This is a genomic window from Haemophilus parainfluenzae (genome assembly GCF_900450995.1).
Taxonomy (GTDB): domain Bacteria; phylum Pseudomonadota; class Gammaproteobacteria; order Enterobacterales; family Pasteurellaceae; genus Haemophilus_D; species Haemophilus_D parainfluenzae_O.
The window spans coordinates 668529-783871 of sequence record NZ_UGHY01000002.1; the positions used below are offsets into that span (position 1 = coordinate 668529).

Genomic DNA, 115343 nt, shown 5'->3' on the forward strand with positions numbered 1-115343 from the left:
CCTTCCACAGCCGTAATTCCTGCAGGCAGTAACGATTTATTTTGTACTAACATGGCATTTTCAGCGCCTTCATCAATCATCAACATGCCCGCTGATGGTGCGGCAAATAACCACTGTTTGCGGCTTTCGAGACGATCTGAGTGATGCGCAATAAATTTAGTGCCAATTGGTTTATCGTAGGCCAAATCCACAATCACATCAGGTCGACTACCTGGCGCAATAATGGTTTCAATACCTGAACGCGTTGCCACATCTGCTGCAATAATTTTTGTACTCATCCCACCAGTACCAAGATTTGTACCGCTACCGCCTGCAATCGAACGAATATGATCGGTAATTTGCTCAACCACAGGAATTAATTTCGCATCTGGATTTTTACGAGGATCGCTTTCGTATAAGCCTTGTTGATCTGTTAATAAATAAAGTTGTTCCGCTTGCACTAAAATCGCAGCTAGTGCGGATAAGTTATCGTTATCCCCTACTTTAATTTCAGCTGTCGCCACTGCATCATTCTCGTTGATCACTGGAATAATGTGATTGTCCAACAGCGCATGTAATGTATCGCGCGCATTTAAAAAACGCTCACGATCTTCAATATCGGCACGAGTTAATAAAATTTGTCCAATATGAATATCATAAATCGCAAATAATTTTTCCCAGGCTTGAATAAGCTGACTCTGTCCTACTGCGGCTAGAAGCTGTTTTGACGCAATGGTTGGAGGAAGTTGAGGATGATTTAAATAATGTCGTCCAGCGGCAATCGCACCTGATGTTACAATCACTACACGAAAACCTGCTTGATGAAGTTGTGCGATCTGGCGAACAATATCGACCATGTGAGGTGCATTCAATTTTGGAGAACCATGTGTTAATGTGCTAGTACCAAATTTTACGACGATTGTTTTGCGATTTGCCGACATAGTTTGTCCTCAATAAAAAAATAGTAAATTAGCGTTAAATTAGCACTAAAATAAATAAAAATCACGAAAAATCCCATCTCAAATTCAGATTTTGTGAATACCTATGATATAGTGCAAAAAAAGAAAAATAGGATAGAAAATATGACATTAAGTTTGATCGTTGCGATAACAAAAAATAACGTCATCGGAAAAGATAATCAAATGCCTTGGCACTTACCTGCTGATTTAGTCTGGTTTCGTAAAAACACCACGGGAAAACCGGTGATTATGGGCCGTAAAACTTTCGAAAGCATTGGTCGCCCACTACCGAAACGGATTAATATTGTCCTTTCACGCACGCCTTACGAACATGAAGGTGTCATCTGGAAAGAGAATTTTGAAAGTGCGGTTGATTTTGTCAAAGAATTTAATGAAATTATGTTGATTGGCGGCGGCGAGTTATTTAAACAATATTTACCTAAAGCAGATAAACTATATCTCACACAAATTCAAGCAGACATTGACGGCGATACCTTCTTCCCTGAAATTAATTGGTCTGAATGGAACATCGAGTTTGAAGAATATCGCCAAGCGGATGCGGATAATCCCTATGATTGTCGTTTTTTAATTTTGCAACGTAAGAAAAATAAACTAAAAGCTTAATCTAGGCCATATAAAAATCGGGCTAAAACAATGATTGCTTTAGCCTGATTTTTTTAAATAACCTTACAAAGATTATTCTAAGCGTTTAGCCATTTCTAACCAATCTGCTTTAAATTCACGACGCATATTGTTGATTGCATCAATAATATCGTGGTGAACTAATTTTTCATTTTGAATACCCACACAGTAGCCACCTTTACCTTGTAGCAATATATCTACCGCATATACGCCCATACGTGAAGCTAAAATACGGTCGAAGGCACAAGGTGAACCACCACGTTGAATATGGCCTAATACGGTTGCACGGGTTTCATGGCCTACGCGCGCTTCAATCTCACGCGCAAGAGAATGTACATCTGTGATTAATTCAGTAATCGCAATAATAGCATGACGTTTTCCGCGAATAATACTGCGTTCAATTTGACGAATTAACTCTTCACGATTAAATTCCACTTCAGATGCCACGATATATTCACAACCACCAGCAATACCTGCAGAAATGGTTAAGTCACTACAGTGACGCCCCATGATTTCCACAATAGAAATACGTTGGTGAGAACTTGAGGTATCACGTAAACGGTCAATCGCATCCACTGCTGTTTGTAGTGCAGTTTCATAACCAATTGTGTAATCTGTACCAGCCACATCGTTATCAATTGTGCCTGGAATACCTACACAAGGGAAACCGTGTTCTTCAGTAAGCAATTTTGCCCCCATGTAAGAACCGTCCCCCCGATAACAACTAAAGCATCAATACCATGTGAACGTAAAATTTCTGCACATTTTTCACGTACTGCTGGCTCTTTAAATTCAGGGAAACGGGCGGAGCCTAAAAATGTACCACCACGATTAATCACATCTGAGACACTATAACGGTTTAACTGTTTGATTTTATTGTTATATAAACCTTGATAACCATCATAAATGCCGAATACTTCAAGCCCTTCTGCAAGAGCTGCGCGAACAACACCACGAATGGCAGCATTCATACCTGGTGCATCACCACCACTGGTTAATACAGCAATTTTTTTAATCATATTTACCTACTTTGAACTCTAAGAATAATTGGCATCAAGATTACACCATCCATTATTTCCGCTCTAGAAAAATTTTTAAAATTTACGTGGAATTTGATCTAGTATAAGTTTTAATGATGGAAATAACTTTCACACTTCCAAGAAAGATCCGCTTTTTGTAATGTTTTGCTTTCTTTTGCAACTAAATACTTTTGTAAATTTTTGACAATTTTGACTTTGTTTAAACGCTGAAATTTCTTACCTTGTTCCACTTTTTGGGAATATTGATATTGCACAAAGCCACAACGTGGAACATTTTTACCCTTAGCAATATCCACTTGCCAAGACGGATTTTGTTCTGTCGGAGCATAAATGACATAACCAGTTAACTCTGTGGCAGGCTTTTTCAGATTCGTTGAATTAGCAAGGATTTTGAAATCTTTTACACCTAAATTACGGTATACCTTCTCACGCAATGCCACACGTTGTTCAATAGAACGAGTTACATCACGATCAAGCAACACTTCAATTTGAGACTGCCAATTTTCCAAGGTATCCGGCTCTGCAAGATAAACATAACGCGCAATCGTATCTAAATCTTGGCTTGCAGTAAGTTTATAGGTTTTGCCGTTGTATTCAATTTTTTCAGGTGCTTGAAGCTGACTCACTTTTGCCGCACAACTTGATAATAAAAGTGCGGTCAATATAACCAGGATTTTATTCATTGATATCTCGCTTAAATACAAATTCTTTTTCAGTTGAGGATGTGGCATCAAACCAATAACCACCAAAGTCAAACTCTTTCAGTTGTTCAACACGTTCCAAACGATTTTGAATGATAAAACGACACATTAAACCACGGGCTTTTTTCGCATAAAAGCTGACCACTTTATATTTACCATTCTTATTATCTAAGAAAACAGGCTTCACAATCTGTGCCTCTAATTGGCTTTCTTTTACTGATTTATAGTATTCATCAGAAGCTAAATTGATCAAAATACGATCGCCTTGCTCATCAAGTGCTTGTTGTACGGATTGAGTGATGGCATTTCCCCAAAAAGCATAAAGATCTTTTCCTTTTGGATTCGCTAACTTTGTGCCCATTTCCAAACGGTAAGGTTGCATTAAATCAAGGGGTTTAAGTAAGCCATATAGGCCAGAAAGCATACGTAAATGACGCTGCGCGAATTGTACATCTTCATCAGATAAACTATCAGCATCTAAGCCGGTGTAAACATCACCTTTGAATGCCCAAATAGCTGCGCGTGAATTTTTTTCGTTGTGAGATTTTGTCCATTCTGCAAAACGAGCCGCATTTAAACCTGCAAGCTTATCGCTGATAGACATTAAGGAAGAAAGATCTTGGGAGATAATTGACGACAGATTTCAATCAGTTGCTCACTATAATCCGTCAAGTGCGGTTGAGAAACAGGCAGATTTCTGACCGCACTTTCGAAATCTAAGGTTTTTGCCGGGGAAATAATGGCTAACATAGGTTCTCCTTTCTAAAACTGAACTGTATCTTAGCACAGGATTACCTCATCGCTCTACCCCGTTTATGCTATCCGCTTATACAGTCCATTCTCATTGATGATTAAGTCTTGTAATTCCAAATCCAATAACTGCACTAAAAGCGAATCCACCGGCAAATTCAATACTGCAGATAAATCATCGAGGCTTATTGGTGTATAAGTGATATGTTGATAAAGTTCAGGGTGACTCGGCTCCACAGCTGGTGTTTTTGCTGTTAGTGGTTGAGCTATCGACTTATTGATTGGCGTATGTACTGGAGGCTGAAAAACAATGCTATGGTTGAGGCTATCTAAAATATCTTTAACATTTTCCACTAACATCGCACCTTGCTTAATCAATTTATGGCAGCCTTGACTGTATTCACTTTGAATATTCCCCGGCAGCGCAAAAATATCGCGATTTTGTTCTAAGGCATAACGCGCCGTAATCAATGAACCGCTTTTCTCTGTGGCTTCAATCACTAACGTTCCCAGTGAAAGTCCACTAATAATACGATTGCGACGAGGAAAATTTTCAGCTATCGGAGCTTGAGTAGGGATAAATTCGGAAACTAATGCCCCGTTATTTTCGATAATTTGATCCGCTAATCCGCGATGTTTAGCGGGATAAATATGCTCTAATCCACTGCCCAATACGGCGATAGTTTGCCCTTGAATATCCACCACAGCTTGATGACTAAATCCATCGATACCTAATGCAAGCCCACTCGTGACCGTCAAACCTGTGAGAGAAAGCTCTGCCGCAAAATATTTTGCCCAATATTCCCCATAAGCCGAACAATAACGGCTCCCAACCATGGCGATTTGCTGTGCAGAAAGTGCGGTCAAATTGCCTTTCACAAATAATAACGGCGGAAAACCACTAATTTGTTTGAGTAAAAAAGGATACTCATCTGAAAAACAGTGAATTAAATGATGCCCTTCTTTTTCGGCCCAACTCAAAGCGGGCTCAATGAATTTCATTTCAGGCTGAAACCAACGACGAATCTGCAAAGTATTCCAGCCCATTTGTTGAAATGCCACTTCATCATAATTTAATAAGTCTTCTATACCTACATGAGCCAGAATTTGTTGAATTCGCACACTGCCCAATTTAGGTACTTGTGACAACCGCAATAAAATCGACGCAAAATTGCTCATCTATTCTCTCCTTTAAAAAGAGAATTATGGTGAGATTTTTCTCAAAAATGAAAAACTTGTCTTAATTCTGCGATTCAGATCGCAAAAAGAGAAAAAATTTTAGAAAAAATCGGCACACCAGAAACAAGGAATAAAACAGAACAAAAATAGCTTCTCAAAAGCCATTTTTAGAGATTAATTTTAAATAATGGTTTATATTTAGAGAAATAAACTTTTAAGATTATGTTGAGATATTCATTTTAGATATAAATCACTGATAAATGATTTGACAGCAAAATTTTTATCCGTAATATGGACAGCGTTTTACAGAATTTTTACAGGATTATCTTTTTATGTACCAAGCTGTGTCTTTATCTCTCAACCTCCTACTCTCACATTCTTTGTGCGGCTAAGTTGTGGATAAAAAACACCTTTATGTAAAAAATCTATTATCAACCCGCACTTTTAAGATTGCGGGTTTTTTCGTTTTAAAATTACGGTAAAAATGACCGCACTTTGAGTGATAAAAGAAGGAAAATACTATGACAGATCGCGTTATTATTTTTGATACCACCTTGCGTGATGGCGAACAAGCGTTAAAAGCAAGCTTAACCGTAAAAGAAAAGTTACAAATTGCTTTGGCACTTGAACGTTTAGGTGTGGATGTGATGGAAGTGGGTTTCCCGGTTTCTTCTCAAGGCGATTTTGAATCTGTTCAAACTATCGCGCGTCATATCAAAAATAGTCGTGTTGCAGCACTTTCCCGTGCGGTAAATAAAGATATCGATGCGGCTTACGAAGCCTTAAAAGTGGCAGAAGCTTTCCGTATTCACACCTTTATTGCCAGTTCCGCATTACACGTTGAAGCCAAATTAAAACGGACATTTGATGATGTGGTAGGAATGGCTGTGGCAGCGGTAAAACGTGCACGTAACTACACGGATGATGTGGAATTTTCTTGTGAAGATGCGGGGCGTACCGGCATCGACAATATCTGTCGCATTGTTGAAGCTGCAATCAATGCGGGGGCAACCACCGTAAACATTCCAGATACCGTTGGTTTCTGCTTACCAAACGAATACGGTAATATTATTGCTCAAGTGCGTAACCGCGTGCCAAATATCGACAAAGCTGTGATTTCTGTGCATTGTCACAATGACTTAGGTATGGCAACCGCTAACTCCTTAACCGCAGTACAAAATGGTGCGCGCCAAATTGAATGTACGGTGAATGGTATCGGTGAACGTGCAGGCAATACCTCACTTGAAGAAGTCGTGATGGCAATGAAAGTTCGCCAAGAATTTATGGGCGTGGATACACGTATCAACACGCAAGAAATTCACCGCGTCAGCCAAATGGTGAGCCAACTTTGTAACATGCCTATTCAGCCAAACAAAGCAATTGTGGGTGCAAACGCCTTTGCTCACTCTTCCGGTATTCACCAAGATGGTATGTTGAAAAACAAAAATACCTACGAAATCATGTCACCAGAAACTATTGGCTTGAAGAAAGAGAAATTAAACTTAACCGCGCGTTCTGGTCGCGCAGCAGTAAAAGGCCACATGGCGGATATGGGTTACACCGAACAAGATTACGATTTGGATAAATTGTATGAATCTTTCTTGAAATTAGCAGATAAAAAAGGCCAAGTGTTCGATTATGACTTGGAAGCGTTAGCGTTTATCGACATGCAACAAGGTGATGAAGATCGCTTAGTATTAGATAAACTTTCGGCACACTCCACCAAAGAATATCCAGCAACTGCTTTTGTTCAAGTAGAATTGGATGGTAAAAAATTAAGTACCTCTTCTATCGGTGGTAATGGTCCGGTTGATGCTGTCTACAATGCGATCTTGAATTTAACCGGCTTAGATATCAAAATGTCCCACTATAACTTAACTGCAAAAGGCGAAGGTGCTGAAGCGTTAGGTCAGGTAGATATCGTGATTGAACACGAAGGCCGTAAATTCCATGGTGTTGGTTTAGCGACAGACATCGTTGAATCTTCCGCACTTGCTTTAGTTCATGCAATTAATGCCATTTATCGTGCTCATAAAGTTGCAGACATTAAAAATCACAAAAATCACTAACCCAATCCCCCTCTTTAGCAAAGAGGGGGAGAAAATTAACCGCACTTTAGTGTGAAAGAAATAGGAAAAATAATATGCAATCATACAACATCGCAGTTCTACCGGGAGATGGTATCGGTCCGGAAGTCATGGCTGAAGCCATTAAAGTATTAAACAAAGTCCAAGAAAAATTTGGTTTCAAACTTAACTTCAACGAGTTTTATGTAGGTGGTGCCGCAATTGATAACTGCGGTTGCCCATTACCGGCAGACACCTTAAAAGGTTGTGATGATGCGGATGCAATTTTGTTTGGCTCTGTAGGCGGCCCTAAATGGACAAATTTACCACCAGATCAACAACCTGAACGCGGTGCATTGTTGCCATTACGTAAACATTTCAAATTATTCTGCAATCTTCGTCCTGCTACCCTTTATAAAGGCTTAGAAAAATTCTGCCCATTACGTGCAGACATTGCAGCGAAAGGGTTTGATATGGTGGTTGTACGTGAATTAACGGGCGGAATTTATTTCGGTCAGCCTAAAGGCCGTGAAGGTGAAGGTGCACAAACCAAAGCATTCGATACTGAAGTTTATTACAAATATGAAATCGAACACATTGCACGTGCGGCTTTTGATGCGGCAATGAAACGTCGTAAACACGTCACTTCTGTGGATAAAGCGAACGTATTACAAGCTTCAATCTTATGGCGTGAAACCGTGACAGAAGTGGCGAAAGACTACCCTGAAGTCACCTTAGATCATATTTATATCGACAACGCGACCATGCAGTTAATCAAAGCGCCTGAGTCTTTCGATGTGCTCCTCTGCTCTAACATTTTCGGCGATATTATTTCTGATGAAGCGGCGATGATCACCGGCTCTATGGGGATGTTGCCATCTGCTAGTTTAAATGAAGAAGGTTTCGGATTATATGAGCCTGCTGGCGGTTCTGCACCAGATATCGCAGGCAAAGGCATTGCCAACCCAATCGCACAAATTCTTTCTGCCGCGATGATGTTACGTTACAGTTTCAACTTAAATGATGCCGCAGATGCGATTGAAAATGCCGTGCAAAAGGTCTTAGCAAATGGTCACCGTACCGGTGATTTAGCCGATGACTCTGCGCCTGTTTCAACGGCAGAAATGGGCACATTGATTGCTGATGCAATTTAAGACGCGCACCATCAATGTGGATATTGATCGCTAACGCAATCTAATAAAAACAATTAAAGTGCGGTTTAAAACACAGTCAAATTTAACCGCACTTACTACTCTAACGAATTGAGAAAAATTATGGCAAAAACACTCTACGAGAAACTATTCGATGCCCACGTGGTGTACGAAGCTGAAGGCGAAACGCCGATTTTGTATATTAACCGTCATTTAATCCATGAAGTGACCAGTCCACAAGCCTTTGACGGTTTGCGTGTTGCAGGTCGCCAAGTACGTCAAGTAAGTAAAACTTTCGGTACCATGGATCACAGTATTTCCACTCAAGTACGTGATGTGAACAAACTTGAAGGTCAAGCGAAAATTCAAGTATTAGAGCTCGCAAAAAACACAAAAGCGACCGGTATTCAATTGTTCGACATGACCACCAAAGAACAAGGTATCGTGCATGTCATGGGGCCTGAACAAGGCTTAACCTTACCGGGCATGACTATCGTTTGTGGTGACTCCCATACCGCCACTCATGGTGCGTTCGGTGCTTTGGCATTTGGTATTGGTACATCTGAAGTAGAACACGTATTAGCCACACAAACCTTAAAACAAGCCCGCGCAAAAAATATGAAAATTGAAGTGCGCGGCAAAGTCGCGCCAGGCATTACCGCAAAAGACATTATTCTTGCCATTATCGGTAAAACAACGATGGCGGGCGGTACAGGCCATGTAGTGGAATTCTGCGGCGAAGCGATTCGTGACCTTTCTATGGAAGGCCGTATGACCGTTTGTAATATGGCGATTGAAATGGGCGCGAAAGCGGGCTTAATCGCACCAGATGAAACTACTTTTGAATACTTAAAAGGTCGTCCACATGCCCCGAAAGGGAAAGATTGGGATGATGCAGTTGCTTATTGGAAAACCTTAAAATCCGATGATGATGCGAAATTTGACACTGTCATCACATTAGAAGCGAAAGATATTGCGCCACAGGTTACTTGGGGAACAAACCCAGGCCAAGTAATCGGTATCGATCAGCCAGTGCCAAACCCAGCAGAAATGACCGATCCGGTGACTCGTGCTTCAGCAGAAAAAGCATTAAATTATATCGGTCTAGAACCGAATACCGATTTAAAAGACATTCCCGTGGATCAAGTCTTTATCGGTTCTTGTACTAATGCTCGTATTGAAGATTTACGTGCCGCAGCGGCTGTCATGAAAGGTCGCAAAAAAGCCGATAACGTAAAACGTATTTTAGTGGTACCAGGTTCCGGTTTAGTGAAAGAACAGGCAGAAAAAGAAGGCTTGGATAAAATCTTTATCGAAGCGGGTGCTGAATGGCGTAATCCGGGCTGCTCAATGTGCTTAGGGATGAACGATGACCGTTTAGGCGAATGGGAACGTTGCGCTTCTACTTCAAACCGTAACTTTGAAGGTCGCCAAGGTCGTAACGGTCGTACCCACTTGGTGAGTCCTGCCATGGCTGCCGCAGCGGGAATGTTCGGTAAATTCGTTGATATTCGTTACGTAACATTAAACTAAGGAGCAGAAAATGGCAGGATTTAAACAACTTTCAGGCTTAGTAGTGCCATTGGATGCAGCAAACGTGGACACGGATGCGATTATTCCAAAACAATTTTTACAAGCGATTACGCGCGTAGGTTTCGGAAAACACTTATTCCATGAATGGCGTTATTTGGATGTGGAAGGTACCAAGCCTAATCCAGATTTTGTGTTAAATTATCCACAATATCAAGGCGCGACCATTTTATTAGCACGTAAAAACCTAGGTTGCGGTTCTTCTCGTGAACACGCGCCTTGGGCATTAGCCGATTACGGCTTCAAAGTGATGATTGCTCCAAGTTTTGCGGATATTTTCTACAATAACAGCTTAAATAACCACATGTTACCGATTCGTTTAAGCGAAGAAGAAGTAGAAGAAATCTTCCAATGGGTGTGGGCAAATGAAGGCAAGCCAATTCATGTGGACTTGGAAGCCATGACAGTGACCGTAGGCGACAAAGTTTATACCTTTGAACTGGATGAATTCCGCCGTCATTGTTTGTTAAACGGCTTGGATAACATCGGTTTGACGTTACAACACGAAGATGCCATCAGTGAATACGAAAAAAATATTCCGGCATTTTTACGTTAATCTTTTTTTTACTCGGACAGCAAATATTGCTAACCATTCGGCGGACACTTTGTCCGCCTTTCTTTTTGAAAACATTCCATTTTTTTACCGCACTTTTTCCCCTTTTATTTGACAGTATCCATGCTTATCCCTATTATTCCGACCAATATTGATTGATTTTAAAAAGAGCTGTCTATGTCACATAATCAAACCGAATTACTGAAAAAATCCCTCGCTGAACGCATCCTCATTTTAGATGGTGCGATGGGGACGATGATCCAAAAATATAAACTCACCGAGGCTGATTTTAGAGGCGAGCGTTTTAAAGAAAGTGCGGTTGATTTACGTGGCAATAATGACTTGCTCACCTTGACCCAACCGCTGTTAATTTCTGCGATTCATGAGAAATACTTACAAGCGGGCGCTGATATTATTGAAACCAATACTTTCAGTTCTACCACTATTGCACAAGCGGATTATGACTTACAGTCTATTGCCTACGAATTGAATTTTGCAGGAGCAAAATTAGCACGTTTAGCCGCAGATAAATACAGCACACCAGAAAAACCTCGCTTTGTCGCGGGCGTATTAGGGCCAACCAACCGTACAGCCTCTATTTCTCCTGATGTAAACGATCCGGGTTTCCGTAACGTCACTTTTATGGAATTGGTCGATGCCTATGCTGAAGCAACCAAAGGCTTAATTGAAGGTGGTGCTGATTTAATCATGATCGAAACCATTTTCGACACGTTAAACGCAAAAGCTGCCATTTTCGCCATTGAAACGGTATTTGAAGAATTAGGTGTGGAATTGCCGATTATGATTTCCGGCACCATTACCGATGCTTCCGGTCGTACCCTTTCAGGGCAAACCACTGAAGCATTCTACAACTCGCTTCGTCATGCTAAACCACTGACTTTTGGTTTGAACTGTGCGCTAGGCCCGAAAGAACTTCGCCAGTATGTTGAACAACTGTCTAAAATCAGCGAAACCTACGTGTCTGTTCACCCAAATGCAGGCTTGCCAAATGCTTTTGGTGGCTATGATTTGGGTGCAGAAGAGATGGCGGCACACCTTAAAGAATGGGCTGAAAGTGGCTTTGTGAACATTGTCGGCGGTTGTTGTGGTACGACGCCAGAGCATATCAAAGCCTTTGCCGATGCCATGCAAGGTATTGCGCCGCGTAAATTACCTGAAATCAAAACCGCCATGCGTTTATCAGGTTTAGAGCCGCTCAACATTGATGATGAAAGCCTGTTCGTGAACGTGGGCGAACGCAATAACGTAACGGGTTCGGCGAAATTCAAACGCTTAATTAAAGAAGACAAATTTGCCGAAGCCATTGAAATTGCTATCGATCAAGTAGAAAACGGCGCGCAAGTGATCGACGTGAACATGGACGAAGCCTTATTAGACGGAAAAAAATGCATGACCCGTTTCCTCAATATTATGGCGACCGAGCCGGATGCTGCCAAAGTGCCGGTGATGATCGACTCCTCCAAATGGGAAGTGATCGAAGCAGGCTTGCAATCGGTGCAAGGTAAACCAATTGTGAACTCCATCTCGTTAAAAGAGGGCGAAGAAATCTTTATTGAACACGCTAAACTAGTGCGTAAATACGGTGCAGCTGTGGTGGTGATGGCGTTTGACGAAGTGGGTCAAGCCGATACTGAAGATCGCAAAGTGGAAATTTGTAGCCGAGCTTATGACATTTTAGTGAACCAAGTCGGCTTCCCACCAGAAGACATTATTTTTGACCCGAACATTTTTGCCATCGGTACGGGGATTGAAGAACACAACAACTACGGTGTAGATTTCATCAACGCCACAGGTCGGATTAAACGTACGCTACCGCATGCGAAAATCTCAGGCGGGGTGTCGAATGTCTCTTTCTCATTCCGTGGTAATAACGTGATGCGTGAAGCGATTCACGCCGTCTTCCTCTATCATGCTATCAAACAAGGCATGGATATGGGGATTGTGAATGCAGGACAGCTTGCAATTTATGACGATCTCGATCCTGAATTGCGTGGCATTGTGGAAGATGCGGTATTAAACCGCAGCCCAGATGCTACCGAAAAACTACTCGATATTGCAGAAAAATATCGAAACCAAGGCAACGATGAAAGTGCGGCTGATTCTGTGGCTGAATGGCGTACTTGGCCAGTGGAAGAACGTTTAAAACACGCGCTTGTGAAAGGGATTACTACTTACATTGTGGAAGATACGGAAGAAGCTCGCCAAACATTGCCAAGTCCATTAGATGTGATTGAAGGCCCGTTGATGGCGGGCATGGACGTGGTCGGCGATTTATTCGGTGACGGTAAAATGTTCCTGCCACAAGTGGTGAAATCTGCACGCGTGATGAAACAATCCGTGGCGTATTTAGAGCCATTCATCAACGCCACCAAACAAAAAGGTTCAAGTAACGGTAAAGTGGTGATTGCGACCGTAAAAGGCGACGTACACGACATCGGTAAAAACATCGTAAGTGTGGTAATGCAATGTAATAACTTTGAAGTGATTGACTTAGGCGTCATGGTGCCCGCGGACAAAATCATTCAAACCGCTATTGATGAAAAAGCGGACATCATCGCGTTAAGTGGTTTGATTACCCCTTCTTTAGATGAGATGGAATACTTCTTGGGTGAAATGACTCGCTTAGGTTTAAATCTGCCTGTGATGATTGGCGGTGCAACCACTTCTAAAGAACATACTGCCATTAAACTTTATCCAAAATATAAAGAACACGGCGTATTTTATACCTCAAATGCCTCTCGTGCGGTAACGGTGTGTGCGACATTAATGAACCCAGAAAGCCGTGCGGCATTGTGGGAACAATTCAAGAAAGATTACGAGAAAATTCAACAATCTTTCTCTAACCGTAAACCACTTCGTAAGCAACTGAGCATTGAAGAAGCACGTGCAAACCGCTTTGATGGCTTTAGTGGCGAATGGGCTGATTATGTGCCACCAAAACCAAATCAAACGGGCATTGTGGAATTTAAAAACGTACCAATTGCCAAACTGCGAAAATTTATCGACTGGTCGCCATTCTTCCGCATTTGGGGCTTGATGGGCGGCTACCCTGATGCCTTTGATTATCCGGAGGGCGGCGAAGAAGCACGTAAAGTATGGAACGATGCACAAGTGGTTTTAGATGAATTAGAGCAAAACCATAAACTCAACCCAAGCGGTATTTTAGGCATTTTCCCTGCAGAACGTGTAGGCGATGATGTGGTGCTTTTCTCTGATGAAGAACGCACGCAAACCATTGGCACGGCTTACGGCTTACGCCAACAAACGGAACGCGGCAAAAACAGCAAAAGTCCGTTTAACTTTGCCCTAAGTGACTTTATTGCCGATCGCGAAAGCGGCAAAAAAGACTGGATGGGGATGTTCGCCGTCTGTGCGGGTATTGAAGAAATGGCATTAGTGGAAGGCTATAAAGCAGCGGGCGATGACTACAATGCTATCCTGCTACAAGCTGTGGGCGATCGCTTAGCTGAAGCGATGGCGGAATACCTGCACTTTGAGCTTCGCACCCGCATTTGGGGCTACACGCGAGAAGAATTCGACAACCAAGGTTTAATCAATGAAAACTATGTGGGCATCCGCCCTGCACCGGGCTATCCAAGCTGCCCAGAGCATACCGAAAAAGCCTTGATTTGGGATTTATTAGAAGTAGAACAACGCATTGGCATGAAACTCACCGAAAGCTACGCCATGTGGCCAGCGGCTTCTGTCTGCGGCTGGTACTTCACCCACCCTGCAAGTAACTATTTCACTTTAGGTCGCATTGATGAAGACCAAGCTCAAGATTATGCCAAACGTAAAGGTTGGGATGAGAGAGAGATGATGAAATGGTTGGGTGTGGCGATGAAGTGATAAAAATTATACAAGAGATTTTTAAGTCTCTCGTATAGTTATTATAATAGTTTTTTGTGGCATTCAGAGATATCAAATTTATATTTAATATTACCTTCATCGTCTTTTAGCATGATAACATAAGAAGCTCTATCCTCAGAAAATAATGGATATACTTTTACTTCTTTTATTTCTCTAGATTTATAAAATTTATTTTTACTCAACTCTTCAATGCTTAAATTTTCACAAATATATTTTCCTGAGCTAATATGATTAGCTACATAATGGTAATTATATAAAAAATATATTATAACTGAGTTTATAGAATCTTCATCATTATATTTATTATATACAATACGATAGCTATAAAGTGAGCTAAAAAGAATTAAAAGAAAGCTAACAACCCTCATTATCGAAGAATTAATTTGATTTTTTTCACGTAAAGCCTTAAAAACAACAAATGGAAAATAAATAGAAACAATTAAATATATTATAAATACCAGAAAAATCAAAATGATAGTGCTAAAGATAATAAGATTGTTAGGTAAAAAACTATTACTAACAAATAATGGATTTATAATTCCTGTTATTTTAATGTAGCTCTCATAAAGAGATGACATTAATAGATTGTAAAGTAATGAACATATAAATAATATAAGGGCAGATGTAAGAAAAAGATAAATTGATTGAAGGCGAGAAACAAACTTTCTATTTAATTGAGTCTCAGAGAAGATATAAATAAGCAACATAGAAAACATAAGTATCGCAGCATAAAAATATGAACCCTGATCAACTAAAACTGAGAAAGATGAGAGCATAATAAGCAATAAAATGTATATAAAAACCCATTTAAGCTTATAAATTTCAATACATATTTTTCGACTTGTAATAGACTTTCTCATAATCAACAAGATGTAATAGAATAAAAAATAAAACTTTAACAATAATTAACTAGAAAGACAAATATAATCCCATGCTATAAATATAAAATATTTTCATAAAAAAATTAAGCTTTTTAATTGCATTTTATGTAAAATTATCTCTTTATAGGGATTTTTTAGAGAATTTCAACCGTAACTTGCACAATCCCCAATTTCCGCTATCATATTCCCTTTCTCATTCACTCTACTCTCGGAACTTTATCGATGAATAAATTGAAAATAGCATTACTCACGGCTGCATTAGTAGGTTTGTTTGCTTGTACCACAACACAACAACCAAAGAAAACCGTTAAGACCCGATTCCTTAAAAATAACATTAGCCAAGCGGAATTAAACAATCCGAAAGATTACAAACGTTATTACTATTCTTGCCGTAATTCAGAAACAGGCTCGAATTCTTATTTAACGACTTACTTCCCGCTTTCAAGAGAAAGCCGCATGAAAGATAACTTTGGTATTTATTTCCAATTAGACGGTGGAAAAGCCGTGCCATTTGATCATGTGGAAAATCGTACCTTAAATGCACGTGGAAATCGCTTTGAAGTGATTTATCGCTCTTATGAGCCGATTGATGGCAGTTATGTTGATTTAATCGCTCGTGAAAATAATTCTGTGTACTACAAGAATAATCAAGGCATGAGAACAGCTTGGTTAAATTGTCGAGAAGGCTAATTCTCACTGAAAGTGCGGTCGTTTTTAGACGCATTTTTCCAAACAAAAAAGCACGAGGTTAAACTCGTGCTTTTTCTTTTTTATTTCGATTATGCTTTTGCTTGTGCACGTTTCACGAAAATGACTGAAAGCGTGAATGCCACCACAAATGAAATCACCATACCAATGCTGTACATTGCAAGACTATTCGGTTTGATCGATGGAATACCTAAGAAACCTGCTGCGCCTAATGCAATGGCTTTTACATTGAAGAAGGCGATAAAGGCACTTGCTAAGCCTGAACCAATCATCGCTGCAAAGAAAGCCTGACGATAGCGTAAGTTCACCCCGAACATTGCCGGTTCAGTAATCCCTAATAATGCAGAAATACCTGATGGTACCGCTAAACCGCGTACTTTTGGATCTTTTAATGCGACTGCCACACCTAAACAGGCCGCACCTTGTGCGATATTTGACATTGCGGCGATTGGGAAAATAAAGGTACCGCCTGTATTTGTCATTTCAGCTAATAATTGTGTTTCAACCGCAATGAAGGTTTGGTGCATACCCGTGATAACGATTGGTGCATAGAATGCCCCGAAGATCGCGCCGCCCACGAAACCTAAGGTGTCATATAACCAAGTTAAGCCTGATGCAATTAATGAACCTGCTTCACGACCGATTGGACCAATTACGGTGAATGCTAAGAAGCCCGCAATAAAGAGCGAGAATAATGGAGTAATGAGGTTATCTAAATAAGAAGGTACAAACTTACGGAAGGTTTTTTCTAAGGTTGCTAATACCCAAGCAGAAACTAATGTTGGGATAACCGTGCCTTGATAGCCGACTTTTTCAATTTCAAGACCGAATACATTCCAGTATTGGATTTTGCCTTGAGCAAGAGTTAATGCGTAGTTCCAACCGTCTGCTAATGCAGGGTGAACTAACAACATCCCAAGTGCAGCCCCTAAGAACGGGTTACCACCAAATTTACGGGTTGCAGAGAAACCAAGTAATACAGGTAAGAACACAAATGGTGCGTTCGCGATGGTATTAATGAAGTCCACCAAATCCGCAAGACCTGGGTGCATATCAATCACGCTTAATTCATCAACGAAGAAACCTTTCGCTGTAAGCATGGAGTGAATACCCATTAACAAACCGCCTGCGACGATTGCCGGAATAATTGGCACGAAAATATCCGCTAAGCCTTTCACCAAACGTTGCAATAAGTTCTGATTGCCTGATGCTGCTTCAGCCACTTCGGCTTTACTCACATCACCGATACCAAGTAATTTGGTAAGTTCCGCATGGACTTTATTCACCGTACCTGAACCAAAGATGATTTGGTATTGACCGGCGACAGTAAACTGCCCTTTCACGCCTTCAATATTATCAATGCCTTCTTTATCCACTTTGCTTTCATCATTTAACACAATACGTAAACGCGTTGCGCAATGTGCTGCAGTGGCGATGTTGTCTTTGCCGCCAAGTTTATCAATCACTTGTTGGGCGATTTGAGGGAAGTTCATAGTGCTCTCCTAATGGGTTTCTAAAGAAAAAGAAATTGACCGATTGTAACTAAAACAGGGGATAATAACTAGCGGTCTAAACAAATTTTAGACGAAAAAAAACCGACTTAATTAAGTCGGTTTATAGTTGGTGCTCTGAGCGAGACTTGAACTCGCACGGCCTGCGGCCACTACCCCCTCAAGATAGCGTGTCTACCAATTCCACCACCAGAGCGTCTATTCTGTTTTTATTCCTTATTGCGGAATGTCATTATTTTTGTTTTCAACTGCTGGAGTAACTTGTTGTTGCTGTTGTTGTTGAACTTGTTCAGCAGTTTGAGATAAATCGTCAAATGAACCTTTTTGTACATTACCACGGTGAGAGTTAATGTTTCCTAACACTAAAGCAATCACAAAAAAGCCAGTTGCTAAGATTGCACTGGTACGAGTTAAAAAGTTACCTGCACCTGCAGAACCAAACATAGTACCTGATGCACCGCCGCCAAATGACGCACCTGCGTTCGCGCCTTTACCTTGTTGAATAAGGATAAAGCCGATTAAGGCGATACAAATTAATACATAAACAAATAATAAAATATTGTACATTATTCTTTCTTCTCTAAATTGCGATTTCGCAAGAAAACTGGGAGCAAATGTTATATAAAATTCACGCTTTTCGCAAGCGCTTTCCCATTTTTTTTACTTAATTGTATTAAGTTTAATCAATTTTCAGCGTTTAAATCTTCCGATTTTTTGACCGCTCTTTTTCGTTTTGTTGCTGGTGTGCTTAAACCTCTTGAAATCTGACTTAAACGACGTAATGCAGTGAAATCAACAAAACGCACTAAATCCGGCAGCATTTGATTGAGTGTAAACATAAATTGCTGATAACTCGCCTGTTTTTGGCTGATATCCGTTAACTGCGCTTCCCAATGTGCCGTCATATCAGGCTGTGTGGCAATATCCGGCAAAGCTGAAATGAGAATTCGTCCCGTTTCTGTGCTGTGAATATTCCGCCCTTTTTTGGTCAAAAAACCGCGTTTAAACAGCAATTCAATAATACCTGCACGGGTGGCCTCTGTGCCAAGCCCATCCGTTTCACGCAGAATTTTTTTCAATTCTTTATCTTGCACAAAACGCGCAATCCCCGTCATTGCGGAAAGCAACGTCGCATCGGTAAATGGTTTTGGCGGTTGTGTTTTTTTGCTCACCACTTCGCCTCGTTCGCAATACAGGATCTGCCCTTTCTTCACGATCGGCAATAGCGGCTCTTGATTTTCATCTTCGTCTTCTTTGCCAAGCAACTCTTTCCAACCCGCAGTTTGCAAGTTGCGTGCTTGTGCAACAAAAGTACCGCCTGCAATACTTAAGGTAATTTTACTTTTACGGTATTCCGCGTCTGGACAGAACTGCAATAAATACTGACGCGCAATCAATTCATAAATACGTTGCTCATCAATATTTAAATTGATCGAGCGTGTGTTAGCCGTCGGAATAATCGCATGGTGCGCTTCCACTTTTTTATCATTCCAGCAACGATTACGCTGCTCACTATCCACCACCGATGGCAAGGTTTGATAAGTCTGACAATGCTGTGAAATAGCATTTATTACTTTATGTCGTTCAGCAAAATGCTCTTCCGGCAAATAGCGACAATCAGAACGTGGATAGGTAATCAAACGATGGGTTTCATATAACCGCTGACAGGTATCCAACACGCTCTGTGCCGACATCCCAAAACGTTTTGCCGCATCAATCTGCAATGCTGACAACGAATAAGGTAAAGGCGCCGTTTCTTTTTCTCGCTTATCCACATATTCGGTCACTTCGGCAGGTTGATCTGTTATGCGTTTCACTACATTTTCGGCTAAGCCTAAAGACAGTACGCGACCATCTTCATCTTGATAGTCTTCACAAGCCTTGCTCGGTTGCCAAAGTGCAGAAAAAAGTGCGGTCGGATTTTCAGACGTTTTTTCTTCTTTCACCCATGCCAACACTTCATAGAAATCTTTGGGTTGGAAATGTTCAATTTCCAAATCACGGCGAACAATCAGACCTAATACGGGAGTTTGTACTCGCCCAACAGAAAGCACACCATCATAACCGGCTTGGCGACCGCGAATGGTATAAGCGCGAGTCATATTAATGCCATAAAGCCAGTCCGCACGAGCGCGCGCCAGTGCAGAGGTGGCTAATGGAATAAAATGACGATTCGGTTGGAGCTTTTGTACGGATTTTTCCACCGCACTTGGGTTAAGATCGCTAATCAGACAACGCAAAATGCCATCACGTTTTTCTGCTGATAAATTAGCATAACTAAACACTTCATCCACCAGCAACTGCCCTTCTCTATCTGGATCGCCTGCATTAACTAAAACATCGGCTTGATGAATGAGTTTTTCCACCACAGAAAGTTGTTTTTTGACTTCTTTTCGCGGTAACAGAATCCACTTTTCAGGAATAATAGGTAAATGTTCTAAACGCCATTGTTTGAATTTCGAATCGTAGGCATCCGGCTCTGCCTGTTCGAGCAAATGCCCCACGCACCAAGTCACAACATCATCATTGCCGCATTTAATAAAACCATCACCCCGTTGATGAGGTTTTGGCAATACATCGGCAATAGCTCGCCCAAGACTGGGTTTCTCGGCAATAAACAGGCGCATAAGATTAGTCGATCTGACGACGACCTAAGAAAGAATGGGTTAGGGTAGTGCCATCCACGGTTTCTAATTCCCCACCGACAGGGATCCCGTGAGCAATACGGCTTACTTTAATATTATGTTGATGGCAAATTTCAGCAATATAATTGGCTGTGGCATCGCCTTCCACCGTTGGATTGGTCGCTAAAATCACTTCATGGAAGGATTCTTCAACCAGACGTTTTTGCAATAAATCTAAACCTATCTCTTTTGGACCAATACCATCTAAAGGCGATAAGTGCCCCATTAAGACAAAATAACGCCCAGAAAATTGGCCTGTTTGCTCAATGGCTTGAATATCCGCCGGCATTTCCACCACGCAAAGCAAACCTGAATTTTGACGACGAGGATTGTTACAAATATTGCACGTTTCCTCTTCGGTAAAATCGCGACACTGCGAACAATGCCCAATTTTAGACATCGCTTCCGTTAATGCACGTGCTAAATTCATCCCACCGCTACGATTGCGCTGTAAAAGATGATAAGCCATGCGCTGCGCTGATTTCGGGCCTACGCCCGGCAAGCAACGAAGGTTTTCAATAAGATGTTCTAAAAGTGGACTGCTTTGCATAATATTTATGATGGGAGAAAATGAATGGTGTGTGAACGTGTAAATTCACACACCCGATGAATTAAAATGGAAGTTTCATTCCTGGAGGTAATGGCATGCCTGCGGTCACAGAAGCCATTTTTTCTTTTTGTAATTCTTCTGCACGACGGACAGCATCGTTGAATGCGGCAGCGATTAAATCTTCCAACATTTCTTTGTCGTCTTCCATTAAAGAAGGATCGATCTCAATACGACGGCAGTTGTGCGCACCATTAATTGTGATTTTTACTAAACCCGCACCGCTTTCGCCTGTTACTTCTAATTGGGCAATTTCTTCCTGCATTTTTTGCATTTTTTCTTGCATTTGTTGGGCTTGTTTCATCAAACCGCCTAAACCGCCTTTTCCAAACATTGGATTTTCCTTCTTAAATTAACTAGAACGAGCCGCATTTTAGCGAAAAAATTTGCCTTTGGGAACAGAGAAATTTATTATTCCACACTTCAAAACTGGGTCAAAAACGACCGCACTTTTATTTAGGAATTACTGATGGAAACTCGTTATTACTTTATATTTTCGGCAGCTATTATTTTGTTGCAACTGCTGATTTATATTTTTAATAAAACGCTGATTTGGTGGCTGAACAAACCACTCTCTCAAAAGGCAAGACGAACTATCACTTTTACCAGTTTTTTGCTTCCTAATGTCTTGGTTATTTGCCATTTTTTAAAGCTTTTTACGGCATTTCGACTTATTGCTTTAGCGCTCGCACTATTGCTTTTTTCAGCCTTTGCGAGCATTGCCGTGGGAGGTATTCATTTTCTTTTCCGAAAATCTAAATCCATCACAAAAATTGACCGCACTTTACGCATCGCCTATCCTATTTTGTTTTTAAGCATTATCGCATTAAGTGTGTATAACGCTTATGTGACACGCGTTATTCATTATGAAATCACGCTAGATAAACCCATTAAACCACTGCGAATTGGTATGGCAAGCGATCTTCATTTAGGCAAATTATTCGGTGGAAAAGAATTAGATAAACTGGCTGATATTATGCAGCAGGAAAAGGTTGATATCATTTTATTGCCTGGCGATATTATGGACGATAACGTCAATGCCTATTTAGCCGAAAAAATGCAACCTCATCTGGCAAAACTCAAGGCCCCGATGGGCGTTTATGCCACACTAGGCAATCACGATTTATTTGGAGACCAAGATCGAATTGATCAGGAAATTCGCAAAGCAGGTATCACTGTGTTAAGAGATGAAACATTAACGTTAAATAATGAATTGGTGCTTATTGGACGAAACGATAATCTGACTCGCAATAGACCGAGTACCGAAACATTATTAAAACAAGTGAATACTGACTTACCGACTATTCTCTTGGATCACCGCCCAACAGATATTGAAAAACATGCTTCACTCCCGCTTGATATTCAAGTTTCAGGGCATGCACATAAAGGGCAAGTATTCCCGGCCAGTTTAATCACGAAAATGATGTATCGTCTGGATTATGGTCATGAAAAAATTGGCAATCCACATGTTTTTGTCACTTCTGGTTATGGCTTCTGGGGCATTCCAATGCGATTAGGATCTCAATCGGAAGTAATCATTATCGATGTGAAAGGAAAATAAAAAAGAGCGGCCCAAAATGATCTGCACCCCAAAAGTTGGACTCAACAAACCAACAATTGAGGTGCAGATTTTTTTATGGGTAAACACTACGCAATCGAATTTAAATTACAGGTTCTTCAACCTATTTTGAATGGGAAAATGAGTATTAGAGAAGCCGCGCGTTTTTACAATATTCCTTCCAACGCCCTAGTCAGGACATGGTTGAAACGGTTTGAAAAAAGTGGCATAAAAGGACTGATTCCCCGTAAACCATCAGGACGACCGCCAATGAAACCTAAATACGCCAGAATGCCACCGCCCCCCAAAACTGAAGAAGACCGTTTACGCCTGAGAATTTTACAGCTTGAAGCGGAGGTGGCCTACCTAAAGGAGTTGAGAAGGCTCAGACTTCAGGACGAAGCCGAGCAACAGAAATTATCCAAAGGTTAAGAACACGCTATCCGTTAAAATGGCTTTTAGGCTTTGCACAGTTAGCGCGTAGTACGTTTTTTGCGAAACTTCAGATTAAACCGGATAAGGATGAGTTGTTGAAAAAGACCATTCAACACATCAAAGCCAATCATCCTGATTATGGCTACCGACGTGTTCATGCCAGCTTGCCAGGCGTGAATCATAAAAAAGTTCAACGTTTAATGCAGACACTTGGGCTTCAAGTGCGGTCAAGAAAAAGCAAGAAATTTACGACCTATCGTGGCACGATAGGGGTGATTGCCCCAAATCATATTGAACGTAATTTTAGCGCAACAGCCCCGAAACAAAAATGGGTGACCGATATCACCGAGTTTAAGGCGAAAGATGGGAGTAAAGTCTATTTATCTCCAATTTTAGAGTTATTTAACAATGAGATAGTCTCCTATAATCTCAGCTATTCCCCAAACTGGGCGCAAGTAGAGGACATGTTAATGCAAGCCGTCAAAGGATTAAATAAAGCTTGTGGTGTCATTTTACATTCAGACCAAGGTTGGCAATATCAAATGGTAGCTTATCGTCGAATCTTGGCTGAATATGGCATTATTCAAAGTATGTCGAGAAAAGGGAATTGCTTGGACAATGCCGCGATGGAAAGTTTCTTTGGGCGATTAAAAACGGAATGTTTTTATGGTCGGGAATTTAACAGTAGAGAAGAGATAGTTGATGCTGTCAGGGATTATTTGGATTACTATAATCATCGACGGATTCAACTAAAATTAAAAGGACTGAGTCCGATACAATACCGAAAACAGTCCTTTAAATAACAGTCTAACTTTTTGGGGTCAGATTAAAATGACCGCTCTTTTATTATCAACTAAACCTTAAGAACACACTACTTTCACCGCTAAGCCACCTTTCGATGTTTCTCGATATTTGGCATTCATATCTTTACCTGTTTCATACATGGTTTCGATAACTTTATCCAAGGTTACACGAGGATTTGTGGTACGGCGTAATGCCATACGGCTGGCATTAATTGCTTTCACTGAAGCAATCGCGTTACGCTCAATACAAGGCACCTGTACTTGTCCACCAACTGGGTCGCAAGTTAAGCCAAGATTATGTTCCATCGCAATTTCAGCTGCAATGCACACTTGTACTGGCGTACCGCCTAGGACTTCCGTTAGACCAGCCGCAGCCATTGAACATGCTACACCCACTTCACCTTGGCAGCCAACTTCTGCACCTGAAATAGACGCATTCATCTTATAAAGTGAACCAATCATACCTGCTGCTAATAAGTAGCGCTCAATCACGTCTTGTGTTAACGGTCCTACAAATTTTTCGTAATAAGAAAGCACAGCTGGCACAATACCACAAGCACCATTTGTTGGTGCGGTCACAACTCGTCCACCCGCAGCATTCTCTTCGTTTACGGCAAGGGCAAACATATTCACCCAGTCGATTACATGCATCGGATCATTTGCAAGACGATTACTATTGGCTTGCAAGAGACGATAAAGTGAAGGTGCACGACGCACCACTTTTAATGGACCAGGTAACACACCTTCTGTATTGACACCATGTTCAATACAATCCTTCATGGTTTTCCAGACATTATGTAAATGCGCTTCAACCTCTTTTTTATCATGTAATGCCAACTCATTTCTCATCATTACCGTAGAAAGCATTAAGCCATTTTCCTGACAATGTTTCAAAATATCTTCAGCATATTGATAAGGATACGGTACGGCCACAGAATTCTCTTCCTCTTGACCGAAATGCGCTTCATCTACGATAAAACCACCACCGATAGAATAATAAGTCTGACGGTAAAGCACATTGCGCTCAGCATCTAATGCAGTAATGGTCATGCCGTTTTCATGCAACGATAAAAAGGAATTATGGAATACCATATTAGTATCCCAGTCGAAATTAACCGTTTTCTTACCCTGTGCAATTGACAGTTTTTTGGTTTGTTTAACCTGTTCGATAAAAGTTGGGATTAAATCAATGTCTACATCATGTGGTAGATAACCGGCTAATCCCATAATGATCGCAATATCTGTATTATGGCCAAGCCCTGTCATAGAGAGAGAACCATATACATCAACGTGCAAGGTTGCAACGGCATCAAATTTACCTTGCTCGATTAAATCATCAATAAACTGCTTACCTGCTTTCATCGGGCCAACAGTATGCGAGCTGGATGGCCCTACTCCCACTTTAAACATATCAAATACACTAATCATATTATTTTAATCCTAAGCTAAACTAAAAAGCCGCTTATAATAATCCATATACGACCGCGGAGATAGCAATTAATCCCATAACTGTAACAAATACATTGCTAAAACGACCTTGATAGCGTTTCATTGCAGGAACATTGCGGATCGCATACATAGGCATAATGAAAAGGATCATCGCAATGATTGGACCACCAAGGGATTCAATCAAACCTAAAATACTTGGATTAATGATCGCGACGCCCCATAAAGTGAGTAAGAAGAATACTGCGGTACCGTAATTTAATTTTTTACGATTTACACTTTCACCTTTCATTTTGAGGTATAAACCTTCTAGACCTTCACGAGCCCCTAAATAATGGCCAAAGAATGAACTGGTAATTGCCAAGAACGCTACTAACGGACCAAAATAAGAGATGTATGGATTATCAAATTTGTTCGCAAGATAAGACAAGATACTGATATTTTGTGCCTTTGCCTCTAATAACTCTGCCGGTGTTAACGTTAATACGCAGCTAAACACAAAGAACATCACAAAGAAAAGTAATACGGTTGAAGTACCTTTTTCTGTATGACCAATGTGATATTCCGTTTTATCAAAATCTTTATATTCACGTTGTTGAGAAAGTGTGAAAGAAGAAATTGCCGGAGAATGGTTAAAAGAGAAGACCAATACTGGGATAGTTAACCACAATGTAGTCACAAAGCCACTCGCTGTAGGAAGCTCATAAAGCATTGATGCATTCCATTGAGGAATGAGATAGATTGATAATGCAAAGAGAATCAATACCAATGGATACACCAGTAATTCAGTGATTTTTAACATTACTTTTTCACTGAATAACATTACCGAAATCAAGAGCGCAATCAATACAAAAGAAAGAATCACGCGGTTTGGTGAAGCCATACCTAATTGGTTGACGATAAAAGAATCAACCGTATTGGTGATCCCGTTTCCATAAATCAATAAAATTGGGAAGATCGCAAAGAAATATAATAAGGTAATTAATTTCCCTGCAGTCGGACCGAAATGTTCTTCTACCACTTCGGTAATATCACTGCCCGGTTTAGAAGAAGACAAAACGAAATAAGCCAAACCACGATGCGCAAAATATGTCATTGGTCCGACTAAGATAGCCATTACCACTAATGGCCAGAAACCGCCCATCCCTGCATTAATTGGTAAAAATAATACCCCTGCGCCCACCGCAGTACCAAATAAATTTAATACCCAAGCGGTATCAAATTTATTCCATTTTTTGTTAATTGTAGTGCTCATACATCACCCTCTAAAGTTAAAATTATAAAATCGTTCATTTAATGACTATTCATTCATTAAATTAGTGGCTGCATTATGATGAGAGTAGGGATTGATTGCAAAGTGCAAAATAATAAAGTGTGATCTTGCTAACAATTTTATGTGACTTTTTTACATAAATATTTATCTAGATCAAAAAAGTGTGGTGAAAAATTTAAGCACATTTTAAAGAGAAGAAAAATGACTGAATAATGAAAAGAAAAAAGCCGCTAAATTTCTTTAGCGGCTTCTTAGAATTTGGCTCCTCCTGCGGGACTCGAACCTGCGACATATGGATTAACAGTCCACCGTTCTACCGACTGAACTAAGGAGGAAATGGTGCCTCGAGGCGGAATCGAACCACCGACACGGGGATTTTCAATCCCCTGCTCTACCGACTGAGCTATCGAGGCGTTATCGTTATTGGCTACTGCCTGACAACGGAGCGTATTAAACTATTTTTTCGGGTATCGGTCAACAACTAAATTCAAAAAAAGTGAAAAATTTGGTGTGTTTGAATGGTTAATAACCAAAACGTCTATAAAAAGAACGCATTTTGAAAAACTCAATCAAAAATAACCGCACTTTATAGAAAAAATAATGCCCGAGAGAAAAGTCTTTCGGGCATTGTATTTAATTTCTGAAATTATCGTCTTACACGGAATTTCTTCTGCGCCGCATCAACTTTCAACAAGTAGTTTCTTGCTTGTGAAGATGGGTGTGCGGTCGTTAAAATACGATACACTTGTTCAGGATACATTTGGTTGATCTTATAGATCGCCTCATCTTTATCCTCATCGAATACACGTAATACTGCACCTGCACCACTGTTGTAAGCAGAAATCATTGCAAAACGTTTAGAGGTAGGATTCGTAATACCATCTAAATATTGATTTTGCAGAATCCATAAGTAAGAAACCCCCGCATCAATGTTATTTGCAGGATCATAAAGGTAACGCGCAGATGGTTGTCCCCCCTTACCTTTCATCGCAAATACATCGCGACCTGCTGTGCTTGGTACCACTTGCATTAAGCCGATTGCATTCGCATAACTGATCGCATACGGGTTGAAGCTAGATTCTGTTTGCATAATACCTAAAATCAAGCTTTCATCAATGCCATAGCGTTCTGCGGCTTTACGGACTAATGGAATATATTTTTGTGCACGCACCTCAACGTGGTTTGCAATCATTGAAATCACCACAAATTGCACGGTGTTACCATTTTGCAGGCGGCGAGTTTGTAATTTATTTTGAATTAAATAAGTCGCAAAGTTACTTGCAATCACTTGGTTAGCAATTTGCTGACCATTGTTATCCACCACCTGTCCTAATAAGAAAGGACGCGTACTGATCGGTACATCACCAGAAGCGAATAAGTCGATGCCTTTCGCATCCGAGCCCATCAATAAAGTATGGACAATCGCATTATGTAAGCGATTAAGATCTTGTTGAGTTTCAACAATAATCGTACCTTCATCAAAGCTTACGTGACTACGCGTATAAAAAGAGTCTGTATATTTCACGTAGTCTTTACGGCTCGCCACTAAAAGCTCATTTACCCCCCAAATACGATCGATATTATGGGAGAATTGACCTGTTAAAATATCTAAGCCTTGTGTGTCTTTTGAAAACACTTCGTCATAATTAATACCACGTCGATGGGTTGGCGAGTCGCTACAAGCATATAAAAGTGGAAGTAGCGCCAATAATAAATACTTTTTCATAATCTTTTGTTATTTAGCTGGGGGAACGTAACCTTCAATATGCACATCTTTGCCTTCAAATAAGAAATTCACCATTTCTTCTTCTAATAATTTACGATGTTCGGCATTCATCATATTGAGTTTTTTCTCGTTCACTAACATGGTTTGCTTTTTGATCCATTCACCCCATGCTTGTTTACTAATTGAATTAAAAATACGTTTACCTAATTCACCGGGATACAGTTGAAAATCCAACCCTTCTGCATCTTTTTTCAAATATTCGCAAAAAACGGTTCTAGCCATAATAATTCCTTACAAATTGCGTTAATAAATTTTTCACAGGCTGAGCTAACCCGATCTGTTCAGGTGACGTTGGATCATACCAATATTTGACCGCACTTAATAGACCAGATCGAGATTCTTTTCCTTTTTCTGACAATTTTTTCCAATCTGAACGATCGCCCTCTTCAGATTTTAGATCAACCTCAACATAAATAGGATGAATGTCTAAGTGAAAATGGCTAAAGGTATGACGAAAAGTCACCCATTCTTGATACTCAGTAATCCCTTGTTCTTTCAGATAATTCAGCAATGTTTGTTTATCATCAAACTGAGGAAAACAATATAATCCACCCCATAAGCCTTTGCTTTCACGCTGTTCTAACCAGACTTTTCCTTGATAAGATAAAATCAAAAAATAGCTTTGTTTTTCCGGTAAGGATTTTTTCGTTTTTTTTCCTGGAAAATTCGCCCACTTTTCAAATTTATTAGCTAAGCAATCCTTACTTAGAGGACAAAGATCACATTTAGGTTTTGTTCGAGTACAAATAGCCGAACCAATATCCATCATCGCTTGATTAAATTCAGCGACTCTCGTTGTTGGGGTAACCTGTTCGCTCAACTGCCATAATTGATTTTCAACTTTCTTCTCGCCAGGCCAACCTTCAACAGCAAAATAACGAGAAAGTACACGTTTTACATTGCCGTCTAAAATCGGATAAGGTTGATTTTGCACAGAAGATAAAATTGCCCCTGCTGTCGATCGCCCTACGCCTGTTAATGCCCAAACTTGCTCAAATTGCGTAGGAAATTCGCCTTGATATTCATCTCTAATAGTTTGAGCCGCTTTATGTAAATTTCTCGCACGGGCGTAATAACCTAACCCCGTCCACAGATGTAACACTTCATCTTGCGAAGCATTGGCAAGTGCGGTCACATTAGGAAAGGTTTTGATAAAGCGCTCAAAATAAGGGATCACCGTAGCAACTTGAGTTTGTTGTAACATCACTTCAGAAAGCCAAACTCCATAAAGGGTTTTATTTTGTTGCCAAGGCAAATTTTTGCGCCCAAGCTTTTCATACCATTGTAGAACTGAATGGGCAAAAGGGGCATCAACAGAGGATTGGGCTAACATAACTTTCCTAAAGTACGGTCAAAATAAGCAAAAATTTTGTGATGATTTTATCACTAAAGCACACCACTTGATCAATTTGATTTTTTCAGTATAATTCGCAGTCTATTTGGTGCCGGATTGTCGGTGATTATTAACTCACGCGGTGTAAGTGGAAAGCATTTATAGCGGCGTGGCTTCAATTTGAGGTTTTCTATGAAACAAGGTATTCATCCAGAATATAAAGAGATTACTGCAACTTGTTCTTGCGGTAACGTGATCAAAACTCGTTCAACTTTAGGCAAAGACATCAACCTTGATGTGTGCGGTAGCTGCCACCCATTCTACACTGGTAAACAACGTGTTGTTGATACTGGTGGTCGTGTTGAACGCTTTAACAGCCGTTTCAAAATCCCAGGTACAAAATAATTTGAATCTGTGTGAAGAACCCTGCCTATGCAGGGTTTTTTATTATCTGAAATTCACCATTTTTCAAATTCAATCAATAAAAAAGTACGGTCAAAATTGATCTGCTCCCCAAAAGTTGGACTCAACAAACCAACAATTGAGGTGCAGATTTTTTTATGGGTAAACACTACACAATCGAATTTAAATTACAGGCTCTTCAACCTATTTTGAATGAGAAAATGAGTATTAGAGAAGCTGCTCGTTTTTACAATATTCCTTCCAACGCCCTAGTCGGGACATGGTTGAAACGGTTTGAAAAAAGTGGCATAAAAGGACTTATTCCCCGTAAACCATCAGGACGACCGCCAATGAAACCTAAATACGCCAGAATGCCTCCTCCACCCAAAACAGAAGAAGGCCGTTTACGCCTGAGAATTTTACAGCTTGAAGCGGAGGTAGCCTACCTAAAGGAGTTGAGAAGGCTCAGACTTCAGGACGAAGCCGAGCAACGGAAATTATCCAAAGGTTAAGAACACGCTATCCATTAAAATGGCTTTTAGGCTTTTCACAGTTAGCGCGTAGTACGTTTTTTGCTAAACTTCAGATTAAACCGGATAAGGATGAGCAGCTGAAAAAGGCCATTAAACGCATCAAAGCCAATCATCCTGATTATGGCTACCGACGTGTTCATGCCAGCTTGCCAGGCGTGAATCATAAAAAAGTTCAACGTTTAATGCAGACACTTGGGCTTCAAGTGCGGTCAAGAAAAAGCAAGAAATTTACCACCTATCGAGGCACGATAGGGGTGATTGCACCGAATCATCTTGAACGCGATTTTAGTGCAACGGCCCCGAAACAAAAATGGGTGACCGATATCACAGAGTTTAAGGCGAAAGATGGGAGTAAAGTCTATTTATCTCCAATTTTAGACTTATTTAACAATGAGATAGTCTCCTATAACCTCAGCTATTCCCCAAACTGGGCGCAAGTAGAGGACATGTTAATGCAAGCCGTCAAAGGATTAAATAAAGCTTGTGGTGTCATTTTACATTCAGACCAAGGCTGGCAATATCAAATGGTAGCTTATCGTCAAATCTTGGCTGAACATGGCATCATTCAAAGTATGTCGAGAAAAGGGAATTGCTTAGATAACGCCGCAATGGAAAGTTTCTTTGGGCGATTAAAAACAGAATGTTTTTATGGTCGGGAATTTAAAACAAAAGAAGAGATAGTTGATGCTGTCATAAATTATTTGGATTACTATAATCACCGACGGATTCAACTAAAATTAAAAGGACTGAGTCCGATACAATATCGAAAACAATCCTTTAAATAACAGTCTAACTTTTTGGGGTCAGATCAAAATCGACCGCACTTTTAATTCCCTGTTAAGCAATTAGAGATTTATTTAAAAGGTATAATTAACATTTAAACGAATGTCTCGACCTGGTTCAGGCAATGTTGATACGCCTGCACGTTGGCTATGGCTTCGATAATATTTGTTAAACGCATTATCTAAAGCAAGATTCACATTAATACTTTCAGTCGGTTTCCATGTAATATAGAAATCACTTACTCCATATCCTGGACGTTTAGTGGTTGTTGCACCACCGCCACGGTTATTCGTTGTAGCATCGTAACTGGTATGTTGTACGAAACGACCTTTCCAGCCAATTTCAATATCAGGTTGAGTAAAGCGATAAGACACACCTGTAGTCCAAGTACGTCCAATTGGAATAGCAGTCACGGTGCTATCTACTGTTCTGCCATCTAACTCAGGTTTACTATAAGCCACGCCTGCACGTAATGTTAAACCTTCATATTTATAAGCTGCACCGACTTCATACCCATGATTTCTTAGTTTACCTGCATTTTGAATTTCATAAAAACCCGGGCGTATTTGTGTAAATGCATGTGTATCTTTTACCGTTTGCCAGAAATAGCTTCCATTTAAGGATAAATTATCGGCAAGTTTGTAATTGAAGCCCACTTCTGCATTACGGGATTTCTCTGGTTTAATATTTGATGCAATTGAGTAAACGGCTGAGCGACCTCGAGTTGAACCTGAAGATAGCATCACTTCATGGAAACGAGGGCTTCGTGTTGCATAGTTTAAGCTCGCATTAAAACTTAGATCATTATTTACTTCGTAAATTAAGCCAACACTTGGATTCACACTGCCTTTGTGAGATTTTTTACCATTCATTGCTCGGAAATCAAAATGATCATAACGTAATCCAGTTGTTAAGGTAAAAGCGCCTAAGCCCCAAATACCTTCTGCATAAACACCTACATCACGTTTCTTTTGAGTTTTCATTTGAACACCGTTTTGTACGGTTAGCGAATTAGGTTTACCCTCTTGATCACGATAATTCACACCGTATTTAATAAGATGAGACTGACCCACTGCGCTTTCTAAATTTAAATTTGCACCATTCGCAATTAAGCGTGTTTTCGAATTCTCACTTGGCTCTTTACGATTAATCACAGAATGATATACATTAGCTTTAGCGTGCGTCACAAAGCCCATGTTCTTACCATTCCATTCTAAATTAGTCGTATCATTTTGCGTAATACGATAGCGAGGGGCATTATTTGCAGCATTATTATCTTGTGCGAAATCAAATTCTTCACGAAGTGCACGAACACCATAATGACGTTCTTGACGATGACTGACTTCAATTCTGTGATTTTCATTCAAATCAAAACCAAACTTAGCCAATAAACCACGCTGTCCCAATGCACTATTTTTAACTTTATATCCGTTACCGGCTTTATAGTCACGCTCTGTTACAAAATTAGCAGAAATTAACGCATCTACAGGCCCAGCTTTAGAATAAGCGGTTGCCCCTTTAGACCACCCACTATTTGAACTTACACCTGCGTGAACTTTGAAGCCAATATCTTGTCCTTCTTTGAGCAAATCTTTTGCACTTACTGTTTCTGCAACAATCGCACCGCTTGTTGCCCCAATACCAGCGCTTGCTGATCCCGTCCCTTTTTGCACATCAACACGTTTTAATAAAGACGGATCAAACATAAAACGACCTTGATGATGGAATAATTGTGCATCAGTATAAGCACCATCAATTTTCACATCAACTTGATCTTGCCCCATACCACGGATCGTAAACCATTGTGATGTACCACGGCCGCCACCAAAATTAATTGCTGGTTCATCTTTTAATAAACCTTTTAATTCAGTCTCAGTGCTACGCTCCATTATTTTTGTCGTAATCACATTGGTTTTACTTTTTGCCCCGCTATTTTCAGAAACAACATTGATCACATCTAATTGTTCTTCAGCTTGGACATTAGCTGCAATAAACACAGCAAGTGGCAATAAGGCAAAATTTGCTTTCTTCATAAGTACACCCTTAATAAAAATTAAAATGATAATGATTATTGCTTATTTCATATGTTAAGTCAAAATTTCTTTGTGTTTTTGTTGTCTAACTTAATTACACAAAAAAAGCCCTGTATAAACAGGGCTTCAGTCATCTATTCTTAATTAGAAAGTATATTTTACCGTTGCGTAGTAGGCACGACCAGGTTCGTTGTAAGTATGAGCATTGTAATTTGTACTGCTTGATGAACGATAAATGCGTTTATCAAATAAGTTACTTACACCTACACGAATGCTGATTGTATCTTTCCAATTATAACCCGCACTTAATCCCCAAACTGCATAGCCACCAATATCTTCTGAGCCAACAAGCTGATTAACATACTTGTCGTTACCATTTTCCATACGGTTTTCCGGATTTTTACGGGATTTTTGTTTACCGTATTGCGTATAAGTTAACATTGCATTCAAACTATCTGTAATTTGATAACTTAAGCTTGAATTCAAGGTATATTTCGGTACGATAGAAAGCGGGTTACCCGTATCTTTATTTTTGGTTTTATGCATATAAGTGAAGTTATTCACCCAGTTTAATTTATCTTGGATTAATGGTAATGTCAGATTGCCTTCAAAACCTTCAATCACTGCACGGTTTGCATTACCCCATTTATACACATAGTTACCTAAGTTGGTTAAACCGATAAATTCACCATCAGATACGATTTTATTACGATAATCATTACGGAAGTAAGCCACAGAAGCAAGAAGTCCGTTTTTATCATATTCAATTCCGATTTCTTTATTCCAGCTGGTTTCTGGTTTAATGTCGCTATTACCTTGGAAATAACAAGTTTTATTATTTGGTACATTCGTTGGACAACCTTGACCTAAGGTAAATAGCAAGTAATTTGGGTTAGTTTGATAAAGGTTCGGTGCTTTATAAGCTCTTGCAATCCCACCTTTAATTCTCCAATCATCGTTGAGGCTTTGTAAGAAGTTTAATCCACCGCTTACATTAGAACCAGAATAACTGTTGTAATCATAACGTAAAGATGGCGTTAGGATAGTAGATTGGGTTGCTGAAATATTATCTTCAATAAATACAGCCCATTCAGTTTGACTACTATGACCTCCTCGTACATTTGAGATACCGCTTGGTAGGCGTTCTTTCAAATCATAAAGCACCTTCCCTGTTTTTTTATCTCGTCGTCCACCAAGTAACTGTGTCATAGAAGCGTCATCATCTAAACTGCTATGTACACCTTCAAAACCAACTGTCAGCATATGATCTACGCCCAAGGTAAATGGGATATAGAATTCAGAACTAAAACGCGTATTTTTAAGAATAGAATCGCTAAAAGCTGATGTACTAGAATAACTGCCCTCTGGACCACCTGCTAAATATTCTGGTAAACGGCTATTTTTAGTTTTATCAAAAGTAATATAGGTTTTATTATCGAAATGATCGAATTTACCTTCATAGGTTAAAGCATAGTTCTGACGATATAAGCGAGCGGTTTCAGCTTTGCTTCCTGCCAAGGTTTTGGTTTCAGGATAGTTTTTATTATTGTAAAGCCCTGCCGAGCTATTTTGCGTATCACCGTTATAAATATTACCTTGACGGCTGAAACCAGAATCCAAGGTTAATTTATTTTTCTCATTGATATTCCACACTAAACGGCCATTAATATCTTTATTACTAACACCTTCACGACCAGCAATTGCAGGATTACCATTAATGCCGACTTCATCCGCTTGTGTTTTGTTCCAGTTACCATATAAACGGAATTGCAATACGTCTTTAATTAACGCTCCGCTTAGATTAAAACCGACACGGTTCGTTGCCCCCTCTTTGCTATCTTCTGGTTGGTTGGTGTAATAACTTAAGCTACCGTGTAAATCATTGGTAACCTGTTTAGTGATAATATTAACCACTCCACCCATTGCACCTGAGCCATAGCGTGCAGCCGAAGGACCACGTAATACTTCAATTTTTTCAATCGCTTCAACTGGTACCCAGTTGCTGTCACCACGAGAGTTACGTTCACCACGCACACCATAACGTTCGGCATTACGAGAGGTGACTGGTTTACCATCCACTAAAATCAATGTATTTTCTGGTCCCATACCACGAATATCAATTTGACGTTTATTTCCGCGTTGTCCTGTAGATGAGTTACCCGTTAAATTCACACCAGGCATGGTACGTAATACTTCAGAAACATCATTTGTCGCTGGACGTTTCTCTAAATCTTTTGATGTCACAAGAGAAGAACCAAGTGATTGTTTTACCTGATCTTCCGCTGTAACTTTAATTTCCTCAAGTTTCTCTTCTGCATAAGAATAGTTTGAAAAAAGAGCGATTGTTAACGCACTTAATGCGAAGAATGATGTTGTTTTTAAATGATTGGATTTATACATTGAAATGCTCTCCTGGCATATGTGGAATAAATAATGCCCGAGGATTTTAGTATAATATAATTTTAGTGTAAACAACAATTCTTATCATTATTATTCAAATTAAATGAACAAAATACCTAAATTTTGACCGCACTTTCTTGCAATCCCAACAGATTCTAGTATCATTCACGGCTCGCCAATTTGGCGAGTTTATTTCTATTGTCGGGTTCCCTACCCCGATTAACCAACTAAAAAGGTCTTAAAATGAAAATTAATACCCCAATCTTTAATGATCAACAAAAACGTTTTGCTTTAATTTTATTAAGCTTATTTCACATCTTCATCATCACAGCCAGTAACTATTTCGTTCAAATTCCATTTGAAATCAATTTAAAATTGACCGCACTTGGCTTTGCTGATGATTTTTCATTCCATAGTACATGGGGCACACTCACCTTCCCATTCATTTTCTTAGCCACTGATTTAACGGTTCGCGTATTCGGGGCGAAAGAAGCCCGTTGGATCATTTTTATTGTGATGATTCCAGCGCTTATTGTCAGTTACATTGTTTCGGTTGTTTTTTCTAATGGACAATATCAAGGATTAGGTGCATTGAGTGAATTCAATATGTTTATTTTTCGTATTGCGTTCGCCAGTTTCTGTGCTTATGTTTTCGGACAATTATTAGATGTGTTAGTATTCAACCGCTTACGTCAATTAAAAACGTGGTGGATAGCACCAAGCAGCTCAATGACATTTGGTTCCCTTGCGGATACCTTTATGTTCTTTTGTGTCGCGTTTTATAAAAGTAGTGATCCATTTATGGCAGAACATTGGTTTAGCCTTGGATTTGTCGATTACTTATTTAAATTATTTGTCGGTATTGTCCTGTTTGTACCTGCTTATGGTGTGGTACTGAGCATGATCTTACGTAAACTTCAATCACTCGCAAACTCTCGTCAGTTTGCTTAACTTAAGGAAATAAAATGACTGAAACGCTTTCTCTTAGAGCCAAAATAGAACAAAGCCCAATGGGGGCTTATCAATGGATGATTGTGGTCATGGCTGCCATCATGAATTTACTTGACGGCTTCGATGTATTAGCCCTCGCCTTCACCGCAACAGCCATTCGTGGCGAATTTGGACTCACGGGGATTGAGTTAGGTTATTTATTAAGTGCCGGCTTATTTGGTATGACTGCTGGCTCACTTTTCCTTGCACCACTTGCAGATAAAATCGGTCGCCGCCCATTGTTATTAATGGCAGTATCACTCTCTGCTATCGGTATGTTAGGCTCTGCGTTTATTTCACAATATCAATGGCTCGGTTTCTGGCGCGTTATCACTGGTCTTGGTGTCGGCGGTATTTTAGTGGGCACAAACGTGATCACCAGCGAATATTCCTCTCGCAAATGGCGTAGCTTTGCGATCAGTGTCTATGCTGCTGGTTTTGGTATCGGTGCAGTATTAGGTGGTATGTTCGCCGTGATGTTGCAAGGTGAATATGGCTGGCGTTCTGTGTTTTTAGCGGGCGCTATCTTGACCAGTTTACTTTTAGTGGTTTTATTTATTTGGTTACCCGAATCGATTGATTTCCTTACAACCAAACAACCTAAAAATGCTGAAGTGCGGTTAAATTTAATTGCAAAAAAAATTGGTTTAGCCGGTGATTGGAAACTTCCTGAAAAAATAGAAAAAGTTAAAACTAAATTACCTATTAGCCAATTATTTAGCGAAAAATACTTACATTCTACTTTGCTAATCTGGACAGCTTTCTTCGCTATTATGTTCAGTTTCTATTTTATTAGCTCATGGACGCCTGCCTTATTAAAAGAAGCTGGTATGACAACAGAACAAAGTGTGAGCGTAGGGATGATGATCTCATTAGGTGGTACTTGTGGTGCCTTAATCTATGGCTTACTGGCTAGCCGTTGGACGGCTCGCGGCGTATTGATTTTATTCACCATATTATCTTCCGCCGCGATCATTACCTTTATCCTATCTTCATCCATTTTATGGGTTGCGATGGTATTCGGTATTTTAGTTGGCGCACTCATGAATGGTTGTATCAGCGGTCTTTACACCTTAAACCCACTTACTTATGATGCAGATATTCGTAGCACCGGTGTGGGTTGGTCAATTGGTATTGGTCGTATTGGTGCGATTCTTGCCCCTACGATTGCGGGGCAATTATTAGATATGGGCTGGGACAAACAGAGTTTATATGTTGGCGTTGGCTTTGTTATGCTTATCTCAACCGTTGCGCTCTTTTTCTTAAAAAGCCGCTCAGAAATTAAAGCATAATTTTAAAAAATATAGCAAAAGGCGTGATAAACACGCCTTTTTTATTGCTTGATAAAGTGCTCATCCATAGCCTTCAGATCAGAAAGATTCTCAAGTTATTTTATGTAACATTTTCTTCTAAAAATCCTTTGTGATCCATCTTGAATTTCAACGCATTATGGTGTTAAATCTGCACACATTATAAGGTTATAAAAAATATAAAAATAAGCTGTAGGAATTTATGTGTCAATTACTCGGAATGAACTGCAATACGCCGACGGATATTGTCTTTTCTTTTGAAGGTTTCCGTCGTCGTGCTGGTCTTACTGATTGCCATTCCGATGGCTTCGGTATCGCTTTTTTTGAAGGTCGTGGTGTGCGTATTTTTCGCGATAACCATGCAGCATCTCAATCCCCGATTGCGGATTGTGTAAAACAATACAACATTAAATCGCTCAATGTGATTGCCCACATTCGCAAGGCAACACAAGGCGGTGTCACCATTGAAAACACCCATCCCTTTATTCGTGAAATTTGGGGACAAAACTGGGTCTTTGCTCACAACGGTAATTTAAAAGACTTACCGGATATGTCTGAAAGTTTCTGCCAGCCTATTGGCTCAACTGATTCAGAAACGGCATTTTGTTATATGGCGGAATATTTGAAAAATCGCTTCCGTCGTAAACCGTCTGAAATGGAAATTTTTGAAGCTATTCAAGACATTACTAAAGAGCTCTCACAAAAAGGCACCTTTAACTTCATTCTTTCAAACGGAGAATGGATGATTGCCCACTGCTCAACCAATTTGCATTACTTAACACGTAAAGCCCCTTTTGGTAAAGCGCACCGCATTGATGATGATGGCGTCATCGATTTTAATGATTATGCGAAAGATGGCGACAAAGTCACGATCATTACGACTTTCCCACTCACTAAAGATGAGCCTTGGGTCAAAATGGAACATGGTGGGTTTGTTTTCTTCAAAGAAGGGGACAAAATTGCTGAGGTCGTCGGTGTGGCTAAAGAAATGGAAGATGATGGTACATTAGGCAATCGAGCAGCAGCCTAATAACAAATCACAATAAAAAGTGCGGTCAAAAACATCAGAGATTTTGATCTGCACCCCAAAAGTTGGACTCAACAAACCAACAATTGAGGTGCAGATTTTTTTATGGGTAAACACTACACAATCGAATTTAAATTACAGGCTCTCCAACCTATTTTGAATGGAAAAATGAGTATTAGAGAAGCTGCGCGTTTTTACAATATTCCTTCCAACGCCTTAGTCGGGACATGGTTGAAACGGTTTGAAAAAAGTGGCATAAAAGGACTTATTCCCCGTAAACCATCAGGACGACCGCCGATGAAACCCAAATATGCAAAAATGCCACCGCCACCCAAAACTGAAGAAGACCGTTTACGCCTGAGAATTTTACAGCTTGAAGCGGAGGTGGCCTACCTAAAGGAGTTGAGAAGGCTCAGACTTCAGGATGAAGCCGAGCAACAGAAATTATCCAAAGGTTAAGAACACGCTATCCGTTAAAATGGCTTTTAGGCTTTGCACAGTTAGCGCGTAGTACGTTTTTTGCGAAACTTCAGATTAAACCGGATAAGGATGAGTTGTTGAAAAAGACCATTCAACACATCAAAGCCAATCATCCTGATTATGGCTACCGACGTGTTCATGCCAGCTTGCCAGGCGTGAATCATAAAAAAGTTCAACGTTTAATGCAGACACTTGGGCTTCAAGTGCAGTCAAGAAAAAGCAAGAAATTTACCACCTATCGAGGCACGATAGGGGTGATTGCACCGAATCATCTTGAACGCGATTTTAGTGCAACGGCCCCGAAACAAAAATGGGTAACTGATATCACCGAGTTTAAGGCGAAAGATGGGAGTAAAGTCTATTTATCTCTAATTTTAGACTTATTTAACAATGAGGTAGTCTACTATAATCTCAGCTATTCCCTAAACTGGGCGAAAGTAGAGGACATGTTAATGCAAGCCGTCAAAGGATTAAATAAAGCTTGTGGTGTCATTTTGCATTCAGACCAGGGATGGCAATATCAAATGGTAGCTTATCGTCAAATCTTGGCTGAACATGGCATCATTCAAAGTATGTCGAGAAAAGGGAATTGCTTAGATAACGCCGCAATGGAAAGTTTCTTTGGACGATTAAAAACAGAATGTTTTTATGGTCGGGAATTTAAAACAAAAGAAGAGATAGTTGATGCTGTCAGAGATTATTTGGATTACTATAATCACCGACGGATTCAACTAAAATTAAAAGGACTGAGTCCGATACAATATCGAAAACAATCCTTTAAATAACAGTCTAATTTTTTGGGGTCAGATCATTTTGACCGCACTTTCTTTATCTGCAATTAACGCATTGTCACAAATTCTTCAGAACCTGTTGGGTGAATTGCCACCGTATTATCAAAGTCTGCTTTAGTTGCGCCCATTTTGATTGCTACAGCAAAACCTTGAATCATTTCATCCACACCAAAACCAATGCCGTGTAAGCCCACGATTTTCTCTTCTTTGCCGACACAAACTAATTTCATTCGGCAAGGTTGACGATGTTCAGTGACAGCGGTGTACATTGCCGTGAAAGAGGATTTATACACTTTCACATTTTCTTCACCATACTGTTCAATCGCTTGCGGTTCAGTTAAACCCACTGTACCAATTGGCGGATGGCTGAACACAACCGTTGGCACAAGATTGTAATCTAAATGCTCATTCGGTTTGTTATTGAATAAACGCTCAGACAAACGACGACCTGCTGCTACAGCAACTGGCGTTAATTCAATACCACCTTCGATAATATCACCTACGGCATAAATACCAGGTACATTTGTATTTTGATATTTATCGACAATAATTTGCCCGCGTGAATTGGTTTTCACCCCTGTTACTTCAAGATTAATCACATCTGTTGCAGGTTCACGACCAATCGCCCAAATTAACGTATCCACTGTGGTTTTACGGCCATCTTGTAATTTCAAGGTAAGCGAACCATCCGCATTTTTCACTACTTCTTCAGGCAACGCTTTAGTATGTAATTGGATACCATCTTGTGCTAACACTTCAACTAAGGTTTCGACAATTAATGGATCTTGATTACGCAATGGAGCATGTTGGCGCACAAATAAATGGGTTTCGCTGCCTAAGCTATTTAAAACACCCGCTAATTCAACGGCAATATACCCTGCGCCTACTACTGCGACACGTTTTGGTAACTCATTTAAAGCAAATACACCATTTGAATCAATCCCGTATTCTGCGCCTTTTACCGCTGGAATACTTGGACGACCACCCGTCGCAATTAAGATATGCTCGGCAGTCACTAATTCTGTTGAACCATCTGCATAGCTCACTTCAATCGTTTTGGCATCTTTAAAACGCGCAAAACCATTAAACACATCCACGTTATTTTTCGCTAATACATTATTGTAAGAGGTATGAATTCGACTGATGTAAGCTTGACGACTTTCGACTAATTTCGCGTAATCAAACTTTTTCACTTCTACATCAAAACCATAAGCGGGTGCATAGCTATTAATGGCTTCTGCAATTTGTGCGCCATAGAACATCACTTTTTTCGGTACACAACCTACGTTCACACAAGTGCCACCGAGGTGTTTTGCTTCGATAATCGCACATTTTTTGCCATAGCTTGCCGCACGATTAATTGAAGCAATCCCGCCGGAACCACCACCAATCGCAATATAATCGTAATGTTTAGTCATTGTAATGATCCTTTTTTTACTCATTAAAATTTTCTACTATTTTGCCTAAAAATGAAGAAGAAAGCTATAAATTGATGTAATTGGAATTGTCTATATGAAAAGGGAGGATTGATCATTTTCAGCATAAATTTCAACATACAAAGTAGATTTTCGTTATAATGCTGACTTGCACTCTAGCAAATAAACCGCATTGAATTATCTTAAAAGATAAAAAACTCAAAAAATAATCAGCCTATCTAAGGAATAACCTACATGGCGATCTGGAAAAAAACATTCACACTCAATCAACTTAATGAAATGAGTAAAAACTGTGCCATAGAACATTTAGGTATTGAAGTTTCTGCTGTAGGAGAAAACTGGATTGAAGCAAAAATGCCCGTTGATCATCGCACCACTCAGCCTTTTGGTTTATTACATGGTGGCATATCAGTTGCCTTAGCAGAAACCATTGGTTCATTGGCAGGATTTCTCTGTATAGAAGAAAGGCAAGTTGCCTTGGGATTAGATATCAACGCCAATCATCTTCGACCAGTAAAACAAGGTTTTGTTACCGCAAAGGCAACACCAATTGCTTTAAGTCAAAATACTCATGTTTGGCAAATTGACATTCGCAATGAAGAAGATAAACTCTGTTGCGTTTCTCGATTAACGCTTTCTATCAAACATTTATGAATACAACAAAAAAAATCGGCATCATTTTAGCGAATCTTGGTACGCCAGATGCCCCTCAACCCGCGGCGATCTCTCGTTATTTATGGGAATTTTTAACGGATCCTCGCGTGGTAGATTTACCTCGTTGGAAATGGTATCCCCTTTTAAAAGCCATTATTTTACCTATGCGTTCTAAACGCATTGCACGAAATTATCAATCTATTTGGACAGAACAAGGCTCTCCCCTGCTTGCCATTACAAAGCAACAACAAGCGGGTTTACAAGCTTATTTGACTGAACAAGGGATCAATGCACAAGTCGAAATTGCCATGACTTACGGCAATCCATCAATGCAAAGTGCGGTCAAAAATTTACTCAAAAATGAGGTGGAACGCATAATTGTGTTGCCGCTTTATCCACAATATTCCAGCACCACAACAGGCGCATTAATCGATGCTTTCAATCGAGCCATTGCACAAGATCGCAATATTGTGCCTTTTGAGTTTATTCATTCTTATCATCTTGATGAAAACTACATTAATGCGTTGGTGGACTCCATTAAAGTGCGGTTAAAACCCGATGAGTTTTTGCTTTTTTCTTATCATGGCATTCCATTACGTTATGAGAATATGGGCGATTATTATCGTCAGCATTGTAAACAAACCACGATTGCCATTGTGGATAAATTAGGTCTCACAGAAAACCAATGGAATATGACGTTCCAATCTCGTTTTGGCCGAGAAGAATGGTTACAACCTTATACGGATCACTTTTTAGAAGAAGCCGCTTCTCAAGGGATTCAAAAAATAGCCGTGATCTGTCCTGGCTTCTCTGTAGATTGTTTAGAAACCTTAGAAGAAATTGAGGTTGAAAATAAAGAAACATTCTTAAATCATGGTGGTGTGTCTTATCACTATATCCCCGCATTGAATGCTGAAAAAGCCCATATTGAAATGATGGGGAAATTGATTTTGGATAAGTTGAAATAGTTAAATATCCCCCTAGCCCCCTCTTTACAAAAGAGGGGGTATTTTATTGGCAAATAAATGCTTTTTGTTCTTAACTCTCTCAAATATGTTTCCAATAAAACCACTAAAAGCAACATCATAAAAAAGCCCTCTTTTGTAAAGAGGAGTTGGGAAGATTAATTTTCGATAAATTGGAATAGTTAAATCTCCCCCTGCCCCCTCTTTACGAAAGAGGGGAATCTTAATAGCAAATAAACACTCTCCGTTCTTAGTTCTTCCTTAAAATATTCCCAATACAAGATTAAAAGTAACTCATAAAAAAGACCCTCTTTCGTAAAGAGGGGTTTGGGGAGATTTAAAACTCAAACAAAAAGGCGAACCTTTCGATTCGCCTTTTAAGATTCTTATCTAATCAAAGATTAGAAGAATACACGCATACCTACACCGATAGCTCTGTCTTTAACTTTACCAGTATAAGTATCATTAGTGTAAGATTTAGTTGTTACGTATTTACCTTCTAAGAACACTACGACTTGTTTATGAAGTTTGTAGTCTGCACCAAGTAAGAAACCGTGAGTTTTATCTTTATCAGCTTCGCCTTTCACGCGTTCATATAGGTAGTTACCATATACTTGAGATGCTGGAGTTACTTGATATGCGAAACCAGGAGAGACATAGAATTTGTTTGTTTTTGCATCATTTTCTTTTTCATGGCCATAACCGAAGTCACCAGTTAATGTGAAATCGCCAAATTTATAGCCTAATGATGCTAAGAAACCATCTACACGGTGTTTATATGTTGCACCAGTTTCAAAGTTAGTGTGACCATAAGCGAAACGCGCATCTAAATCACCTGCTGTATATAATGCACCTACAGCGTAAGCATTTTTGATAGGTGTATCAAGCAATTTGCCTTTTTCATTATTTTTTTGACCAAAGTTATAGTTTGCACTTAATTGTAAACCTTCAATACCTTTATAGTCATAACGAACTACTCCCGTACCCGCAGTTGGGATATATTCTTCTTTTGGAATAAAGCCATATTCATAGTCATTTGCTTGACTCAAATCATCCGCGATAGTTAATTGACGACCGAATTTGAGCTCGCCGATTGCTTTGCTACCTAAACCTACATAAGCGCGTTTAGCATAGACACCACCGAATTTATCACGAGAAGTTGTATCATCAAAACGGAACTCTACACGACCTAATGCATAGAAATCGTTATCTAAGTTATGTTTTACAGTGATGCCGAAACGTGAACCTGCATTACGTAAAGCAGAGTTAGCTTTTTTGCTTGAGTGGTTAGCGGCGTCGTACACTTTTTTATCCGCTTTTTCCATAATTAAACGAAGAGAACCGTTTAATTCAACTTTAGTACCTTCGTTATCATAAACTACTGCTGCGTTTGCTGCTGAAGCGGCAACTGCAGAAACGATTAATGCTGCTAGTGTCTTTTTCATAATTGTTATTCCTTTTGGTTGTTACCGATGATTTTTGATTGAAACAATTTTTCATAAAAAAGTTCAATCTCCGAAATAGACACCGCAAATATTACAAAATAAACCTATAGTGTCAATGGAATATCCCAAGCAATGTTCTAAAATTGGATCAAGATCACATTTTTAAAATAAAAAAGGTTGTTTTTTAAGCAAAAAACAACCTGATAGATCGAACTTTTCAGAATTTTCACTATACATTTATCTATATTTTTCGATAAACCTAAGCACATTCCACCGAAAATGAAATCACTTCTTTAATACTTTCAGCGCCTAATGCAATCATAATTAGACGGTCCACACCTAAAGCGACACCTGATGTATTCGGAATTCCTGCTTGCAATGCTGCCAGTAAACGATGATCAATTTCACGTCGTGGCAAGCCTGCTTTTTCGCGTAGTCGGTTGTCTTGCTCAAAGCGGTGTTGCTGTTCACGCGCATCGGTGAGCTCATAGAAACCGTTGGCTAACTCTAAGCCTTTATAATAGAACTCAAAACGTTCTGCCACTCGGCTATCTTCTGGGCTAAGTTGTGCAAGCGCGGCTTGGGAAGAAGGGAAATGATAAACGGCAACAGGCACTTCTTGTCCGATTTTAGGCTCTACCACTTCACTGAATAAAAATTGTAGTAAAGTATCACGATCTTCATCTTCATCTGCCATAAAATTGTGTTTGCGTGCAGCCTCTACTAATTCTTGACGAGTCGCTGATAATGGATCTAATCCTACATATTCTTGAAAGACAAATTGGTAACTTAAGGTTTCTGCCGGTTTACAATCGAGGATCTGTTGCAGCAAATCATCCACTTCATTTATCAGACGATACATATCAAAGTGCGGTCGATACCACTCAAGCATGGTGAATTCGGGATTATGGCGATTGCCTGCTTCTTCATTACGAAACACTTTACCAATTTGAAAAATCGGTCCACTGCCTGCCGCCAATAAACGCTTCATGTGATATTCCGGGCTGGTAGAAAGCCAGAGCGTTTTCGACAGCTCATCAAAAGGGGCAACAAATTCTGTATTAAAGGTAGAAAGGTGAAGATCCGTTACGCCAAACTCACTTAAAACAGGGGTTTCAACTTCTAATAATCCACGTTCAGTAAAGAACTGGCGAATTTCAGCTATGATTTTGGCACGCACCAATAAATTTTTAATTGAGGCGGAGGGTTGCCATTCTGTTTTTTTATCGCTAAGTGCGGTCATTTTTTCTCCGTTTTTCACGTTTAAAATGAATTAGGCTATTGTAAACAAGAGTGATTTTTAACTCAATAATCCGACTAAATCATTCATAAACGCAAACGGTTATCATCTAAGAAATGTAAAAAAACTAACTTTTTTGAGTTAGATCACACTTTTAGTATTTTGTCCGTTTATTCCAGAAAAAAAAGTTACTAATTTGTAAACAAAAGTGGCAGAATTACCGCATGTCCCTATTAATTTAGAGCGTTTTATTTTTTTACTTTCTATATGATTGGAGGATATCGTGCAAACGGTTAATGTCGATATTGCTATTGTTGGTGCCGGTGGCGGCGGTTTACGTGCAGCAATTGCAGCAGCAGAAGCAAACCCTAACTTAAAGATCGCATTAGTTTCTAAGGTTTATCCTATGCGTAGCCATACGGTTGCAGCAGAAGGTGGTGCGGCCGCAGTAATTAAAGAGGAAGATTCCTACGATAAACACTTCCACGATACCGTTGCCGGTGGTGACTGGTTATGTGAACAAGATGTGGTGGAATACTTCGTTGAACATTCTCCAGTGGAAATGACTCAACTTGAACGTTGGGGTTGCCCTTGGAGCCGTAAAGCAGATGGCGATGTGAACGTGCGTCGTTTCGGTGGGATGAAAATCGAACGTACTTGGTTCGCGGCAGACAAAACCGGTTTCCACTTATTACATACTCTTTTCCAAACATCCATTCAATATCCACAAATTCAGCGTTTTGACGAGCACTTCGTTTTAGACATCTTAGTTGATGATGGCCATGCCCGCGGTATGGTAGCGATGAATATGATGGAAGGCACACTTGTTCAAATCAACGCAAATGCGGTTGTGATTGCAACTGGTGGTGGTTGTCGTGCATTTAAATTCAACACCAACGGCGGTATCGTAACTGGTGATGGTTTATCAATGGCATATCGTCACGGTGTTCCTCTTCGTGATATGGAATTCGTCCAATATCACCCAACCGGCTTACCAAACACCGGTATCTTAATGACTGAAGGTTGTCGTGGTGAAGGCGGTATCTTAGTGAATAAAAACGGCTACCGTTATTTACAAGATTATGGTCTAGGCCCTGAAACCCCAATCGGTAAACCTGAAAACAAATATATGGAACTTGGTCCACGTGATAAAGTTTCACAAGCTTTCTGGCAAGAATGGAAAAAAGGCAACACCTTAAAAACAGCAAAAGGTGTTGATGTGGTTCACCTTGACTTACGTCACTTAGGTGAAAAATATTTACATGAACGTCTTCCATTCATTTGTGAATTAGCAAGTGCTTATGAAGGTGTAAACCCAGTTAATGAACCAATTCCTGTTCGCCCGGTTGTTCACTACACCATGGGTGGTATCGAAGTGGATTTCAACAGCGAAACTCGCATTAAAGGTTTATTTGCTGTGGGTGAATGTGCGTCTTCTGGCTTACATGGTGCAAACCGTTTAGGTTCTAACTCGCTTGCAGAATTAGTGGTTTTAGGCCGTGTTGCAGGTGAATATGCCGCACAACGTGCAGCAGAAGCACAACCTGCAAACCGTGCAGCAGTTGATGCACAAGCTCAAGATGTTGTGGCTCGCCTTGAAGCACTTTATAACCAAGAAGGTAATGAGTCTTGGTCTGAAATCCGTGACGAAATGGGTACTGTGATGGAAGAAGGTTGTGGTATCTACCGTGACCAAGCAAGCATGCAAAAAGCAGTAGATAAAATTGCTGAGCTTAAAGAACGTTATAAACGTATTCGTGTTGCAGACCGTTCAAGCGTATTCAATACCGATGTGCTTTACACTGTAGAATTAGGTTACATCCTTGATGTGGCACAATCTATTGCCAACTCTGCAATTGAACGTAAAGAGTCTCGTGGTGCACACCAACGCTTAGACTACACTGAACGTGATGATGTGAATTATTTAAAACACACCCTTGCTTACTACAATGGCGATGATGCACCGCGTATTGAATACAGTCCGGTGAAAATCACTAAATCTCAACCAGCAAAACGTGTTTATGGTGCGGAAGCAGAAGCGGCAGAAGCGGCTGCGAAAGCTAAGGAGCAAGCAAATGGCTAATTCACCGGTAATGACTGTAGAAGTATTACGCTACAACCCAGAAAACGCTCAAGAGCCACATTTAAGCTCTTATCAAGTACCTTATGATAACCAAACCTCTCTTTTAGATGCGTTGGGTTACATTAAAGATAAACTTGAACCGTCTCTTTCTTATCGTTGGTCTTGCCGTATGGCGATCTGCGGTTCTTGTGGGATGATGGTCAATAACAAACCAAAATTGGCTTGTAAAACGTTCTTACGTGATTACAGTGGCCACATGCGTATTGAACCATTAGCAAACTTCCCTATTGAACGCGACTTAGTGGTTGATTTAAGCCACTTTATCGAAAGTTTAGAGGCAATTAAACCTTATATTATTGGCAACGAAGCGCCAGCATTAGATGGCAAACCACATCCATCGAAAGAATTGCAAGTAAGCCGTACTAAACAAACGCCGGCACAGCTTGAAAAATATCGTCAATTCTCAATGTGTATCAACTGTGGCTTATGCTATGCCGCTTGTCCGCAATTTGGTTTAAACCCTGAATTCTTAGGCCCTGCAGCGATTACAATGGCGCACCGTTACAACCTTGATAACCGTGACCATGGTAAAGCACAACGTATGCCATTATTAAATGGTAAAAACGGTGTTTGGAGCTGTACTTTCGTTGGTTATTGTTCTGAAGTGTGTCCAAAACACGTGGATCCAGCTTCAGCAATCAACCAAGGCAAAGTGGAAAGTGCCAAAGATTATGTTATCTCAATGCTAAAACCAAAAGGCTAAGGGGAAGAATATGTCAGTAACAGTAAGTAAACGCAAAAAATATGTTCGCCCAATGATGGCTACTTGGTGGCAAAAATTGGATTTCTACAAAGCTTATATGGTGCGTGAAGCAACCTCTATCTTTGCTGTATGGTTCTGTATCGTATTGCTTTATGGCGTACTTTGCCTTGCAAGCAATCCTGTACCTGGCTTAGGTATTGTTGATTTCATTGGCTTCTTAAGAAATCCAATTGTGGTGTTCTTAAATATCATCACATTAATTGCGACCTTATATCACACTGCAACTTATTTCGTGATGACCCCAAAAGTGATGAACATCATTGTTAAAAATGAGCGTTTACCACATCACGTGTTAAGAAATGCACTTTGGGTAGTTACAGCTGTGGTTAGTGTTGTCGCATTAATTTTAGTTTATATGTAGGGAGAGAAAAAATGGTCGAACAAAATCCAAAACGCTCTGGTGAACCACCAGTATGGTTGATGTTTGGTGCTGGCGGAACTGTCAGTGCGATTTTCTTCCCAGTGGTAATCTTAATCCTTGGTTTATTGTTACCATTTGGATTAATTGATCCACATAACTTAATTACATTCGCTTATTCTTGGATCGGAAAATTAGTTATCTTAGTTTTAACCATTTTCCCAATGTGGTGTGGTTTACACCGTATCCATCATGCGATGCACGATCTTAAGATTCACGTGCCAGCAGGCGGATTTATCTTTTACGGTTTGGCAATGATTTACACAATTTGGGTGTTATTTGCTGTATTAGGTTTGTAATTTAAAACAACACTAAATGGATAAATAAAAGTGCGGTCAAAAAAATGACCGCACTTTTTTCTTGAATTTTTCGTTCATATCTATAAGATCTGCGAACATTTATTCTAAAAATAACTTTATATGAAAGAAAAATCTCAATTAACCAATTTACAAACAGAAATACAAACTCGTTACGATAGTTTAAGTAAAAGACTTAAACAAGTTGCAAAATATATCTTAGATAATAGTGACAGTATTGTTTTTGATACCGTTGCCGTTATTGCAGAAAAGGCTGATGTTCCTCCTTCAACGCTTATTCGTTTTGCTTCTGAATTCGGTTTTTCCGGTTTTAACGAAATGAAACAAATCTTCCGTGAGAATCTTATGGAAAAGACCACTAATTACACGGAAAGACTTCAACTTTCACATAAAATTGCTAAATCAGAAGGTGAAGAATCACCAGAAGATATTTTGACTATTTTCTCACAAGCTAATAGCCAAGCGTTACATCAGTTAGCTGAACAAACTACAAATGAACAAATTCATGAAGCAGCCAAAATCCTCAAAGAGGCCAATAATATTTTTATCATTGGATTAAAGCGTTCTTTTAGTGCTGCCTGCTATTTAAACTATGCCTTACAACACTTAGATTGTCGTTCTTTTTTAATTCATGGATTAGGTGGAATGTTTGATGAGCAGCTTAATCAAGTCAAAGAAGGAGATGTTGTTGTTGCCATTAGTTTTTCACCTTATGCAGCTGAAACAGTTAATATTAGTAAGGTTTGTGCTAAAAAAGGAGTTAAACAAATTTCTATTACGGATAGCCAAATTAGTCCATTACTCGCATTTAGTGATATTGCATTTGTTATCAAAGAAGCACAAGTACTCGGCTTCCGTTCTCAATGCTCAACAATGACCCTCGTGCAAACACTTGCTATTGTATTAGGTTTAGAAAAAGAAAAAGATAAAAACACCAAATAATAAAAATGCCCCAATATGAGGCATTTTACATTTACAATTATTGACGAGATTTCCAAAGCTTAATGAGTCTTCTGTATCTTTCACTCACTTCAGCAACAAGCCCATCATCTGTTAATTTTCCACTTAACCAATCTCCTGATGGTTGCCCGAAAATTGTTCGTCCTACAGCAAAACCTTTGACTAAAGGTGCATTAGCTGATGCATCAAATACTGCTTTAAACTTATCTTCCGGTGCATCCAAACCTAAAATCAAGATTCCACGGCAATATGGATCATTTGCTTGAATGACTTCGCTAATATGCGCCCAAGCTTTCGCTGAAACACCTGGTAATTTCCACCAATCTGGTTTAATGCCCAAATGATAGAAATGCGTAATAATTTCAGCATAGTATTCTTCATTTTGTTCCATATCTGAAGGTAAAATCACTTCTAATAGCAATTCATGTCCTGTTCGACAGCAAGCTTGATACACTTGTTTTAATGTTGCATCTTGCTCTGTTTTCATTTCAATACTGTCTTTCGGATGGTAAAAGACCAAACATTTCACCACATGTTCTTGTGGCCAGCTTGCTAATTGACTACCTAAATCACCATATTCCAAACGTAATGGGCGAGAAGCTGGAAGTTCAATTGGACGTCCAATCCACCAATGTTTACCGGTAATTTCATTTAGTGCGGCTTGACCAAAAGTAGTATCGGCAAGAATTCCTGCTTGTCCATCATAAATTCCCTCTTCCTGTGCTGTTCTTTCAGCTGCTTGTAAGAGAAGTTGTTTCAATTTAGGAATTCGTTTGACATCTGCACCACATTTCTCAGCGAGATCAACTAACTGTTTGCGATGATCAAAAGCAAAGATACATAAATTATCCCATTTTGCTTTTCGGGTAGTGACTCGATGCAAATGATTCAGTTGAGGATCTAAATCTGGACGAGGGACTGATTGTGCACGAGCTAAGTAATTATCTAACTCGGCTTTTGTTGGCATCGCTGGAGCACAACCGTGGCGAGACACCACTAATGCACCACACGCATTGGCATAACGACAAGATTGTTCCCAGCCTTCATTATTAATGTAACCTCGAATGAGGCCTGACATGAATGCATCACCTGCACCAAGCACGTTCAATACTTCCACTCTCACGCCATAAACATTTAATCCACCATCCAAATCATCAGGGATATCCCCTTCAAATACTGAACAGCCTAATGCGCCACGTTTACAAACCAAAACTGCATGGCTGAACTTACGTACATTTTTAAGTGCGGTTAATGTATCGGTTGAACCGCCAGCAATATGGAATTCTTCTTCGGTACCCACGAGTACATCAAAATGATGTAATACTTCTTGTAAGGATTTCGTTACCGCTTCTGAATCAATAAAGCGAGTTTCACCATCACCAAGAGAAGTGAGTCCCCATAATACCGGGCGATAATCAATATCTAACAAACGTTTTGTATTATTTCTACCTGCATATTCTAATGCGGTTAACACGGCTTCCCTGGTTTTCGGGTGGGATAAATGAGTCCCTGTTATAGCTAATGCTTTCGCTGAGGCAATATAGCTTTCATCAAAGTCTTCTTTTGTAATAGCCATATCAGCACAATTTTCACGATAGAAAATTAATGGGAATGTGTCCTGATCTTTAATACCTAAAATGACAAGTCCGGTTAGGCGTTCTTTATCCGTAATGAGATGACTGGTATCTACGCCAACACGCTGTAATTCTTCACGCAAGAAACGGCCCATATGCTCATCCCCAACACGTGCTAGCATTGAGGATTTCACACCTTGCACAGCAGTTCCATAGGCAACATTACCTGAAGATCCACCTAGATATTTGGAAAAAGAAGATGCATCTTCTAATCTCGCACCAATTTGTTGTGCATAAAGATCAACAGCTACTCGACCGAGACAAATGAGGTCTAGTGTTTTTTCTACCGTTTTCATAATGCCATTCCTTCTAATTAATAAAGTTGCTTCGCTAACACAAATTGAAACATATATTTCAAAAAAAGCAATAACGAAATTTCATTTTTTAGACATTAATCACAAAATCAATATCTAAAAACTGTTCTACTACATCTAAAACAATCCTGTTTAATACGCAGTCTAACCTTCATTTATAAAATCGGATTCTCGTGCTAAAAAAAGTTTGATCTATGTCTCAAAAATGAAATTTTTATTTCAAAAATATTTAAAATTAGAAGAATGCTTATATACTAGCACTAATGCAAGTTACCCTAAAAGGAGATTACAATGAAAACTGTAAGACTAACTGTGGCACAAGCGCTAATAAAATTCCTTGATAATCAATATATTGAGTTTGACGGTAAAGTCACTAAATTCGTTGAAGGTATCTTTGGTATTTTTGGACATGGCAATGTATTAGGCATTGGTCAAGCATTAGAACAAGACAGCGGTAATCTCATCGTTCGTCAAGGGCGTAATGAACAAGGTATGGCTCATGTGGCCATTGGTTTTGCAAAACAAAATCTACGTAAAAAAATTTATGCTTGTACCTCTTCTGTTGGGCCTGGTGCGGCCAATATGATTACCGCCGCAGCAACCGCAACAGCCAATCGTATCCCACTTCTTCTTTTACCAGGTGATGTGTTTGCAACCCGCCAACCAGATCCTGTTTTACAACAAATTGAGCAATTTCACGACTTAAGCATTAGTACAAATGATGCATTTAAAGCAGTAAGCAAATACTGGGATCGTGTTAGCCGCCCAGAACAATTAATGACTGCCTGTATTAATGCCATGCGAGTATTAACCGACCCTGCAGACACTGGGGCAGTAACTCTCGCTCTACCGCAAGATGTTCAAGCTGAAGCCTATGATTTTCCTGAATATTTTCTACAAAAACGGGTTCACAGAATTGAAAGAACACTACCAACGGAGCCGATGTTGAAATCTGCTATTGAGCTTATTATTAGTTCGAAAAAACCATTAATTATTTGTGGTGGTGGTGTGCGTTATTCAGAAGCCGCAGAACAACTCAAACACTTTGCAGAAACATTCCATATTCCTTTTGCAGAAACACAAGCAGGTAAAAGTGCGGTTGTTTCTGAACACGTTTTGAATGTGGGCGGCGTAGGCGAAACAGGTTGTTTAGCCGCTAATATCTTGGCAAAAGAGGCGGACCTCATTATCGGTATTGGTACTCGCTATACAGATTTCACAACTTCCTCTAAATGGATCTTCCAAAATCCAGAGGTGAAATTCCTAAATATTAACGTTGCTCGTTTTGATGCCTATAAATTAGATGGTGTCCAAGTGGTAGCTGACGCTAAAGAAACCCTAGAAAAACTCACTGCACTTCTATCGCCAACAGGTTATCGGTATCGTGCACAGTGGGGCAATTCAATTAGTGAGGCTAAAACGCAATTTAAACAGGAATTACAACGTATTTATCACGCGACTTACACTGAAAAAGATTTCATCCCAGAAGTGAATGATGCCTTGGATCGAGAAAAAGTTTATGAGGAGTTTATTAAACTTACTCAATCTTGCTTAACACAAAGCCGTGTTCTAGGTATTCTCAATGAGACCTTAGGTGAAAACGATATCATTGTAGGGGCGGCTGGTAGCTTACCTGGCGACTTACAACGCGCATGGCAATCTAAAGGCGAAAATACCTACCATTTAGAATATGGCTATTCTTGTATGGGCTATGAAGTCAATGCGGCTTTAGGAGCAAAATTAGCTCAACCAGAAAAAGAGGTTTATGCCTTATTAGGTGATGGTTCTTATATGATGCTTCATTCTGAACTTGTCACATCCGTACAAGAAAATAAAAAAATTAACGTCGTTTTATTCGACAATATGACTAACGGATGTATTAACAACTTACAAATCGGCAATGGTATGGATAGCTTTGCGACAGAATTCCGTTTCAGAAATCCACAAACCAACAAATTAGATGGTGGATTCGTAGCTGTCGATTTTGCCATGAACGCTGCCTCTTACGGATGTAAGACCTACAAAGTCACAACAGAAGAAGAATTGTACACTGCCTTAGCCGATGCTAAAAAACAAAATGTTTCCACCTTAATTGATATTAAAGTACTACCAAAAACCATGATACATGGTTATGGCAGTTGGTGGCACGTCGGCGTAGCAGAGGTTTCTGAAAAAGAGACTATCCGTAAAGCTCATGAGAATAGTGTGAAACACATTAACGAAGCAAGACGTTATTAGTCAAAGATTTGATTTATCTCCAATTTAACTACTCTTTCGAGAAGGAAAAACTATGAAAACAGAAAACGTGAAATTAGGTATTGCGCCAATTGGTTGGACTAACGATGATATGCCTGATCTTGGCAAAGAAAATACCTTTGAACAATGTGTTAGTGAAATGGCGCTGGCCGGTTTTACTGGATGCGAGGTCGGAAATAAATATCCGCGCGATGTAGAAGTACTAAAACACAAATTGAGTGTTCGTGGAATTCAAATTTGTAATGCTTGGTTTAGTACCTTTTTTGTAGATGGCAAAAAAGAAGAAACGATCAAAGAATTCATTAAACATCGAGATTTCCTTCATGCTATGGGAGCTAAGGTTATTGGCTGTTCTGAACAAAGCCGTAGTATCCAAGGCACAACAAAAGCTGTTTTTAAAGAAAAAACTGTTTTTACTGAAGAAGAATGGCAACTCCTTGCAGAGGGCTATAATGAACTAGCCAAATTAGCAGCTGAAAAAGGGATGAAAGTATGCCTGCATCATCACATGGGTACAGGTATTCAAACTCCGGCTGAAATTGATAAATATATGGCTGTCGTTAACGATGACGTGTATTTGTTATTTGATTCAGGTCATATCTATTATTCTGAAGGCTCACAAAAAGCGATGCTAGACGTATTAGAAAAATACATAGACCGAATTTGCCACGTGCATTTAAAAGATGTGCGTGATGAAGTTGTTGCTGAAGTAAAAGCAAATGATCTTAGCTTTTTAGAAGGTGTTCGAAAAGGCACATTCACCGTACCAGGTGATGGTGTAATCGATTTCAGACCAATTTTTGATATTCTTGAAAAACACAATTATAAAGGCTGGATGGTGGTTGAGGCAGAACAAGACCCTGCCATCGCTAACCCATTTGAATACGCCGTCAAAGGCCGTAAATACATTAAAGAAACAGCGGGGATCTAATTATGATTAAAGTAGGTATTATCGGCGCCGGTCGTATTGGTCGAGTACATTCTGAAAGTATTACAAAATATGTGAAGGGCGCTGAAATTAAAGCAATTTCTGACGTTAGAGTAACGGATGAGCTCAAACAATGGGCAAAAGGCATGGGCATTGCTCATGTTTATGAGGATTACAAACAAATTCTACAAGATCCGGAAATTGATGCCGTATTAGTCTGTTCTTCTACTAATACCCATGCACCTATTTCTATTGAAGCTGCTCGAGCAGGCAAACACATTTTCTGCGAAAAACCTGTTGATGCAGATGTCAATCGTATCAAAGAGGTGTTAGCTGAAGTGGAGAAAGCTGGCGTGAAATTCCAAGTTGGCTTTAATCGCCGCTTTGACCATAACTTCAAAGCGATTAAAACTCGTGTAGAAAATGGTGATATTGGTGAACCGCACTTAATTCGAGTAACCTCGCGTGACCCTGATGCACCACCAATTGAATATGTAAAAGTATCTGGTGGAATGTTCTTCGACATGACCATTCACGACTTCGACATGATTCGCTATTTATCTGGTAGTGAGGTTGTAGAAGTGTACGCAGCTGGTGGTGTGCTGGTCAATCCAGAAATCGGTAAAGCTGGCGACATCGATACGGCTGTTATCACCTTAAAACTTGCTAACGATGCTATTGGTGTGATCGATAATAGTCGAAAAGCTGTTTACGGTTACGATCAACGAGCTGAAGTATTCGGCTCAAAAGGTGCGGTGCAAACTCGCAATGATACCGATTCTACTGCGGTTTATTCCTGTGAAGCAGGTGTGATTGCCGAGAAACCTAAATACTTCTTCTTAGAACGTTATATGCAATCTTTTGCTGATGAAATGGCTTGTTTTGTTGATTCCGTAGTAAACGACAAACCAACTTTAGTGAATGGTAATGATGGGTTACAACCAGTGATTATCGCACTTGCGGCTAAACGTTCATTAGATGAAGGACGCCCAGTCAAATTAGCAGAAATTGCTTAGAACTAAACATATAAAGATGGAAAAAGACCTAAAGAAATTTAGGTCTTTTTTATATCCTAAAACGACAAAAAATGGTGAGAAACATTCCCTTATTTACCATAGAGATTTAGTTTCCAATAAGTCCACCTAGCATTTCAGATAATTACTACACATTTCAAAAACACCCTCTTTTTTGACCGCACTTTTCTTAATAAAAACGCATATATGCATTCTCTTTATGCTTTAAATTTTAATACTAATAAAAAAGGCCACCATAGGTAGCCTTTTCTGAAATCAATGGATATTTGTCTACATTACCCTTTTTTGCGACGTTTTAAGGTATCAAGTAATACTGCGATTACAATAATTGCCCCTTTAACAATTTGTTGCCAGTATGGATCCACACCTAGCATATTTAAGCCTTTATTGGTGGTACCGATAATTAAAGCCCCAATCACACACATTGGAATAGTACCAAAACCACCACTTAAAGAAACCCCACCAATAACTGCTGCGGCGATAGCATCAAGCTCCCAAGCCAAACCGTAAGATGGATTACCTGCATAGGTTCGAGATGCAAGTAAAGCACCTGCTAATCCAGATAATGCGCCACCTAGAATATAAACCCAAATTAATGTTCTATTTGTGTTAATACCACAGATTTTAGCTGCATTCAGGTTTCCACCTACTGCATAAACATGACGACCAAAGGTTGAACGGCTAAGTAAAATATGAGAAGCAATCACAATTAAGATATACAACAAGACCAGCCCTGGAAGTCCAAAAATATTCATATCCGCAATCCAGGTAAATGCTTCTGAAGAGGCATCAATTGGACGACCATCAGAGTAAAGCTGTGCGGCACCACGTGCAATAATCATCATACCTAAAGTTGAGATAAACGGCGGAATACCACCAAGCGCTGTAAATCCACCATTAAACAATCCCAATAAAGCACCAATTAAAATTGATGCGGCAAACGCCAGTAGCGCAGATGATACACTATCGCCACCAGTCACAATTGAAGCTGAAACGACTGCTGTAAGCGCCACCACAGAACCAGATGATAGATCGATACCCGTTGTGATAATGATGAAGGTTACCCCAATTGCAATAATACCAAACATGGATACTTGTTCGATAATACTCCATACTGTTCTAGCTGAAAAAAAGCCGTCTATTGAAACAGACAATGCCAAAAAGAGAAGAATTAAAATTAAGACCATTCCATACGCATTAATCATTTTCTTCAGTGTCACGTTTTCCATAATAAACCTCTCATTTTTTTAATCTTAATAAATAAACCATTCTAATTGATAGACACTAACCCGAAGCCAATTCAAGTACTCGCTCTTGAGTCAATTCTGCATGAGGAATGATGCCAACTTGATGCCCTTCGTGCATAACCATGACGCGATCACTCATTGATAAAAGCTCCAACATATCTGACGTAATCATAATGATCGTTTTACCTTGTTTTGATAACTCAACCATCAATTTATAGAGTTCAGCTTTAGCCCCGACGTCAATCCCTTTTGTTGGTTCATCTAAAATCAAAATTTCAGGCTCTAGTAATAACCAACGAGCAAGCAATACTTTTTGTTGGTTACCGCCAGACAGATTATTCGTAATCACATCCACATTTGGCGCTTTTATTTTGAGTTTTGTTTTTTGTTCATTTGCCGTTTTTTGTGCTCTTGCAACAGATACGAGAAAATTCTCTAAATAAGGCGACATCTCCGGCATAATCATATTGTCTGTAATGCTCAAATTTAGAAACAAGCCCGTCAATTTTCTGTCTTCAGTTACAAAGCCAATTTTATACTTCATGGCATCTAGCGGATTATTAATAATCGCTTTCTCGCCTCTAATATAAATCTCACCGCTATCCGCAGGTTTATAACCAAATAAACCTTCTACAATTTCTGAACGACCTGCACCAACTAATCCAGCAATACCAAAGATCTCACCTTTACGTACAGCAAAATTAATATCTTGATATTTTCCTTCTCGAGTAAAATGTTTAATTTCTAAAACAATCTCATCAGATAACTCAAAACGCTCACGTTGGAACATTTCTGACATATCACGACCAACCATCATTGAAATGAGTTGTTCTTTGGTTACTTCTTTTGTTGGCTTCGTATCCACATATTGACCATCGCGAATTACCGTGATCTCATCAGATACTCTAAAGACTTCATCTAATTTGTGAGAGATAAAGATAATCGCAATCCCTCTTGCTTTGACTGTTTCAATAATGCGATAAAGTTGATCCACTTCATTTTCTGTTAATGCCGTTGTTGGCTCATCCATAATGATCACTTTTGCATCGTTGGAAACAGCGGTAGCAATCGCAACTAGCTGAGCTTTTGCTACTGATACATCTGACATTTTTTCTGTCACATCCATCGGTACGCCAAGCTCTTTTAAAATAGCGGAGGCTTGCTCATTCATTGCTTTTTGATTAAGGAAAAATTTACCTTTCGTTATTTCCCGACCTAAATAAAAATTATCCGCAATCGTCAAGTTAGCAGCAGGAGAAATTTCCTGAGGCACCATAGTTAGACCACGACGAATTGCATCAATAGGACGTCCCGGTTTAAAAGGTTTATCATCTAGAATAAGTTCTCCACCTTCATCAGGAATATAAATTCCATATAGAATTTTCATCAATGTGGATTTACCTGCTCCATTTTCTCCCATCAGAGCGTGAACACTTCCACGCTTGACCCGGAGATTGATCTGATCTAATGCCTTAACCCCAGGAAATGTTTTCGATACATTTCTCATTTCTAAAATATAGGGAGAATTTGAGCTATTACTATTAGTCATGTTTAACTCCTTGACTCGATAAAAATAAATACGGAAATAACGTTATAAAGTGCGGTCAATTTACTCCTTATATTTGTTGACATATAGTTCCTTCATTTCTGGGGTAACCAATTCAAAAGGAATCCAGTTATATTTGGAAATCTCTTCACCAAGCGCAGCCTTGTAGGCCATTTCTGCACTCAATCGACCTTGTCCTGATGCAGATTGATAAACGGTAGCATCCAAGCCATTACCTAAATAAGCTAAAGCATCTGGTGTTGCATCAATTCCTACAATGAGCATGTCTTCATCTTTGAAGCCGAGTTTCTTCGCAGCTAATAAAGCCCCTATCGCCATTTCATCATTATTACTCAGAATTACATTTGCATCTCGGTGAGCTGAAAGCAGATTTTCTGCGACTTCCATTCCCTTAGCTCTATCCCATTTTGCCTCTTGTTCTGCGACCACTTTAATTTCAGGATGTTGAGCAAAGATCTTTTTATTACCCTCTGTTCGTTTAATTTGAGCTTCTAACCCCAACGGTCCAAGTAAAATAATGGCTTTAGCTGGTTTACCATTCAATGAATTAACAATAAATTCGCCTTGCATTTCACCACTTTTAATTTCTTCAGAACCAACGTAGCTCGCTACGTATTGCATGTCTTCTTCATTCGGTTTCACTGTCACCACAATTAAAGGAATCTTCGCTTTCCTTGCTTTTAATCCAATGGCTTTTACGATCTTTTGATCTGTTGGCATAATGATCAAAGCATCGACCTTCGAATCAATAAAATTTTCCACATCATTTAACATCTTGGCGGGATCGCCATTCGCATCGGCATATTTAAATTTAAGATTAGATTGGGAGGCGACAAACTTATCCATGGAATCCTGCAAATAAGTGGGATATTTATCTGCGAGGCTATACATTGAAACACCAACTACTATCGACTTGGCTAAAATAACTGGGGCAAAAAAGAGACTAATAACTAAAAGGCATACCTTTTTTAACATTGTTCATCCCTCCATTAATAAATCTCTTTAGCTTTAACCGGAAGGGTGATCACCCTTCCGTTATTTAGATGAGAAAATCTATTTTTTATATCTCGCTTGATATTCCTCTTTTTTATCTGGTGTAACGAGTTCAAAAGGCACCCATTTCACAGCTGGAACTTTTTCACCTTTTGCAGCAAGATAGGCCATTTCAGCTCCCGCAGAACCTTGTCCGGCAGCTGATTGGAACACTGTTGCATCTAATCCTTTACCTAAATAATCTAATGCATCAGGTGTTGCATCAAGGCCAACAATAATTAAATCTTCATCTTTAAGACCTAATTTTCTGCCTGCTAATACTGCGCCAATCGCCATTTCATCATTATTACTAACAACAACATTTAAATTTTTATTTGCCGCAAGTAAGTTTTCTGCAATTTCTAAGCCTTTGGCTCTATCCCATTTACCTTCTTGTTCAGTAAAAATTTTAATATTGTTATGCTGACCAAAAATTTCCTTATTGCCTTGCGTACGCTTAATTTGAGCATCTTGCCCTAAAGGCCCCATCAAGATTGCAGCTTCTGCAGGGCTACCTTTTAAGGTATCAACAATGAAGTTAGCTTGAATACGTCCACCTTCGATTTCATCCGATCCTACATAACTAGTAACGTACTGCATATCTTCATCTAATGGTTTACGATTGATAATAATGAGAGGGATACCGGCTCGTTTAGCTTTTTTGCCAATAACCTTAACAATATTTGGATCTGTTGGAACAACAAGTAATGCATCAACTTTTTGATCGATAAATGTTTCTGCATCATTTAATAAACGAGCGGGGTCACCATTCGCATCTGCGAGTTTAATTTCCACATCATCATGTGCTTTATCAAACTCACGAATGGCATCTTGAAGATAGGTTTGCCATTTATCAGAAAAGGCAACCATTGGTGCACCAATCACAACATTTTTAGCGATAACAGCTTGAGACGTTAATAAAACTCCACCACAAAGTAACGCAAGCAATGTTTTTTTCATAATGCTACTCCCTTTATTAGTTAAACGAATAACAAAGATTGAAATACAGCTATACTCTCGCAGTATGCGAATATAAATTTCATCAAGGTACAAATTGGAATAAATCATCCAATGCTATCTATATCATTAAAAGAAGATTTTCTGCAACTGTCATTTTTTGAAAGTGTGAAGTAGATCTTACTTTTTAGTCGAAAATATTTACTATTCACAAAATCTTCCGATTAATAATAAAAAAATAAGGGGCACTATAATTGAATGCCCCTCATCGAATTACGCTATTTCTTCCACATTAACCCAACGTTTTTGGTGATACGATAATGCTATTGCATCTAACACGCGAGACACCTTATATCCTTCTTCAAAATCAGGATATAAAACACCTTCAGGTGAAGCTAAACCATTTACTAAATCTCTAATCTCCACAGTTTTCTGATCGTTAAAACCAATGCCATGACCTGCGCTCACACAAAAATTCTTGTAATCAGGATGCAATGGCCCAGTAAGGATTGTTTTAAAGCCTTGTCTTGCTGGATCTTCATCATGTAAATAAAGCTTTAATTCAGTCATTCTTTCTTGAGTATAAGAAATACTACCTTTTGTTCCCGTAATCACATAGCTCAGTCCCATTTTTCGTCCGCAAGCAATTCGAGACGTTTCAATCGTTCCCATGCATCCATTATCAAATCGAACCAAGGCTGTCGCCTGATCTTCATTCTCAACATCTAAACGTTCTTGTAAATTATGAGGATTTGGGCGATTTTTAATTACCGTTTGCATATCTCCGATAACAGCTCGAATATCCTGCCCTAATAAATACTGAGACATCTGTACAATATGAGCGGCTAAATCTCCCAATGCACCTAGTCCTGCTTTTTCTTTCACGCAATGCCAATCCAATGGTGTATTTTCATTAGCTAAGTAATCTTCATTATGAGTACCATAAAAATGTACTACGTCTCCAATTTCACCATTAGCAATAATTTCTCTGGCTAATTGAGTAGTTGGATTCTTTATGTAATTAAACCCAACCAAGGTCTTAACATTTGCTTTCTTCGCCGCTTCATACATTAATTTGGCATCTTCTGCAGTGAGAGCTAGCGGTTTTTCAGAGTAAACATGTTTACCATTGGCAATGGCTGCTAATGCAATTTCTTTATGAAGAAAGTTTGGAGTGCAAATATCTACTACATCCACATTTGGATCTTGCACAATATCCCTCCAATCGCCCGTAAAACGATTAAAACCGAATTCTTTTGCCTTTTTCTCTGCTAATTCCGGTGTAATCTCGGCTAAATATTCCAGAACCAATTTAGCGTCAAGTGGAAATACTGTTGGAGCCTGAGCATAAGCAATAGCATGGCAACGACCAATATATCCAGTACCAACCAAACCAATTCGAACCTGTTTCATACGATATCCTTACTATTTATTGCATAGAACAAGAGGAGATAACGTCCTCAATGCGATTATCCCCTCTTCATGGTTTAAAAGATTATGTTAATTAAAGTGTCGGCATACTAAATGCAGCATTTTCAATTACATATTTATTTGGCCAACGTGTTGTCGTTGTTTTCATCTTCGTATAGAAACGAACGCCATCTGGTCCATAAACATTTAAGGTGCTGTAAGATGAATGTTTCCAACCACCGAAGCAATGGAATGACATTGGTACTGGAATTGGCACGTTAATGCCCACCATACCAGCCTGAACGTGATATGCAAACTCACGAGCAGCACCACCATCAGAGGTAAAGATAGCTGTACCGTTTCCATAAGGATGCTCATTAATTAACTTCATTGCTTCTTCAAAGCTTTTCGCTCTGACAATACCTAATACAGGCCCAAAGATCTCTTCTTTATAAATCACCATATCGGAAGTGACATTATCGAACAAAGAACCACCGATAAAGAAACCATTTTCATGACCAGCAGGTTTTTTACCTCGACCATCAACAATAAGTGTTGCACCTTCTTCCACAGCGGTTGTAATGTAATTTATCACATTGTTGAGATGTTGCTGAGTAATTAATGGACCAAAATCCATCTCTTTTTCACCATCTTTTGGAATACCTGGACCATAACGCAGTGCTTCTACTTTTGGTTTTAAAGCTGCCACTAATTTATCTGCAGTTTCATCATCAATCGTAACAGCCAATGCTAGTGCCATACAACGTTCACCCGCAGCACCAAATGCCGCACCTAATAAAGCATTTGCGGTAGATTCAATATCTGCATCCGGCATAATTAATGCATGGTTTTTCGCGGCACCAAAAGTTTGTACGCGTTTGCCGAATTCAGAACCGACTTTATATACATGTGCTGCAGCTGGTGTAGAACCCACAAAACTCACAGCATGAACACGCGGATCACGCAATAAAACTTCATTATCATGACGATCACCATGTACTACATTAAATACGCCATCTGGTAAACCTGCTTCTTTTAACAATTCAGCCAAACGAATAGATAAGGAAGGATCTGCTTTAGCCGGTTTTAAAATGAAAGTATTACCGCAAGCTAATGCAATTGGGAACATCCACATTGGCACCATTGCAGGGAAGTTAAACGGTGTAATACCAACAGTTACCCCTAGTGGTTGCAAAGATGAATGAATATCGATGCCACGCCCTGCTTGCTCTGAAAATTCACCTTTTAATAAATGAGGAATACCGCATGAGAATTCAACAACTTCTAAACCACGAGTTAATTCACCACAAGCATCAGAATAAACCTTACCATGCTCCTCTACAATTAAACGAGCTAATGAATCCCAATCTCTTTCTAGCAATTCTTTAAATTTAAACATAATCCGGGCACGACGTAGCGGAGAGGTTGCTGACCAATCAGCAAAAGCTTTATGTGCTACTTCGATAGCTTCATTTACATCATCCGGAGTACTCATAATCACTTGGCGAATTTGCTCACCTGTTGCAGGATTATAAATTGGATGCGCTTTTGTCCCTCTGCTTGGTACTTGTTTACCATTAATAAAGTTATAAACAGTTTCCATTTTGAACTCCTTCATACAGTTTCAGAAATTAAGATGCGACAAATGAATAACAACTTGCATAAAAAACAATACTCATTCTTTAAATCTAGTATAGAGTAGGCAAACAAATTGAACATTTCAATCCATTTATTGAAATATTGGATATTTTATTTCATTTATGTGATCTATGTCTGATTTTTTAGAAATCTCGCTAGATTAATTCAGTGAACGGAGTATTATCTTAAGAAGTTATTCGGCTATTTTAGGAGCATGAAATGAGTTATTTACTATCCAAATCACGAAAAGATCATCCTGAAAAGAATGGTGAAGTACAAAAAATCACCCCAAAAACAGCGAATTGGGAGTACGTTGGTTTTGAAATGTACCATCTACAAGAAGAGCAAAAACTAACTTTCGATACTGAAAATACTGAAACCTGTTTTGTTCTCGTTGCTGGTAAAGCTACTATTGTTACATCCCAAGCCACTTTCGAGCATATTGGTAATCGCGCCTCTCCATTTGAGCGGATTCCACCTTATTCAGTCTATGTTCCACACCAACAAAAAGTACAAATCAAAGCTGAAAGTTATTTAGAATTGGCTGTTTGTAGAGCACCAAGTCAAGGTAGTTTACCAATTCGTTTAATTAAACCAGAGGATGTTGGTGTAGAAAAACGCGGATATGGAAATAATAAACGCTTAGTACATAATATTCTCCCTGAAACTGAAACCGCAGATGCCTTATTGGTTGTTGAAGTATTTACAGATGAAGGCAATACGAGTTCTTTCCCTAGCCATAAACACGACGATAAAAACTCTCCGACTGAAACCTATTTGGAAGAAACCTACTATCATCGTTTCTCACCATCACAGGGTTTTGCATTACAACGAGTTTATACTGATGACCGTTCACTAGATGAATGTATGGCTGTGTATGATGGAGATGTTGTTCAAGTACCCAAAGGATACCATCCAGTCTCAACTATTGCAGGTTATGACAATTATTATTTAAATGTTATGGCTGGTCCTGTAAGAAAATGGCGGTTTACTTGGGAACAAGATCATTCTTGGATTAATAGTGAAAAATATGCAGATAAATTTAAATAATTTGAGATATTATCTTTGGCTAAGAAAAATATTTTCTAAATCTGTATAAACAAAAAACCCGACATTACGTCGGGTTTTCTTTTATCAAAAACTTTGATAATTATTCTGCAACAACGATAACATCTAATGTTGCAAATACTTCGCCGTGAAGTTGGAAACGAACATCGTGATCACCAAGAGTACGGATTGGACCGTTTGGTAAACGAACTTCGCTTTTCGCAATTTCAACGCCTGCTGCAGTTACTGCTTCTGCTACATCACGAGTAGTGATTGCGCCGAATAAACGACCTTCATCACCTGCTTTAGATGCGATAGTTACAGAACCTAATGCAGTCACTTGTGCTGCGCGAGCTTGAGCTGCTGCTAAACTTGCTGCTGCCGCTGCTTCTAACTCTGCACGACGTGCTTCAAAGTGTTCAATGTTAGCTTTAGTTGCCATAACTGCTTTACCTTGTGGGATTAAGAAGTTACGAGCGAAACCTGATTTAACATTAACTTGATCACCTACGTTACCGAGGTGAACGATTTTATCTAAAAGAATTACTTGCATTTCCTAACTCCTTCTTAATTGTGATGAGAATCAGAGTAAGGTAATAACGCTAAATAACGAGCGCGTTTGATTGCGCGTGCTAATTGGCGTTGGTACTTCGCACGAGTACCGGTAATGCGGCTTGGTACAATTTTGCCGCTTTCAGAAATGTAGTTCTTTAATGTAGCGATATCTTTGTAATCGATTTCAACAACATTTTCCGCTGTGAAACGGCAGAACTTACGACGACGGAAATAACGTGCCATTTGGCTGTCTCCTAATCTATAAATTCGATTTGCTCGGCATGCAATACTAACTGCGTTAAACCATTCGAGGTTTTATGTGAAGTAATAAACCCCACCACAAGAAGTTTACTGCCGACCGTAATGCTTTGAGTTTTTTCTATTAACTGATTGCCACTGACCTGAACTGGCATCTTTAACCACGCTTGGCGTGATAAACCACTTTCGACTTGCTCGGAACGATGTTCCAGCCAAAACTGGCAATGCGCAATCCCGTTAGGGCTTTTGCTTCGCTTGGGTAATTGACACGCAGTGCCGATTAACGAGAAGCGATTATCAAGTTTTGAATTACTCTTCAGCATCCTCAAAATCGTTGTTTTCAACTTCAGCTAAAGGTTTACGTTCTTCTTTAGCCGCTTTCATTGGGGACGCTTCGGTTACGGCGTGCTTAGTATGGATAACAAGACTGCGTAATACAGCATCGTTATAACGGAAAGTCGTTTCTAGCTCGTCGATGACTTGTTGAGGCGCTTCTACATTCATAAGCACATAGTGTGCTTTGTGTAATTTGTTAATTGGGTACGCTAATTGACGACGACCCCAATCTTCTAGGCGATGAACTTGACCACCAGCTTCTTTAACAGAACCTGTGTAACGTTCGATCATACCTGGTACTTGCTCGCTTTGGTCCGGATGAACCATAAACACGATTTCGTAGTGACGCATTACTGCTCCTTACGGGTTAATCAGCCTTTGACGTAGATTAGCCACCAATCTGCAAAGGCAAGGAACGAAAAAATGAACGTGGCTAAGGGCGCTGATTATACAGATTTTTTTCCAGACTTCAAATAATTTGTACGCTTTTCAAACAAAAAAAGCCGATATCAACATATCGGCTTTTCTTTTATTTCTAAATTAACGGCTACGGAAAATGATACGACCTTTGCTTAAGTCATAAGGTGTCATTTCTACAGTTACTTTATCACCCGTTAAGATACGAATATAGTTTTTACGCATTTTGCCAGAAATATGTGCAGTCACTACGTGACCATTTTCTAACTCAACGCGGAACATGGTATTTGGTAAGGTTTCCAAAATTGTGCCTTGCATTTCAATGCAATCTTCTTTTGCCATTTTATCCTCTAAAATTATGATTTTTTTGACCGCACTTTTTGCGGGTTATAAATGAAAAACGGGCGGATTATAGCCGTTTTTGGCGTTAGACGAAAGATTAAAATAAAATTGAGCAGAAAAAAATCACATTTTTTACCAATTTGTAAATTGTATCAAGACTTAGGAATGATTTACAAAAGAAAAACTTCCCCTATAATTGGTACATAGTAATCTCTTAGATGGTATAAAGAAATGAATAAAACATTACTAAGTAATAATAATCACCCCAATATTTCATTAACCTGTCAAAAATTTCAATATGGCGGAGGTATGGAACGATATCTTATTGATATTGTTAATGGATTCTCTCTGGCAAACATTACACCTAAAATTTACTCTGCCAAGTTTGATACTGCATTACCTGAATATGATTTAATTAATCCAGTTAAGATTAATCTTTCTTTTGTTCCTAAAAAATTGAGAACCTCGTTTCTTTCCTATTTTTCAAATAAATATAAAGAAACATCAGAAGTCTCACTTACCACCTCTTATACCCTATCTGACGTGGTTATTTGTGGTGGAAATCATAAAGGATATCTACAAGCATCAAAGAAAAAGCCAAGCATATCAGATCGATTTAAAATCATGGGTGAACAAAAATCCTTAAATCAATCAAAATATGTCATCGCTCATTCTGCATTAATGAAAAAAGAACTCGTTGAGTTATATCATATCCCAGAAAACAAAATTGACGTGATTTATCCTCCTATTAATACAGATAAATTCACACAAATCAATGAAGAAGAAAGAGTGAAGCTCAGAGAAAAGTTAGGTTTCAAAAAAGATGAAATCATTTACCTATTCCCTTCTACTGGGCATACGCGAAAAGGTTTCGATGTTTTGAAAAAATATTTTGAAAAAACTCTGTTGCCTATTCGCTTAGTGGTAGCAGGAACGCCTGTAGAAGAAAATCCTAAAATCTCTTCGCTTGGTTTTTGCAAAAATATGCCTGAATTATATCAAGCGGCAGATTTCACCATTATGGCATCTCAATATGAGCCATTTGGGCTTGTTGGACTAGAATCCATATTATCTGGTACGCCAGTTATTTTTTCTGAAAACATGGGATGCCTAGAAGTATTACAACATGAATTTGGCTATACATTTTCTAGAGAAAACATGAATACATTGGATGATGCAATTCAAAAATCAGTAAAACAAGCATCTGAACATCAACATCGTATTCTCAATCCAATGGACTGTATTCGTTATAATCCAAGTTTGAGTCATCATATTAAAACAATACTGGAACTCATCGCTAAATGATATTGCCCATGACAGTTACACTAAAATTTACAAAAGAAATACAGGCTCTATAATAACCGCACTTTTCTTATTAAATAGTACTTATGAATTCAAAAAAACACTTAGGCCATACCGCACGTAAACGTTTTGGTCAAAACTTTTTACATGATACTTCTGTAATTCAAGGTATCGTGGCGGCGATTTACCCACAACCCAATCAATTCTTAGTGGAAATTGGTCCGGGACTTGGTGCATTAACAGAGCCTGTTGGTGAACTTGTCGATCATCTGACTGTGATAGAGCTTGACCGAGATCTTGCAGAACGTTTACGTCATCATCCATTTTTACATCAAAAACTCACTGTTATTGAAACGGATGCGATGCAATTTGATTTTAGTGAGCTTTATACAAAAGAAAATTTGTCAGAAAAAGGGCAAAAATTACGTGTATTTGGTAACTTGCCATACAACATTTCTACGCCATTGATGTTCCACTTATTTAAGTACCATGATGTAATTCAAGACATGCACTTCATGCTACAAAAAGAAGTGGTGAAACGCTTATGTGCTGGACCAAATAGCAAAGCTTATGGCCGCTTAACCATTATGGCGCAATATTTCTGCCAAGTGATGCCTGTACTTGAAGTGCCACCTTCTGCATTTAAACCTGCACCGAAAGTGGATTCAGCCGTTGTGCGTTTAATTCCGCATAAGGAATTGCCGCACCCAGTGAAAGATTTATATTGGTTGAACCGTGTTTGCTCCCAAGCGTTTAATCAACGTCGAAAAACATTACGCAATGCACTTTCAACACTATTTTCACCTGAAAATCTGACCGCACTTGGTATTGATTTAAATGCACGTGCAGAAAATTTGGCTATCGCAGATTATGCGCGCTTAGCGAACTGGTTGGCGGATAATCCTCCTGCTGATGTCAATAAAGATGAAATCTTAGATTCAGAAGAGTAAAAAGAGCGGTCAAAAATGGCAACCTATTTCGTCGGTGATTTACAAGGCTGTTATGATGAATTACAGCTTTTATTAGAGCGTGTAGATTTCAATCCTACGCAAGATAAACTTTATCTTGTGGGGGATCTTGTCGCGCGTGGGGATAAATCACTTGAATGTCTTCGTTTCGTAAAATCACTTGGTAATGCGGCGCAAACCGTACTAGGGAATCACGATTTACATTTAATTGCGACCGCACTAGGTATTAAAAAAGTAAAATTGCGTGATCGTGTCGATGCCATTTTTAATGCGCCCGATTTTAATGAGCTGATTCATTGGTTACGCCACCAACCATTACTTGTACATAATGAAGAATTAAACTTCCTGATGGCACATGCCGGTATTGCGCCAGATTGGGATTTGGAAACTGCGAAAGCTTGCGCAGCTGAAGTTGAACAGATTTTACAGCACGGCGATTTTCATTATCTCATTGAAAATATGTATTCTGAACAGCCTGATCGCTGGTCACCTTATTTACAGGGCTTAGCGCGCCATCGCTACATTATTAATGCTTTCACTCGAATGCGTTTTTGCTATTTAGATCATCGCTTTGATTTTGCTTGTAAATCTCCTTTAAAAGATGCACCAGCGGAGCTCACGCCTTGGTTTAATTTAGATAATCCACTTTATAAACAAATTCCCATTGTCTTTGGGCACTGGGCAAGTTTAGTGGATGAACCTACACCACAAGGTATTTATGCACTAGATACGGGATGCGTGTGGAATAATCGAATGACTATGTTGCGTTGGGAAGACAAACAGTTCTTCACGCAAAGTGCGGTCAAAAATTACAGTGATTTTTAAGGAAACGCTATGCTCTCGCTTACGACTGAATCTTGTGAACTGTTCAATATTCCTTTCTATCAATTCGCCCAAATGAAAAAATTCTGCCCGGAAGATATTCCGGCGATTAAAGCTGATTACAAATTACATTGGGATAACTGGAAAGCGATTATTCAAGAAGTGGCGAAGCAACTTGGCATGCCTTTTGCGAAACCTCATATCGAAAGTTGGACCAATGGCTGGCAGGTTCGAGCACATTTCTTCGCTTATTTTAAATACGAGTTTAATCAAAATTCTGCAGCCATTTTTTCAGTGTTATTAAATCGTCGCCGACTAAGAGTATGTTTAGATTGGCATTGCTATCGTGCTGATCGCTCACAAATTAATGTGCAACAATATAATCAGTGGCTTGATCAATTTGATTTCAAACAATTTGCTGATTTTGATATTTGGCGAGAAGATGAAAGCGAATATGATGATTTTCGCCAAGTGAAGCGCATTTCTGAAAAAGATCTTCTCTTACGCTCAGATGAGGATTTTTGGTGCATAGGGAAAAGCATTGAAAAAGCTGAACTTTATCAAATTGATCCCGTTTCATTTATCACAAAAACCATTCAACAATTACAACCACTTTACGATCGTTGCCATCAATAAAGTGCGGTTATTTCTATTAAATTTTTTCGTCTTGTTTATTTGTTATGCTATCATTACATTAGTTTAACATTTTTAACAATTTTGCTTTTAGGAGTACTTTATGAAAAACGTCGTGATCGTTGGCGGTGGTGCTGGCGGCATAGAGTTAGCGACATTTTTAGGCGACAAATTAGGTCGCAAAAAACAGGCTAAAGTGACGCTTGTGGATCGCAATGCAACCCACTTGTGGAAACCCTTATTACATGAAATTGCTACGGGCGTGATGGATGATGGCACAGATTCTCTGAGCTATCGCGCACATGGTAAAAATCACCATTTCAGTTTTGAACAGGGTTCAATCACACGTATTAATCGTGAGCAAAAATATGTTGAACTAGCCCCCGTTTATGGGCAAGAAGGCGATATGCTCGTAGTTGCGCGCCGTATTCCTTATGATTACTTAGTGATTGCGATCGGTAGTAAATCGAACGATTTCAATACAAAAGGCGTCGCTGATAACTGTATTTTCTTGGATAGTTCTGATCAAGCACTTCGCTTCCAACAAAGAATGTTGGAATTATTCCTTAAATTCTCAGAAAACCGTGCATTAGACGATATTGGTGAAGAAGAATTTAAACAGAAATTGGTCGATGAGAGCAAAGTCAATATTGCGATTGTTGGCGGTGGTGCTACTGGCGTGGAATTAACCGCAGAGCTTTATCATGCAACTGAAGACTTATCTTCTTATGGTTACGGCAAAATTGATAATTCTTGCTTGCAAGTCACCTTAGTTGAAGCAGGTCCTCGCTTATTACCGGCTCTACCTGAAAATTTATCTGCAGCGGTATTAGATGAATTGCAAGAAATGGGGGCAAACGTGAAATTAAATACGATGATCACCGAAGCCCAACCAAATACGCTTATCACCAAAGATGGCGAAGAAATCAAAGCGGATCTTATTGTGTGGGCGGCAGGTGTTCGCACCTCAACGGTGACACAGCAATTCGATGGATTAGAGCTTAACCGCATCAATCAATTAGTAGTAAAAGATACTCTCCAAACCACAGTGGATGACAGTATTTTTGCCATTGGCGACTGTGCGGCATTAATGCAACCAAATGGAAAATTAGTCCCTCCAAGAGCGCAAGCAGCACATCAGATGGCAAAAGCCTGTGCAAAAAATATCTTTGCACTTTTTGAGCAAAAACCATTAAAAGCATTCAAATACAACGACAAAGGAACTTTGGTTTCTCTTTCAAGCTTTACCGCATTGGGTAGCATTTCAAATAAATTTGGGAAAAACCCACTAACTGTTCAAGGTAAATTTGCACAGTTTGCGTATGTGTCTTTATATCGTATGCATCAACATGCTTTGCATGGATGTATTAAGATTGGCTTGATTATTTTAGTGGATAAACTTAACCACTATTTAAAACCAAGATTGAAATTACATTAAGATAAAAAGTGCGGTCAAATCAATTTAACCGCACTTTTTTATTTCTTAAACAAGTTGATTTTTATGCTCATAAGCATAAAGCGTATTAAACATCAGCATGGCAACTGTCATTGGCCCTACTCCACCCGGTACTGGCGTAATATAAGCCGCTTTTTGTCGCGCCACATCATATTCCACATCACCCACTAATTTGCCATTGATACGGTTAATGCCCACATCAATGACTGTTGCCCCTTCTTTAATCCAATCGCCTGGAATAAAACGAGGCTTGCCGACGGCCACCACTAAAACATCCGCCTGACGAATATGATGCTCTAAATCTTTGGTGAAACGGTGTGTTACTGTGACCGTAGCACCTGCTAATAATAATTCAAGTGACATTGGACGACCCACAATATTTGAAGCCCCAACGATCACCGCATGTTTACCGTGTAAATCAATACCGGTGGTTTCTAATAATTTCATCACGCCATAAGGGGTGCAAGCACGTAAAGTTGGGATACGTTGGCATAAACGCCCCACATTATAAGGGTGGAAACCATCTACGTCTTTTTCAGGGCTAATACGCTCAATCACTAACGAACTATTAATCTGCTCCGGCAATGGAAGCTGTACCAAAATTCCATCAATGGTCTCATCGGCATTTAATTGGTCAATCAGTTGTAGTAGTTCCGCCTCTGTCGTGGTTTCAGGTAAATCATAGGATTTCGAGACCATTCCAATCTCTTCACAACTTTTACGTTTGCTACCCACATAGACTTGAGAAGCAGGATCTGCACCCACTAAAATTACTGCAAGCCCTGGAGCACGTTTACCTTGAGCACGATAATGTTCAATTTTACTGGTAACATCAGATTTGATTTTTTTTGATAGTTCAGTACCTGAAATAATTTGGGCGGTCATGCGTTTTTCCTCAAGGTGGAATTAAGTAAACGTTTGCTATTTTAACTGACAACGCCTTATTTTACAAAGACAATAAAAGAGCGGTTGAAAAAACTGGAATAATTTTGAGCAGTTGAAAGGATAATCTAAAAAATTAATTGACTGAAAAGAAAAGCTCACTATAATTGTGCTCAATCGTCGGCGAGTAGCGCAGCTTGGTAGCGCAACTGGTTTGGGACCAGTGGGTCGTAGGTTCAAATCCTATCTCGCCGACCACTTCTTTTATATTTTCCTCGAAATTCCATACAAAAGATGTAACCCTTGAAATGCGCCCTTAGCTCAGCTGGATAGAGCAACGCCCTTCTAAGGCGTGGGTCAAAGGTTCGAATCCTTTAGGGCGTGCCATAACTCATCTTAATCTATTATTGTTTTTCTAATTTACTTTTTTAGCGAAAATAATCAATTCAACGCATATTTTGTACAATAGAAAATAGCGTAAATTCTAGATCTCAAAATAAATTAATTTAAAAAAATGATTTTAAATTCAGAAAAGAAAATATTTGAATGGCGGTGAGAGGGGGATTCGAACCCCCGATGCACTTTCGCACATACACGCTTTCCAGGCGTGCTCCTTCAACCACTCGGACATCTCACCGTTTTGAAGTGCGTGAAATATAAAGATTTATCTAAGATTAGTCAAGTTTTTTGAGCTAGAACATAAAAAATCCTGTTCCTTTTAGCTAAAATATAAACTTATTCCTTTTTATTGTCGTATTTTTATGCAAATCAAATCTCTCTTTTCTAAAAATGTGTTTCTGGCTGTAAAACCATTTAGCGCATTGAAAGAATCTTTCCGTGAAGGTTACGGAAAACAAAAATTGATTAAAGATATTATTGCGGGTCTCACCGTGGGAGTCATTGCGATTCCCCTCTCCATGGCCTTAGCCATTGCCAGCGGTGTTCCACCACAACATGGCCTTTATACGGCTATTGTGGCGAGTATTGTGATTTCATTAACTGGTGGATCGCGTTTCAATATTTCTGGACCAACCGCGGCATTTGTCGTAATTTTATATCCCGTTACCCAACAATTTGGACTCAGTGGTTTGCTCATGGCTACGCTACTTTCGGGGATTATTTTAGTCATCATGGCCTTGTCTCGATTAGGACGACTAATTGAGTATATACCTCTCCCCGTTACACTTGGCTTTACCTGCGGGATTGGCATTACCATCGGCACCTTGCAAATCAAAGATTTCTTAGGTTTAGATATTGCCCAGATGCCGTCTCACTATATTGAAAAAGTACAGGCTATTTTGACCGCACTTCCGACGATTAGCTGGGCTGATACTGCTGTTGGTTTTGCCACCTTATTTGTACTCACACAATGGCACAAACTTCGTTTACCTATACCAGGTCATTTGCCTGCAGTCATTATTGGTACACTGATGGCATTAGCATTAAGACAATTTGGCTTCTCGGTTGAAACTATTGGTACGGCGTTCCACTACACCTTAGCGGATGGCACAACGGGAAATGGCATTCCGAATGTCTTGCCCGAGTTTGCCTTACCTTGGAATATTCCAAACGCGCAGGGTGAAATCATTAATTGGAATTTTGATAAAATACAAGATCTCTTACCTGCAGCTTTTTCAATGGCAGTATTAGGTGCGATTGAGTCCCTACTTTGTGCGGTCATTTTAGATAATATGACGGATACCAAACATCGCTCCAATAATGAATTACTCGCTCAAGGCTTAGGGAATATTGTTTCACCATTCTTAGGCGGGATTACCGCAACTGCAGCTATTGCGCGCTCAGCCGCTAATGTGAAATCGGGTGCGGTATCACCAATATCTAGTGTTGTTCATGCACTCTTAGTCTTATTCTCACTGTTATTCTTTGCGAATGCCCTGTCTTACTTGCCACTTTCCTCCATGGCTGCTCTATTGTTGATGGTCGCATGGCATATGGCAAATCTGCCTGAAATCATTCGTTTGGCGCGTCGTTCCACACAAAATGAAATTGCGGTGTTGTTCACTTGCCTAATTCTCACTGTGTTATTCGATATGGTGATTGCTATCTCAGTTGGCGTATTATTGGCGAGCCTCTTATTTATCCGTACCATTGCAGAAATGACAAAAGCCATTGAGCAACCTGCACCAGAAGATCTGAATGATGTGTTAGCTTACCGTATCAGTGGCCCATTGTTCTTTGCGGCGGCAGATAAACTCTTTGCTGATTTACACGATAAAACCGTACATACGGATCACGAGATCAAACATATTGTATTGCAATGCGATGCCGTGACCGTGCTTGATACTGGGGGTATTCATGCACTCACCCACTTTGTACAACATATGTTGCCACATCAACAAATCTACTTGTGCAATATGCAGTTCCAACCACTGAGAATGTTAGTGAAATCAAACTCTGTTCCTGAATTGCAAAAAATCAACTACGGCTCAGATTTACAAGATGTCTTTAATAAAATTCGTGAGTTTGAACAAGCAAATCCATAAAACAGTGAAAAGCGTGCTAAAATAGGCACGCTTTTTTATCAATAAAAATAAAGGAATTCAGAATGCGTCCAAATAATCGTGAAAATCATCAATCTCGTCCAATCAAAATCACCCGTAATTACACGAAACATGCTGAAGGCTCAGTATTAGTTGAATTTGGTGATACCAAAGTATTATGTACGGCGAGTGTTGATGAAAGCGTACCGCGTTTCTTAAAAGGACAAAATCAAGGTTGGGTTACGGCAGAATATGGCATGTTGCCACGCTCTACACACAGCCGTATGCAACGTGAGGCCGCAAAAGGCAAACAAGGTGGACGTACCATGGAAATTCAACGCTTAATCGCTCGTTCATTGCGCGCAATGGTTGACTTAGAAGCCCTTGGCGAACGTTCTATTACCTTAGACTGCGATGTGATTCAAGCGGATGGCGGTACAAGAACTGCTTCGATCACCGGTGCAGCAGTGGCTTTATGTGATGCTATCAACGGTTTAATCGCTAACGGCACATTAAAAACCAATCCAATCAAAGGTCTGGTTGCGGCAATTTCGGTCGGAATTGTTGAAGGTGAAGCCGTATGTGATTTGGAATATGTGGAAGATTCAGCCGCTGAAACAGACATGAACGTTGTGATGATGGAAGATGGCCGCATGATCGAAGTGCAAGGTACTGCAGAAGGTGAACCATTCAGCCACGAAGAATTACTCACCTTATTAGGCTTAGCAAAACAAGGCTGCGAACAAATCTTCGCTGCACAACGTGAAGCATTAGGTTTATAGGAACAAAAAATGGAAAGCTACAAAATCGAATTTATTAAGTTCGCGTTGAGTCGCCAAGTCCTCAAGTTTGGTGAATTTACCCTAAAATCAGGTCGAAAAAGCCCTTATTTTTTCAATGCCGGATTGTTTAGTACTGGCGCAGATCTTGCTCGCTTAGGTGAATACTATGCTAAGGCAATTCAATCAAGTGCGGTCGATTTTGATGTCATTTTTGGACCTGCCTATAAAGGCATTCCGATTGCGACGAGCGTTTCCATTGCACTATTCAATCAATTTAATCGTGATACACCTGTTTGCTTTAATCGCAAAGAAGCCAAAGATCACGGTGAAGGTGGTAATTTGATCGGTAGTTCATTAACAGGCAATGTATTATTAGTCGATGACGTGATTACTGCAGGAACCGCTATTCGTGAATCCATGGCGCTTCTTGAAGCCAATCACGCCAAATTAGCTGCTGTCTTTATTGCATTAAACCGTCAGGAAAAAGGCAAAGGGGAACTTTCTGCTATTCAAGAAGTGGAACGCGACTATCAGTGCAAAGTGCTTTCCATTATTGATTTTAATGATTTAATGCAATTCATTGAAAATGAAGCCGATTATCAGCAATATTTGCCAGCGATGCGTGCTTATCGTGAAAGTTATGGTGTGTAATTCATCACTTGAAAAATAAGAATAAAGCCATATTAATGTAAGGGCAGACATTTGCGTCTGCCCATTATTGTCAAAAGACCTTTTGACCGCACTTTAGGGAAGAGAATGTATTTTTTTGGAAAGATTATCGGCGTTTTTCTCGGTTTTAAATGGGGTGGTTTTTTCGGTGCCATCGCAGGACTCATTTTAGGCTCAATCGCAGATAAAAAACTCTATGAGCTTGGTTCGGTTAACTCTAGCTTTTTTAAGAAAAAAACGACCCGACAAGCACTCTTTATGCAAACCACTTTTGCGGTACTTGGACATTTAAGTAAATCCAAAGGTCGAGTGACGGAAGAAGATATTCAACTGGCAAATCAATTGATGAACCAGATGCAATTAGATGAGAGTCATCGAAAACTTGCTCAAGAGGCATTTAGTCGAGGTAAAGCAACCGATTTTCCACTACGTCAGGTGATTCGCGAATTCCGCATTGGATGTGGACAACGCGCTGATTTATTGAGAATGTTCTTGCACGTGCAAGTGCAAGCTGCCTTTGCTGATTCTCAATTACATGACTCAGAAAAAGAAGTGCTTTATGTGGTGGCTGAAGAGCTTGGTCTTTCCCGTATGCAATTTGAGCAAATGCTCGCAATGGAAATTGCAGCTCGTCAATTTACTCAAGGTGGATTCTATCGCCAATACCAACAAGGCGGTTATCAACAGCAAGGTGGTTATCAATACCAACAACAAGGTGGTTACCAACAATCTTCTGGCCCAACATTAAGTGATGCTTATAAAGTATTGGGCGTGAGTGAAAGTGATGATCGTAATGCTGTAAAACGTGCATATCGTCGTTTAATGAATGAACATCACCCAGATAAATTAGTCGCTAAAGGCTTACCGCCAGAAATGATGGAAATGGCCAAAGAAAAAGCGCAACAAATCCAAGCCGCTTACGATTTAATTTGTAAAGTGAAAGGCTGGAAATAGTGCGTGTTATCCTCGCCCCCATGCAAGGGGTGCTCGATCCTTTCGTTCGCCAACTTCTAACTGAAGTGAATGAATACGATCTCTGCATCACCGAATTTGTCCGCGTGGTGGATCAACTCTTACCCGAAAAAGTCTTTTATCGTCTTTGCCCTGAACTCAAAAATCAGGGCTTTACACCTTCTAAAACACCCGTTCGTGTCCAACTTTTAGGCCAACATCCGAACTGTCTTGCTGAAAATGCCAATCGCGCTATTGAGCTTGGGTCACATGGTATTGATTTAAATTGTGGCTGCCCATCCAAAACTGTTAACGGGAGTAACGGAGGTGCAGCTCTACTCAAACAACCTGAATTAATTTATCAAGCGACTCTAGCCTTACGAAAAACTGTACCTTACCATTTACCTGTCAGTGTAAAAGTAAGGTTGGGTTGGGATTGTACTTCACAGGCTTTTGAAATTGCCGATGCCGTACAACAAGGTGGCGCGACTGAAATCACCATTCACGGCAGAACCAAAGCCGATGGCTATCGTGCTGATCGCATCAATTGGGAAAAAATCGGTGAAGTGAGATCTCGCTTGACGATCCCGGTGATTGCTAATGGTGAAATTTGGTGTTGGGAAGATGGTCAAGCATGTTTGAAAGCCACAGGTTGCGAGGATCTGATGGTCGGACGTGGTGCATTAAATATTCCGAACCTAAGTCTTGTACTCAAACAAAATTGTGAAAAAATGCCTTGGGCGGATATTCAAAAAATCTTGCAAAAATATGCGAAAATGGAAAACTTCCATGATTCAGGTTTTTATCATGTTGCCCGCATCAAACAATGGCTACGATATCTTAATAAAGAATATCCTGAAGCGGATATCGTTTTTGAGCGAATTAAAACCAGCAAAACAGCAGAAGATCTGAGAGAACGACTCTATCAGGGCTAAAAAAGTGTGGTCAGAATAGACGGTTTTTTTAGCATTATCCCCATTCGTACGATGAGTTAAACACTCAAACAGAACTTAACCAAAATCAAAAAGTTATCATACCGAACCAGTATAATCGATGAGGCATATACCACAGAAAAGGAGAAGTGCCTTATGAAGACTTGTCTAGAGGTTCATTTTGTGTATCAAAGTGAAGATAAATCGTTAGCCGTAATCGCAGTAATGGTGAATGAAGGTGAAGCTAATCCAGCATTAGCACCAGTCGTTGAGAAAAAACTCACCGTTGGACAAAAAGAAAAATTGGCTCAACCGATTGATATTCAAGCGCTAATGCCAAAAGAGATGGCACGCTTCCGCTTAAATGGATCGCTCACTACGCCACCTTGTAGTGAAAATGTGGCTTGGACCATTTTTAAATCACCAATTCAAGCAAGTAAAGCACAAATTGCCGCGATAGAAGAAATGGAAGGAAAAAACAACCGCCCAACGCAACCATTAAATCACCGTGATGTGGAAGTTGAACAATAAATAAAAAATGCGTAGATAGTTTCCACGCATTTTTTATTCGATTAGAAAAGATTAAAGGTGAATGTTGCCATCATAGATATGAGTGGCATCGCCTGTCATATAAAGCGGTGAGCCTACGCCTTCCCACTCAATAAGCAAGCTACCACCAGGTAGATCAACCTTCACTTTGTTATCAAGTAGACCTTGCATAATTCCTACCGCCGCTGCAGCACAAGCGCCACTGCCACAAGCTTGCGTTTCACCTGCACCACGTTCATATACACGCAACCTAATGTGGTTACGATTGACGACTTGCATAAATCCAGCGTTTACTCTTTCTGGAAAACGTTCATGACTTTCTAAGAGTGGCCCTAACTCTGCTATATTGGCCGTTTCAACATTGTCCACTTGAACAACGCAATGTGGATTGCCCATTGATACTGCACCACAAAGCACCGTTTGAACATCGGTACGTAAAATATAGTTTTTTTCAAATTTGTTGGCAGTAAAAGGAATTTTATTGGGTTCCCAAATCGGCTCGCCCATATTGACGCGAATTTGCCCATCTTCTTTTACTGTTAAAACCATTTTTCCTTTTTGTGTGCTTACTGCAATATCCTTTTTATTAGTCAGCCCTTTTAAGGTGACAAAACGTGCAAAACATCTTGCCCCATTTCCACATTGCGACACTTCACTACCATCTGCATTGAAAATACGATAATGGAAATCTAAATCTGGATCATAAGGTGGCTCAACGATTAAAAGCTGATCAAAACCAATACCACGATGACGATCGGCTAAGCGTTTAATGGTTTCAGGGGTAAAATAGGCATTTTGCGTCACAGCATCAACAACGACAAAGTCATTGCCAAGGCCATGCATTTTGGAAAACTGCATGTTTCCTTCCTTGATTTGAAAATTTTTTGACATTATAGAGAGCAGTAAGCCGAATGGCAAATAGCCTGAATAGACAAAGTGCGGTCAAAAAACACGGTATTATGTAGCAATTGCACAAAGATTTAATTTGTTGTTTCTGTTACATTTTCTTATCTTTTATGTACGAAAGGTAAGAATAGTCAATGACAAAACAAAAATCAACTTTGGAAAATGCGCTTGAAGAAGCGATTGAAGAAATTGAAACCGAAAAGGAAGAAATTGCAGCGCAAATCAAGCAACTCCATAAAGAATTAAAAGATCTTGATCGGAAGATTTCAGACTATCGTGTGGCATTAAATCACGCAAAAGGTCGGGAAGAACCGCCTTTACCTTCAAACCCCAAATTTAGAAATCTTCGTTTCCAAACTTCACCTCAACAGTTGATTGCTCAGGTACTAAAACAAGAGCCTTCAAAATGGTTAAGTGTGAAGGAGATTACATATCAGGCGATGAAGTTAGATGGGCAAGAGATTGAAGAAGTTATACCGTATAAACAATCACAAACGATTGCTTGTACATTAAACTATTTAAAGTATAAATCGTTAGTGGAAAAATGCTTAATAGATAACTCACAACATTGGCGATTGAGAACACTTGAGTAAGGATAGTAAATAGCGGTAGAAATACCGCTATTTTTGTTTCCATTGCCAGTGAACCTCATTTCGGCTGATTTGAACCCTATTAATCCATTCTCTTTTATAAAACTCATTCAGTTGTTTACGAACAGAATCAAGGTGCTTTGCAGATGGCGTGTCAGGATTTAGTTCAATATCAAAAATGCGCTGCGTGAGTTCGGCAATTGTAAAGGCTTTATTGGGTGCTTCTTGCATCATTTGTACGATGTATTTACGAATTTTCCCTTTAAAGAGCTTATACTTGGAACGGTACACAAAGTTATCCGTATTATAAAGGGCAACATCACTTTCCTGTTGAGTAAGCTCAATAGCACGTTTTAATGTGGCAATATTCGCCTCAAGTAACGCAAGATGATGCAAGACTTGTTTACGCTCAAACTCAAATTCTTTGAGCTTCTTATCTAGGTTATATGCCATATATCTACTGCCAAATCACTTCTTGATGAATAATTTTACGCTGCCAATAACCGCACCATTCATTGTTATCGTTGGTGGTTTTCAAACATCGACTTAATACATCAATAAACTGCGCTTTATTTGAAGTACGGCGATTGTCCTCACGGTACGCAATTTCATTAGCATAGTTAAGTAAGTATTCGTTGCTGATTCGGTGAACTTGTCCGTAATACATACGCTTAAAACGACTGAATAGACTTTCTGCCTGATTGTTTGTTACACCTAAGTCACTACGATATTCTTCTTTATGGTTTACCGTTCTCAAGTTATAGTAAGGCAACAAGACATCATAAGCCGTACTTTCATCGGTATTGATTTGCGTATTAGGTTTAATGAATTTTTCAGCAAAACTTTTCACTACTGATTGCGATTCTGTATGTGCCACAAAAACGTGAGAACGTTTTGCTCCACAATGCAGCGCATTACTGGCTTTTTCTTCTGGCGAATAATGCTCACGAGCAACCATTACACAACGTTTATCAGGATTCTGATTTTCCTTTAAGCGATAGTCAATGCGGTCAGCTTTCTTATTCGCTTTACGTGGTGCAGGATGCACATAAGTGCCGTCCATATCCACTACACCTGAAAGGGGGTTCATATCACGACTTTCTAATAACGCCTTGCGGAATTTATGTGATAAAACAAATGCCGTGCGAGGATTAAGTTTTGCATTACGCGCTAATTGAAGGGAAGATAAGCCTTTGACGGCATTTACCCACTCCATTAAAGCATAGAGATAAACCTTAATCGGTTTCTTGCGATTGGCAAAAATGGTGCCAGAAGTGACGCTGAAAGTATGATTACAATATTTGCAACGCCATTGTTTGCGTGTAGAAATATAATAAGGCTTGTGTTGTACCCCACATTTAGGACAAGTGATAAACTCTTTTCCACCCCATCTTAATTCACAAAGCAAATCATACGCTTCTTCTTCCGAGAGTTGTGCAATCTCGTAGGAAGAAAGCGTGCGAGCTTTGCTAGAAAGTAAGAAATGCTGAGTCATCGTCTTGTTTAAAATTTATGTTAATAGAGATTTTAAATATGCTCAAACGTGATAAAATGCGTTTAAACCGAAAACAAATATACGCTCGTTTGCGTAATTTGTCAATTTTAAATCGAAAATGGAACGCTCAAATGTGTATATCAGAAAGATTGAGACAAGTTTGTGAAGCTAAAAATTGGAAAATTACAGATTTTGCAGAGCAGGCAGGAATAGCTTATCGTACGATGCAGGGCTATATCGGTGGTGAACGTGAGCCTAATGCAGAAGGAATGTCAGGCATTGCCAAAGCTGGCGTGAATTTGAACTGGCTCGTGAGTGGTGAAGGGGAAATGTTTCAGATTGCAATGCAAGAAATTGCGATGTCAGAGCAAGAAGAAAAATTACTCAACAACTATCGCACGATGCCTAAAAACTTAAAAGATGCTTTCTCAATTTCTTTTAAAGAAATTTCAGAGAAACAATAATTATTACTTGACACACAAACGTAAGGATCAAAAAATGTTTAACGCAACGCAACGCAACGCAACGCAACGCAACGCAACGCAACGCAGAATAGTCTAACAACAGGTTTTCAATCTTCCAATCCTTTTTTGGGGGAGATTGAAAATGTCTAAATCTACTAAAAATACCAATCTTTCAGTAGCGAAAAAAGCCAAAAATGATGAGTTCTATACTCAATTTCACGATATTGAAAAAGAGATGAACGCTTATCTTGATTTCGATGCTAATGTATTTCGTGATAAAACCATTTTGCTACCATGCGACGATCCTGAATGGAGTAATTTTACCAAATACTTTGCTCAAAATTTTCATCGTTTAGGACTCAAAAAGCTTATTAGTACTAGTTACGCCCATCAATCTAAGCATTTAAACACTCGGTTCCAGCCCTCATCATTTGAACGCAATGACCCGAAATTTGACGCTCAACGATCTCCACAAAAAGGCAAAATTTTTACCCTTACTCAAGATTGTAATGCTGATGGTATTATTGACTTGCAAGATTTAGAATGGCGATATTTAGAAGGCGATGGAGATTTTCGTAGTGATGAAATCAAAGCCTTGCGAGATGAGGCAGATATTATCGTGACTAATCCTCCTTTTTCCTTATTTCGAGAATTTTTAGCTTGGATTGTTGAAGCAGGTAAAAAATTTGCGGTAATTGGTAATATGAATGCTATTACTTACAAAGAAACTTTCCCTTTAATCAAAGAAAATAAAATGTGGCTTGGAGCAACAGGTTTTAATCAAGGTATGTATTTTAAAGTCCCTGAAAATTTTGTTTATGCAGAAAGTTATAAATTTGAACGAGAGCAAAATGGAGAGAAAGTTAATCGAGTACCTGCTGTCTGCTGGTATTCAAATTTAGAACATGGTCGTCGTCATCAACCATTACAACTAATGACAATGGCAGACAATCTAAAATTTAACAAACAAATTACCAATGATCCTAATGCATATCAAAAATATGATAATTATGATGCTATTGAAATTCCTAGAACTAACGGTATTCCAAGTGATTATAATGGGGTAATGGGAGTTCCGATTAGTTTTTTGGATAAATATTGCCCTGAACAGTTCAAAATTATTTGGCAAACAAGCGGTAATACACGAGCTTCTGCCCTAAAGAAATATTAGAAATTTTAAATTATTCTCAGCACCCTGAAGATAGAGGTGGCTGTACGGTTATTAACGGCAAACGCACTTATGGTCGTATTCTTATTAAACATATTACTAAATAAGGCTACTTGAAAATGAAAACTAACTTAAATACGTCAATCACAATTCAACAACTCTGTGATGGTTTTGTTTATAACGAATTAGAGGGGAAAGGGTTATTTGGCTTATCAGGCAAGCTCACTATTCAGCCAGAATATCAACGCAGTTACATTTACAATGATGGTAAAAAAGATGTTGCCGTTATCCAATCTATTTTGAACGGCTATCCACTCGGGTTGATTTATTTTAATCAAACTGATGACGGTAACTTTGAAGTATTGGATGGACAGCAACGTATTACCAGTATTGGGCGTTTTGTTACCAATAAATTTTCTATTGTATTCAATGGTATTGAAAATACATTTGATAGTTTACCCAAAGACCAACAAGAAAAAATCTTAAATACAACTATTTTAGTTTACGAATGCTATGGTACAGAAAGCGAAATAAAACAATGGTTTAAAACTATTAACATCGTAGGCGTACCGCTCAATGAACAAGAATTACGAAACGCTATTTATTCAGGTATTTTTGTTACTAAAGCTAAAGAGTGGTTTAGTAACTCTCGTAATACCAATATACAAAAATGGAATGCTTATATCAAAGGTGATGTTAAACGCCAAGAAATTTTGGAGTGCGCATTAGGTTGGGTAAGTTGTGGTGATATTGATGGCTATATGGCAAAGCATCGCACTGATAACAATATTGACGAATTAAAAGCATATTTTGAAAGTGTAATTGATTGGATTAATACTACATTTAGCGAAGTAAAAAAAGATATGTGTGGCTTAGAATGGGGGCGCTTGTACAAAACCTATAAAGACAAACCATACAGTCCAAGTAAATTGAAAGATGAAATCAATAAATTGTATTTTGATGAAAATGTAACTAATCGCAAAGGTATTTGGGAATTTGTATTGGGAGATTCTTCTAATACACGATTGTTAAATATCCGTATTTTTGATGATAAAATCAAAAAACAAGCCTACAGAATACAAACAGATAAGGCAAAACAACAAGGTATCTCAAATTGTCCACTTTGTGCCAATGGAGATAATGCCAATAAAACCAGAATCTGGGCTTTGAAAGAAATGGAAGCCGACCATGTTTCCGCTTGGAGTAAAGGAGGTGACAGTACACTTGAAAATTGTGAGATGCTTTGCCTTACACATAATCGCATAAAAGGAAATAAATAGAAAAATGATCGAAAATAAAATTGAGTAAACCTATTTTTGATTTTATCTATATATCCTTGTTATGGGTATGAGCAAATTATCAAGGTTCAATGAACAACCAGAACCTGATTATTCATACCTTAAATCAGCCCCGAAAGGGGTTTTTACTTGACGAATCCGTAATTTCGGATTACATTCAAAACTCATTTTTTAGGGAAAAACTCTCAGCAAGAATGACTACAATTTGCCAACGAATCAAGAATTTTGCCTCTAGCTTTTCTTCAAATGAGAAAGATAGATAAACCGCAAGAATTGAGCATCTCGCACGTTATGGGAGAATACCTTATCCCAAAAGCCTCGAAAGGGGGCTTTTTTGTTATAGATAAATAGATGAATGTTTTACATACAAACTATCATTGACGACTAAAAGATTTAAGGTTACATTCTATACAGGGGCTTGACGAGTGTAGTTGTCGCGTCTAATCTTAATAATTATATACCATGATAAAAAATGGTTATTGTAAAGTATAGGTATTGTATGAAAATTACTCGTTTTCTCTGTTCAAAATTACATGGTTTCTTAGATATAGATATCACATTTAATAGTGATCTTAATTTCATTACTGGTATTAATGGTGTTGGGAAAACGGCAGTATTAAAAACTATAAAAGCTATAACTGCTCCAATTCCTGACTTTCATTACTTATCTAACCTTGAGTTTAGTAATATTATTGTTTATTTGGAAAAAGATAGAAATAAATATAAAATAGAATGTAGGCTAGATAATTCTATCAAAAAGTTAAATATTAAGAATATTACAAAAGAGATTAATGATAATCCTGATCTTGTTGACGAAAAAATATGGATTAACATACCTAAAAGTGATTCATTTGAAGAAATAGAATATAAATTCAAAAGAAGTGAGTTTTATAAAATAATTCCAAAAGAATTCTCTTGTTTATTTTTAGACTTAAAAAGAAATATGATTGAAAATAAGATTAGTCAAGATTTCAATGATTTTCAGGATAATTTTTTAATAAGAAAATATTTTTCTAGTAAGGCAGAACTATCTCATAATGAAATAAAAAATGCTATCGAGAATAAAATTAAAATACTACATAATGAAATTGAGAGTCTGCAAGTAAATCTATATTCTGACATTCTACAAATTTGTTTTGAATTCATGACCGTAAATGATCATTTACAAATTTCAAATTATGAAAGTGACATTAATGAATTGATTAAAAGCAAGCCTGATGTAATCAGAACAATAGAAAATATCGAGAAAAAGTTTAATATAAAAAATATTAAAGATAAAATCAATGATTTTTTTGATAAACTATCAGAGATAAATAAAACAAAAAAGAGGAAGAAAGACGAATAGTTTTAATACTAAACAGTCAGAAGCTTGAAATAACTAAAAAAATTATAAGAAAGATAGAAGGGTATAATAAAGGTGTTGAGGGCGTTAGAAAACCTATAACATACTTTATAGATACAATAAATAATTTCCTTCAATATACAGGGAAATGTATAAGTGTTACTTCAACAGGAAAAATTTTCGCAACACATACAGCCTCTAAGAGAAAACTCAATATAAATGAACTTTCTTCAGGTGAACAACAAGTGATTACTATTGTATCCCATATTATATTTAGAGAAAAAAATAATTCTTTAGTATTAATTGATGAACCTGAACTATCTTTACATGTTCATTGGCAAGATATGTTAAGAAATTTTTTTGAAAACTTTAAAGAAAATAAAACTGTTCAACTAATATTAGCAACCCATTCTCCAGAATTAATTTATGATCTAGAAGATAAGTGTATTCCTTTAAGTTGCAGAGCAAAAAATGACAATAAATGACTTGCCCAAAAGACAAAATATCAAACATTTAAGAGAAAATTTTTATCAAGATATAAATGATGTTTTGCATTTATATATAGAGGATACCTCTGAAGGATATGATAAAATATATTACTTAATATTTAGCAAGCTTTTCTCAGGCAAATTTTCTAATATAAAAATTGAACCTGTAGGCTCAAGGACATTAGTTCTTAATAAACATAAGAGTCTTATTCAAGAGAATGAAGCACCTTATAGTCCGAGTTTATGTATAATCGATGGAGATCTATATTTATTAACTAAAAATGAGCCTTGTCAGAAAGGTCTTTATATTTTACCTATGTATTGTATAGAGAATTTACTGTTAAGAACGGATGAAGAGAGTATAATCGAATTCTTAAATATTAATTCATCTAAAATAGAGGACTTTTCTTCTAAACTAAAAATTAATGAATTTAATTCAATGATTTTATCACTCCTTTATATGAAAGTTTTGCTATTGCATTCTCATTAAATGAGTTAAAGGAAATTGAAGGTCCTAACCCAGCATTAATATCAAATTCTTTAGATAAGATAAAAAATAAGGAATTATGCAGTAAAGGTATATATTATAAGCTATCCGAAAATAAGGTTAATGAACTATGTAATGACATAGATGCCTTGTATAAAAATTGTCCTTCGTATGATGTAATAAAATCATCAATCTCAAATAAAATCTGTAAAGATAGTGATAAATTAAGATTTATTTCTGGTAAAGAGCATTTGTTTCCATTATTCCTTGAAAAATTAAAGTATGTTGGTAATTGTTCGATAGATAAATTAAAATTTCTAAGATACTTAGCTCAAAAATGTGACGTAAAACAAATATCTTCTTGTGAAGGATTTATATTAATGGAGAGATGAGTTGGATAAGATGTATTCTATATTTATTGATTCAGATAAGAAGTATGAGCTTCTTAAAGACGAATTATTAAAAATTGGTTGTTGTAACTATTTAATTTCAAATGGTAAAAAATATAATGCTCCTGAAAAGTTATTTTTTTACAACTCTAATATAAAAGAAAGAAGAGATGTATTTGATGAAATTAATGAAATACTCATTGAACATGAAATAGATGCTAAAGTAGTCATAATGCAGACCGAAGGTCGTCTCTGGTATGGTCTGGAATTATCTAAGGATGAATAATAAACTTAGTCACGAATCAATGATTTGCCTTTACTTTCCCTTAAATGTGAAAGATAGATAAACCGTCAAAATTGAACATTTTGCACATTATGGGCGAATGCTGCAATGAGTTTATCTAGGCGTTAAGTCCACAAGTTCCTTGTGGCGGTACGGTATTCGAGGCATAAATGCTTTGAGCCGACTTGAGATTTTCAAGTGGGCGATTTTTTGTGTCTGGCGTTTAGCAAATCTCGAATGCCTTGTACTACACAAGGAAATTCGCAATGGCTCAACATTATTTACTTTCAAGTAAATCAAAAAACATCAATTTAAAAGATATTTTACGCCTTACTGAAGAAAATGCTTTTCACCTTTTAAAAACTCACCGTTGGGGCAACCCTGATAATGTTCGTGATGTATGCTGTCCGCATTGCGGTATTCGCCACGAAGCCTATTTCCTTGCTTCTCGTAAACGTTGGTGCTGCAAACATTGCAAACGCCATTTTTATATTACGACAAATACAGCCTTTGCCTTTCATAAAGTTGATTTAGTCGATATTCTTGCTGTCATTTTAATGATGGTAAATAGCTCAAAAGGCATTAGTGCGATTGATGTTAGTCGTCATCTTAATTTGAACTACAAAACGGCATTTGTACTTTGTGGGAAAGTTCGCGAAGCTTTATTTAAAACGCGCGATTTAAGTCCATTGTCAGGCGAAGTTCATGAAGATGGAATGTGGATCAACTTTACCTTGCGTCCAACTAATTTTCGTAAAAACAATCATAAACAACGTCAAAAAGCCGATGAGAAAGGTCGCAAATATCCTAAATTTAGAACGACTAAACATTGTCTATTCGCTATTACACAACGTGCTGCAAATGATAGTAATATATCTGGAGCAAATCGTACCATTGTTGCAATGGATTACACCGAAAATGCGGATACTGTTTTTGCATTGAATCAACGCTTTGTGAAAGCAGGCAGTGATATTATGTGTGATGAAAACCCTGCTTATAAAAGTCTTGATTTTCACTACACCCGTTGGTCGGTGAATCATCAAGAGGCTTATAGTGCGAAAGGTGTAAACAACAATCTAGCAGAATCCTTTAATGCCAGAATGCGTGATTTAATGCGTGGCACACATCATAAAACCGATAATAAATATGCCTTACATTATGCTAATCAAGCTGCATTCTTTTCAGATAACCGCCGTAAATCAAATGGGGAACTCTTTGAAGATGTCCTCAAACGTTGCTTATGGGTATTGCCGCTCAAAGAGTGGATCGGTTACTGGCAAGGAAATCATCGTGAAGGTGAGCTTCTCGGTATGAAAGCCTTTGCACCTAACGAAATTTCATCACACTACTTTAAGCGACTTGAAGAACAAACTGCATACGATGAAATTCTGATGGCAGCATAGAATCGTATAGACGCTAATAGACTTAGATAGAATTATATAGAAAGAAATAACTTACCTGAATAAAGGTTGAGAGGATTAGCTACGCCTTGAATTTGAAAAAATGGAAATTTGATGTGAAAAATTGCGAGGTTGAAGTTATAATTTTAGTTAAAAGAAATGCCTTTCACGATTTTTATTCGGAAAGGCATTCAAATTTATGCGGTAAATTAGTCAATTTTCGGACTTTGTGCAACTGCTACATAATACCGAAAAAACACTTTATTTTCTCACCGCACTTTCATCATTACATCCAAGCGTTATTACGAATAATCCCTACTGCAATCCCTTCAATTTCAAAATGAGGTTGTTCTTCAAGATTAACAACAATCGGCTGAAACTCTTCATTTTCTGCATGCAGATAAATAACTGAACCTTTGCGTTCTAAGCGTTTTACTGTCACTTCATCTTCAATTCGGGCAACAACAATTTGTCCATTTCGCACATCTTTTGTGCTATGTACGGCAAGAAGATCGCCGTCTAAAATACCGATATCTTTCATGGATTGACCATATACTTTTAATAAAAAGTCAGCTTGTGGCTTAAACATATTCGCATCAACACGATAAGTGCCTTCAATATGTTGCTCAGCCAGAATCGGCTCCCCTGCTGCTACGCGGCCGATGAGCGGTAAGCCTTCTTCTTCCTCATCATTTGCACTGTCATCAATAATGCGAATACCGCGAGAAGCCCCTGCAACAATTTCAATTGCACCTTTACGAGCAAGTGCTTTTAAATGTTCTTCCGCCGCATTAGGGGATTTAAAGCCTAATTCACGAGAAATTTCTGCACGAGTTGGCGGCATACCCGTAGTTTCTAAATGGCGCTTTAAGAGTTCCAGCACTTCTTGTTGTCTGGCAGTTAATGGTCTCATATACACTCCTGTTACTTTATACAGAATAACTGTTAGTATATACAGAAAGATGACGATTGCAACAACTATTTTCTAGCGATAAAAGTGCGGTCAATTTTTTTCATATTTTTGAGTGTTCATCACAAATCTCAAATGTAAATTTTTAGAATTTGACTGGTCTAATGTGTTAAAATGCCTGACAATACCTAGAAATGTCTAACAAAAAGAGAACGTTAATTATGTCTGGCATCGTAAGTACTTATCGTAAATTATTAGAATTACCGCTTTCGGTTTTAGTAAAAAATAATCCAATCCCCGCTCAACCAATTGAAGAGCTTCAACTCAATATCAATCAACCTATTCTTTATGTTTTGCCTTACACCTCTCAAACTGACTTCGTCATTTTCCGTCGTAACTGTTTGAGCGTAGGTTTGCCTGATCCAGCTGAAAAGAATGTGATTGATGGCGTAGCATTACCACGTTATGTCTATTTAGACGAAGGTCGTCGCTTTTTTAAATCAAAAGGCGCAAAAGATGAAACCGCCAAAGTCTTCAATAAATACTTAGAATTGCATCGTGATGTTGCTGATTTAGATGTACAATTGATCCCTGTTTCGGTGCTTTGGGGACGTTCACCAGGTAAAGAAGATAAAGCAAGCTTACCGAATCTGCGTTTATTGAATGGCATTCAAAAAACCTTTGCGGCAATTTGGTTTGGTCGTGATACTTTTGTGCGTTTTTCTCAAGCGCTTTCTTTGCGTTACATGGTAAATGAACATGGTTCTGATGAAAAAATTGCACAAAAACTGGCTCGCGTGGCTAAAATGCACTTTGCTAAACAACGCATTTCCGCGACAGGGCCTCGCTTGCCAAACCGCGAAGCCATGTTTAATAAGCTATTAAATTCTCAAGCAATTCAAAATGCCATTGAAGATGAGGCAAAATCAAAAAATATCAGCCGCGATAAAGCCTATGCTGAAGCCGAAAAAATTCTTCGTGAAATTGCAGCTAATGTAAGCCATTCCAGCCTTCGTGCGGCAGACCGTTTCTTACGTTGGCTATGGAACAAACTGTATTCCGGTATTGATGTACAAAATGCGGACCGCGTGCGTAAATTAGCATTAGAAGGACATGAGATTGTTTATGTGCCTTGTCACCGTAGTCACATTGACTATTTATTACTTTCTTATGTGCTCTATCACCAAGGTCTTGTACCGCCACATATTGCAGCGGGGATCAACTTAAACTTCTGGCCAGCGGGTCCTTTATTCCGTAGCTGGGGAGCATTCTTTATTCGCCGTACGTTTAAAGGTAACCGCCTTTACTCTGCAATTTTCCGTGAGTATTTAGGGGAATTATTCCACCGCGGTTATTCCGTCGAATACTTCATTGAAGGTGGCCGTTCTCGTACAGGTCGCTTGCTTGCACCGAAAACTGGTATGATGTCAATGACGCTACAAGCACTTCAACATAACCAGACTCGTCCTATTTCTGTAGTGCCGGTGTATATCGGTTATGAGCACGTATTAGAAGTGGACACTTACGCAAAAGAATTACGTGGCGCAGCGAAAGAAAAAGAAAATGCTGGCTTAGTTTTACGTGTGATTAAAAAATTACGTAATTTAGGTCAAGGTTTTGTGAATTTCGGTGAGCCAATCACGCTTTCCAATTACCTCAATCACCATTATCCAGAATGGAAAGAACAACATCATGAAGATAAACCTCACTGGTTTAACCATGCTGTTGGGTCTATTTCTAATCAAGTGATGGTGAATATTAATAAAGCGGCTGCTGTCAATGCGATGAATTTAGTGGGGACCGCTCTACTCTCTTCTCGTCAGCGTGCACTTTCTCATGAACAGCTACTAGAACAACTCTCTAGTTATCAAGAAATGTTAAAGAATGCACCGTATTCTACTGATGTGGTACTGCCAACTGATACACCAAAAGCGATGCTTGAGCATGTACTAAGCTTAGACCGTGTTGGCGTGTTAGTTGAAAAAGATAACTTTGGGGAAATTATTCGTTTAGAACGTAATTCCGCTGTTCTCATGACGTATTACCGCAATAATATTCAACACTTATTTGTGTTGCCTTCACTTATCGCGAGTATCGTTTTACATTATGAAGCGATTCAAAAAGATTTATTATTGGATGCGGTACGTAAAATTTATCCATTCTTAAAAGGTGAACTCTTCCTTCATTTCACTGAAGAAGAATTAGATACACAAATTAAAGCTATTATTGATGAATTTGCGTGTCAAGAAGTTATTCAATCCAATGATAATTTCTTATCGATCCACCGCTCTAAAGTGCGTATTTTACAACTTTGGTCTGCGGGTATGCGCGAAATCTTACAACGCTACTACATTACAGTAAGCATTTTGCGTAGAGATCCTGAAATTGCCCGTGGTTTACTAGAAAAAGAAAGCCAATTGGTGGCACAGCGTCTTTCCGTATTACACGGTATTAATGCGCCAGAATTCTTTGATAAAGCAGTATTCTCTGCCTTCATTGCTCACTTGAAAGAAGAAGGTTACTTCGATGATGACAAAGAAAAATTACACGAGCTTGCCACAATCTTAGAACATTTAATTTCTAGTGAGATTTGCTTAACGATCAATAGCGCGGCAGATAAAGCAGATGAAGTTAAGATTGAAGTAGAAGAAGATAAATCAAATAAAGATGAATAATCTTTAGTGAAATAACAAAAGGGCGTATTGGAGATCCAACACGCCCTTTTCTTTATACGATTAATTCAACCAGAAATAATATCCTATTGTCGCGATAACCAATATACACACAATATTTAAGATAAACCCAGCTTTAACCATATCACTTTGGCGGACCTCACCTGTACCAAACACGATTGCATTTGGCGGTGTTGCTACCGGTAACATAAATGCACAAGATGCACCTAAACCGATAATTAACGCAAGACCAATTTCCGGCATACCGAGAGATTGTGCGATAGAAATAAAGATTGGTACTAATAACGCTGCACTCGCGGTATTGGAAGTGAATTCAGTTAAGAAAATAATGAAGGTTGCGACCAATAAACCAATGAGGTAGTAGTGTTGCCCTTGAACTAAGAATACAATACCGTCAGCTAGAACTTTACTTGCACCAGAATCTTTTAACACTGCACTCAAGGTTAAACCACCACCGAAAAGCATCAATACGCCCCAGTCAGTATTTTCTTGAATTTGTTTCCAATTCGCCACACCAGTAGAACAAATAACAACAGCAGCAAGTAATGCTACCACGCTATCAAAACTACCGATATTTTTGGCAAGACCAAATACACCTGAAATCATTGGATTAATATAGCTACTAAATACCCAGCAAAGTGCAATTACAGCAAAAATTACAAGCGTTAAAATACGTTGGCCATTCATTTCAATACGCTCAAAATTTTGCTCAAAACGTAAATTAAGTTTTGGTTTAAATACAATGAAAAGCGTACCAACCATTAATGGCATCAAAATAATCATAATTGGCAAGCCATACCATAACCAATCTGAGAAAGTTAAATGTAAGTTACTTGCGACGATAGCATTTGGTGGACTACCCACTAATGTTCCCATACCACCAATACTCGCACTGTATGCAATACCCAATAATACGAAGACATAAGTATTGTGTTCTTTTTCTTTATCAAGTTGGCTTAAGATCCCCATGGCTAAAGGTAACATCATTGCAGCTGTCGCAGTGTTACTCATCCACATAGAAAGGAAAGCGGTAATAGAGAAAAGGTACATCACAGCAACCAATAAATTACCACGAGCCATCGCCATGATTTTATTAGCAATCATTTTATCAAGCTTTTGCATATGTAAAGCCGTCGCTAAAGCAAATCCACCAAAGAATAAGAAAATGGTTGGATCGGCAAAGGCGACCAAAGCTTGCTTGGTTGTCACCAAATCAAGTGCAATCGCAAGCAATGGCACCAATAGAGCGGTCACTGTGACATGTAATGCTTCAGTTAACCAAAGGATTGCTACCAAAGCTAATAATGCTAAACCTGCATTTTCCTTAGGTGCAAAAGGTAAGGCTTTAAGTAAAATAAAAAAACAGGCTATCGCTAGCAGAAAGATAATCCCACTTTTATAATTTTTTGCTGTGTTTGTTTCGTTCATGAGTCCCTCCAAACTGATTACAGATGAACTATTTGCGATGTTAAATGAATGTTACAAACTTTCAACCAACAAATGTTTAAAATGTGATCTTGTTCAAAAAAATTTTAACAAAAAAAGTGCGGTTATTTCTAACCGCACTTTAAAAAGGTCAATAATTTCAAAATTATTCTTCTTCGAAATCTTCTAAATCTAATGCTTCTTGTGAAAGAATAATACCTGTTAAATCAGCATAAATATAATCTTCAGGGAAGAACGTCACGCCACCAAAATTTACAGGAAGATCACTTTCACCATGATTATTTTCATCTGCGCCAACTGGAATTGGTGCAAGCGCATGAATACCAATATCAATATTTTCAAGCTGTTGAATTTGACGCACGGCACCATAAACAATAATACCCGCCCAGTCATTATCTGCCGCAAGTTGTGCAAGCTCAGCATCAATTAAGGCACGACGTACTGCACCACCGCCATCTACGACAAGCACTCTGCCATTACCATTTTCTTCGAGAATTTCGGCAATTAATCCATTATTTTCAAAACATTTTACTGTCGTCACTTTGCCGTAGAAATTGCTGACACCACCAAAACTAGAAAAAATTGGTTCAACCACATCCACTTGATCAGCATAAATATCACAAAGTTCTGAAGTATCGATATACATAATGTACCCCTTGTCGGTAAAATTTTTTCTCTAGTATAAGCCGATTTAGCCGATAAGCAAGCCTAAACTAAACAAGATATTTATAAATAAAGAAATCATTGACATCTGTGCTAGCATAGGACGTAACACTGCAGGTTCTTTGCTACGATAAACAAATAAGGCGTGTTTTAATAACAGTGGAAATGCCAATAAAAATAAGAAATGCCAAGGACTAAACGCTGTTGATGCCGCAAATAGCACATAACATAAAGCCGCAACACTTAATAAAACACAATGATAAATACGTCCTTTCTTCGGGCCAATACGCACAACCAGGGTATTTTTCCCTACTTTCGCATCTTGCTCAATATCACGTAAATTATTGATATTTAAAACGGCTGTTGCTAATAAACCTGAGCCTAACGCAGGTAAAGTAATTAAGCTATCAATGCTGTGAGTTTGTAGATAATAAGTTCCACCTACCCCCAATAAACCAAAAAAGAGCAATACTGACAGATCGCCTAAACCTAAATAACCATAAGGTTTAGCCCCTACGGTATAAGTAATGGCAGCAATAATGGCAAGAATACCCAAACCTGCAAAGGCCAATAAATCTGTGAGACTTTGATATGCTATACCAATTAAGAATGCACCTGAGAAAAATGCTCCCACCGCCATTAAAATTAAGCCCCATTTAAGCTCATTCGCAGAAATTGCACCTTGCTGAATACCACGTAAAGGCCCAATACGTTCTTCGGTATCTGACCCTTTTTGATGATCGCCGTAATCGTTAGCAAAGTTGGAAAGTACTTGCAATAAAATAGTAGTGAGCAAGCAAAGTAACATCACGGTGAGATTAAAACTTTCTTTATCCGCCCAATATGCCAATGCTGAGCCAGTAAAAATAGAAGCTAATGCCAAAGGCAAGGTTTTTGGGCGAGCGGTTTCCCACCACATTTTCAATTTATGATTTGTCATTTTTTTTGACCGCACTTTTGATTACAATAAAGGGCGTATTCTACACGGAAATTGCCTTTTTATGAATGATTTAACACTGACTCTTCACCCAATTGCGGTGATTCACACGCCTTACAAAGAAAAATTCTCGGTGCCACGCCAGCCTGATTTAGTACAAGATGGTATTGGTATTGTGGAACTGCTACCTCCCTATAATTCACCAGAGGCTGTGCGAGGATTAGAGCAATTTAGCCATCTTTGGCTTATTTTCCAATTCGACAAAATACCCCATGGGAAATGGCAATCCACTGTTCGCCCCCCTCTTTTAGGCGGCAATCAACGTGTCGGTGTATTTGCTTCACGCGCTACGCATCGCCCTAATCCGCTAGGCTTATCCAAAGTAGAATTGCGCCAAGTGGAATGTATTCATGGGCGTGTTTTTCTGCATTTGGGCTCTGTGGATCTTGTAGATGGCACACCGATTTTTGATATTAAGCCTTATATTGCCTATGCTGATAGTGAACCCGAGGCAAAGTCAAGTTTTGCACAAGAAAAGCCACCTGCAAAATTAAACGTAGAATTTACAGAAATGGCCCAAAGTGCGGTTGAAAAATATCACAAAAATCGACCACACTTAGCAAGATTCATTACGGAAGTGATCGCACAAGATCCTCGCCCGGCTTATCAACAAGGTAAAGAAACCGATCGCATTTATGGTATTAGTCTTTACGAATTTAATATTAAATGGCGTATTAAAGCTGGGACAACAGATTGTGTCGAAATTCTCGATATCCAAAAATTAAAAGAACAAAAAAGCTGACTTTCGTCAGCTTTCTTTTTATCGTTTTAATTCTGTCTAATCTGGCAATGCATTCAGCACAGCTTTGACGAGCGTTGCCAATGGAATAGCGAAAAATACGCCCCAGAACCCCCATAATCCACCGAAAATCAGCACCGAAATAATGATTACTAAAGGATGTAAATTAACGACTTCGGAGAATAAATACGGTACTAACAGGTTTCCATCTAGAAGTTGACTTACCGCAAAGGCCACAATTAAATACCAAAACGTTGGAGAAATGCCAAACTGGAACATGGCAACTAAAGCAACAGGAATCGTCACCAATACCGCACCAATATAAGGGACTAAGACAGAAAGACCTACGGCAACAGAAAGTAATAACGGATAATTTAAACCAAAGCTTAAAAAGATGATATAAGTCACCACGCCAACAATCAAAATCTCCAACAACTTGCCATGAATATAATTCGCAATTTGTTGCTGCATCTCATTCCATACTTTAGAAGCTAAAAGACGGTTTTTAGGCAAAAATCGGCTTACACCCGCAAGAAGTTCGGTTTTATCTTTCAGCATAAAGAACATCATTAATGGCACTAAAAATGCATAAATACCCAGTGATACAAGGTTCATTAATGAGGTAATCGACAATTTCACCGCAGATTCACCAAAGCCCAAAATCTTCGCTCTAGCAGCACTAAAAAAGGTATCAATCATGGTGTAATCGATGAGTTCAGGATAATGCTCAGGAAGGGCTAACAACCATTCATGTAATTTATTGAACATGGCCGGCAAATCGCTTAATAAGGAAATCGTTTGATTCCATAATGTTGGTACTAGCCCGAAGAAAACTAATAACGCCAAGGTTAAAAAACCACCAAAAATAATTAACGTGGCGAGCATTCGGGGAAATTTTAATTTTTTCGTCAGGAAATTAATTGGCATTTCCAATAAATATGCTAATACAATGGCAATCAGCAACGGGGCGATTAAATCACTAAAGAAATAAATCGCAATAAAGCCAAATAACAAAATGGCAAGTAGCCCCATCGCCTGCGGATCGCTTAAGCGGCGACTATACCAATTTTTTAGCATTTCAAACATAAAGTCTTCCTAAACAAGTATTTTTTGTCATTATAAGTTAAAATTTAAATCAATCCTATATCCACTCATTCAACATAAAATAGAAGGAAACGTTATGTCTGTTAAGATTTATCATAATCCACGTTGCTCAAAAAGCCGTGAAACCTTAGCTTTATTAGAAGAAAAAGGCATTCAACCGACGATTGAACTTTATTTGCAACAACACTACTCTGTTGAAGCATTACAGCAACTGGCTAATAAATTAGGATTAGATGATGTCAGAAAAATGATGCGTACCAAAGATGAGCTTTATCAATCATTAGGGTTAGATAATCTTGCATTAACTAATGATGATTTATTAAAAGCCATCAGTGAAAATTCAGCCCTATTAGAACGCCCGATTGTGGTAAAAGGTGAAAAAGCCAAAATTGGACGACCGCCTGAAAGCGTACTCGCCATTTTGTAATTCTATTCATTTTCGCTATAATGACTTGCCGTGAAGCACTTCACGGCAATTTTTTAGAGGTAAATATGACGAAAAAAACAAAAAGTGCGGTTGAAAATCAGCCCATTTATAAACACACCAAAGGTGTCGTGAAAGATAATGCCGTGATGTCACTGTTACACGATAAATTATTTCGCCAACGCATTGAGAAAAAACGTAAAGGCAAAGGCAGTTATCAACGCAAAGCAAAATATGCGAGCAATTGGTTTGAAAAGCCCGATGATAAAGTTTTTGATTTCAGAAATTTTATCATCGGGTTTTTCGTTTCAATTTCAGTATAAAAAATAACAAGCAGAGGAAGTCTATATGTCAATCAAAACAGAAGTTTTATTTAACAATACTTGGAATGTCCGTATCAGTGATCCAGGTGAAGAAGGTGCTCAAAGCCACTTTTTTGAAACCATTTATCTGACGCTCACGGCTTATTTTGAAGGCAAAAATGTGCGTTATGAATTTGTGCGTAAAGTAGAAGATCAAGTAAAAATCAAACGCTCATTTACAGAATTAAGCGAGTTATTCAAATTCTTGGGGATTATTTGGACCCAGTTTCTCTCGGTAACCTCGGTGTAAAAATAGGTAACTTAGGCGTGAAAGCTGAATAAATTTTTTCTAATAAAAAAGTGCGGTCAAATTGATCTGCACCCCAAAAGTTGGACTCAACAAACCAACAATTGAGGTGCAGATTTTTTATGGGTAAACACTATACAATCGAATTTAAATTACAGGTTCTTCAACCTATTTTGAATGGGAAAATGAGTATTAGAGAAGCTGCTCGTTTTTACAATATTCCTTCCAACGCCCTAGTCGGGACATGGTTGAAACGGTTTGAAAAAAGTGGCATAAAAGGACTGATTCCCCGTAAACCATCAGGACGACCGCCGATGAAACCCAAATATGCAAAAATGCCACCGCCACCCAAAACTGAAGAAGACCGTTTACGCCTGAGAATTTTACAGCTTGAAGCGGAGGTGGCCTACCTAAAGGAGTTGAGAAGGCTCAGACTTCAGGACGAAGCCGAGCAACGGAAATTATCCAAAGGTTAAGAACACGCTATCCGTTAAAATGGCTTTTAGGCTTTGCACAGTTAGCGCGTAGTACGTTTTTTGCGAAACGTCAGATTAAACCGGATAAGGATGAGTTGTTGAAAAAGACCATTCAACGCATCAAAGCCAATCATCCTGATTATATGGCTACCGACGTGTTCATGCCAGCTTGCCAGGCGTGAATCATAAAAAAGTTCAACGTTTAATGCAGACACTTGGGCTTCAAGTGCGGTCAAGAAAAAGCAAGAAATTGACGACCTATCGAGGCACGATAGGGGTGATTGCACCGAATCATCTTGAACGCGATTTTAGTGCAACGGCCCCGAAACAAAAATGGGTGACCGATATCACAGAGTTTAAGGCGAAAGATGGGAGTAAAGTCTATTTATCTCCAATTTTAGACTTATTTAACAATGAGATAGTTTCATGTAATCTCAGCTATTCCCCAAACTGGGCACAAGTAGAGGACATGTTAATGCAAGCCGTCAAAGGATTAAATAAGGCTTGTGGTGTCATTTTGCATTCAGACCAAGGCTGGCAATATCAAATGGTAGCTTATCGTCGAATCTTGGCTGAACATGGCATCATTCAAAGTATGTCGAGAAAAGGGAATTGCTTAGATAACGCCGCGATGGAAAGTTTCTTTGGGCGATTAAAAACGGAATGTTTTTATGGTCGAGAATTTAAAACAAAAGAAGAGATAGTTGATGCTGTCATAAATTATTTGGATTACTATAATCATCGACGGATTCAACTAAAATTAAAAGGACTGAGTCCGATACAATATCGAAAACAATCCTTTAAATAACAGTCTAACTTTTTGGGGTCAGATCAGATTGAACCGCACTTTTTATTTCTCAACTTATTATATTATTGTGCAAGTAACACACCTAGCGCGGAATAGAGGGATTGAGCTGCTTCATTTGATAATACCTTGCCATCTTCATCAGTGATGACGACCGCACTTTGTTTACCCACCGCAGAAACTTGCATTTGGTAAACACCTTTTTCGAGCTTAGGTGGATTCACACCTAAACGTAACCACTCTTGTTTATCCAATGGTTTATATTTCAATTCGCGATAACCTCGGCCAGCAGATTCCGATGTGGCTTTAAAGCCTAATTTCGGTAAAACCGAACCTAAACGTTGCCATGCTTGACCAAAACTTGCATCCATACCTAATGCCATTCTACCGTTCGTATCAGTAATTAAACCTGATTGGAAAGGTCCTGCCGAGGCATTATTTAAATCTTGTTGTTGCTTGTTATAAGCGTTAGTAAGCGCAGCAACAAAACGATTTAAACGATCTGATGCATAACGCTGTTTATCTGCTTGATTTGGTGTGTAAATCACACCATCACGACGCATTTGTTCGACAGAAACAGCCAACGCACTCGCATCTTGCGCTGTAACTTGTTCAATTTTATAACGGATCTCTGTATTGGCTTTATCATCTGCACGACCTGTTGGCGCCCAGTCACTGATTAATACTGCACCATTTAAAGTCGAATTTGTGCCTTCTTCTTTTAATAAACGCTCAACTTGCTTAAGATTATAAAGCTCTGCTTGTGCATCCGTATAAACAATTAATGCACGTTCACCATCAAATTGTGTTAAAGAATTTTTAATAATCGCTAACGGTGTTGAAGGTGGGCGAATATCCACGCGTTCTTTTTTCGCATTAAGCTGAGGAAGTTCATAAGTCGGATCGGCTTGCTGCAATGTTACACCACCACTCGCTAAAGGAGAAAATCTCGGTGTTTCACGAGCAGCATTCTGATAAGTATCGTTAGCCGTCTGCATTTTTTCTACACTGTTTGAACACGCCGATAACAATGCAGCTGCGACTAAACTCAGTACGATTTTTTTCATTCCTTAAATCCTTCAATAAAATAATTAAAATAATGACCGCTCTTTGACAAATAAAAAAGCCGAAAGTTTAAAGGGCTGTAAAAACAACCCTTTAATTCATTAAATTAAGCCAGCAATTTTTAATGCTTCTTCTACTTTTACTTGCGCGCTTCCGCTTAACACAGTAAGTGGTAAACGTAAATGTGGAGTCTTAATCAAACCTAAACGATACGCAGCCCATTTAACTGGAATTGGGTTTGATTCAATAAATAAATCTTGATGTAAAGGCATTAAACGTGCATTAATCTCTTCCGCTTTCATAAAATCGCCCGCTAAAGCATAGCGACACATCGCAGCCATATCTTTTGCTACAAGGTTATTTGTCACAGAAATAACACCCTCTGCGCCTAATTTCATCGCTTCTAACCCTGTGGCATCATCTCCACTTAATACAATGAAATCTTTACCGGCTAATTCTTTAATCGCAGTGATGCGAGCTAAATCGCCAGTTGCTTCTTTAATCCCCACAATATTATCAATTTGTGCTAAACGTGCCACGGTTTCAGGTTTCATATCACTGCCGGTACGACCTGGCACATTATAAAGAAGTTGTGGTAAATCTGTACATTCAGCAATCGCTTTAAAATGTTGGAACATGCCTTCTTGAGTCGGTTTATTGTAGTAAGGCACAACAGATAAACAACCCGCCACACCACTATCACGCAATAATTTTGTCATCACGATAGCTTCGCTTGTTGCATTTGCACCAGTGCCCGCGATAATTGGGATACGACCTTTCGCTAACTCAACTGTCTTTTCTATCACCTTCACATTTTCTTCAATGCTTAATGTCGCAGATTCTCCTGTTGTGCCCACAGATACAATCGAATCAGTACCAGCATCAATATGAAATTCAATGAGTTTTTTTAATGTTTCAAAATCAATATTTCCATGGTTATCCATCGGGGTTACTAAAGCAACAATACTGCCTGAAAATAAAGGGGTTTGCGTAGTCATAAGTTCTCCATTTACATCTATTCTGCGTTTAACAATAATATTTGAAAATACTTGGTTATAATCGCTAAAATAGTTTGAATTTACAAATCATTTTTCACATTTTTAAGGATTTTTTATGAAAACATTACAAGTGGGTGATTTAGCACCGCAATTCACACTTTTAAATCAAGACAATCAACCTGTTTCACTCAGCGATTTCAAAGGTAAAAAAGTACTCGTATATTTTTACCCAAAAGCATTAACGCCGGGCTGTACAACTCAAGCCTGCGGTTTACGTGATGCTAAAAATGAGTTAGAAAAATTAGGTGTTGCTATTTTAGGTATCAGTACAGATTCGCCAAAAAAATTGGCTCAATTTGTTGAGAAAAAGTCGCTCAATTTCACCTTACTTTCCGATGAAGATCACCAGGTTGCAGAACAGTTTGGCGTGTGGGGGGAGAAGAAATTCATGGGCCGTGTTTATGATGGTATTCACCGTATTACCTTTCTCATTGATGAGCAAGGCAAAATTCAGCACGTTTTTGATAAATTCAAAACGGGCGAACATCATCAAGTTGTCTTAGATTACCTACAATCCCTTTAAAACACCTCTCCAAACAACCGCACTTTACTAATTTATCTCAAAGTGCGGTCAAAAAAATAGCTATTTTTCTAATTTATATTTACGCCCTATTTTCCATTTGATAGAATTTACATCTAATTGAAATTCATTCTCAATTCAATTTGTGTTTTTTTATTACCCATACAAGGACTATCAAATGCTACAACTTTTTGAGTTTTTAGAACAATATAGCGATTACGTGATTATCGGACTTCTACTTTTTATGAGTGTGATCATGCTCACCGCCGTAATTGAGCGTTTTCTCTTTTTAAAGAGTGTAAACGTGGCGAAATATTCCAATATTCACGCACTTGAAATTGATTTAAATCGTAATATGACGGTGATCTCAATTGTCGGTGCCAATGCACCTTATGTTGGCTTACTCGGCACTGTAATTGGGATTTTATTAACTTTCTACCAAATTGGTCATGGTGATGGTGAAGTCGATGCTGGTGCCATTATGATGCACCTCTCTCTTGCATTAAAAGCAACTGCAATAGGTATTTTAGTCGCGATTCCTTCCATGATGTTCTATAACGGTTTAGGCCGTAAAGTAGAAGTAAATCGCTTGAAATGGAAAGTATTAAACGCTCAAAAAGATAAGGAATAATCGTGAAAAAATTTGATGAAATCAACATTATTCCTTTCATCGACATTATGTTGGTGTTATTAGCGATAGTGTTGGTCACTGCATCCTTTATTTCTCAAGGGAAAATTAAGGTGAATGTTCCCAAAGCGAGTTCAACGGTCGCATTCAAATCAGATGAATTAACAAAATTATTAACAGTTACGGCTGATAAACAACTTTATTTTAATGACAAACCTATCTCACAAGAAGCTCTTGAAAAAGAGGTCGCAGGTTGGAATAAAGATCAAAAAGTAACATTAAAAATTGATGCTGAAGCCTCTTTCCAAAATTTCGTCACCATTACCGATATGTTATCGAAAAATGAAATCAAAAATGTCGTCATTGTTTCCATGAAAGATAAAGGTGCCCCAAGCAAAACGACTCAAGGAAATGAATCAAAAAATACGCCTGAAGTGGGTGGAGTTGCAAGCGGAGGCGTTGGAGTAGGACGTAGTCAATGAACAGCCAACAAACCAAACGATCATTATTAGGTTTGCTTATTTCTTTATTGGTTCATGGTAGCATCCTTGGAGCGTTATTTTGGAACTGGCATACGCCACATGAAGCGGCGAGTAATGCTCTAGGTGAAATATCCACGACGATTTCAATGGAAATGATTCAAGGGATGAGAGTGGAAGAACCCGCTCCTGAGGCGGAACCTGAACCTCAACAGGCAGAACTAGAACCTGAAAAACAGGAAGTCGTCTCGGATCCAACAAAGAAACCAGAACCTGAGAAGAAAAAAGAACCTGAGAAAAAGCCAGAAAAACCAATAGAAAAACTGAAACCAAAACCGAAAGAGAAGCCAAAGGAAAAACCTAAAAATGAGGTAAAAGCAGAGAAAGCGGTAGAAATGCCGAAGAGTCTACCGATTGGCGATAAGAATATAAATTCAACGGCTACGGCAAATTCTAAAGCAACGACCACAGGTCAACCTGGTACAAATGGCGTTCAAGGTGGCTCAGGTACCAATACGGATGAGCTAAATGCTTATCGTGCAGCTATTCGACGTGAAATTGAACGGCACAAGCGCTACCCTGCTCGAGCGAAGATGATGCGTAAACAAGGTGTTGTGAGCGTGAGTTTTAGTGTGGGTGCAGATGGCTCCTTATCAGGAGAACGTGTCACAAACTCCTCTGGAGATGAAAGCTTAGACAACGCAGCACTTGAAGCGGTGAGAAGTGCAAGACCTGTTGGTCCAAAACCAGCTGGATTTGCTTCTTCAGTAAGCGTACCAATTAGTTTCACTATTCAATAAATAAATAAATAAAAAGGCGAACATGATGTTCGCCTTTCTTTTTGCTAATTTTAATTAGCCCATACCGTATTTTTTCAATTTCTTACGCAATGTACCACGATTGATACCGAGCATATTAGCTGCACGGGTTTGGTTACCGCGGGTGTACTGCATAATCATATCTAACATCGGGTGTTCAACTTCCGCTAATACTAATTCGTAAAGATCATTCACATCTTGACCATCTAATTGTGATAAGTAATTGCGTAAAGCTTGTTTTACTGAATCACGTAATGGTTTGTTTGTTACTTGTGATTGAGAGTTTAAAACTGAAACGGTTAACGCTTCAGACGGATTACGTTGTTGTTCTAACATTTTTCTTTATCCAAAATTGAATTTAAAAAATCTTCCAGCACAATTAACTGCTCTTTCGGTTCATTAATTGCGTTAAAAGTCTGTCTAAAAACGGAATCGGGTTGAATTCCCTGTAAATACCAAGCTACGTGCTTACGGGCTATTCGATAGCCTTTTTGCTCACCATAGAACTGATGAAGTTCCTGAATATGACGCAAAATATGACCGCACTTTTCACGCAAACTTGGAGTTTGAATTATCGAATCATGTTCCACTAAGGCCTCGACGGCTTGAAAAAGCCATGGGTTGCCTAGTGTGGCACGACCGATCATTATTGCATCGGCACCTGTGTACTCAAGTACCTTTTTCGCTTTCGAGGCAGAATCAATATCACCATTCGCAATGACTGGAATTGAAATTGATTGTTTGACTGCTCGAATATTGTCGTATTCCGCTTCCCCTTCAAATAAGCATTCTTTCGTCCGCCCGTGAATGGTTAAAGCCTGAATACCAGATTGTTCTGCAATTTTGCCGATTTGCACACAGTTTCGATTTGCTTTATCCCAACCTGTGCGAATTTTTAACGTCACAGGCACATCAACGGCATTCACGACTTCTTTTAAAATTTTTTCCACTAAATCGGGAAATTGAAGAAGTGCAGAGCCCGCTAGCTTTCGATTTACTTTCTTTGCGGGACAGCCCATATTGATGTCGATAATTTCAGCGCCATAGGCTACATTAATTGCTGCAGCTTGGGCCATTTCTAAAGGATCAGAACCTGCGATTTGCACCGCATTTAATCCTAGCTCTTCACTATGTGCTAAACGAAGTTTCGATTTCTCTGTATGCCAAACTTGAGGATTGGTGGACATCATCTCTGAAAACGTTAATCCCGCACCGTAATGGGCACATAAACGTCGAAAAGGTTGATCCGTGATACCTGCCATGGGAGCCAATAAAATACGATTTTTTAATTCATAAGAACCAATTCGCATTTTATGTTATCCCCAATTACAAGTCCTAATCTCTAGCAAGTCAGGCAACAGCAGTCACCGACAAGGGGTGCTATATTACGCATTTTTCTTTTTTTTGCAAAGGGAAATTTGTTCAAAAAATGCACTTTTTTTAATTGACAAAAAGAAATTAAGCCGATTTTAATTTACCTGTAATACGACACCATTCTTCTTTCACCGCCACAAGATCTAAATCAAAGGATTGTGTATAAGCATCGCATACCGATTGTGCTTGAGTTTCTAAAATGCCCGATAATCCAAGATCCCCCCCTCTTTCACTAATTGGGAGATAACTGGGTAAAGTTCTTTTAATGGACCTGCAAGAATATTCGCCACAACGACATCCGCTTTTAAATCTGCGGGTTTATCATCGGATAAGAAAAGCTGAAGACGATCTGCCACCCCATTCTGTTCCGCATTATTACGACTGGCGAGAATCGCTTGTGGATCGATATCAATACCGATTGCATTTTTCGCCCCTAATTTAAGGGCTGCAATGGCAAGAATTCCTGAGCCACAGCCAAAATCGATGACGGTTTTGCAAGTTAAATCCAAACCATCTAACCACTCTAAACAAAGTGCGGTTGTCGGGTGGGTGCCTGTCCCGAAAGCTAAGCCAGGATCAAGCATCACATTAACCGCATTTTGATCCGGCACTTCGCGCCAGCTTGGGCAAATCCATAAACGTTTGCCAAATTGCATTGGGTGGAAGTTATCCATCCATTCACGTTCCCAATCTTTATCCTCGATTTGCTCGATTTTGTAAGCGGTATTTTCATCTAAATGATGGGCTTGTTTAAGCAAACTCACAATTTCATTCATATCGGTTTCTGCATCAAACAATGCAATCACATCGGTATTTCCCCACAAACGCGTTTCTCCTGGAAGTGGTTCAAAAATCGGCGTATCTTGGCTATCCATAAATGTGACCGAAACTGAGCCAATTTCTTCTAAAAAGTCGCTAATTTTCTCGGCTTTTTCATTTGTACTATTTAAGCGAATTTGAATCCACGCCATCTTCTTTTCCTTTTAATTAATTTCTTTATGTAACCATTTCGGTAATAAACTTACGCCTAGGGCTGAAGACACAATAATGATAATCCCAAGCGCTGAAACAAGTGAAACCTCTTCGTTGAGTAATAATACTGCCAAAAAGACACCAAAAATCGGTTCAAGTGCGGTCAAAATTCCCGAGATTTTTGCATCCACTGAATTTAAGCCTTTATTCCATAACCAAAAAGCAAACCAACTGCACGCTACGCCGAGATAAATCAATCCGAAGAAACCAAGCCAGTTAAAATGGATATCCCAGTTTTCAGTCATCAATAAAGTAAATGGCAGCATGGTGATGGTTGCTAACACAATCGAAATTGATGTATAGGCTTGTGCTGAAACCGTTGCCACCACTTTTTTCGTCCAACGCAAGCAACAAGCAAACACAATACTTGCCGCCACCACTAATGAGCATCCCAATAAGCTAATTTCACTTGAACCTTCATTGCCCTGCCCACCTAGAATTAAAATGGCCACACCTAAAAAGGCAAAAGCCCCACACAACCAATGATACCATTTCGCACGATCTTGAAAGAAAAAATGCCCAATAAAAATCACGCATAACGGCTCTAATCCAATCATGGTTGTTGCGCTCGCCGCACTCGTATATTTTAAACCAATAAATTGCAGCAAAAAGGTCGCGGTATAATTAAAAAAACCTAACCACCACAGTTGTTTTCGCATCGGTTTAGACACGCCTTTCCAACGACGAAAAAAGAGTGGCATCACAATAATCGCCGCCATTAATAAACGGGCTTGGATCATTAAAATAGTATCCATCATTGTAAAGGTGTATTTTGCGGCAACAAAGGCACTACTCCAAATAAACAACGCCAGGATCTGGTAAATCATAAAGTGCGGTCCATTTTTACTGTTTTTGGGCACCGAATTGATTGCCTAAGATGAACGCAATCAAACCAAATACAAGTGCTGGAACAATCGCATTAAAACCCAATAATTTGATGCCAAATTGAGTCAGCAATACAAAACTGCTTAATCCCACCACCATCGAGCTTATTGCCCCTGTTGCATTTGCTTTATCCCAATAAATGCCTAATACAATCACCCAAAGAAATGCCGCTTCTAATCCTCCGAAAGCAAACAAATTCAACCAAATAATCATATCCGGTGGATTAAGTGCCGCAAGAATTAACAACGCCGATAAAACAAGTGTGATGACTGATGAAATACGGCTAATTCGTTTTTCATTCTTCGCTGCTTCAGGTTTGCTTGCAAGATATAAGTCTTTCACAAAAATTGAGGAGGATTGAATGAGTTGCGCATCAACTGTGGACATAATCGCCGACATCGGTGCGGCTAGGAAAATCCCTGCAACAATAGGAGGAAGCACTTCCAACATTAAGGTTGGAATGACTTTATCTGATACCGTTAAATCTGGCACAACGGCACGTCCTAAAGCGCCCGCCAAATGCATCCCTAACATAATAACTGAAAGGACAATCGTACCAATGAGCATGCCTCGATGTAAGGCTTTACTGTCTTTGAAAGCCATGCAACGGACGGCTGTATGTGGTAAACCAACCACACCGAAACAGACTAGGATCCAAAAGGATGCCATAAATTGAAAATCTAGCATCTCATTCGGGCCGTAAGGACTCACTAAACTCGGATCAATTTCAGTTAATTTATTGACCGCACTTTCTACGCCACCGAGATGGTAAATAACGCCCACCAATAACACGATTGTGCCCAAAATCATTACCGTACCTTGAATTGTATCGGTTAACACGACTGCTCGGAAACCACCAATAAACGTATAAATGGCAACCGTTAAGGCAAAAATAAGCAAGGCGTGAGTATAAGGAATCCCTATCGTAGTTTCGAGTAATCTCGCCCCACCAATAAATTGCACAACCATGGCAGCAAAGAAGGCAAGCAACAATGCTAGACTGGAAATCCAAACGAGATATTTATTTTTATAACGATAGAGAAATAGATCATTGATGGTGAGTGCATTGGTTTCGCGAGAAAGTAATGCAAACTTTTTGCCCAATGCACCTAAGGCTAACCACACAGCCGGCACTTGGATCATGGCGAGTAATACCCAACCCAGCCCGTATTTATAGGCAGCCCCTGGTCCACCAACAAAAGAACTGGCACTGGCATAAGTGGAAGCCGTTGTCATCGCAAGGACAAAGCCCGTCATGGAGCGATTTCCTACATAATATTCCGTAAGGAAATCACCTTTACTGCGTTTTACATAAGCAAATAATGCCGCGCCAAAGATGAAGACTAAATAGATAGCTAATGGGAGAATAATACCTAAATTCATTATTTATTCTCCTTTGACTCAACATCTAGCGGGATATCTAAAAAGACAATTTTGACAATCCAATACCCAATGACGACAAACAAAATAGGTAAATAAATGCAGGATAATTCAAACCATAACGGAAAACCTATCGGCCCGGGTGAATCTTTCGGGAGATAAGCACACACACACCACCCAATCACATAAAAAATAGCTAAACCTAATGCCCAGCGAGCTTCCTTGGCTGCCTGTTTATATCGTTGTGATAAATCCATTATTAGCTCCTGTTAGAATGTTTTACCCATTTCAAGGAAAATACGATTTTTGTCGTAGCTATAAAATGGGTGATTACTTGAAACTCGTTGATAAGACCATGTAATTTTAGGCGTGATTCCCCAGAAGTAAAGATCTCGATGCCATAATGTTACTGCCGATTGATATTCATTATTTTTCTGACGAATATTGAATAAATCAGCTCCTTTGTAAGTTCTACGTGCATAGGCAAAGGAAATTCGGGTTGAAATACCCCATCCCCACTCTTGCACCCAGCCTAAACGGAGGTTTTTACGTTGATAAGCATTGTCTTCATCTCGCGTATTTTCACGATTATAATCAGCACCTATGAACCAAAATTGACCACTCTTAGGAAAATAAGATAACGTATTCGACCAAAGATAGTTATTTCCATTCAAGTGTTTACGAGTGTTATAACGCTGTTCACCATACTCAAGTGCGGTTGAAATTTGCCACTTTTCATTCAACCAATAAGTTAAATCCAAACGAGTACCTGAATTCTTCGAATACTGCTTCATTGACTCACTACCTGAGGAGCCACCTGCATACCATCGTCTTTCTGTAAATGGCATCAATGAAATCTCAAAACGTGCTGTTTGATAACCTAATCCAGCGCCAACTCTACCATTAAATTCATTATATTTTTTATTATCCCAGTAATATTTCCCATTACCTTCGATAGAAAATTTAGTGAAATAATTATGGGGTAATGACCATTTTTTCTCTGCTTCTGCAAAATAAGAAAAACCTGTTGCACTTTCGCGCTCCCAGGCATTCCAATTTCCAATGCGAGTGCCAGGTTTTGGCGCATTGTTAATATTACTTTCGTTTAAGAAGCTCAAACCACCTTGAAACCTCCATTGATCTCGGCGGTTAAGTGCAGAAAGATATTGGTCTATCATGACGATAGACTCGGGTGAAACTTGTTCAGCTCTCAGCTTTTGGAATTGATCTTTGGCTGCCTCATTATCATTGTTTAAAAAGAGTGCTTGTGCTAACTGATAACGCAATGGCAGAATGGTCGAATCTTGAGAAAATAGCGTACGATAACGAGTTACCGCCTCTGAAAAACGACCATTTTCACGAGCATTAATTGCATTTGCCCACTCAAGTAAAAATGGATCTTGTTTTGGCAAATTTTGATACAACGGCAGTAATAGTTGAACGGCGTCACCGTTATTTTGCAACACTGCAGGAATCAATCCACGTACGATCAAATCAGGATGTTTTGCCAATTCTTCTTTCGTAATGGAAAGTGTATGTTTATCATCACGTTTTTCTGGAATTTGTGGCTTTTGAGTGGATAAGTCAGGTTTCGCAAGCTGAAGCTGATCATCAAACCGCTCATCCCGAGGTTTAGGAGACTTCTCTACTGCAAAAGAGAATGAACTAAGCAATAATGAGGAGCTTAAAAATAAAATAAGTTTAGATTGTGAAGTCATTTTTTATTCCTATAAAGAAAAATAAAGCAAGCACGAAGCTTGCTTTAAATAATAATGAAATAGCATTTCTTATTGTGCTTTTGCACCGTAGGCTCCAACCCAAGAATTATCATTAGCTTTAGCTGAACCGCCTAATTCTTTTGCATTCTCACCATAGAATTTACCCTCAGCTTTACCCTGAGAATTTAACAAATCTGATTTAGCTGTACCTGAAAAACCATTTCCAGAAATATTCGCATCAATCTTAACTACATCTTTATTATCTGTGCGTAAAGTACCTGTTAATTTCTTATTACCGAAATCAGCACTAAAGCTAGATGAACCTTTTAAATAATCTTCATCTGGTAATTTATCGGTATCCGCGGAAATAATGCTATCCCCTCTATAGGTCACTACACCTGATGATGGCATTGAAGTTGTTGGATATCCGTTATAAAACAAGATATCATCTTGACTAGGATCTTGGCTTTCAACCGCACCAAAACGAACATTGCTATAAGAACCACAGCAAACTTCTAATTTACCATTTAATTTCATACCATTAATCGTTTTAGCGGTGGCTTGTGTCCAACCTCTTGCGCTAATACCAGGACCAAAACCAATGGGAATATCTTTTCCATCAACATTAATTTTATATAAATTTGCTGAAGTAAGATCTACAGTTTTAGCTGTAACATTTCCCTTATTATCTGAATCACCAACTATTGCCCCGCCTGTCTTATTATTTGAAGATGTTGATACTGAACTACTTGAATTCTTCTGTTCTTTAACAGGTTGGGTTTGTTTTTTAGCAGGCTGAGTTGTTTGTGCAGCTGGTTTATCTTTCGTTGGAGCTTGACTTCTGCTTCCTGCATCACCACCGCCACTGCTTCCACAAGCAGCTAAAGTTAATGTAGCTAAAGCTGTTAAACTAAACTTTAAAATAGCATTCTTCATAGTTTACCTCTAAGTTCTTTATTAAGCACACTTAATATAAATACATAAAATAAATTTATGTATACTTTCATCTTACCATAAAATTAATATCATTATGTATAAGTTCATAAAAATAAGGTAAAGACAATTTATGCCTTTACCTTAAAATTATGAATTAATCATACATCCCTAATTTCTTCTCTAAATAGTGGATATTGGCGCCACCTTTTTGAAAGTTTTCATCTTCAAGGATGAGTTCATGAAGAGGGATATTTGTTTTGATACCGTCAATGATTGTCTCTGATAATGCATTTTGCATACGACGGATTGCGACATCACGAGTATCACCGTATGTAATTAATTTTGCGATCATAGAATCGTAGTGTGGTGGAACGGTATAACCAGCATATACATGAGAATCCCAACGAACCCCTAAACCACCTGGTGAGTGCAAGTGTGCAACTTTACCTGGAGATGGTAAGAATGTTTTTGGATCTTCTGCATTGATACGGCATTCCATCGCATGACCTTTCACTTTAATATCTTCTTGTTTATAAGAAAGTGGTAAACCAGCTGCAATGCGCAATTGTTCTTTCACCAAATCTACACCGGTAATCATTTCTGTTACAGGATGCTCTACTTGAATACGGGTATTCATTTCAATGAAATAGAATTCACCATTTTCATACAAGAATTCAAACGTACCTGCACCGCGATAACCAATTTCGATACAAGCATTCGCACAACGAGTGCCGATGTCACGACGAACTTCTTCTGTAATACCTGGTGCAGGCGCTTCTTCCACGACTTTTTGGTGGCGACGTTGCATAGAACAATCACGTTCTGCAAGATAAATTGCATTACCGTGTGTATCCGCTAAAACTTGAATTTCAACATGGCGTGGATTTTCTAAATATTTTTCCATATAAACCATGTCATTATTAAATGCTGCTTTTGCTTCAGCTTTTGTCATCGCAATGGATTCTTCAAGTGCATCTTCGCTACGAACGACACGCATACCACGACCGCCGCCGCCGCCAGATGCTTTGATAATAATTGGATAACCAATACGTTTTGCAATTTCTTTATTTTTTGCGATATCGCTGCCTACTGGACCATCTGAACCCGGTACACAAGGCACGCCCGCTTTTTTCATTGCTTTAATTGCAGAAACTTTATCCCCCATCAAACGAATGACGTCTGCAGTTGGGCCAATAAAAATAAAACCAGAACGCTCAACTTGCTCTGCAAAATCTGCGTTTTCAGAAAGGAAACCATAACCAGGGTGAATCGCATCCGCACCGGTTACTTCTGCTGCGGCAATAATGGCAGGAATATTTAAATAACTTTTTACAGATGGCGCAGGTCCGATACAAACTGTTTCATCTGCAAGTAATACGTGTTTTAAATCACGATCGGCGGTAGAGTGAACCGCCACAGTTTTAATGCCTAATTCTTTACAGGCACGCAAAATACGCAGTGCAATTTCACCACGGTTAGCAATCACAACTTTTTCTAACATAACAATTTCCACTTGGGTGAAAAAATGGCGAGAAAGCTCGCCATTTCAGATTGATAGGGATTATTCGATAACGATCAATGGTTGATCAAATTCAACTGCTTCGCCATCATTTACTAAGATTGCTTTTACCACACCAGCTTTGTCTGCTTCGATACGGTTCATCATTTTCATTGCTTCAACGATACAAAGTGCATCGCCTACTTTGACTGTTTGTCCCACTTCAACGAAAGCTTTCGCTTCTGGGCTTGGGCTACGATAGAACGTACCTACCATTGGTGAACGCACTTGGTGGCCAGAAACTTCAGCGGCTGGCGCTTCAGCAGGTGATGCAGGTGCTGGCACTGCTGCCGGAGCCGCAACCGGGGCGACTGGCGCCGCTGCATATTGAATTGCAGCAGGTGCAACAGCTGGTGCCGCACGACTAATACGTACTGTACCTTCTTCTTCTTGCACTTCTAATTCAGTGATCCCCGATTCTTCTACTAATTCAATCAGTTTTTTGATTTTACGAATGTCCATACGCTCTTCCTAAAAATAATAATGAATTGTTAACTGCACTTTCAGAATTGATTTCCAAAGTGCGGTCATTTTGAAACCTGTTTTTGTGTCGGCAAGATTACCGCAAAATCACGCACTTTGCGATAAATTTCTGCGAAAATCTGTAAATTTTGTGAAATTTTATGCTTTTTTATTTAAAAAATCTAACGCAAATTGGAGAGCAAACTCATAGCCTTTCGC

Annotated in this window: 110 protein-coding genes, 6 tRNA genes and 5 pseudogenes (2 of these 121 cut by a window edge); 62 read left to right on the forward strand and 59 right to left on the reverse strand. The window is 38.9% G+C overall.

Annotation, left to right across the window (positions count from 1 at the left end):
- A protein-coding gene (gene proB / locus DX522_RS03360; protein ID WP_115179813.1) for a glutamate 5-kinase crosses the window boundary here: on the reverse strand, nucleotides 1–920 show its 5' portion. It extends 190 nt beyond the left edge of the window; 920 of the gene's 1110 nt are visible here — the first part of the coding sequence; the start codon lies at nucleotides 918–920; its stop codon lies off the left edge, out of view.
- Nucleotides 921–1061: 141 nt separating this feature from the next.
- Here proB and folA point away from each other — a divergent pair, with 141 nt between their 5' ends.
- Nucleotides 1062–1562, forward strand: a complete 501-nt coding sequence (gene folA / locus DX522_RS03365; protein WP_115179814.1) for a type 3 dihydrofolate reductase — start codon at nucleotides 1062–1064, stop codon at nucleotides 1560–1562.
- A gap of 72 nt (nucleotides 1563–1634) precedes the next feature.
- On the opposite strand, the pseudogene pfkA reads toward folA, so the two are convergent.
- The 4 genes and pseudogenes from pfkA to dprA form a co-directional block, all read right to left on the reverse strand.
- Nucleotides 1635–2599, reverse strand: a pseudogene (gene pfkA / locus DX522_RS03370) (6-phosphofructokinase).
- A 110-nt stretch (nucleotides 2600–2709) separates the two neighbouring features.
- Nucleotides 2710–3303 (reverse strand): hypothetical protein, encoded by a 594-nt coding sequence (locus DX522_RS03375; protein WP_115179815.1) that lies wholly within the window; start codon nucleotides 3301–3303, stop codon nucleotides 2710–2712.
- Nucleotides 3296–4071 (reverse strand): annotated as a pseudogene (gene yaaA, locus DX522_RS03380) (peroxide stress protein YaaA). Before yaaA ends, DX522_RS03375 begins: the two are co-directional and overlap by 8 nt.
- 63 nt (nucleotides 4072–4134) lie before the next feature.
- Entirely contained in the window at nucleotides 4135–5250 is a 1116-nt protein-coding gene (gene dprA / locus DX522_RS03385; RefSeq protein WP_115179816.1) for a DNA-processing protein DprA, read from the reverse strand.
- A gap of 521 nt (nucleotides 5251–5771) precedes the next feature.
- Here dprA and leuA point away from each other — a divergent pair.
- The 5 genes from leuA to metH all read left to right on the forward strand — a co-directional run bounded on the left by leuA (nucleotide 5772) and on the right by metH (nucleotide 14480).
- Complete coding sequence (leuA, locus tag DX522_RS03390; RefSeq protein ID WP_115179817.1) at nucleotides 5772–7319, forward strand: 2-isopropylmalate synthase; 1548 nt, start codon at nucleotides 5772–5774, stop codon at nucleotides 7317–7319.
- 74 nt (nucleotides 7320–7393) lie between these two features.
- Nucleotides 7394–8470, forward strand: a complete 1077-nt coding sequence (gene leuB / locus DX522_RS03395) for a 3-isopropylmalate dehydrogenase (RefSeq protein WP_115179818.1) — start codon at nucleotides 7394–7396, stop codon at nucleotides 8468–8470.
- Nucleotides 8471–8590: 120 nt separating this feature from the next.
- Complete coding sequence (gene leuC / locus DX522_RS03400; RefSeq protein WP_115179819.1) at nucleotides 8591–10000, forward strand: 3-isopropylmalate dehydratase large subunit; 1410 nt, start codon at nucleotides 8591–8593, stop codon at nucleotides 9998–10000.
- 10 nt (nucleotides 10001–10010) lie between these two features.
- Nucleotides 10011–10613 carry a 3-isopropylmalate dehydratase small subunit gene (gene leuD / locus DX522_RS03405; RefSeq protein WP_115179820.1) on the forward strand — a complete coding sequence of 201 codons (603 nt, stop codon included), beginning with the start codon at nucleotides 10011–10013 and terminating at the stop codon, nucleotides 10611–10613.
- 174 nt (nucleotides 10614–10787) lie between these two features.
- Complete coding sequence (gene metH / locus DX522_RS03410) at nucleotides 10788–14480, forward strand: methionine synthase (RefSeq protein ID WP_115179821.1); 3693 nt, start codon at nucleotides 10788–10790, stop codon at nucleotides 14478–14480.
- Between the two features lie 41 nt (nucleotides 14481–14521).
- Here metH and DX522_RS03415 read toward each other — a convergent pair whose 3' ends face one another.
- Nucleotides 14522–15361 (reverse strand): hypothetical protein, encoded by an 840-nt coding sequence (locus DX522_RS03415; protein ID WP_115179822.1) that lies wholly within the window; start codon nucleotides 15359–15361, stop codon nucleotides 14522–14524.
- 243 nt (nucleotides 15362–15604) lie between these two features.
- On the opposite strand from DX522_RS03415, the gene DX522_RS03420 reads away from it, so the two are divergent.
- Nucleotides 15605–16072: a hypothetical protein gene (locus tag DX522_RS03420; protein WP_115179823.1), complete on the forward strand. Its 468-nt coding sequence runs from the start codon at nucleotides 15605–15607 to the stop codon at nucleotides 16070–16072.
- An 89-nt stretch (nucleotides 16073–16161) separates the two neighbouring features.
- Here DX522_RS03420 and DX522_RS03425 read toward each other — a convergent pair whose 3' ends face one another.
- The 6 genes from DX522_RS03425 to DX522_RS03450 form a co-directional block, all read right to left on the reverse strand.
- Nucleotides 16162–17583 (reverse strand): sucrose-specific PTS transporter subunit IIBC, encoded by a 1422-nt coding sequence (locus DX522_RS03425; protein ID WP_115179824.1) that lies wholly within the window; start codon nucleotides 17581–17583, stop codon nucleotides 16162–16164.
- A 128-nt stretch (nucleotides 17584–17711) separates the two neighbouring features.
- Nucleotides 17712–17797 (reverse strand) — tRNA-Leu (locus DX522_RS03430).
- Nucleotides 17798–17817: 20 nt separating this feature from the next.
- The gene (gene secG, locus DX522_RS03435) at nucleotides 17818–18168 is read right to left on the reverse strand and encodes a preprotein translocase subunit SecG (protein ID WP_115179825.1); all 351 of its coding nucleotides are present in this window, start codon (nucleotides 18166–18168) and stop codon (nucleotides 17818–17820) included.
- A gap of 116 nt (nucleotides 18169–18284) precedes the next feature.
- Nucleotides 18285–20228 (reverse strand): DNA topoisomerase III, encoded by a 1944-nt coding sequence (locus DX522_RS03440; protein WP_115179826.1) that lies wholly within the window; start codon nucleotides 20226–20228, stop codon nucleotides 18285–18287.
- A 4-nt stretch (nucleotides 20229–20232) separates the two neighbouring features.
- Nucleotides 20233–20835 carry a recombination mediator RecR gene (gene recR / locus DX522_RS03445; protein ID WP_005696838.1) on the reverse strand — a complete coding sequence of 201 codons (603 nt, stop codon included), beginning with the start codon at nucleotides 20833–20835 and terminating at the stop codon, nucleotides 20233–20235.
- Nucleotides 20836–20896: 61 nt separating this feature from the next.
- Nucleotides 20897–21226, reverse strand: a complete 330-nt coding sequence (locus tag DX522_RS03450) for a YbaB/EbfC family nucleoid-associated protein (RefSeq protein ID WP_005696839.1) — start codon at nucleotides 21224–21226, stop codon at nucleotides 20897–20899.
- Between the two features lie 135 nt (nucleotides 21227–21361).
- Between DX522_RS03450 and DX522_RS03455 the strand changes: the two genes are divergently transcribed.
- The 3 genes from DX522_RS03455 (at nucleotide 21362) to DX522_RS03465 (ending at nucleotide 23688) form a co-directional block, all read left to right on the forward strand.
- The gene (locus tag DX522_RS03455; protein WP_115179827.1) at nucleotides 21362–22453 is read left to right on the forward strand and encodes a metallophosphoesterase; all 1092 of its coding nucleotides are present in this window, start codon (nucleotides 21362–21364) and stop codon (nucleotides 22451–22453) included.
- Between the two features lie 75 nt (nucleotides 22454–22528).
- On the forward strand, nucleotides 22529–22882 hold the full coding sequence (locus tag DX522_RS03460) for a helix-turn-helix domain-containing protein (protein WP_115179828.1): 354 nt from the start codon (nucleotides 22529–22531) through the stop codon (nucleotides 22880–22882).
- Nucleotides 22870–23688, forward strand: coding sequence for an IS3 family transposase (locus DX522_RS03465; protein ID WP_262054277.1), 819 nt, complete (start codon nucleotides 22870–22872; stop codon nucleotides 23686–23688). Before DX522_RS03460 ends, DX522_RS03465 begins: the two co-directional genes overlap by 13 nt.
- Nucleotides 23689–23745: 57 nt before the next feature.
- On the opposite strand, the gene DX522_RS03470 is transcribed toward DX522_RS03465, so the two are convergent.
- From DX522_RS03470 to mutY, 7 genes are all read right to left on the reverse strand, one after another.
- The gene (locus tag DX522_RS03470; RefSeq protein WP_115179830.1) at nucleotides 23746–25116 is read right to left on the reverse strand and encodes an L-serine ammonia-lyase; all 1371 of its coding nucleotides are present in this window, start codon (nucleotides 25114–25116) and stop codon (nucleotides 23746–23748) included.
- Between the two features lie 34 nt (nucleotides 25117–25150).
- The gene (locus tag DX522_RS03475) at nucleotides 25151–26389 is read right to left on the reverse strand and encodes an HAAAP family serine/threonine permease (RefSeq protein WP_115179831.1); all 1239 of its coding nucleotides are present in this window, start codon (nucleotides 26387–26389) and stop codon (nucleotides 25151–25153) included.
- Nucleotides 26390–26666: 277 nt separating this feature from the next.
- Nucleotides 26667–26742 (reverse strand) — tRNA-Asn (locus DX522_RS03480).
- Nucleotides 26743–26744: 2 nt separating this feature from the next.
- Nucleotides 26745–26820 (reverse strand) — tRNA-Phe (locus DX522_RS03485).
- A 233-nt stretch (nucleotides 26821–27053) separates the two neighbouring features.
- A complete protein-coding gene (mltC, locus tag DX522_RS03490; RefSeq protein ID WP_005696844.1) occupies nucleotides 27054–28133 on the reverse strand; it encodes a membrane-bound lytic murein transglycosylase MltC in 1080 nt (359 codons plus the stop codon).
- A 9-nt stretch (nucleotides 28134–28142) separates the two neighbouring features.
- Nucleotides 28143–28415: an oxidative damage protection protein gene (locus DX522_RS03495; protein ID WP_005698602.1), complete on the reverse strand. Its 273-nt coding sequence runs from the start codon at nucleotides 28413–28415 to the stop codon at nucleotides 28143–28145.
- Nucleotides 28408–29526: an A/G-specific adenine glycosylase gene (gene mutY / locus DX522_RS03500; protein ID WP_115179832.1), complete on the reverse strand. Its 1119-nt coding sequence runs from the start codon at nucleotides 29524–29526 to the stop codon at nucleotides 28408–28410. Before mutY ends, DX522_RS03495 begins: the two co-directional genes overlap by 8 nt.
- A gap of 192 nt (nucleotides 29527–29718) precedes the next feature.
- Here mutY and rpmE point away from each other — a divergent pair, with 192 nt between their 5' ends.
- The 3 genes from rpmE to DX522_RS03515 all read left to right on the forward strand — a co-directional run bounded on the left by rpmE (nucleotide 29719) and on the right by DX522_RS03515 (nucleotide 31246).
- On the forward strand, nucleotides 29719–29931 hold the full coding sequence (gene rpmE / locus DX522_RS03505; protein ID WP_005696847.1) for a 50S ribosomal protein L31: 213 nt from the start codon (nucleotides 29719–29721) through the stop codon (nucleotides 29929–29931).
- 155 nt (nucleotides 29932–30086) lie between these two features.
- The gene (locus tag DX522_RS03510; RefSeq protein ID WP_115179833.1) at nucleotides 30087–30440 is read left to right on the forward strand and encodes a helix-turn-helix domain-containing protein; all 354 of its coding nucleotides are present in this window, start codon (nucleotides 30087–30089) and stop codon (nucleotides 30438–30440) included.
- Nucleotides 30428–31246 (forward strand): IS3 family transposase, encoded by an 819-nt coding sequence (locus DX522_RS03515; protein WP_262054278.1) that lies wholly within the window; start codon nucleotides 30428–30430, stop codon nucleotides 31244–31246. Before DX522_RS03510 ends, DX522_RS03515 begins: the two co-directional genes overlap by 13 nt.
- Before the next feature lie 72 nt (nucleotides 31247–31318).
- Here DX522_RS03515 and DX522_RS03520 read toward each other — a convergent pair whose 3' ends face one another.
- Nucleotides 31319–33277, reverse strand: a complete 1959-nt coding sequence (locus DX522_RS03520; protein ID WP_115179835.1) for a TonB-dependent receptor domain-containing protein — start codon at nucleotides 33275–33277, stop codon at nucleotides 31319–31321.
- 144 nt (nucleotides 33278–33421) lie between these two features.
- Entirely contained in the window at nucleotides 33422–35677 is a 2256-nt protein-coding gene (locus DX522_RS03525; protein ID WP_115179836.1) for a FepA family TonB-dependent siderophore receptor, read from the reverse strand.
- Between the two features lie 243 nt (nucleotides 35678–35920).
- Here DX522_RS03525 and DX522_RS03530 point away from each other — a divergent pair, with 243 nt between their 5' ends.
- The 5 genes from DX522_RS03530 (at nucleotide 35921) to DX522_RS03550 (ending at nucleotide 40269) form a co-directional block, all read left to right on the forward strand.
- Nucleotides 35921–36628: a 7-cyano-7-deazaguanine/7-aminomethyl-7-deazaguanine transporter gene (locus DX522_RS03530; protein ID WP_115179837.1), complete on the forward strand. Its 708-nt coding sequence runs from the start codon at nucleotides 35921–35923 to the stop codon at nucleotides 36626–36628.
- Nucleotides 36629–36642: 14 nt separating this feature from the next.
- Nucleotides 36643–37959, forward strand: coding sequence for an MFS transporter (locus DX522_RS03535; protein WP_115179838.1), 1317 nt, complete (start codon nucleotides 36643–36645; stop codon nucleotides 37957–37959).
- Between the two features lie 220 nt (nucleotides 37960–38179).
- Nucleotides 38180–39007: a class II glutamine amidotransferase gene (locus tag DX522_RS03540; protein WP_115179839.1), complete on the forward strand. Its 828-nt coding sequence runs from the start codon at nucleotides 38180–38182 to the stop codon at nucleotides 39005–39007.
- A 102-nt stretch (nucleotides 39008–39109) separates the two neighbouring features.
- Entirely contained in the window at nucleotides 39110–39463 is a 354-nt protein-coding gene (locus tag DX522_RS03545) for a helix-turn-helix domain-containing protein (protein ID WP_115179840.1), read from the forward strand.
- A complete protein-coding gene (locus tag DX522_RS03550; protein WP_262054279.1) occupies nucleotides 39451–40269 on the forward strand; it encodes an IS3 family transposase in 819 nt (272 codons plus the stop codon). The genes DX522_RS03545 and DX522_RS03550 overlap by 13 nt, the downstream gene beginning before the upstream one ends.
- Nucleotides 40270–40322: 53 nt before the next feature.
- On the opposite strand, the gene gorA is transcribed toward DX522_RS03550, so the two are convergent.
- Nucleotides 40323–41693, reverse strand: a complete 1371-nt coding sequence (gene gorA / locus DX522_RS03555; protein ID WP_115179842.1) for a glutathione-disulfide reductase — start codon at nucleotides 41691–41693, stop codon at nucleotides 40323–40325.
- A 252-nt stretch (nucleotides 41694–41945) separates the two neighbouring features.
- On the opposite strand from gorA, the gene DX522_RS03560 reads away from it, so the two are divergent.
- Together DX522_RS03560 and hemH are read left to right on the forward strand one after the other, a co-directional pair.
- The gene (locus DX522_RS03560) at nucleotides 41946–42365 is read left to right on the forward strand and encodes a hotdog fold thioesterase (RefSeq protein ID WP_115179843.1); all 420 of its coding nucleotides are present in this window, start codon (nucleotides 41946–41948) and stop codon (nucleotides 42363–42365) included.
- Nucleotides 42362–43333 carry a ferrochelatase gene (hemH, locus tag DX522_RS03565; RefSeq protein ID WP_115179844.1) on the forward strand — a complete coding sequence of 324 codons (972 nt, stop codon included), beginning with the start codon at nucleotides 42362–42364 and terminating at the stop codon, nucleotides 43331–43333. Before DX522_RS03560 ends, hemH begins: the two co-directional genes overlap by 4 nt.
- 398 nt (nucleotides 43334–43731) lie before the next feature.
- Here hemH and DX522_RS03570 read toward each other — a convergent pair whose 3' ends face one another.
- A complete protein-coding gene (locus DX522_RS03570) occupies nucleotides 43732–44775 on the reverse strand; it encodes a porin (RefSeq protein WP_115179845.1) in 1044 nt (347 codons plus the stop codon).
- Between the two features lie 259 nt (nucleotides 44776–45034).
- Nucleotides 45035–46018 carry an elongation factor P--(R)-beta-lysine ligase gene (gene epmA / locus DX522_RS03575; protein ID WP_115179846.1) on the reverse strand — a complete coding sequence of 328 codons (984 nt, stop codon included), beginning with the start codon at nucleotides 46016–46018 and terminating at the stop codon, nucleotides 45035–45037.
- Between the two features lie 280 nt (nucleotides 46019–46298).
- Between epmA and frdA the strand changes: the two genes are divergently transcribed.
- From frdA to DX522_RS03600, 5 genes are all read left to right on the forward strand, one after another.
- Nucleotides 46299–48098, forward strand: a complete 1800-nt coding sequence (gene frdA, locus DX522_RS03580) for a fumarate reductase (quinol) flavoprotein subunit (RefSeq protein ID WP_115179847.1) — start codon at nucleotides 46299–46301, stop codon at nucleotides 48096–48098.
- A complete protein-coding gene (locus DX522_RS03585) occupies nucleotides 48091–48861 on the forward strand; it encodes a succinate dehydrogenase/fumarate reductase iron-sulfur subunit (protein ID WP_115179848.1) in 771 nt (256 codons plus the stop codon). Before frdA ends, DX522_RS03585 begins: the two co-directional genes overlap by 8 nt.
- Nucleotides 48862–48871: 10 nt before the next feature.
- Nucleotides 48872–49282: a fumarate reductase subunit FrdC gene (gene frdC, locus DX522_RS03590; RefSeq protein ID WP_115179849.1), complete on the forward strand. Its 411-nt coding sequence runs from the start codon at nucleotides 48872–48874 to the stop codon at nucleotides 49280–49282.
- An 11-nt stretch (nucleotides 49283–49293) separates the two neighbouring features.
- The gene (gene frdD / locus DX522_RS03595) at nucleotides 49294–49638 is read left to right on the forward strand and encodes a fumarate reductase subunit FrdD (RefSeq protein WP_049356147.1); all 345 of its coding nucleotides are present in this window, start codon (nucleotides 49294–49296) and stop codon (nucleotides 49636–49638) included.
- Between the two features lie 120 nt (nucleotides 49639–49758).
- Nucleotides 49759–50598: a MurR/RpiR family transcriptional regulator gene (locus DX522_RS03600; protein ID WP_115179850.1), complete on the forward strand. Its 840-nt coding sequence runs from the start codon at nucleotides 49759–49761 to the stop codon at nucleotides 50596–50598.
- A gap of 37 nt (nucleotides 50599–50635) precedes the next feature.
- Here the strand turns inward: DX522_RS03600 and iolC are convergent, their stop codons facing one another.
- Nucleotides 50636–52546, reverse strand: coding sequence for a bifunctional 5-dehydro-2-deoxygluconokinase/5-dehydro-2-deoxyphosphogluconate aldolase (iolC, locus tag DX522_RS03605; RefSeq protein WP_115179851.1), 1911 nt, complete (start codon nucleotides 52544–52546; stop codon nucleotides 50636–50638).
- Between the two features lie 309 nt (nucleotides 52547–52855).
- Between iolC and iolD the strand changes: the two genes are divergently transcribed.
- From iolD to iolG, 3 genes are read left to right on the forward strand one after another with little or no spacing between them, the layout of a single operon-like run.
- Nucleotides 52856–54802, forward strand: coding sequence for a 3D-(3,5/4)-trihydroxycyclohexane-1,2-dione acylhydrolase (decyclizing) (gene iolD / locus DX522_RS03610; protein WP_115179852.1), 1947 nt, complete (start codon nucleotides 52856–52858; stop codon nucleotides 54800–54802).
- A 52-nt stretch (nucleotides 54803–54854) separates the two neighbouring features.
- Nucleotides 54855–55751, forward strand: coding sequence for a myo-inosose-2 dehydratase (iolE, locus tag DX522_RS03615; RefSeq protein WP_115179853.1), 897 nt, complete (start codon nucleotides 54855–54857; stop codon nucleotides 55749–55751).
- Between the two features lie 2 nt (nucleotides 55752–55753).
- The gene (gene iolG / locus DX522_RS03620; protein WP_115179854.1) at nucleotides 55754–56764 is read left to right on the forward strand and encodes an inositol 2-dehydrogenase; all 1011 of its coding nucleotides are present in this window, start codon (nucleotides 55754–55756) and stop codon (nucleotides 56762–56764) included.
- 293 nt (nucleotides 56765–57057) lie between these two features.
- On the opposite strand, the gene DX522_RS03625 is transcribed toward iolG, so the two are convergent.
- The 6 genes from DX522_RS03625 to DX522_RS03650 form a co-directional block, all read right to left on the reverse strand.
- Nucleotides 57058–58011: an ABC transporter permease gene (locus DX522_RS03625; protein ID WP_115179855.1), complete on the reverse strand. Its 954-nt coding sequence runs from the start codon at nucleotides 58009–58011 to the stop codon at nucleotides 57058–57060.
- Nucleotides 58012–58066: 55 nt separating this feature from the next.
- A complete protein-coding gene (locus DX522_RS03630) occupies nucleotides 58067–59578 on the reverse strand; it encodes a sugar ABC transporter ATP-binding protein (protein WP_115179856.1) in 1512 nt (503 codons plus the stop codon).
- Between the two features lie 60 nt (nucleotides 59579–59638).
- Nucleotides 59639–60571 (reverse strand): sugar ABC transporter substrate-binding protein, encoded by a 933-nt coding sequence (locus DX522_RS03635; protein ID WP_115179857.1) that lies wholly within the window; start codon nucleotides 60569–60571, stop codon nucleotides 59639–59641.
- Nucleotides 60572–60649: 78 nt separating this feature from the next.
- On the reverse strand, nucleotides 60650–61588 hold the full coding sequence (locus DX522_RS03640; protein ID WP_115179858.1) for a substrate-binding domain-containing protein: 939 nt from the start codon (nucleotides 61586–61588) through the stop codon (nucleotides 60650–60652).
- Between the two features lie 270 nt (nucleotides 61589–61858).
- Nucleotides 61859–62998, reverse strand: coding sequence for a Gfo/Idh/MocA family protein (locus DX522_RS03645; RefSeq protein WP_115179859.1), 1140 nt, complete (start codon nucleotides 62996–62998; stop codon nucleotides 61859–61861).
- Nucleotides 62999–63089: 91 nt separating this feature from the next.
- A complete protein-coding gene (locus tag DX522_RS03650; protein ID WP_115179860.1) occupies nucleotides 63090–64598 on the reverse strand; it encodes a CoA-acylating methylmalonate-semialdehyde dehydrogenase in 1509 nt (502 codons plus the stop codon).
- A 254-nt stretch (nucleotides 64599–64852) separates the two neighbouring features.
- Between DX522_RS03650 and iolB the strand changes: the two genes are divergently transcribed.
- Nucleotides 64853–65683: a 5-deoxy-glucuronate isomerase gene (gene iolB, locus DX522_RS03655; protein WP_115179861.1), complete on the forward strand. Its 831-nt coding sequence runs from the start codon at nucleotides 64853–64855 to the stop codon at nucleotides 65681–65683.
- 100 nt (nucleotides 65684–65783) lie between these two features.
- Here the strand turns inward: iolB and rplI are convergent, their stop codons facing one another.
- The 5 genes from rplI to infA all read right to left on the reverse strand — a co-directional run bounded on the left by rplI (nucleotide 65784) and on the right by infA (nucleotide 67588).
- Entirely contained in the window at nucleotides 65784–66233 is a 450-nt protein-coding gene (gene rplI / locus DX522_RS03660) for a 50S ribosomal protein L9 (protein WP_014064775.1), read from the reverse strand.
- A gap of 14 nt (nucleotides 66234–66247) precedes the next feature.
- Nucleotides 66248–66478 carry a 30S ribosomal protein S18 gene (rpsR, locus tag DX522_RS03665; protein ID WP_005696867.1) on the reverse strand — a complete coding sequence of 77 codons (231 nt, stop codon included), beginning with the start codon at nucleotides 66476–66478 and terminating at the stop codon, nucleotides 66248–66250.
- Between the two features lie 11 nt (nucleotides 66479–66489).
- Complete coding sequence (gene priB / locus DX522_RS03670; RefSeq protein WP_115179862.1) at nucleotides 66490–66816, reverse strand: primosomal replication protein N; 327 nt, start codon at nucleotides 66814–66816, stop codon at nucleotides 66490–66492.
- Nucleotides 66803–67180, reverse strand: coding sequence for a 30S ribosomal protein S6 (rpsF, locus tag DX522_RS03675; protein WP_005627620.1), 378 nt, complete (start codon nucleotides 67178–67180; stop codon nucleotides 66803–66805). The genes priB and rpsF overlap by 14 nt, the downstream gene beginning before the upstream one ends.
- A 189-nt stretch (nucleotides 67181–67369) precedes the next feature.
- Entirely contained in the window at nucleotides 67370–67588 is a 219-nt protein-coding gene (gene infA / locus DX522_RS03680; RefSeq protein WP_005627617.1) for a translation initiation factor IF-1, read from the reverse strand.
- 231 nt (nucleotides 67589–67819) lie between these two features.
- On the opposite strand from infA, the gene DX522_RS03685 reads away from it, so the two are divergent.
- The 5 genes from DX522_RS03685 (at nucleotide 67820) to DX522_RS03705 (ending at nucleotide 72751) form a co-directional block, all read left to right on the forward strand.
- Nucleotides 67820–68893 (forward strand): glycosyltransferase family 4 protein, encoded by a 1074-nt coding sequence (locus DX522_RS03685; protein WP_262054157.1) that lies wholly within the window; start codon nucleotides 67820–67822, stop codon nucleotides 68891–68893.
- Between the two features lie 83 nt (nucleotides 68894–68976).
- Nucleotides 68977–69840 (forward strand): 16S rRNA (adenine(1518)-N(6)/adenine(1519)-N(6))-dimethyltransferase RsmA, encoded by an 864-nt coding sequence (rsmA, locus tag DX522_RS03690; RefSeq protein WP_115179863.1) that lies wholly within the window; start codon nucleotides 68977–68979, stop codon nucleotides 69838–69840.
- Nucleotides 69841–69855: 15 nt separating this feature from the next.
- Entirely contained in the window at nucleotides 69856–70683 is an 828-nt protein-coding gene (apaH, locus tag DX522_RS03695) for a bis(5'-nucleosyl)-tetraphosphatase (symmetrical) ApaH (protein WP_115179864.1), read from the forward strand.
- Between the two features lie 9 nt (nucleotides 70684–70692).
- Nucleotides 70693–71316: a glucose-6-phosphate 1-dehydrogenase family protein gene (locus DX522_RS03700; protein ID WP_115179865.1), complete on the forward strand. Its 624-nt coding sequence runs from the start codon at nucleotides 70693–70695 to the stop codon at nucleotides 71314–71316.
- 100 nt (nucleotides 71317–71416) lie between these two features.
- Nucleotides 71417–72751 carry an NAD(P)/FAD-dependent oxidoreductase gene (locus tag DX522_RS03705; RefSeq protein WP_049365317.1) on the forward strand — a complete coding sequence of 445 codons (1335 nt, stop codon included), beginning with the start codon at nucleotides 71417–71419 and terminating at the stop codon, nucleotides 72749–72751.
- A gap of 45 nt (nucleotides 72752–72796) precedes the next feature.
- Here DX522_RS03705 and folD read toward each other — a convergent pair whose 3' ends face one another.
- Nucleotides 72797–73654, reverse strand: a complete 858-nt coding sequence (gene folD, locus DX522_RS03710) for a bifunctional methylenetetrahydrofolate dehydrogenase/methenyltetrahydrofolate cyclohydrolase FolD (protein WP_115179866.1) — start codon at nucleotides 73652–73654, stop codon at nucleotides 72797–72799.
- Nucleotides 73655–73832: 178 nt separating this feature from the next.
- Between folD and DX522_RS03715 the strand changes: the two genes are divergently transcribed.
- Nucleotides 73833–73909: transfer RNA gene (locus DX522_RS03715), tRNA-Pro, on the forward strand.
- A gap of 52 nt (nucleotides 73910–73961) precedes the next feature.
- Nucleotides 73962–74038 (forward strand) — tRNA-Arg (locus DX522_RS03720).
- Between the two features lie 160 nt (nucleotides 74039–74198).
- Here the strand turns inward: DX522_RS03720 and DX522_RS03725 are convergent.
- Nucleotides 74199–74288: transfer RNA gene (locus tag DX522_RS03725), tRNA-Ser, on the reverse strand.
- Nucleotides 74289–74412: 124 nt separating this feature from the next.
- Between DX522_RS03725 and dauA the strand changes: the two genes are divergently transcribed.
- The 6 genes from dauA (at nucleotide 74413) to DX522_RS03755 (ending at nucleotide 80017) form a co-directional block, all read left to right on the forward strand.
- Nucleotides 74413–76155 (forward strand): C4-dicarboxylic acid transporter DauA, encoded by a 1743-nt coding sequence (gene dauA / locus DX522_RS03730; protein WP_115179867.1) that lies wholly within the window; start codon nucleotides 74413–74415, stop codon nucleotides 76153–76155.
- A gap of 62 nt (nucleotides 76156–76217) precedes the next feature.
- Nucleotides 76218–76934: a ribonuclease PH gene (gene rph / locus DX522_RS03735; protein WP_049365314.1), complete on the forward strand. Its 717-nt coding sequence runs from the start codon at nucleotides 76218–76220 to the stop codon at nucleotides 76932–76934.
- 9 nt (nucleotides 76935–76943) lie between these two features.
- On the forward strand, nucleotides 76944–77585 hold the full coding sequence (gene pyrE / locus DX522_RS03740) for an orotate phosphoribosyltransferase (RefSeq protein ID WP_115179868.1): 642 nt from the start codon (nucleotides 76944–76946) through the stop codon (nucleotides 77583–77585).
- Nucleotides 77586–77690: 105 nt separating this feature from the next.
- Complete coding sequence (gene djlA / locus DX522_RS03745; RefSeq protein WP_049363344.1) at nucleotides 77691–78557, forward strand: co-chaperone DjlA; 867 nt, start codon at nucleotides 77691–77693, stop codon at nucleotides 78555–78557.
- On the forward strand, nucleotides 78557–79489 hold the full coding sequence (dusC, locus tag DX522_RS03750; RefSeq protein ID WP_115179869.1) for a tRNA dihydrouridine(16) synthase DusC: 933 nt from the start codon (nucleotides 78557–78559) through the stop codon (nucleotides 79487–79489). Before djlA ends, dusC begins: the two co-directional genes overlap by 1 nt.
- Before the next feature lie 153 nt (nucleotides 79490–79642).
- On the forward strand, nucleotides 79643–80017 hold the full coding sequence (locus DX522_RS03755) for a carbonic anhydrase family protein (RefSeq protein ID WP_262054158.1): 375 nt from the start codon (nucleotides 79643–79645) through the stop codon (nucleotides 80015–80017).
- 51 nt (nucleotides 80018–80068) lie between these two features.
- Here the strand turns inward: DX522_RS03755 and dapF are convergent, their stop codons facing one another.
- Nucleotides 80069–80893: a diaminopimelate epimerase gene (gene dapF, locus DX522_RS03760; RefSeq protein ID WP_115179871.1), complete on the reverse strand. Its 825-nt coding sequence runs from the start codon at nucleotides 80891–80893 to the stop codon at nucleotides 80069–80071.
- A 182-nt stretch (nucleotides 80894–81075) separates the two neighbouring features.
- On the opposite strand from dapF, the gene DX522_RS03765 reads away from it, so the two are divergent.
- Nucleotides 81076–81534, forward strand: a complete 459-nt coding sequence (locus DX522_RS03765; protein ID WP_115179872.1) for a hypothetical protein — start codon at nucleotides 81076–81078, stop codon at nucleotides 81532–81534.
- A 27-nt stretch (nucleotides 81535–81561) separates the two neighbouring features.
- On the opposite strand, the gene DX522_RS03770 is transcribed toward DX522_RS03765, so the two are convergent.
- Entirely contained in the window at nucleotides 81562–81984 is a 423-nt protein-coding gene (locus tag DX522_RS03770) for a hypothetical protein (RefSeq protein WP_115179873.1), read from the reverse strand.
- Nucleotides 81985–81988: 4 nt separating this feature from the next.
- Nucleotides 81989–83026, reverse strand: a complete 1038-nt coding sequence (locus tag DX522_RS03775; protein WP_115179874.1) for an IS1595 family transposase — start codon at nucleotides 83024–83026, stop codon at nucleotides 81989–81991.
- Nucleotides 83027–83157: 131 nt separating this feature from the next.
- Between DX522_RS03775 and DX522_RS03780 the strand changes: the two genes are divergently transcribed.
- The 8 genes from DX522_RS03780 (at nucleotide 83158) to DX522_RS03815 (ending at nucleotide 90348) form a co-directional block, all read left to right on the forward strand.
- Nucleotides 83158–83490: a helix-turn-helix domain-containing protein gene (locus tag DX522_RS03780; protein WP_115180884.1), complete on the forward strand. Its 333-nt coding sequence runs from the start codon at nucleotides 83158–83160 to the stop codon at nucleotides 83488–83490.
- 142 nt (nucleotides 83491–83632) lie between these two features.
- Nucleotides 83633–84661: an adenine-specific methyltransferase EcoRI family protein gene (locus tag DX522_RS03785; protein ID WP_115179875.1), complete on the forward strand. Its 1029-nt coding sequence runs from the start codon at nucleotides 83633–83635 to the stop codon at nucleotides 84659–84661.
- Between the two features lie 116 nt (nucleotides 84662–84777).
- On the forward strand, nucleotides 84778–85938 hold the full coding sequence (locus tag DX522_RS03790; protein ID WP_115179876.1) for an HNH endonuclease family protein: 1161 nt from the start codon (nucleotides 84778–84780) through the stop codon (nucleotides 85936–85938).
- Nucleotides 85939–86455: 517 nt separating this feature from the next.
- Nucleotides 86456–87301 (forward strand): AAA family ATPase, encoded by an 846-nt coding sequence (locus tag DX522_RS03795; RefSeq protein WP_115179877.1) that lies wholly within the window; start codon nucleotides 86456–86458, stop codon nucleotides 87299–87301.
- Between the two features lie 29 nt (nucleotides 87302–87330).
- Complete coding sequence (locus DX522_RS03800; RefSeq protein ID WP_262054280.1) at nucleotides 87331–87783, forward strand: AAA family ATPase; 453 nt, start codon at nucleotides 87331–87333, stop codon at nucleotides 87781–87783.
- Nucleotides 87770–88276, forward strand: a complete 507-nt coding sequence (locus tag DX522_RS03805) for a DUF4435 domain-containing protein (RefSeq protein ID WP_115179879.1) — start codon at nucleotides 87770–87772, stop codon at nucleotides 88274–88276. The genes DX522_RS03800 and DX522_RS03805 overlap by 14 nt, the downstream gene beginning before the upstream one ends.
- Nucleotides 88277–88666: 390 nt before the next feature.
- Nucleotides 88667–88948 carry a hypothetical protein gene (locus DX522_RS03810; RefSeq protein WP_129110919.1) on the forward strand — a complete coding sequence of 94 codons (282 nt, stop codon included), beginning with the start codon at nucleotides 88667–88669 and terminating at the stop codon, nucleotides 88946–88948.
- 263 nt (nucleotides 88949–89211) lie between these two features.
- Nucleotides 89212–90348, forward strand: coding sequence for an IS1595 family transposase (locus DX522_RS03815; protein WP_115179881.1), 1137 nt, complete (start codon nucleotides 89212–89214; stop codon nucleotides 90346–90348).
- A gap of 283 nt (nucleotides 90349–90631) precedes the next feature.
- On the opposite strand, the gene lexA is transcribed toward DX522_RS03815, so the two are convergent.
- The gene (lexA, locus tag DX522_RS03820) at nucleotides 90632–91258 is read right to left on the reverse strand and encodes a transcriptional repressor LexA (protein ID WP_005698192.1); all 627 of its coding nucleotides are present in this window, start codon (nucleotides 91256–91258) and stop codon (nucleotides 90632–90634) included.
- Nucleotides 91259–91476: 218 nt separating this feature from the next.
- Between lexA and plsB the strand changes: the two genes are divergently transcribed.
- On the forward strand, nucleotides 91477–93930 hold the full coding sequence (gene plsB / locus DX522_RS03825) for a glycerol-3-phosphate 1-O-acyltransferase PlsB (RefSeq protein ID WP_115179882.1): 2454 nt from the start codon (nucleotides 91477–91479) through the stop codon (nucleotides 93928–93930).
- A gap of 60 nt (nucleotides 93931–93990) precedes the next feature.
- Here plsB and DX522_RS03830 read toward each other — a convergent pair whose 3' ends face one another.
- The 3 genes from DX522_RS03830 to DX522_RS03840 form a co-directional block, all read right to left on the reverse strand.
- Nucleotides 93991–95376 (reverse strand): DASS family sodium-coupled anion symporter, encoded by a 1386-nt coding sequence (locus DX522_RS03830; protein WP_115179883.1) that lies wholly within the window; start codon nucleotides 95374–95376, stop codon nucleotides 93991–93993.
- 163 nt (nucleotides 95377–95539) lie between these two features.
- On the reverse strand, nucleotides 95540–96040 hold the full coding sequence (gene rraA, locus DX522_RS03835) for a ribonuclease E activity regulator RraA (RefSeq protein ID WP_065243719.1): 501 nt from the start codon (nucleotides 96038–96040) through the stop codon (nucleotides 95540–95542).
- Between the two features lie 45 nt (nucleotides 96041–96085).
- The gene (locus DX522_RS03840; protein ID WP_049363355.1) at nucleotides 96086–96997 is read right to left on the reverse strand and encodes a 1,4-dihydroxy-2-naphthoate polyprenyltransferase; all 912 of its coding nucleotides are present in this window, start codon (nucleotides 96995–96997) and stop codon (nucleotides 96086–96088) included.
- A gap of 61 nt (nucleotides 96998–97058) precedes the next feature.
- Here DX522_RS03840 and tsaA point away from each other — a divergent pair, with 61 nt between their 5' ends.
- Nucleotides 97059–97796: a tRNA (N6-threonylcarbamoyladenosine(37)-N6)-methyltransferase TrmO gene (gene tsaA, locus DX522_RS03845; RefSeq protein ID WP_115179884.1), complete on the forward strand. Its 738-nt coding sequence runs from the start codon at nucleotides 97059–97061 to the stop codon at nucleotides 97794–97796.
- A gap of 36 nt (nucleotides 97797–97832) precedes the next feature.
- Here tsaA and DX522_RS03850 read toward each other — a convergent pair whose 3' ends face one another.
- Nucleotides 97833–98879, reverse strand: coding sequence for an AI-2E family transporter (locus tag DX522_RS03850; RefSeq protein ID WP_115179885.1), 1047 nt, complete (start codon nucleotides 98877–98879; stop codon nucleotides 97833–97835).
- A 94-nt stretch (nucleotides 98880–98973) separates the two neighbouring features.
- Between DX522_RS03850 and arsC the strand changes: the two genes are divergently transcribed.
- From arsC to DX522_RS03875, 5 genes and pseudogenes are all read left to right on the forward strand, one after another.
- Entirely contained in the window at nucleotides 98974–99324 is a 351-nt protein-coding gene (gene arsC / locus DX522_RS03855; RefSeq protein WP_115179886.1) for an arsenate reductase (glutaredoxin), read from the forward strand.
- 65 nt (nucleotides 99325–99389) lie between these two features.
- Complete coding sequence (locus DX522_RS03860; RefSeq protein ID WP_115179887.1) at nucleotides 99390–99644, forward strand: alternative ribosome-rescue factor A; 255 nt, start codon at nucleotides 99390–99392, stop codon at nucleotides 99642–99644.
- Between the two features lie 25 nt (nucleotides 99645–99669).
- Nucleotides 99670–99896: pseudogene (locus tag DX522_RS03865) on the forward strand (DUF5377 family protein); the annotation flags it as partial.
- 156 nt (nucleotides 99897–100052) lie between these two features.
- Nucleotides 100053–100406: a helix-turn-helix domain-containing protein gene (locus DX522_RS03870; protein WP_115179701.1), complete on the forward strand. Its 354-nt coding sequence runs from the start codon at nucleotides 100053–100055 to the stop codon at nucleotides 100404–100406.
- 154 nt (nucleotides 100407–100560) lie between these two features.
- A pseudogene (locus DX522_RS03875) lies at nucleotides 100561–101214 on the forward strand (IS3 family transposase); the annotation flags it as partial.
- Nucleotides 101215–101276: 62 nt separating this feature from the next.
- Here DX522_RS03875 and bamC read toward each other — a convergent pair.
- Nucleotides 101277–102278: an outer membrane protein assembly factor BamC gene (bamC, locus tag DX522_RS03880; protein WP_115179889.1), complete on the reverse strand. Its 1002-nt coding sequence runs from the start codon at nucleotides 102276–102278 to the stop codon at nucleotides 101277–101279.
- Nucleotides 102279–102377: 99 nt separating this feature from the next.
- On the reverse strand, nucleotides 102378–103274 hold the full coding sequence (gene dapA, locus DX522_RS03885) for a 4-hydroxy-tetrahydrodipicolinate synthase (RefSeq protein ID WP_115179890.1): 897 nt from the start codon (nucleotides 103272–103274) through the stop codon (nucleotides 102378–102380).
- Nucleotides 103275–103389: 115 nt separating this feature from the next.
- On the opposite strand from dapA, the gene bcp reads away from it, so the two are divergent.
- The 4 genes from bcp to DX522_RS03905 all read left to right on the forward strand — a co-directional run bounded on the left by bcp (nucleotide 103390) and on the right by DX522_RS03905 (nucleotide 105761).
- The gene (gene bcp, locus DX522_RS03890) at nucleotides 103390–103857 is read left to right on the forward strand and encodes a thioredoxin-dependent thiol peroxidase (RefSeq protein WP_115179891.1); all 468 of its coding nucleotides are present in this window, start codon (nucleotides 103390–103392) and stop codon (nucleotides 103855–103857) included.
- Between the two features lie 175 nt (nucleotides 103858–104032).
- Nucleotides 104033–104485 (forward strand): TonB-system energizer ExbB, encoded by a 453-nt coding sequence (exbB, locus tag DX522_RS03895; RefSeq protein WP_115179892.1) that lies wholly within the window; start codon nucleotides 104033–104035, stop codon nucleotides 104483–104485.
- A gap of 2 nt (nucleotides 104486–104487) precedes the next feature.
- A complete protein-coding gene (exbD, locus tag DX522_RS03900; RefSeq protein WP_115179893.1) occupies nucleotides 104488–104964 on the forward strand; it encodes a TonB system transport protein ExbD in 477 nt (158 codons plus the stop codon).
- On the forward strand, nucleotides 104961–105761 hold the full coding sequence (locus tag DX522_RS03905) for an energy transducer TonB (protein WP_115179894.1): 801 nt from the start codon (nucleotides 104961–104963) through the stop codon (nucleotides 105759–105761). The genes exbD and DX522_RS03905 overlap by 4 nt, the downstream gene beginning before the upstream one ends.
- A gap of 54 nt (nucleotides 105762–105815) precedes the next feature.
- Here the strand turns inward: DX522_RS03905 and fis are convergent, their stop codons facing one another.
- The 11 genes and pseudogenes from fis to aroQ all read right to left on the reverse strand — a co-directional run.
- Nucleotides 105816–106115, reverse strand: a complete 300-nt coding sequence (gene fis / locus DX522_RS03910; protein ID WP_115179895.1) for a DNA-binding transcriptional regulator Fis — start codon at nucleotides 106113–106115, stop codon at nucleotides 105816–105818.
- The gene (dusB, locus tag DX522_RS03915) at nucleotides 106109–107089 is read right to left on the reverse strand and encodes a tRNA dihydrouridine synthase DusB (protein WP_070715021.1); all 981 of its coding nucleotides are present in this window, start codon (nucleotides 107087–107089) and stop codon (nucleotides 106109–106111) included. Before dusB ends, fis begins: the two co-directional genes overlap by 7 nt.
- A gap of 148 nt (nucleotides 107090–107237) precedes the next feature.
- Nucleotides 107238–108124, reverse strand: a pseudogene (gene prmA / locus DX522_RS03920) (50S ribosomal protein L11 methyltransferase).
- Between the two features lie 12 nt (nucleotides 108125–108136).
- A complete protein-coding gene (locus DX522_RS03925; protein ID WP_115179896.1) occupies nucleotides 108137–109012 on the reverse strand; it encodes a DMT family transporter in 876 nt (291 codons plus the stop codon).
- A gap of 16 nt (nucleotides 109013–109028) precedes the next feature.
- Nucleotides 109029–110453: a sodium/pantothenate symporter gene (gene panF, locus DX522_RS03930; RefSeq protein WP_115179897.1), complete on the reverse strand. Its 1425-nt coding sequence runs from the start codon at nucleotides 110451–110453 to the stop codon at nucleotides 109029–109031.
- Nucleotides 110453–110707 carry a YhdT family protein gene (locus DX522_RS03935; protein WP_070583508.1) on the reverse strand — a complete coding sequence of 85 codons (255 nt, stop codon included), beginning with the start codon at nucleotides 110705–110707 and terminating at the stop codon, nucleotides 110453–110455. Before DX522_RS03935 ends, panF begins: the two co-directional genes overlap by 1 nt.
- Nucleotides 110708–110719: 12 nt before the next feature.
- Entirely contained in the window at nucleotides 110720–112168 is a 1449-nt protein-coding gene (locus DX522_RS03940) for a surface lipoprotein assembly modifier (protein WP_115179898.1), read from the reverse strand.
- Nucleotides 112169–112237: 69 nt separating this feature from the next.
- Nucleotides 112238–113104: a Slam-dependent surface lipoprotein gene (locus tag DX522_RS03945; RefSeq protein ID WP_115179899.1), complete on the reverse strand. Its 867-nt coding sequence runs from the start codon at nucleotides 113102–113104 to the stop codon at nucleotides 112238–112240.
- Nucleotides 113105–113258: 154 nt separating this feature from the next.
- Nucleotides 113259–114605, reverse strand: coding sequence for an acetyl-CoA carboxylase biotin carboxylase subunit (gene accC / locus DX522_RS03950; RefSeq protein WP_115179900.1), 1347 nt, complete (start codon nucleotides 114603–114605; stop codon nucleotides 113259–113261).
- 60 nt (nucleotides 114606–114665) lie between these two features.
- Nucleotides 114666–115124 (reverse strand): acetyl-CoA carboxylase biotin carboxyl carrier protein, encoded by a 459-nt coding sequence (accB, locus tag DX522_RS03955; protein WP_115179901.1) that lies wholly within the window; start codon nucleotides 115122–115124, stop codon nucleotides 114666–114668.
- Nucleotides 115125–115283: 159 nt separating this feature from the next.
- On the reverse strand, nucleotides 115284–115343 hold the final stretch of the coding sequence (gene aroQ / locus DX522_RS03960; RefSeq protein ID WP_049363389.1) for a type II 3-dehydroquinate dehydratase. It continues 393 nt past the right edge of the window; 60 of the gene's 453 nt are visible here — the last part of the coding sequence; its start codon lies off the right edge, out of view; its stop codon occupies nucleotides 115284–115286.

Bases quoted from the DNA above. Each gene is read 5' to 3' on its own strand.
- DX522_RS03530 (WP_115179837.1), top strand. From the start codon at position 35,921: ATGAAAATTAATACCCCAATCTTTAATGATCAACAAAAACGTTTTGCT.
- DX522_RS03870 (WP_115179701.1), top strand. From the start codon at position 100,053: ATGGGTAAACACTATACAATCGAATTTAAATTACAGGTTCTTCAACCT.
- DX522_RS03850 (WP_115179885.1), bottom strand. From the start codon at position 98,879: ATGTTTGAAATGCTAAAAAATTGGTATAGTCGCCGCTTAAGCGATCCG.
- DX522_RS03560 (WP_115179843.1), top strand. From the start codon at position 41,946: ATGGCGATCTGGAAAAAAACATTCACACTCAATCAACTTAATGAAATG.
- metH (WP_115179821.1), top strand. From the start codon at position 10,788: ATGTCACATAATCAAACCGAATTACTGAAAAAATCCCTCGCTGAACGC.
- DX522_RS03770 (WP_115179873.1), bottom strand. From the start codon at position 81,984: ATGGCATATAACCTAGATAAGAAGCTCAAAGAATTTGAGTTTGAGCGT.
- infA (WP_005627617.1), bottom strand. From the start codon at position 67,588: ATGGCAAAAGAAGATTGCATTGAAATGCAAGGCACAATTTTGGAAACC.
- dapF (WP_115179871.1), bottom strand. From the start codon at position 80,893: ATGCAGTTTTCCAAAATGCATGGCCTTGGCAATGACTTTGTCGTTGTT.
- DX522_RS03780 (WP_115180884.1), top strand. From the start codon at position 83,158: ATGTGTATATCAGAAAGATTGAGACAAGTTTGTGAAGCTAAAAATTGG.
- dauA (WP_115179867.1), top strand. From the start codon at position 74,413: ATGCAAATCAAATCTCTCTTTTCTAAAAATGTGTTTCTGGCTGTAAAA.
- rpsF (WP_005627620.1), bottom strand. From the start codon at position 67,180: ATGCGTCACTACGAAATCGTGTTTATGGTTCATCCGGACCAAAGCGAG.
- dprA (WP_115179816.1), bottom strand. From the start codon at position 5,250: ATGAGCAATTTTGCGTCGATTTTATTGCGGTTGTCACAAGTACCTAAA.
- DX522_RS03470 (WP_115179830.1), bottom strand. From the start codon at position 25,116: ATGATTAGTGTATTTGATATGTTTAAAGTGGGAGTAGGGCCATCCAGC.
- exbB (WP_115179892.1), top strand. From the start codon at position 104,033: ATGCTACAACTTTTTGAGTTTTTAGAACAATATAGCGATTACGTGATT.
- leuD (WP_115179820.1), top strand. From the start codon at position 10,011: ATGGCAGGATTTAAACAACTTTCAGGCTTAGTAGTGCCATTGGATGCA.
- DX522_RS03450 (WP_005696839.1), bottom strand. From the start codon at position 21,226: ATGTTTGGAAAAGGCGGTTTAGGCGGTTTGATGAAACAAGCCCAACAA.
- DX522_RS03840 (WP_049363355.1), bottom strand. From the start codon at position 96,997: ATGACAAATCATAAATTGAAAATGTGGTGGGAAACCGCTCGCCCAAAA.
- DX522_RS03570 (WP_115179845.1), bottom strand. From the start codon at position 44,775: ATGAAAAAGACACTAGCAGCATTAATCGTTTCTGCAGTTGCCGCTTCA.
- iolC (WP_115179851.1), bottom strand. From the start codon at position 52,546: ATGAAAACGGTAGAAAAAACACTAGACCTCATTTGTCTCGGTCGAGTA.
- DX522_RS03685 (WP_262054157.1), top strand. From the start codon at position 67,820: ATGAATAAAACATTACTAAGTAATAATAATCACCCCAATATTTCATTA.
- DX522_RS03785 (WP_115179875.1), top strand. From the start codon at position 83,633: ATGTCTAAATCTACTAAAAATACCAATCTTTCAGTAGCGAAAAAAGCC.
- frdC (WP_115179849.1), top strand. From the start codon at position 48,872: ATGTCAGTAACAGTAAGTAAACGCAAAAAATATGTTCGCCCAATGATG.
- DX522_RS03830 (WP_115179883.1), bottom strand. From the start codon at position 95,376: ATGAACGAAACAAACACAGCAAAAAATTATAAAAGTGGGATTATCTTT.
- DX522_RS03425 (WP_115179824.1), bottom strand. From the start codon at position 17,583: ATGAACTTCCCTCAAATCGCCCAACAAGTGATTGATAAACTTGGCGGC.
- mltC (WP_005696844.1), bottom strand. From the start codon at position 28,133: ATGAAAAAGTATTTATTATTGGCGCTACTTCCACTTTTATATGCTTGT.
- DX522_RS03375 (WP_115179815.1), bottom strand. From the start codon at position 3,303: ATGAATAAAATCCTGGTTATATTGACCGCACTTTTATTATCAAGTTGT.
- rplI (WP_014064775.1), bottom strand. From the start codon at position 66,233: ATGCAAGTAATTCTTTTAGATAAAATCGTTCACCTCGGTAACGTAGGT.
- leuA (WP_115179817.1), top strand. From the start codon at position 5,772: ATGACAGATCGCGTTATTATTTTTGATACCACCTTGCGTGATGGCGAA.
- DX522_RS03510 (WP_115179833.1), top strand. From the start codon at position 30,087: ATGGGTAAACACTACACAATCGAATTTAAATTACAGGCTCTTCAACCT.
- DX522_RS03540 (WP_115179839.1), top strand. From the start codon at position 38,180: ATGTGTCAATTACTCGGAATGAACTGCAATACGCCGACGGATATTGTC.
- DX522_RS03945 (WP_115179899.1), bottom strand. From the start codon at position 113,104: ATGAAGAATGCTATTTTAAAGTTTAGTTTAACAGCTTTAGCTACATTA.
- rpmE (WP_005696847.1), top strand. From the start codon at position 29,719: ATGAAACAAGGTATTCATCCAGAATATAAAGAGATTACTGCAACTTGT.
- dapA (WP_115179890.1), bottom strand. From the start codon at position 103,274: ATGACTACGCAAACCCCTTTATTTTCAGGCAGTATTGTTGCTTTAGTA.
- DX522_RS03495 (WP_005698602.1), bottom strand. From the start codon at position 28,415: ATGGCTAGAACCGTTTTTTGCGAATATTTGAAAAAAGATGCAGAAGGG.
- recR (WP_005696838.1), bottom strand. From the start codon at position 20,835: ATGCAAAGCAGTCCACTTTTAGAACATCTTATTGAAAACCTTCGTTGC.
- DX522_RS03805 (WP_115179879.1), top strand. From the start codon at position 87,770: ATGACAATAAATGACTTGCCCAAAAGACAAAATATCAAACATTTAAGA.
- DX522_RS03645 (WP_115179859.1), bottom strand. From the start codon at position 62,998: ATGAAACAGGTTCGAATTGGTTTGGTTGGTACTGGATATATTGGTCGT.
- DX522_RS03455 (WP_115179827.1), top strand. From the start codon at position 21,362: ATGGAAACTCGTTATTACTTTATATTTTCGGCAGCTATTATTTTGTTG.
- DX522_RS03925 (WP_115179896.1), bottom strand. From the start codon at position 109,012: ATGATTTACCAGATCCTGGCGTTGTTTATTTGGAGTAGTGCCTTTGTT.
- DX522_RS03630 (WP_115179856.1), bottom strand. From the start codon at position 59,578: ATGACTAATAGTAATAGCTCAAATTCTCCCTATATTTTAGAAATGAGA.
- iolE (WP_115179853.1), top strand. From the start codon at position 54,855: ATGAAAACAGAAAACGTGAAATTAGGTATTGCGCCAATTGGTTGGACT.
- DX522_RS03700 (WP_115179865.1), top strand. From the start codon at position 70,693: ATGCTCTCGCTTACGACTGAATCTTGTGAACTGTTCAATATTCCTTTC.
- fis (WP_115179895.1), bottom strand. From the start codon at position 106,115: ATGTTAGAACAACAACGTAATCCGTCTGAAGCGTTAACCGTTTCAGTT.
- DX522_RS03765 (WP_115179872.1), top strand. From the start codon at position 81,076: ATGACAAAACAAAAATCAACTTTGGAAAATGCGCTTGAAGAAGCGATT.
- iolD (WP_115179852.1), top strand. From the start codon at position 52,856: ATGAAAACTGTAAGACTAACTGTGGCACAAGCGCTAATAAAATTCCTT.
- DX522_RS03940 (WP_115179898.1), bottom strand. From the start codon at position 112,168: ATGACTTCACAATCTAAACTTATTTTATTTTTAAGCTCCTCATTATTG.
- rsmA (WP_115179863.1), top strand. From the start codon at position 68,977: ATGAATTCAAAAAAACACTTAGGCCATACCGCACGTAAACGTTTTGGT.
- DX522_RS03905 (WP_115179894.1), top strand. From the start codon at position 104,961: ATGAACAGCCAACAAACCAAACGATCATTATTAGGTTTGCTTATTTCT.
- DX522_RS03520 (WP_115179835.1), bottom strand. From the start codon at position 33,277: ATGAAGAAAGCAAATTTTGCCTTATTGCCACTTGCTGTGTTTATTGCA.
- DX522_RS03415 (WP_115179822.1), bottom strand. From the start codon at position 15,361: ATGAGAAAGTCTATTACAAGTCGAAAAATATGTATTGAAATTTATAAG.
- djlA (WP_049363344.1), top strand. From the start codon at position 77,691: ATGTATTTTTTTGGAAAGATTATCGGCGTTTTTCTCGGTTTTAAATGG.
- panF (WP_115179897.1), bottom strand. From the start codon at position 110,453: ATGAATTTAGGTATTATTCTCCCATTAGCTATCTATTTAGTCTTCATC.
- DX522_RS03755 (WP_262054158.1), top strand. From the start codon at position 79,643: ATGAAGACTTGTCTAGAGGTTCATTTTGTGTATCAAAGTGAAGATAAA.
- DX522_RS03795 (WP_115179877.1), top strand. From the start codon at position 86,456: ATGAAAATTACTCGTTTTCTCTGTTCAAAATTACATGGTTTCTTAGAT.
- bamC (WP_115179889.1), bottom strand. From the start codon at position 102,278: ATGAAAAAAATCGTACTGAGTTTAGTCGCAGCTGCATTGTTATCGGCG.
- DX522_RS03440 (WP_115179826.1), bottom strand. From the start codon at position 20,228: ATGCGCCTGTTTATTGCCGAGAAACCCAGTCTTGGGCGAGCTATTGCC.
- accB (WP_115179901.1), bottom strand. From the start codon at position 115,124: ATGGACATTCGTAAAATCAAAAAACTGATTGAATTAGTAGAAGAATCG.
- DX522_RS03460 (WP_115179828.1), top strand. From the start codon at position 22,529: ATGGGTAAACACTACGCAATCGAATTTAAATTACAGGTTCTTCAACCT.
- bcp (WP_115179891.1), top strand. From the start codon at position 103,390: ATGAAAACATTACAAGTGGGTGATTTAGCACCGCAATTCACACTTTTA.
- DX522_RS03585 (WP_115179848.1), top strand. From the start codon at position 48,091: ATGGCTAATTCACCGGTAATGACTGTAGAAGTATTACGCTACAACCCA.
- priB (WP_115179862.1), bottom strand. From the start codon at position 66,816: ATGCTGAAGAGTAATTCAAAACTTGATAATCGCTTCTCGTTAATCGGC.
- lexA (WP_005698192.1), bottom strand. From the start codon at position 91,258: ATGAGACCATTAACTGCCAGACAACAAGAAGTGCTGGAACTCTTAAAG.
- folA (WP_115179814.1), top strand. From the start codon at position 1,062: ATGACATTAAGTTTGATCGTTGCGATAACAAAAAATAACGTCATCGGA.
- DX522_RS03815 (WP_115179881.1), top strand. From the start codon at position 89,212: ATGGCTCAACATTATTTACTTTCAAGTAAATCAAAAAACATCAATTTA.
- iolB (WP_115179861.1), top strand. From the start codon at position 64,853: ATGAGTTATTTACTATCCAAATCACGAAAAGATCATCCTGAAAAGAAT.
- leuB (WP_115179818.1), top strand. From the start codon at position 7,394: ATGCAATCATACAACATCGCAGTTCTACCGGGAGATGGTATCGGTCCG.
- DX522_RS03705 (WP_049365317.1), top strand. From the start codon at position 71,417: ATGAAAAACGTCGTGATCGTTGGCGGTGGTGCTGGCGGCATAGAGTTA.
- mutY (WP_115179832.1), bottom strand. From the start codon at position 29,526: ATGTTAGCCCAATCCTCTGTTGATGCCCCTTTTGCCCATTCAGTTCTA.
- DX522_RS03635 (WP_115179857.1), bottom strand. From the start codon at position 60,571: ATGTTAAAAAAGGTATGCCTTTTAGTTATTAGTCTCTTTTTTGCCCCA.
- DX522_RS03860 (WP_115179887.1), top strand. From the start codon at position 99,390: ATGACGAAAAAAACAAAAAGTGCGGTTGAAAATCAGCCCATTTATAAA.
- pyrE (WP_115179868.1), top strand. From the start codon at position 76,944: ATGGAAAGCTACAAAATCGAATTTATTAAGTTCGCGTTGAGTCGCCAA.
- arsC (WP_115179886.1), top strand. From the start codon at position 98,974: ATGTCTGTTAAGATTTATCATAATCCACGTTGCTCAAAAAGCCGTGAA.
- DX522_RS03600 (WP_115179850.1), top strand. From the start codon at position 49,759: ATGAAAGAAAAATCTCAATTAACCAATTTACAAACAGAAATACAAACT.
- DX522_RS03525 (WP_115179836.1), bottom strand. From the start codon at position 35,677: ATGTATAAATCCAATCATTTAAAAACAACATCATTCTTCGCATTAAGT.
- rraA (WP_065243719.1), bottom strand. From the start codon at position 96,040: ATGTATATCGATACTTCAGAACTTTGTGATATTTATGCTGATCAAGTG.
- dusB (WP_070715021.1), bottom strand. From the start codon at position 107,089: ATGCGAATTGGTTCTTATGAATTAAAAAATCGTATTTTATTGGCTCCC.
- rph (WP_049365314.1), top strand. From the start codon at position 76,218: ATGCGTCCAAATAATCGTGAAAATCATCAATCTCGTCCAATCAAAATC.
- rpsR (WP_005696867.1), bottom strand. From the start codon at position 66,478: ATGGCACGTTATTTCCGTCGTCGTAAGTTCTGCCGTTTCACAGCGGAA.
- DX522_RS03420 (WP_115179823.1), top strand. From the start codon at position 15,605: ATGAATAAATTGAAAATAGCATTACTCACGGCTGCATTAGTAGGTTTG.
- DX522_RS03650 (WP_115179860.1), bottom strand. From the start codon at position 64,598: ATGGAAACTGTTTATAACTTTATTAATGGTAAACAAGTACCAAGCAGA.
- accC (WP_115179900.1), bottom strand. From the start codon at position 114,605: ATGTTAGAAAAAGTTGTGATTGCTAACCGTGGTGAAATTGCACTGCGT.
- secG (WP_115179825.1), bottom strand. From the start codon at position 18,168: ATGTACAATATTTTATTATTTGTTTATGTATTAATTTGTATCGCCTTA.
- DX522_RS03535 (WP_115179838.1), top strand. From the start codon at position 36,643: ATGACTGAAACGCTTTCTCTTAGAGCCAAAATAGAACAAAGCCCAATG.
- folD (WP_115179866.1), bottom strand. From the start codon at position 73,654: ATGACCGCCCAAATTATTTCAGGTACTGAACTATCAAAAAAAATCAAA.
- DX522_RS03790 (WP_115179876.1), top strand. From the start codon at position 84,778: ATGAAAACTAACTTAAATACGTCAATCACAATTCAACAACTCTGTGAT.
- DX522_RS03545 (WP_115179840.1), top strand. From the start codon at position 39,110: ATGGGTAAACACTACACAATCGAATTTAAATTACAGGCTCTCCAACCT.
- iolG (WP_115179854.1), top strand. From the start codon at position 55,754: ATGATTAAAGTAGGTATTATCGGCGCCGGTCGTATTGGTCGAGTACAT.
- hemH (WP_115179844.1), top strand. From the start codon at position 42,362: ATGAATACAACAAAAAAAATCGGCATCATTTTAGCGAATCTTGGTACG.
- leuC (WP_115179819.1), top strand. From the start codon at position 8,591: ATGGCAAAAACACTCTACGAGAAACTATTCGATGCCCACGTGGTGTAC.
- epmA (WP_115179846.1), bottom strand. From the start codon at position 46,018: ATGACCGCACTTAGCGATAAAAAAACAGAATGGCAACCCTCCGCCTCA.
- DX522_RS03640 (WP_115179858.1), bottom strand. From the start codon at position 61,588: ATGAAAAAAACATTGCTTGCGTTACTTTGTGGTGGAGTTTTATTAACG.
- DX522_RS03775 (WP_115179874.1), bottom strand. From the start codon at position 83,026: ATGACTCAGCATTTCTTACTTTCTAGCAAAGCTCGCACGCTTTCTTCC.
- apaH (WP_115179864.1), top strand. From the start codon at position 69,856: ATGGCAACCTATTTCGTCGGTGATTTACAAGGCTGTTATGATGAATTA.
- DX522_RS03625 (WP_115179855.1), bottom strand. From the start codon at position 58,011: ATGGAAAACGTGACACTGAAGAAAATGATTAATGCGTATGGAATGGTC.
- DX522_RS03935 (WP_070583508.1), bottom strand. From the start codon at position 110,707: ATGGATTTATCACAACGATATAAACAGGCAGCCAAGGAAGCTCGCTGG.
- tsaA (WP_115179884.1), top strand. From the start codon at position 97,059: ATGAATGATTTAACACTGACTCTTCACCCAATTGCGGTGATTCACACG.
- gorA (WP_115179842.1), bottom strand. From the start codon at position 41,693: ATGACTAAACATTACGATTATATTGCGATTGGTGGTGGTTCCGGCGGG.
- plsB (WP_115179882.1), top strand. From the start codon at position 91,477: ATGTCTGGCATCGTAAGTACTTATCGTAAATTATTAGAATTACCGCTT.
- frdD (WP_049356147.1), top strand. From the start codon at position 49,294: ATGGTCGAACAAAATCCAAAACGCTCTGGTGAACCACCAGTATGGTTG.
- DX522_RS03475 (WP_115179831.1), bottom strand. From the start codon at position 26,389: ATGAGCACTACAATTAACAAAAAATGGAATAAATTTGATACCGCTTGG.